This window comes from Bacillus sp. 5w2, from assembly GCF_054353775.1.
In genome coordinates, this window is record NZ_JBTIWT010000022.1 from 1 (window position 1) to 92907 (window position 92907).

77 protein-coding genes and 11 pseudogenes are annotated in these 92907 nt (G+C 31.6%); 60 read left to right on the forward strand and 28 right to left on the reverse strand.

The window, feature by feature from the left end; translation table 11 throughout:
- Positions 1-97 precede the first annotated feature (97 nt).
- Both ACXY7N_RS25835 and ACXY7N_RS25840 read right to left on the reverse strand, forming a co-directional pair.
- Positions 98-1249, reverse strand: a complete 1152-nt coding sequence (locus tag ACXY7N_RS25835; protein ID WP_016135776.1) for an S-layer homology domain-containing protein — start codon at positions 1247-1249, stop codon at positions 98-100.
- Positions 1250-1747: 498 nt separating this feature from the next.
- Complete coding sequence (locus tag ACXY7N_RS25840) at positions 1748-2308, reverse strand: sunset domain-containing protein (RefSeq protein WP_016135777.1); 561 nt, start codon at positions 2306-2308, stop codon at positions 1748-1750.
- Positions 2309-2533: 225 nt separating this feature from the next.
- Here ACXY7N_RS25840 and ACXY7N_RS25845 point away from each other — a divergent pair, with 225 nt between their 5' ends.
- Positions 2534-2686, forward strand: a complete 153-nt coding sequence (locus ACXY7N_RS25845) for a hypothetical protein (protein ID WP_170959957.1) — start codon at positions 2534-2536, stop codon at positions 2684-2686.
- Positions 2687-3506: 820 nt separating this feature from the next.
- On the opposite strand, the gene ACXY7N_RS25850 is transcribed toward ACXY7N_RS25845, so the two are convergent.
- From ACXY7N_RS25850 to ACXY7N_RS25860, 3 genes are all read right to left on the reverse strand, one after another.
- Positions 3507-3701, reverse strand: a complete 195-nt coding sequence (locus tag ACXY7N_RS25850; protein WP_016135778.1) for a hypothetical protein — start codon at positions 3699-3701, stop codon at positions 3507-3509.
- Between the two features lie 858 nt (positions 3702-4559).
- Positions 4560-4772 carry a hypothetical protein gene (locus tag ACXY7N_RS25855; protein ID WP_016135780.1) on the reverse strand — a complete coding sequence of 71 codons (213 nt, stop codon included), beginning with the start codon at positions 4770-4772 and terminating at the stop codon, positions 4560-4562.
- A 390-nt stretch (positions 4773-5162) separates the two neighbouring features.
- The gene (locus ACXY7N_RS25860) at positions 5163-5936 is read right to left on the reverse strand and encodes a hypothetical protein (RefSeq protein WP_016089876.1); all 774 of its coding nucleotides are present in this window, start codon (positions 5934-5936) and stop codon (positions 5163-5165) included.
- 84 nt (positions 5937-6020) lie between these two features.
- Between ACXY7N_RS25860 and ACXY7N_RS25865 the strand changes: the two genes are divergently transcribed.
- Complete coding sequence (locus ACXY7N_RS25865; RefSeq protein ID WP_154214405.1) at positions 6021-6197, forward strand: hypothetical protein; 177 nt, start codon at positions 6021-6023, stop codon at positions 6195-6197.
- A gap of 164 nt (positions 6198-6361) precedes the next feature.
- Here ACXY7N_RS25865 and ACXY7N_RS25870 read toward each other — a convergent pair whose 3' ends face one another.
- A complete protein-coding gene (locus ACXY7N_RS25870; protein WP_488592692.1) occupies positions 6362-6874 on the reverse strand; it encodes a DUF6609 family protein in 513 nt (170 codons plus the stop codon).
- Between the two features lie 502 nt (positions 6875-7376).
- Positions 7377-7832 (reverse strand): MarR family winged helix-turn-helix transcriptional regulator, encoded by a 456-nt coding sequence (locus ACXY7N_RS25875; RefSeq protein ID WP_098375456.1) that lies wholly within the window; start codon positions 7830-7832, stop codon positions 7377-7379.
- Positions 7833-8873: 1041 nt separating this feature from the next.
- On the opposite strand from ACXY7N_RS25875, the gene ACXY7N_RS25880 reads away from it, so the two are divergent.
- A complete protein-coding gene (locus tag ACXY7N_RS25880; protein ID WP_488592693.1) occupies positions 8874-9188 on the forward strand; it encodes a hypothetical protein in 315 nt (104 codons plus the stop codon).
- A 78-nt stretch (positions 9189-9266) separates the two neighbouring features.
- Here the strand turns inward: ACXY7N_RS25880 and ACXY7N_RS25885 are convergent, their stop codons facing one another.
- Positions 9267-9479, reverse strand: coding sequence for a hypothetical protein (locus ACXY7N_RS25885; protein WP_087953785.1), 213 nt, complete (start codon positions 9477-9479; stop codon positions 9267-9269).
- An 18-nt stretch (positions 9480-9497) separates the two neighbouring features.
- Complete coding sequence (locus tag ACXY7N_RS25890) at positions 9498-9695, reverse strand: hypothetical protein (protein WP_087953784.1); 198 nt, start codon at positions 9693-9695, stop codon at positions 9498-9500.
- Positions 9696-10131: 436 nt separating this feature from the next.
- Between ACXY7N_RS25890 and ACXY7N_RS25895 the strand changes: the two genes are divergently transcribed.
- The 4 genes from ACXY7N_RS25895 (at position 10132) to ACXY7N_RS25910 (ending at position 11787) form a co-directional block, all read left to right on the forward strand.
- A complete protein-coding gene (locus tag ACXY7N_RS25895; RefSeq protein WP_087953783.1) occupies positions 10132-10581 on the forward strand; it encodes a hypothetical protein in 450 nt (149 codons plus the stop codon).
- A gap of 147 nt (positions 10582-10728) precedes the next feature.
- Positions 10729-10983, forward strand: a complete 255-nt coding sequence (locus ACXY7N_RS25900) for a hypothetical protein (RefSeq protein ID WP_173601842.1) — start codon at positions 10729-10731, stop codon at positions 10981-10983.
- On the forward strand, positions 10943-11140 hold the full coding sequence (locus ACXY7N_RS25905) for a rod shape-determining protein MreC (protein ID WP_488592694.1): 198 nt from the start codon (positions 10943-10945) through the stop codon (positions 11138-11140). The genes ACXY7N_RS25900 and ACXY7N_RS25905 overlap by 41 nt, the downstream gene beginning before the upstream one ends.
- A gap of 422 nt (positions 11141-11562) precedes the next feature.
- Positions 11563-11787, forward strand: coding sequence for an XpaF1 protein (locus ACXY7N_RS25910; protein WP_016136195.1), 225 nt, complete (start codon positions 11563-11565; stop codon positions 11785-11787).
- Between the two features lie 437 nt (positions 11788-12224).
- On the opposite strand, the pseudogene ACXY7N_RS25915 reads toward ACXY7N_RS25910, so the two are convergent.
- Positions 12225-12411 (reverse strand): annotated as a pseudogene (locus ACXY7N_RS25915) (hypothetical protein).
- Between the two features lie 100 nt (positions 12412-12511).
- Here ACXY7N_RS25915 and ACXY7N_RS25920 point away from each other — a divergent pair.
- Positions 12512-12643, forward strand: coding sequence for a hypothetical protein (locus ACXY7N_RS25920; RefSeq protein ID WP_255260116.1), 132 nt, complete (start codon positions 12512-12514; stop codon positions 12641-12643).
- Between the two features lie 674 nt (positions 12644-13317).
- Here the strand turns inward: ACXY7N_RS25920 and ACXY7N_RS25925 are convergent.
- Positions 13318-13887, reverse strand: a complete 570-nt coding sequence (locus ACXY7N_RS25925; protein WP_488592695.1) for a TetR/AcrR family transcriptional regulator — start codon at positions 13885-13887, stop codon at positions 13318-13320.
- A 400-nt stretch (positions 13888-14287) separates the two neighbouring features.
- Between ACXY7N_RS25925 and asnB the strand changes: the two genes are divergently transcribed.
- The gene (asnB, locus tag ACXY7N_RS25930) at positions 14288-16114 is read left to right on the forward strand and encodes an asparagine synthase (glutamine-hydrolyzing) (protein ID WP_488592696.1); all 1827 of its coding nucleotides are present in this window, start codon (positions 14288-14290) and stop codon (positions 16112-16114) included.
- Between the two features lie 629 nt (positions 16115-16743).
- Complete coding sequence (satA, locus tag ACXY7N_RS25935) at positions 16744-17298, forward strand: streptothricin N-acetyltransferase SatA (RefSeq protein ID WP_488592733.1); 555 nt, start codon at positions 16744-16746, stop codon at positions 17296-17298.
- 234 nt (positions 17299-17532) lie between these two features.
- Here the strand turns inward: satA and ACXY7N_RS25940 are convergent, their stop codons facing one another.
- Positions 17533-17979: a hypothetical protein gene (locus ACXY7N_RS25940; RefSeq protein WP_016136200.1), complete on the reverse strand. Its 447-nt coding sequence runs from the start codon at positions 17977-17979 to the stop codon at positions 17533-17535.
- A 369-nt stretch (positions 17980-18348) separates the two neighbouring features.
- Here ACXY7N_RS25940 and ACXY7N_RS25945 point away from each other — a divergent pair.
- The 5 genes and pseudogenes from ACXY7N_RS25945 to ACXY7N_RS25965 all read left to right on the forward strand — a co-directional run bounded on the left by ACXY7N_RS25945 (position 18349) and on the right by ACXY7N_RS25965 (position 22443).
- Positions 18349-18545 (forward strand): annotated as a pseudogene (locus tag ACXY7N_RS25945) (helix-turn-helix transcriptional regulator).
- A 1-nt stretch (position 18546) separates the two neighbouring features.
- Positions 18547-19017: a DUF6773 family protein gene (locus ACXY7N_RS25950; RefSeq protein ID WP_223267301.1), complete on the forward strand. Its 471-nt coding sequence runs from the start codon at positions 18547-18549 to the stop codon at positions 19015-19017.
- Between the two features lie 375 nt (positions 19018-19392).
- A complete protein-coding gene (locus ACXY7N_RS25955) occupies positions 19393-19953 on the forward strand; it encodes a hypothetical protein (RefSeq protein ID WP_016089897.1) in 561 nt (186 codons plus the stop codon).
- 944 nt (positions 19954-20897) lie between these two features.
- Positions 20898-21215 (forward strand): LCI fold-containing protein, encoded by a 318-nt coding sequence (locus ACXY7N_RS25960; RefSeq protein WP_016089898.1) that lies wholly within the window; start codon positions 20898-20900, stop codon positions 21213-21215.
- A 685-nt stretch (positions 21216-21900) separates the two neighbouring features.
- On the forward strand, positions 21901-22443 hold the full coding sequence (locus tag ACXY7N_RS25965; protein ID WP_033659935.1) for a GNAT family N-acetyltransferase: 543 nt from the start codon (positions 21901-21903) through the stop codon (positions 22441-22443).
- Between the two features lie 154 nt (positions 22444-22597).
- Here the strand turns inward: ACXY7N_RS25965 and ACXY7N_RS25970 are convergent, their stop codons facing one another.
- On the reverse strand, positions 22598-22870 hold the full coding sequence (locus ACXY7N_RS25970) for an HU family DNA-binding protein (RefSeq protein ID WP_001043941.1): 273 nt from the start codon (positions 22868-22870) through the stop codon (positions 22598-22600).
- Between the two features lie 139 nt (positions 22871-23009).
- The gene (locus ACXY7N_RS25975; RefSeq protein WP_016089901.1) at positions 23010-23375 is read right to left on the reverse strand and encodes a hypothetical protein; all 366 of its coding nucleotides are present in this window, start codon (positions 23373-23375) and stop codon (positions 23010-23012) included.
- 1023 nt (positions 23376-24398) lie between these two features.
- On the opposite strand from ACXY7N_RS25975, the gene ACXY7N_RS25980 reads away from it, so the two are divergent.
- The 10 genes and pseudogenes from ACXY7N_RS25980 to ACXY7N_RS26025 all read left to right on the forward strand — a co-directional run bounded on the left by ACXY7N_RS25980 (position 24399) and on the right by ACXY7N_RS26025 (position 36941).
- Positions 24399-24929, forward strand: a complete 531-nt coding sequence (locus ACXY7N_RS25980; RefSeq protein WP_016135797.1) for an RNA polymerase sigma factor SigX — start codon at positions 24399-24401, stop codon at positions 24927-24929.
- 3 nt (positions 24930-24932) lie between these two features.
- Positions 24933-25880, forward strand: coding sequence for a DUF4179 domain-containing protein (locus ACXY7N_RS25985; protein WP_016135798.1), 948 nt, complete (start codon positions 24933-24935; stop codon positions 25878-25880).
- Positions 25881-26205: 325 nt separating this feature from the next.
- Positions 26206-26533: pseudogene (locus ACXY7N_RS25990) on the forward strand (IS4 family transposase); the annotation flags it as partial.
- A 281-nt stretch (positions 26534-26814) separates the two neighbouring features.
- The gene (locus ACXY7N_RS25995) at positions 26815-27957 is read left to right on the forward strand and encodes an acyltransferase family protein (protein WP_016135800.1); all 1143 of its coding nucleotides are present in this window, start codon (positions 26815-26817) and stop codon (positions 27955-27957) included.
- Between the two features lie 125 nt (positions 27958-28082).
- Positions 28083-28739 carry a lysozyme family protein gene (locus ACXY7N_RS26000; RefSeq protein ID WP_016089906.1) on the forward strand — a complete coding sequence of 219 codons (657 nt, stop codon included), beginning with the start codon at positions 28083-28085 and terminating at the stop codon, positions 28737-28739.
- Positions 28740-29150: 411 nt separating this feature from the next.
- Complete coding sequence (locus ACXY7N_RS26005) at positions 29151-30335, forward strand: FtsW/RodA/SpoVE family cell cycle protein (RefSeq protein WP_016089907.1); 1185 nt, start codon at positions 29151-29153, stop codon at positions 30333-30335.
- A gap of 320 nt (positions 30336-30655) precedes the next feature.
- Positions 30656-31564: a VanZ family protein gene (locus ACXY7N_RS26010; protein WP_016135801.1), complete on the forward strand. Its 909-nt coding sequence runs from the start codon at positions 30656-30658 to the stop codon at positions 31562-31564.
- A 464-nt stretch (positions 31565-32028) separates the two neighbouring features.
- Positions 32029-33462, forward strand: coding sequence for an IS4 family transposase (locus ACXY7N_RS26015; protein WP_488592697.1), 1434 nt, complete (start codon positions 32029-32031; stop codon positions 33460-33462).
- Positions 33463-35525: 2063 nt separating this feature from the next.
- The gene (locus tag ACXY7N_RS26020) at positions 35526-35867 is read left to right on the forward strand and encodes an LCI fold-containing protein (protein WP_488592698.1); all 342 of its coding nucleotides are present in this window, start codon (positions 35526-35528) and stop codon (positions 35865-35867) included.
- Between the two features lie 537 nt (positions 35868-36404).
- The gene (locus tag ACXY7N_RS26025; RefSeq protein ID WP_016135805.1) at positions 36405-36941 is read left to right on the forward strand and encodes a hypothetical protein; all 537 of its coding nucleotides are present in this window, start codon (positions 36405-36407) and stop codon (positions 36939-36941) included.
- A 61-nt stretch (positions 36942-37002) separates the two neighbouring features.
- Here the strand turns inward: ACXY7N_RS26025 and ACXY7N_RS26030 are convergent.
- Positions 37003-37119: pseudogene (locus ACXY7N_RS26030) on the reverse strand (IS3 family transposase); the annotation flags it as partial.
- A pseudogene (locus ACXY7N_RS26035) lies at positions 37098-37385 on the reverse strand (helix-turn-helix domain-containing protein); the annotation flags it as partial. The pseudogenes ACXY7N_RS26035 and ACXY7N_RS26030, both read right to left, overlap by 22 nt.
- Positions 37386-38066: 681 nt before the next feature.
- Between ACXY7N_RS26035 and ACXY7N_RS26040 the strand changes: the two are divergent.
- From ACXY7N_RS26040 to ACXY7N_RS26060, 5 genes and pseudogenes are all read left to right on the forward strand, one after another.
- Positions 38067-40466 (forward strand): AAA family ATPase, encoded by a 2400-nt coding sequence (locus ACXY7N_RS26040; protein ID WP_488592699.1) that lies wholly within the window; start codon positions 38067-38069, stop codon positions 40464-40466.
- Positions 40467-40480: 14 nt separating this feature from the next.
- A complete protein-coding gene (locus tag ACXY7N_RS26045) occupies positions 40481-41800 on the forward strand; it encodes an McrC family protein (protein WP_488592700.1) in 1320 nt (439 codons plus the stop codon).
- Positions 41801-42519: 719 nt separating this feature from the next.
- Positions 42520-44616 (forward strand): hypothetical protein, encoded by a 2097-nt coding sequence (locus ACXY7N_RS26050; RefSeq protein ID WP_488592701.1) that lies wholly within the window; start codon positions 42520-42522, stop codon positions 44614-44616.
- 607 nt (positions 44617-45223) lie between these two features.
- Positions 45224-45931, forward strand: coding sequence for a hypothetical protein (locus tag ACXY7N_RS26055; protein ID WP_488592702.1), 708 nt, complete (start codon positions 45224-45226; stop codon positions 45929-45931).
- A 91-nt stretch (positions 45932-46022) separates the two neighbouring features.
- Positions 46023-47201, forward strand: a pseudogene (locus ACXY7N_RS26060) (IS3 family transposase).
- 195 nt (positions 47202-47396) lie between these two features.
- Here the strand turns inward: ACXY7N_RS26060 and ACXY7N_RS26065 are convergent.
- Together ACXY7N_RS26065 and ACXY7N_RS26070 are read right to left on the reverse strand one after the other, a co-directional pair.
- Positions 47397-48251 carry a hypothetical protein gene (locus tag ACXY7N_RS26065; protein WP_488592703.1) on the reverse strand — a complete coding sequence of 285 codons (855 nt, stop codon included), beginning with the start codon at positions 48249-48251 and terminating at the stop codon, positions 47397-47399.
- A gap of 309 nt (positions 48252-48560) precedes the next feature.
- Positions 48561-50258, reverse strand: coding sequence for a DUF2075 domain-containing protein (locus ACXY7N_RS26070; protein ID WP_488592704.1), 1698 nt, complete (start codon positions 50256-50258; stop codon positions 48561-48563).
- A gap of 448 nt (positions 50259-50706) precedes the next feature.
- Between ACXY7N_RS26070 and ACXY7N_RS26075 the strand changes: the two genes are divergently transcribed.
- The 4 genes from ACXY7N_RS26075 to ACXY7N_RS26090 are packed head-to-tail and all read left to right on the forward strand — an operon-like array spanning position 50707 to position 58079.
- Positions 50707-53793, forward strand: coding sequence for a UvrD-helicase domain-containing protein (locus tag ACXY7N_RS26075; protein ID WP_488592705.1), 3087 nt, complete (start codon positions 50707-50709; stop codon positions 53791-53793).
- A complete protein-coding gene (locus ACXY7N_RS26080; RefSeq protein WP_488592706.1) occupies positions 53783-56416 on the forward strand; it encodes a PD-(D/E)XK nuclease family protein in 2634 nt (877 codons plus the stop codon). The genes ACXY7N_RS26075 and ACXY7N_RS26080 overlap by 11 nt, the downstream gene beginning before the upstream one ends.
- A gap of 11 nt (positions 56417-56427) precedes the next feature.
- Positions 56428-56616: a hypothetical protein gene (locus ACXY7N_RS26085; protein WP_098069384.1), complete on the forward strand. Its 189-nt coding sequence runs from the start codon at positions 56428-56430 to the stop codon at positions 56614-56616.
- Positions 56617-56660: 44 nt separating this feature from the next.
- The gene (locus ACXY7N_RS26090; protein ID WP_488592707.1) at positions 56661-58079 is read left to right on the forward strand and encodes a UvrD-helicase domain-containing protein; all 1419 of its coding nucleotides are present in this window, start codon (positions 56661-56663) and stop codon (positions 58077-58079) included.
- A gap of 96 nt (positions 58080-58175) precedes the next feature.
- Here ACXY7N_RS26090 and ACXY7N_RS26095 read toward each other — a convergent pair.
- Positions 58176-58421 (reverse strand): annotated as a pseudogene (locus ACXY7N_RS26095) (DUF5123 domain-containing protein); the annotation flags it as partial.
- Positions 58422-58450: 29 nt separating this feature from the next.
- On the opposite strand from ACXY7N_RS26095, the gene ACXY7N_RS26100 reads away from it, so the two are divergent.
- From ACXY7N_RS26100 to ACXY7N_RS26175, 16 genes and pseudogenes are all read left to right on the forward strand, one after another.
- Positions 58451-58735, forward strand: a complete 285-nt coding sequence (locus ACXY7N_RS26100; protein WP_488592734.1) for a DNA cytosine methyltransferase — start codon at positions 58451-58453, stop codon at positions 58733-58735.
- A complete protein-coding gene (locus tag ACXY7N_RS26105) occupies positions 58620-58979 on the forward strand; it encodes a hypothetical protein (RefSeq protein ID WP_488592708.1) in 360 nt (119 codons plus the stop codon). Before ACXY7N_RS26100 ends, ACXY7N_RS26105 begins: the two co-directional genes overlap by 116 nt.
- 3 nt (positions 58980-58982) lie before the next feature.
- Entirely contained in the window at positions 58983-59108 is a 126-nt protein-coding gene (locus tag ACXY7N_RS26110; RefSeq protein ID WP_488592709.1) for a DNA cytosine methyltransferase, read from the forward strand.
- A gap of 32 nt (positions 59109-59140) precedes the next feature.
- Positions 59141-59428 (forward strand): hypothetical protein, encoded by a 288-nt coding sequence (locus ACXY7N_RS26115; RefSeq protein ID WP_488592710.1) that lies wholly within the window; start codon positions 59141-59143, stop codon positions 59426-59428.
- Between the two features lie 4 nt (positions 59429-59432).
- Complete coding sequence (locus ACXY7N_RS26120; RefSeq protein WP_488592711.1) at positions 59433-59807, forward strand: ArpU family phage packaging/lysis transcriptional regulator; 375 nt, start codon at positions 59433-59435, stop codon at positions 59805-59807.
- Between the two features lie 114 nt (positions 59808-59921).
- The gene (locus ACXY7N_RS26125) at positions 59922-60437 is read left to right on the forward strand and encodes a PH domain-containing protein (protein ID WP_488592712.1); all 516 of its coding nucleotides are present in this window, start codon (positions 59922-59924) and stop codon (positions 60435-60437) included.
- A gap of 137 nt (positions 60438-60574) precedes the next feature.
- A complete protein-coding gene (locus tag ACXY7N_RS26130) occupies positions 60575-60895 on the forward strand; it encodes a transposase (RefSeq protein ID WP_488592713.1) in 321 nt (106 codons plus the stop codon).
- Between the two features lie 38 nt (positions 60896-60933).
- Positions 60934-61746, forward strand: a complete 813-nt coding sequence (locus ACXY7N_RS26135) for an IS3 family transposase (RefSeq protein ID WP_488592735.1) — start codon at positions 60934-60936, stop codon at positions 61744-61746.
- A gap of 141 nt (positions 61747-61887) precedes the next feature.
- A pseudogene (locus tag ACXY7N_RS26140) lies at positions 61888-62112 on the forward strand (hypothetical protein).
- A gap of 144 nt (positions 62113-62256) precedes the next feature.
- Positions 62257-63267, forward strand: coding sequence for a hypothetical protein (locus ACXY7N_RS26145; protein ID WP_488592714.1), 1011 nt, complete (start codon positions 62257-62259; stop codon positions 63265-63267).
- Between the two features lie 22 nt (positions 63268-63289).
- Positions 63290-63676 carry a hypothetical protein gene (locus ACXY7N_RS26150; RefSeq protein ID WP_488592715.1) on the forward strand — a complete coding sequence of 129 codons (387 nt, stop codon included), beginning with the start codon at positions 63290-63292 and terminating at the stop codon, positions 63674-63676.
- Positions 63677-63687: 11 nt separating this feature from the next.
- On the forward strand, positions 63688-64164 hold the full coding sequence (locus tag ACXY7N_RS26155) for a hypothetical protein (protein ID WP_488592716.1): 477 nt from the start codon (positions 63688-63690) through the stop codon (positions 64162-64164).
- A 316-nt stretch (positions 64165-64480) separates the two neighbouring features.
- Entirely contained in the window at positions 64481-65284 is an 804-nt protein-coding gene (locus tag ACXY7N_RS26160) for an FRG domain-containing protein (protein WP_488592717.1), read from the forward strand.
- Positions 65285-66068: 784 nt separating this feature from the next.
- Entirely contained in the window at positions 66069-66572 is a 504-nt protein-coding gene (locus tag ACXY7N_RS26165) for a sigma-70 family RNA polymerase sigma factor (protein ID WP_488592718.1), read from the forward strand.
- Positions 66573-66822: 250 nt separating this feature from the next.
- On the forward strand, positions 66823-68940 hold the full coding sequence (locus tag ACXY7N_RS26170) for an AAA family ATPase (protein WP_488592719.1): 2118 nt from the start codon (positions 66823-66825) through the stop codon (positions 68938-68940).
- A gap of 8 nt (positions 68941-68948) precedes the next feature.
- Positions 68949-69836 carry a retron system putative HNH endonuclease gene (locus ACXY7N_RS26175; RefSeq protein ID WP_488592720.1) on the forward strand — a complete coding sequence of 296 codons (888 nt, stop codon included), beginning with the start codon at positions 68949-68951 and terminating at the stop codon, positions 69834-69836.
- 245 nt (positions 69837-70081) lie between these two features.
- Here ACXY7N_RS26175 and ACXY7N_RS26180 read toward each other — a convergent pair.
- Positions 70082-70162: pseudogene (locus tag ACXY7N_RS26180) on the reverse strand (HNH endonuclease); the annotation flags it as partial.
- Positions 70163-70702: 540 nt separating this feature from the next.
- A complete protein-coding gene (locus tag ACXY7N_RS26185) occupies positions 70703-70897 on the reverse strand; it encodes a hypothetical protein (protein WP_000852179.1) in 195 nt (64 codons plus the stop codon).
- A 630-nt stretch (positions 70898-71527) separates the two neighbouring features.
- Between ACXY7N_RS26185 and ACXY7N_RS26190 the strand changes: the two genes are divergently transcribed.
- Complete coding sequence (locus tag ACXY7N_RS26190; RefSeq protein WP_488592721.1) at positions 71528-73606, forward strand: ATP-dependent nuclease; 2079 nt, start codon at positions 71528-71530, stop codon at positions 73604-73606.
- Positions 73603-75345 (forward strand): UvrD-helicase domain-containing protein, encoded by a 1743-nt coding sequence (locus ACXY7N_RS26195; RefSeq protein WP_488592722.1) that lies wholly within the window; start codon positions 73603-73605, stop codon positions 75343-75345. Before ACXY7N_RS26190 ends, ACXY7N_RS26195 begins: the two co-directional genes overlap by 4 nt.
- Positions 75346-75560: 215 nt before the next feature.
- Here the strand turns inward: ACXY7N_RS26195 and ACXY7N_RS26200 are convergent.
- The 3 genes and pseudogenes from ACXY7N_RS26200 to ACXY7N_RS26210 all read right to left on the reverse strand — a co-directional run bounded on the left by ACXY7N_RS26200 (position 75561) and on the right by ACXY7N_RS26210 (position 77661).
- Positions 75561-76019, reverse strand: a pseudogene (locus tag ACXY7N_RS26200) (VOC family protein).
- Positions 76020-76052: 33 nt separating this feature from the next.
- Positions 76053-76508 carry a VOC family protein gene (locus tag ACXY7N_RS26205; protein WP_488592723.1) on the reverse strand — a complete coding sequence of 152 codons (456 nt, stop codon included), beginning with the start codon at positions 76506-76508 and terminating at the stop codon, positions 76053-76055.
- 826 nt (positions 76509-77334) lie between these two features.
- Positions 77335-77661 carry a helix-turn-helix domain-containing protein gene (locus tag ACXY7N_RS26210; protein ID WP_488592724.1) on the reverse strand — a complete coding sequence of 109 codons (327 nt, stop codon included), beginning with the start codon at positions 77659-77661 and terminating at the stop codon, positions 77335-77337.
- A gap of 145 nt (positions 77662-77806) precedes the next feature.
- Between ACXY7N_RS26210 and ACXY7N_RS26215 the strand changes: the two genes are divergently transcribed.
- Positions 77807-78025, forward strand: a complete 219-nt coding sequence (locus ACXY7N_RS26215) for a helix-turn-helix domain-containing protein (protein ID WP_151521952.1) — start codon at positions 77807-77809, stop codon at positions 78023-78025.
- Between the two features lie 127 nt (positions 78026-78152).
- Entirely contained in the window at positions 78153-78563 is a 411-nt protein-coding gene (locus ACXY7N_RS26220) for a hypothetical protein (protein ID WP_488592725.1), read from the forward strand.
- A gap of 499 nt (positions 78564-79062) precedes the next feature.
- Here the strand turns inward: ACXY7N_RS26220 and ACXY7N_RS26225 are convergent, their stop codons facing one another.
- Positions 79063-79989: an aldo/keto reductase gene (locus tag ACXY7N_RS26225; protein ID WP_488592726.1), complete on the reverse strand. Its 927-nt coding sequence runs from the start codon at positions 79987-79989 to the stop codon at positions 79063-79065.
- A gap of 366 nt (positions 79990-80355) precedes the next feature.
- Between ACXY7N_RS26225 and ACXY7N_RS26230 the strand changes: the two genes are divergently transcribed.
- Positions 80356-87954, forward strand: coding sequence for a non-ribosomal peptide synthetase (locus tag ACXY7N_RS26230; protein ID WP_488592727.1), 7599 nt, complete (start codon positions 80356-80358; stop codon positions 87952-87954).
- 239 nt (positions 87955-88193) lie between these two features.
- Here ACXY7N_RS26230 and ACXY7N_RS26235 read toward each other — a convergent pair whose 3' ends face one another.
- A complete protein-coding gene (locus ACXY7N_RS26235; RefSeq protein ID WP_488592728.1) occupies positions 88194-88820 on the reverse strand; it encodes a hypothetical protein in 627 nt (208 codons plus the stop codon).
- A 196-nt stretch (positions 88821-89016) separates the two neighbouring features.
- Between ACXY7N_RS26235 and ACXY7N_RS26240 the strand changes: the two genes are divergently transcribed.
- Together ACXY7N_RS26240 and ACXY7N_RS26245 are read left to right on the forward strand one after the other, a co-directional pair.
- Positions 89017-89166 carry a hypothetical protein gene (locus ACXY7N_RS26240; protein WP_488592729.1) on the forward strand — a complete coding sequence of 50 codons (150 nt, stop codon included), beginning with the start codon at positions 89017-89019 and terminating at the stop codon, positions 89164-89166.
- Between the two features lie 16 nt (positions 89167-89182).
- A complete protein-coding gene (locus ACXY7N_RS26245; protein ID WP_064475140.1) occupies positions 89183-89572 on the forward strand; it encodes a hypothetical protein in 390 nt (129 codons plus the stop codon).
- A 218-nt stretch (positions 89573-89790) separates the two neighbouring features.
- Here the strand turns inward: ACXY7N_RS26245 and ACXY7N_RS26250 are convergent, their stop codons facing one another.
- Positions 89791-90465 carry a hypothetical protein gene (locus ACXY7N_RS26250; RefSeq protein WP_488592730.1) on the reverse strand — a complete coding sequence of 225 codons (675 nt, stop codon included), beginning with the start codon at positions 90463-90465 and terminating at the stop codon, positions 89791-89793.
- Between the two features lie 472 nt (positions 90466-90937).
- On the opposite strand from ACXY7N_RS26250, the gene ACXY7N_RS26255 reads away from it, so the two are divergent.
- Together ACXY7N_RS26255 and ACXY7N_RS26260 are read left to right on the forward strand one after the other, a co-directional pair.
- Positions 90938-91108, forward strand: a complete 171-nt coding sequence (locus ACXY7N_RS26255) for a hypothetical protein (RefSeq protein ID WP_488592731.1) — start codon at positions 90938-90940, stop codon at positions 91106-91108.
- A gap of 8 nt (positions 91109-91116) precedes the next feature.
- A pseudogene (locus ACXY7N_RS26260) lies at positions 91117-91254 on the forward strand (IS3 family transposase); the annotation flags it as partial.
- 98 nt (positions 91255-91352) lie between these two features.
- Here ACXY7N_RS26260 and ACXY7N_RS26265 read toward each other — a convergent pair.
- Positions 91353-91649: a hypothetical protein gene (locus ACXY7N_RS26265; RefSeq protein ID WP_488592732.1), complete on the reverse strand. Its 297-nt coding sequence runs from the start codon at positions 91647-91649 to the stop codon at positions 91353-91355.
- 583 nt (positions 91650-92232) lie between these two features.
- On the opposite strand from ACXY7N_RS26265, the gene ACXY7N_RS26270 reads away from it, so the two are divergent.
- A complete protein-coding gene (locus tag ACXY7N_RS26270) occupies positions 92233-92595 on the forward strand; it encodes a PH domain-containing protein (RefSeq protein ID WP_016136249.1) in 363 nt (120 codons plus the stop codon).
- Positions 92596-92907 lie beyond the last annotated feature (312 nt).

Sequence of the window (92907 nt, forward strand, 5' to 3'; positions counted from 1 at the left end):
TAGATGGTTAGATGTGCATAAGTGATACTATAAATATTTGAAGTGAAATAAAAAAACAAAGTCTTCGATGAGGCCTTGTTTTTTTATTATCTATTAATTATTTTCTTTTAACACCTATGAATAATGAATCATAGTCTTTTGTTTGAGTCCTTGTGCCTAACTCGATTTGGTATTTACCTTTATCTAAGTAAGTGTGATAATCTCGCCCGCTTGCTTTTTTTGAAGGCATTGCTATAATATCATTAATTTCTTTATCTAGATTAAGATCTGAATTTATTAAAGTAATCCAATTTTTTGCTAATTCAACAGTTGGGTTATCAATTATAAACATAATATAGAAATCATGTTCATTTTCACCTTCTACAAAGAACTGCCCTTGTCCTAAATCATAAATCCTTCCTAAATTAGGGTTAGAAGTACGTAGCTGTACACTTTCAGGAAGGCCCATACTGCTGACAGAGGCGCTAGCGTATTTATAATCTTCATTATATTTCTTGTTTATTTTGGTAATTAAATTTTGAGCTTCATTAGATACAGATTTTTTTAGCACTGGTGAAGCGTTTTTCCAGTTGTTACTGTCGTAATAAAAATCATTTGTAAACATAGAACTAGGGATACCGAAAGGTGTTAATTCAGGTTTAACTACTACCGTATTCATTGTATTATATAGAAACTGCGCATATTGTTCACGAGTTACAATTTTTTTGGGTTCAAACATATTATTTCCTGTTCCAACAACAATTTTATTTTCTTGTAGTGTACTAATTGCCTTCGTAGCCCAATAATTTTTTTCAACATCTTTAAATGTAGTTATAGATGTTGCTTTTAATTGAAATGCTTGTGTTAGAACAGCTGCCAATTGCTCACGATTTAGGACCTCGTTTGGTCCGAACTTTCCATCACCATATCCGCTCATAATCCCTGCTTTTGTGATTGCTAAGATTTCTTTTTCGAACATAGTACCTTTTACATCATTAAATGGATTTTTGAAAGAAGGATCATCCACTGGTTGTAAATAAGCATATAATAATCTAGCAACTTGACCACGTGTAATAGGATCGCCAAAACCAAAAATACCATTTCCATAACCAGAAAAGATATTTCGCTCTTTTAAATCCATAATTGCTTTATAAGACCAGTGATCTGAAGGAACATCGCGAAATCCAGTCTCAGCGTGTGCATTTGTCAAAGAGGTAAATGTTGATGAAGCAAGAACAGCGCCTGCTAAAATAATTTGTTTGAATTTCATAAGTAATCTCCTAATAAGTAATTTTTTACAAATTAATTAATTGCTATATTTATAAATACAAATATAGCAATTAAAATTATAGTTTGGTTTACAAATTAAGTCAATATTTAGTGGTAATTGGATAATGAAATAGGTGTCAAAGAAATTCCGTAGTTATCCATAATCATAATGGTCAACAAAAAACATACTATATCACTGCTTATGAAGCGAATAAATAATTGAAGTAAATAGGGGAAAAGGGGATTTAATATTAAAGGTAAGCTTTTACTTTTGAGCAGATCTTCTACTTTTCATATTTGATTTATGTATGTTAAAGGAAAAGTGTTGGGGGAAGTAATGTTAAACTGTTTGAAAGTGAAAATTAAGAATACTTTAGTTGGATTATTAAATAGTGAGAAATTTAAACAAACGCATTGTTTTTTTTATACTAATTATTGAAACTGTTAGAGGTAATGATGGAAAAACAAAAACCGACTCATAAGAAGCCGGTTTTTTAATTTATTTTTTTGATGCCCTATAACCGGCAGATTTTGCGTCGGCTTCTGAACAAAACATCTCTTCAGCTTTCGTTTTATCATAGAACTGTTGACCAGGCATATGATAAATTTTCTCGCCCCTACTATTTTTATTGCCTTTGATAGTACAAGTACCATTTTGTTCTGTTACTTGATTTGTTTTGGGTTGAGTAGCAGATTCTTGTTTCTTTTGTTGCTCTTGTTGTTTCTTCAATTCTGATTGTTTTTGCTGCTCGTCACGTTGTTTCTGAAGTTCCTGCTGTTTTTTTTGTTCAGCTTCTTGTTTTTTAAGTTCTTCTTGTTTCTTTTGTTCCTCTTGTTGCTTCTGAAGATCTTGTTGTTTTTTCTCGTCTTCCTTTGATTCCTCAGATTTCTTTGTTTCTTCTTGTTTAATAGTAGTAGCGGCTTTGTCGGATTTATCGTTATCCGAGTCTTTAGCGCACGAGCCAATTAAAATAATTAATAAAATAATAATACCTAGACACCCAAAACATCCGCACCCTCTGCGCTTTTTTTCTTCTTTTTCATTAATTGCTTTTGCCATCCTAATCCCCCCCTTAAGTATTCTAAATTTCAATATACAGTATAACAGATGTTATAGGGGTTTTTTACAAAAATAATGGATATTCGATTGGTCGTAAGAAAAGAGCTAATCCTTGTATAGAATTAGCTCTTTAATATTTATTAATTCACCTTTAGCATTAATACACTAACTTGTTCAAAGATTAAACTGATTGTTTGAATTTTATGATAAAAAAGATTTGCGAAAATGGGATATAGAACACATTTTTTTGAGGATGGTGAAACGGTAAGGATTAAAGAAACAGTTAAAGTTGTTACAGTTGATCATTGGTGGTATGCAATTGGGGGATTTAAAAACGATGGAGTACTGTATAATATCGTGGAGCATCCTAGCGCATGATATGCGGAATATGATTTGGAAAATTCAATAAAATAGTGATTTGAATAAAAGAAACCCCGTTTTTCTACGGGGCTTCTAAGGGTAAGTGTCAAGCAATGACGTACTCGACTAATTAACCATATCATGAATTTTTTGGTAAAAATAGTGGAAAATGTGTCCAAATTAATGGGAGCATTATTTTAAACAAAAACGTTATTTTGTAGAAAAAATTTAAAAGAACCCACATTGGAGGGGGTGGGTCCTTTTATAAAAACTAAGCATAATAGGTATTTTCTATATATTACCAAAAATGAAGTTGGTATTCTACACGATAGTTGTTGAGAAAAGTTTTTCGCACAAAAAAGAACACTATACACAAGTGCTTTTAAAAAGGAAACCCTATTAGTGAAAGAAAACTATGTTAATAATATATATGCTCGTTTAATTAAATGGTGACAAGTTAAAAAATCATTTTGCACAACAAAGCAGCTAGCCTATGTAGCTAACTGCTCAGTTGTACAATTTTAGAAGTTGCACTGGATATAGATAAATGTTGTAACAAAAAGTTACAACTATAGTTTAAACAACTATCGAAATATTATGCAGGAAAGAAAACTAAATTAAAAATTCATTCAGCACAACAATGCAATTAGCTAACTGCTTGTTGTACAAAAAATTTATGCTTATACGTAAAAAAGGCAGGTAATTGACTAAGTTACCTGCCATGCACCAAACGAAACGGAGTAAAGAGCTCCGATTTGAAAGAGAGTGGCTCTGGGAAGCTGACTTGCAGATAGTATGTGTAAAGTAAAAAAGATTATTCGTAAATGAGAATGAAAAATTATTTTATAAGGACGGGCATTCTTTTAGTTTCAAGTCTTTCAAAGTCTACAGGACAATATGCAAACGTTATGATAGGTTCTAAAGTTTCATTTGTTAAAAAAGTGTGGTTAATTACTTGGCCGGAAGAAGAATAGAATGTAATTTTGGTTTTTGAAATAGGAGGAAGGGTTATAACTAGCGGTTGACTTGACATATTTATCAACTCCTAAATTATTTGATGCTTTAAGAATTTAAAATGTATTCAATAAATATGTATGAACTCATTTTATAAAGTTAGTACTTTGTGAATTGAGAAATTCAAAAAAATAGTTAATTTAATAAAAAAAGCAGTCAGCTTGCGCTAGGCTGCTTTGCTCCTTAATGGAGTTCTCGTGATGTAATTTAGATGAAAATACTACTTACTAGGAATAAAGCTCCTAGCAAAATTAGAGAATCAACTAAAATCAAGAACTGGTTTTTTTGTGGTTTTCGAAATTCTTTTATCAAGCTTAAAACTGCAATCATTATGAAACATATATATAACAAAATCATAATTGTTTCTGTCATAACTAACACTCCTAATATATTGATAATTTAATTATATAACGAAAAGTATATCTATGTAAGTTTTTAACAAAATCATTATTTGAATAAAGAAGGGTACCGTTAGAGCGTATGGCGCTCTTTGACCAAGAACTATATTGCATATTTGTTATAGCCCGTATAAGTATATGGAAATTGAAAATAAGGCGTGAATTAAATTTTAATAAAATTGTTATTTGGTTACAGCGTATATAAACAAGGAAGAGCCTGATATGGCTCTCAGGCTCTTCCCTCAATAGCAAAGAGTAAGTCTTTTAAGTACTCCTTGTTCATATAGTAAAAGATTGTTAACGAAAATCCAAGGCTCTTTATATTGAGAAATAAAGAAGAATTATTATAAAGAATCTCATCTTTTTTCGTAAATAAAAGAGCAGCAAGCAAAAGCTAACTGCTCAATACAAGGAGATACAAAGAAAACTACTTCGAATGAGTTATGGCATACAGCCTATATACAGTATTGACGGGAAATTTATTTTAAATCCAATTTACTTAAAGTAAATATCCCTATAGATATAATGGCTGCGCCTACTGCAGAACCTATCCAGTCTCTCAAGCTTAATGTATTTAAAGGTGTATCTGTTAGATCCATAATTAAAAAGATAGCAAAAATTAATATACCGAATGCTAAGCTTCCCCAAAATGTTTGTAACGATTTAATAATCTTCTTTCGGAATTTGTTCATTAAAATCATCCTTACTAATACTTTTTATTTTTATAAATAAATTATTGCATGTGTAAAAATTGAAAGTACGAAATATGCACTATTGCATATTGGAACTCAAAAAAATGATCCATTCATAAGTAAATAGATTGAACGGAGGGGAACCGTATCGTATAAATCAAAAGGAAATTAGTATTATGTATGATTGTATCTTTACTTATGTTGGAAAGCTTAAAAAGAAGTGGGAAAGTGAGAAGAAATGGAAAGGACCAACTGATATGAGAGAAATAAAAAAATACTAGGATTTTTCCTAGCATTCAATGTAATTAGTTTTTACTATGATTTGAATATGAAGAGAATGAGTATAAAAAGATATGTATTTAATAGAAAAACAGCAGGATAACACCCCTTTTAATTAAATGGGGTGTGGAAAATTATAAAATATGTTAACAAAATAAAAGTTAGGGTAATTTTGAATCCATCCTTTTTTAAGTCAGAAGTTAAGAATTGTTGATTTGTATGAAAGTTTTTCATTAATTCTACAAAGAAAAACATAGAAATAAAGATTTGTACCAATATTAAGATGGGAGACATAGTTGATAGTATGGAGGATAGATCATTAAGTGGTGTAACTTGCTTATTCTCTATTGAGCTTGCGAGCAAGTTTCCCAACTCAATTTGTAATGAGATCTCGGCTATATTATAAGTTAAAAATATTGTCGCAATACAAAAAAGAATTTGTATGGGTGTACTAATAAATTTAAAAGGCCTTTGTAACAATGAATACTTAATAATAAAAAGTATGGCATACAAAATGATGAATGCATAAATAAACAAACCAAACGTTTGCACTCCATTAGATATAACTCGTGCAATAATAGAAAGCATAGTTTCTCTTTCGTTAAAAGAGATTAATGGAGAGTTTTGAATAATAGACAAATTATTATATAGAGAATGAGCTATAAATGCACAAAAAAATAAAGCAATTAAAGAAGGAATGAAATTTAGTACTTGCTTAATTTTTTTGTCGGTAGATGAAATCTTATAGTCTATTATTTCAAAAGTGTCTTCTGAATCTCGATGTGTGGCCTTTTGTTTAGCGTGCTTATAAGATTTATATGTAAAATATACGCCGATTCCTGTAATAACTTGACTAAAAACAAACTGAAATAATTCTAATGACATGCAATTGCTCCTTTCTATAAAATCATAGGGGAATTATAACATATTTTTACATAAATTGAGGGGTGACGTCATAAAAAATGAGGAATGAAAGTATTCATAATTATAGACCGCAATGATGTGTTGCTTGTAGTTGGTGTAGATGAAAATGTAGTAAAAGAATATCATTTTCATAATTATGGGATAGATAGTGATGAAGAGGATTCAGAACTAGAAGAGTTCAGTAAGGGAGGTTTTTTCTTGCAAGAGAATAAATTGGGTTAAGAGTATACGATTAATTTTGAAAGAATTAAAGAATTTAATAAGTTTTCATGCAGTGTTGAATCTAATTTTGAATGGAAATTTCCTTTTTTCATAAATAAAATAAGCAGCTAGCAAAAGCTAACTGCTTATTTCCGAGGTTCACTGTGAAACAGAATACTAATTTTTTAAAAATTAGTAGGACTTAGCTTAATAAAGATACCACCAAATAAGATTTTTATTAGTCCATCTATAACAAAAAAGATATCTAGACTTACATTAGTAATAATTAATCCTATGAACGCATTAATTACCAAACTAATTGATAAAAAGATCATTAATTTTCCGTGTAATGGAATAAAAGCTAAAAAATGAACACCTACAGCTAAAAGAATTAATAACCAGCAAATTCTATAGTCATCGGAAAAGAAATGGAAAATAAGAAAAACTAAAATGGCCAATAGAATGATTGAAGAATTAGACCACTTTTTTTGTTCTGGTGTTCCAGGACCAACTGCTAACTTTTTCCTAGTTTTAGAGTTTAATTGCCAAATCATGCCCAATATGTAAACGATGATAAAAGGCCATACATTTGGATACCCGTTATATTTTATTAAAAGTAAAAACATTGCTATACCGGCAATTATTAGCCAAATCCCATTAATCTTTTGTCTAGGGTATTTGTAGGTTTGTGTTTCCATGTTGTATTCTCCTTCTACGAACAGTCATTAAATATGTTTTTTTCAGAACCTCTATGTAGTCAAGCGAAATACCTAGAACATCATAACAAATATAGCTGACTGTGTTTGTCAAATTTTGTTGGATATTTTAGAAAAATAGTATTGCAGAGAAAAACAGTATTTTTTATAGAGGAACACAATGATTTTGGAAAGGTTATTATACAGAACTTATTAAGAGAATGTAGGAATTAATAAAACTTAACAAAATAGTTATTTCATTGTAAGTAAAAAGAGCACACATATAAGCATGCTCTTCGATAAGAAAGGTAGATCTCTATGAGCGGAGAGACTACATAAAATATCGTATGTTGGTTTCATTTAAATGTGAAGAAAAAATCAACAAAATGTCAACGAAAAATCAACAAAAACGCTATTTTAAATAAAAGAATAGCTAGTGAAATCTAACTGCTCAGTTTTTTGAAAAATAAGAATTAGAACTTGTTTTATTAATGCTTTACATCTATCAACGAAATTGCTTTATAGAGGTTAATAAAGTTTTATGAATACGCAATAATGTTTGAACATCATCTTCTTGAAGCTGCTGTAATGCTAGGGACATCGCTTTGTAGGAAGTAGAGTTTTCAATAGATTTTTTCGATGCCTCCTGTCCTTTGGGTGTTACTTTTAATTTTATTTCTCTACGATCTTCATCTGATTGTTTTCGTTCGATGAACTCTAGATTAACTAAATCATCTACATTTACACTCACTGTACTTTTAGGAATTGAAAGACGTTCTGAAATCTCTTTAAGAGTGATATTAGGAATTGCATAAATTGTATTTAAAATACCCATTTGTTGTACTGTTAATCCTAAACTCGAGGCGTTTTGATGTGTGAACTTTATAATTTCTTTGTTAATTGTTACAAATGACTGGACAACTTCTCCCGCTTGTTTGAAACTAGGATCTTTTAAGTTCATTATATTCAGTTCCTTTCTTTCTTTTTTAGTTTAGACTAACACAAAATAGTTCATTGTTGAACTATCTATCTTTAAACTAATTCAGAAAAGAAAACAATATATATATTATTAATAGTAAACTTAATAAAAATTTCATTTTGTATAAAAAAGGAATGGATATGTGTTCTTATTGGGAAGACGCAGTTACAGATTTCTTTAAGAAGCAAGAGCAGGAACGAAATAAAAGAGCAGCTAGCAAAAACTAGCTGCTCGGCTGGTTCTCAAAAAAGGAGAAAGGAGAAAGGTTAGAGACTGTAGTAAATGAGTTATGGCCATCGCCTAAGCGATATTTTTGAAGAAATATTAAGTGATATTTTAGCTAACCTAAAAAGAGCACCTTTAAAAAGTGCTCTTTAAGGGAAAAGTTAGATATTAAAAAGAAAATTAGGGTTTTATGCTTCGAGATAATATATGATCATTCCATCAAAATGTGACGATGAATCACAAAAGAACAGTTAACAAATGTTAACTGCCCGTTCTAAAGTTGACAATCTAGATGCATAAATGTAGTATGGCCAAGAATAGAGATAGCCATTCAAGTAAGTAAATTGAACGGCGGGAAATCGTTTCGTATGAATTAATTGCCAATTTTGAAGACATCGATGGAATGGGAATGCAGGGGGTGCTTTTTTTCTTTGTAATATAGCAATTACACATTAAACGTGAATCTGAACAAAATGGGCATTTGAATAGATAATTTTCCTTAAAACAACCTTAATTAAAACATTAATTTTCTAGATACCCTAAATCAAGTTTATTTACCGTTACGTTCATAGGAATCCTGAGTGGTTCAATGGAAATGGTGATGTGAATGAATACAATAATAAGCAGTCAAGGCCAGACGCAGATGAGGCATCGAATGAAAATGTGTTCAAAAATGAATATCCAAAGCAATATAAAGATTTTGAAGGGGGGAACAAGTGAAAGTAGCGGATCAGCTGTTTTTTTATTTAATAAAAATCATTTTAAACATTTCTTATAGCATCGAATACTTATGTAAATATGGAAAACAGATTTAATTCTTGGAATGAGGGTATCGATGTGGATATAACACATATTATGGCGAGAATAGTGGTGAATGGGAAAGATCTTCCGTTTACTTCAGTTAGAACCTCTGCGTGGATTAATGGACCTGCAAATGATTTAATTGTTACGACAAAGCAAAGAGTAAATGAGCTTTATCGGTTTATGTGGTCACGGGTGCCAGTTATGCTAACAATGTATTTCCTTCAGGGTGCTGATGTGGTGAGATTTGCTAGGGTTGCTGGAGTTGATGAAAGTGTAACGGGAGAATATATATATCATTTTATTTGGTGATAAGACAAACTTTAAGTAGCCTAACAGCTGCTTTTTTATTTTGAATAGAAAAAAGGAACCTGTAATGGCTCCTTTTCATCATGCTATCTTGTACTTATTAATTTTTCGCTTAACATCCATAAAAGCTAGTAGTGCTGCAATAGCGCAAACACCTTTAAACCAAAGAAATTCAGAAGAAACTAGTCCGCCAAAGAAAGCAATCGAGTGTACAAAACAAGTAATACCAAATAACCAAAGCATGAATTGTAATTCCTTTGAGGAATACTTATAGTTTTTAAATCTTTCCCACATATGTATCAACTCCTATTGTTATGAAGTTCTGTAGTTTTTCTTTTTAAAATCGCGCATGTTGAGGATAAAGAATAAAAGGAAGATAAAAGCTGCGATACCATTAATCCAGTAGTATGTGCCCCCTGTTGTGAAGCCGTTATAGAAGGAATAGACATTCCAAATTGTAAGAAGTATTGAACAAACAGTAGAGATTATTAATGAGCTAAAACTTCTCATGATTTTCACCTCGATTCAAAATGTTAGAACTTATTTATAATTCTACATTTAGATAAATAGATTTTCAAGAAGAATGAAAAAGAACCCGATGAAGTTAGGGTCCTTTCGTAAGTGATGATGTATTCTCGGCTTGGGAACTGAGAAAATACAAAAATATAATACATTGAGATTTAGAGAATTGCAACACTAAATTAGGGATTACCGCAAGGGGTGAATATGGTTAGGCAACGAAGCCTAAATTGTAAAGTGAATAATTTGTTACTATATTTAAATGTTTACAAAAAATAACCATTTTCTTCAGATTTTAAGAAGGTTTTACAAAAAAATACATAGAAGTATAATATATGATAATGAAATGAGTCGAATTTTCATCATGACTGATATCCATAATATGTTCATTTCAATTTACATGAATTACATAAAGAGGAGAGCGATTATGAAAATGAAAATTAGTACGGCAGTCGTAGGTTTATCTGTTTTAGGATTTGGAATTTTTGGTTTTACTCATGGAAATGGTGGAGGGGTTGTTCAAGCGGCTTCAGTAGGAGATGGTGGAGGAGCGCCTGCATATGCACATGGACATACAGGGGGAGCACCGTTCTATACTCATGGGCATACGGGAGCACCAGTTTATGGATATGGATACTATCCAGCACCTTCTTTTAATGTAGGAGACACTCCGGCGCCTAAGTTAGAAGCTCATGGAGATTATGGAGGAGCACCAGCTTATACTCATGGGCATTTCCCTGCACCGAAGTTAGAATCGGATGGACATACAGGAGGGGCACCTGCTTACAATAAGGGAGATACACCTGCACCCAAGTTAGAATCACATGGAGATCATGGAGGAGCACCAGCTAATACAGAGCCTGGTGGGGGAATTTAACTAATACTAATATAAAAGTTGTAAGTTTATATATAAGAAAAAAGACTTTGTAGTTTACAAGGTCTTTTTTCTTTGTAAAAAAGTTATTCAAAGAGGAAAATAACCGAATTTCTTCCTAGTTGTATAGAAAGCGGTGGGTAATATGAAGTGAAGCAAAAAAACGAGTTAGCTCAAGAAGATTACACGCAAGGTATGAAGTACACGGAACTGGCTGAGAAATACGAGATTAGTATTAATATACTGTTAAGTCTTGGAGAAAAAGGCATGATTGGAATTGAAAAGGGGTGCACCCAGATGTCTAAAGATGAAAGAACGAATCGTTTGGAATTAACATTGCAAACTGATCAATCTATTCTAGGCTTTGTTACAGGGAGGGTACGATGGGAAGAAGAAAGTTCTTAAAATTAAAAAAATCCCAAAAGATAAGGCTGAAAAAATTAAAAAAGGTGATAAATTTGTTACATCTAGTCTAAGTGCAAAGATAATATCTGGTATTGAAGCAGCAGAAGTGGTGGACCAAGAGTCAGATGAATATGGATTTAATCAAATCATTTATTAGAGCAAAAAATAATTTATAAGTGCTAACAATTATGTAGAATAGGCATAAATAATCGCTAATATGTCGTCTTTGAAAATAGCTGTAATTAATTAAATCACACTTATACGAAATGCTCATAATATTATTAGTGATATCAATCATAATGTCTAGAATTGTGTAGTATTCAATTGAGAAATCATCAATTTAAATAGGACGCAAGTAAGTTAATTGGATTAAAATTAAAGCAACAAATCAATGGAATTAATAATAAAGCTGGATAAAATCAAGTTTTATGTATTAAAAGAGGCAAAACTGCCTCTTTTTTTATTTTTAACAAAATACGGATTTTGTATGGAATTTCCTCCAATGAATTCACCATGAATAGGGTTGTCTCATATCATGTAAGGATTGCTTTATTACGATTATAAAAGGGTGTGAACGTATTGGAAGATGTTTATGCAAAAATTGACAGTCTAAAAGCAGAACAAAAAGAAATTATGCGAGATATTCGTAATTTAGAAACTCGCACAACAATTAATGAGAAAGACATAGCTACAATTAATAAGCAATTAGAAAAGATTAGCATGAATACAACTTGGATTTTACGAATTATTATTAGTGCAATCACTATGTCGGTTTTGGGTTTAATATTAAAAGGGATGATTTAAAATTTAAAAATAAAAGTACTTATGGAGAGGGGGACAAGTGTCTCTCTTTATTTTTATCGTTTTAGCCAAGGAGGTTCCTTTAGAACATGGCATAAGTGATCTGTAAGATTAAATGGGAGACAGTAGTCATTGCTTATCGATAGTAACGTAGACGTATTTAATTTAAAAGGGAACCAATGCAACAATACAAATAATAATTTGTATGCGAGCTTAAAAAATCCCAAGATGACCCTGGAGAGGAGGGGGCTTGGGATTTTTCATTTTATTTTGCTAACTTGATGTCGATATGACGTAACCTTCAGTATTAAAAAATTTAAAAAAGTCCCTCAATAATGTTAAAGGGACTTTACTCGCGCAAATGATCTGTAAATCAATTTATCTTTGATATACAGATCATTTGTATGATAATATTTATAAAGAATTGCTAAATCATGAAATTACATAAATGCTTTTAGAAGTTCTTGAATTAATGGTATTGCTCCACCTATAAATTTTAAAACTGCCATTGCGATTTCCATATTATTCTCTCCTCTGTTTTCGTATTAAGATGTGGTAAATCTTTATAACCCTATTATAGTAAGCGCTTACATTTATAACAATACATTTTTGTATGCAATATTGCATATTTATACGTTTAGACAAAACTTATACCTCTATTAGTCATTTTTTAATGGTACTATAGCGAGGTGAGAGTCTTTAAGGGTTCTCCCTAATAGGAGGAAATATGGAAAGAGTGCAAGTGATTTACAGTAATCCCAAAATTAAAAGTTGGGCTAAACAGGTATTAGCTGTAGGAGGAATATTAGGGTTTTGCTACTTGGTGTTATATGTTTTTAGTTTCTTAGTTATTATGTAAATATTATATAACTAAAATAGTAGAGTCTTGCCTAGATGGGTAAGACTTTTTTGTTGTTATATTTGAGAACACTAACTCCTATCATTGAAAGTAAATAAACCTCTATTTAAAAGTTTCTATTTATATTGAAAACACAATTGTATTGATAAAAAATGTGTGTTTATTAGATACATCTTAAAAAGAGAAGCATAAGTTATATGACGTTTTGGTGGGATTTTTTTATCTTTGAAAAGAATTTAAATCTTACAAATAGATTTGATCCCTTTCTGTATACCGTAATTTCTATATTACCATATGAATATAATATACTGAAAATAATTTAAAAGCAAGAATATTAGTAGGGGGCTACCACATGTCCATCAACTTAAGACTTTAAAGTAGCCCCTAAACGAATAATTTTTTTAAAATTGATTGATAGTAAATAAAAAAGGTTGGCAAATCCCTAACTAAAGAAATTTCTTCAGGTAAGCAAATCAATAATAAATCAAAAGGTTCTTTACAAAATTTATTAGTCTATGGACAATCATACGGATTGGGATTTTATCAGTTATTCCTAAATAAACATTGGATATTTCTTATATTTGTCCAGACTGAAAAGAGCTCATTAAAAACACCATAATTCGTGCGCTTCTTTATATATTTGTACCACAATTATTTTTTGTATGTGATTAAAACTAGTTTTTAAGAAGCATATGTTTTAGCAACTGCAGAAATTCTTTATCACTATTATCATCTTTCATATAATCCTGTTCATAGTTAAAAATCATTCGCACTAACATAAAAGCTGTTAGCGGTAATGGTACCTTATGAAAAGTCCCTTGCTGATAACCTTTTTCAAGCAAATTACTTATCATTATAATTGCTTCTTCTTCAGATTTTTTAAAACAAGCTATAATTTCAGGTGAATGGTACTCTTTATATTCTTGAAAGAGTGTAGAAACAAATGGGTCTTGATGATATTCTAGGCTGATGTAATGAAGGATTTTTTCTATTCGAAGTAAAACATCCTTTTCCGCTTTATATAAATCAAATAATTGTGAGCGTTTAAGTTGAATATGACGCATATAGCAGTCACATAATATTTCAGTTTTATCTGTATAGTAATAATAAATAGTACCTTTACCAACTTTAGCTTTCTTTGCAATTTCATCAACCGTCGTGTTACGGACACCACGCGTAGAGAACAGTATTGTGGCAGATTGAATGATTTTCATCTTTTTATTCTCTTTTTCTAATTTGATCATTGTCTACACCCTATCCTTGATATATTTAGCGAAGTTTTCGGTCTTTACATACTGTATCAGTTCATTTGTAATTTTGTAACTCTTAATAGAAATTCCACTATTTGTTTCTTATAGAATAACATACATCATTCTTATTTCTAGTATATAACTATAATAGAATGCAACTTTCTAATTTAGGGATAAAATGAAAATGTGAAGTAATAATTTTTAATCGGACGATGAGAATTCAAATGAAAGGGGGCAGTTACTTCTTTCTCGATTGAATTGTTTGATTTTTTATTCAATTCATTTTATTATATAAATATGACTAAAAGATGTTTTTAGTCGGATTTTTTTACGGAAAACCGACTGGTATTTGATTCTGGTCGGTTTCTATACTATTTGAGAGAAGGTAGACACTATGTGTGGAATTGCAGGGTGGATAGACTGGACTAAAGACTTGACTAATGAACAAGAAACGTTAAAAAAAATGACAGATGCTATCATTCACCGAGGACCTGATGCAGAGGGGCATTGGTTTTCAAAACGAGCGGCATTAGGTCATCGACGTCTCATCGTCATTGATCCTGAAGGTGGCCTTCAACCTATGCTGTATAAAGTTGGAAATGATACGATTGGTCTTACGTTCAATGGAGAAATTTATAACTATCAAGAATTACGTAAAGAACTTGAGGAGAAAGGTCATGAATTTCAGACAAAGTCTGATACAGAGGTATTACTACATGCCTATTTAGAATGGCAAGAAGATTGTGTTCAACACTTAAATGGGATTTTTGCTTTTGGTATTTGGGATGAAAGATTTGGGAAATTGATGCTTGGTCGTGATCATCTAGGTGTGAAGCCTTTATTTTTCGCTCAAAGAGGGAGTGCAATTCTCTTTGGTTCAGAGTTAAAAGTTTTACTTTCGCACCCACTTGTAGATGCAGAAGTAGATAAAGAAGGACTTTCTGAGATATTTTGTCTTGGACCAACACGTACCCCAGGTCATGCGATTTTCAAAGATATACACGAAGTGCGTGCTGGCCATTATATGACGTTTACCTCTAATGGCTCGAATACGACACAGTATTGGAAACTTGAAAGTAAAAACCATATAGATGATATTGATATGACAGTGGAGACTATCCGCTCCATTTTACAAGATACAGTTAAACGTCAGTTAATTGCTGATAGACCAGTGGTATCTATGCTTTCCGGAGGTTTGGATTCAAGTGGTCTAACAGGTTTAGCAGGAAACGAATTTGGGAATAAAGGGGAACATCTTCATACATATTCCCTGAATTTCATCAATGATGAAAAAGACTTTGAGCAAGACTTCCTTCGTTTTGATCGAGATGAACCTTGGGTGAAACGTGTGGCTGAATATGTAGGAACAAAGCATCACTCTATAGAGTTGGGATCAGATAGTTTAATAGAGCATTTATTAATTCCAATGCGAGCACGTGATCTACCTGGAGTTGGAGAACTAGAAACATCACTTTATTTGCTATTTAAGGAAATGAAAAAAGAAGCAACAGTTGCACTTTCAGGCGAATCCGCAGATGAAGTGTTCTCAGGATATCCATGGTTCCATCAAGAGCAGTTTTTAGATGCAGAGATATTCCCTTGGGCTGTTAATTTATGGTATAGTACAGAAATTTTATCAGAGGATCTTAAAGCGAAGATTAGCCCTGAAAAATATCAAAAACAAAAATTTGAAGATGCGGTTGCTGAGGTTCCTTTTTTAGAAGGTGAAAGTGATCTGCAAATGAAGCAACGTCAAATGTCTTACATGTTTATTACACGTTTCTTGCCATTTATGCTAGAACGAAAAGATCGTACAAGTATGATGAATGGCTTTGAAGTACGAGTTCCATTTTGCGATTACCGGCTTGTAGAATACTTATGGAATGTTCCATTCGAAATGAAAAGCATAGACAATATTGAAAAAGGTATTTTACGTCGAGCTTTTGAAAATGTACTTCCAGAGGATGTACGTTATCGCAAAAAAAGTGCATATCCAAGCACAAAGGATGCCTCTTATCTACAAGGTATTAGTGATTGGATGTTACATGTGTTGAACGATCCTCAATCACCTATTTTGCCATTAATTAATGTAGAAAGAGTCCGTGCTATTGCAGAAGGAAAAGACGAAGTAATTTCAGGTAATGATGCACGAGGTATAATAGATTATTTACTTCAAGTTAATAGTTGGCTTCAGGAATATAAGATTAAATTAGTATGGTAGATTTGACATTCCCACCCCTAAAGGGGCAAGCTGACTAACGTCAGTGGGATTCTTGCTACCAAAGGCAAAGTCCATTTCTGGTATCGCTGACGTGCAAGATTGCGGTGTGTCATCACCACTCCCACAACAGACCATATAGGTTTCGTGGGCTACGTTACTGTGACCATACCGTACAGGTTGTTGGTTCTCAAATGTTTTAACGTCTTGTTCTTGACGACTTAACACATTTTACGGAGTAGAAGAATTGGCTACTCCAACCTCACATGTATTCTGCTTTCAGAGAACAGTTGTTTTAGAGTCTTTTGCATGACTATAAATGAAGTATATCATGTTTTGCTATGCAAAAACGATACTTTCATCCCATGCCTAAAGGCGGACTAAAGTCCTACATGGGCTTTCCCATATCGCAAAAGCTGTAATTTTCAAATAAAGAGAATAGCTGAAACATCAATGACCTAAGTGAACCGCATCTCCAATGTATTAGATAGTTATCTAACATTTGGAGATGCGGTTTTATTATTTTGATTTGCAATAACGCTAATCAGTTAGTAAATTAGAATTGAATAAGGGACATGGAAAGAACTAGGGGGAATAATATGAATTGGAGGTCCCACGTAAAGGAGAATATGATGAACCTTTTAATTAGAGAATTAGAAGTAGATGATTTAGACAATTTACCGGAGATCGATGGTAGTTTTATAGTAAATTCTCGGTTGATTTTTTCTCTTTCAAAAATAAATAAGCAAATAGAATATACAGTAGAAGACGTTCCAAGTTATGAGAAAAGTTATTTACAAGACCAATATGATGATGAACTAGCATACACTGAGTATATAAATAAGCCTGAACAAGTAATTTACATAGCAATTTTACATGACCAAATTATAGGAGTAATGGTATTGAAAAAGAATTGGAATCACTATGCTTACATAGAAGATATAAAGGTGGATAAAAAATATCGTTCACTTGGAGTTGGTAGGAGGTTAATTGAGCAAGCAACGCAGTGGGCAAAAGAAAGCAATATGCCAGGTATAATGCTTGAAACACAAAATAATAATGTAGCAGCATGTAGGTTCTATGAAAAATGTGGGTTTGTAATAGGTGGATTGGATTTTTTAGTATATAAAGGGATACATGAAGAAAGCGATGAAGTTGCAATGTATTGGTATTTGCATTTTAAATGAAAGTAAACCATAACTCGAATATATAAATTCCTCGCTGTTATATTCGGGACAAGCAAATAATTAAAAGAAAAAGGAGATTTCTTTCCGAGAGTAGGGGGCATCTTTGATCTTGCTACCGATAATCAAATGATATGTTAATTAGATTTTGATATTGTATGCATCGTCTTTTCTTCAATTAAATAAAAAATACATCCTTATAGGGATGTATTTTTTATTTAATAATAATGTTATAAATTATTCTACATGAACCGATATACTTTTAGATAATACTTGCATTGAGAAAGGAACTCTAGCTTCAAAAGCTATAGTGTTTGTTGAATTTGGTGTGTTTGAGAAGATGTACGAATCTTTGATACGTAATCTAAATGTTTTTTCAGATCCGAATGGACCAGTATAAGAACTGACTTCGTCTAAAGAACTTCCTGCATATCTAACACCATTAATAGTTAAAGCTTCTGAATATGAATCCGGTGTACCTACTTCACTAACTTTCACATAAAGATAATCGCCTTTAAGAACAGGAATAGATAAGTAAGAACTTGCACTATACATTTTGTTATTATCGCCTACAGCACTAATGCTAACACTTCGTAGTGGAGAAGAATCCGCCTTTGAAATAGTTGGTAAAAATGCTAGTGTAAGTGCAAAACACATAGCTAACATGCCCATAAATTTTTTCATATTAACAACTCCTGAGGTATTTATTTAACATCCTGTATTTTACAGGTTAAAAATGTAAATTTCAATATCGTTATATAAAGAATAATTATGTAATTATGCATATTTAATATAAAGTACACAAAAACTCGGATACATAAATCCCTTGGGGTTACATTAGGGTTACGAAAATAACTAAAAGAAAAAGGCGTCTACAGAAAAAATTTCTATTCTTATATTTGTAGGATAGTTTTAGATAAAAAAAATAAAGAGTTTAGTAATATATATATGTCTTAATGTAAAATATATATTGCATATATTTTGTTAATAATTTAATATATAGAATATAAGATATTATGGTATGAAGTTAACTTTACAAATGAGGTTTATTTAATGTTTGTAAGTAAAGAGAAAATGGGAAGAGTTAAAAAGGTCTAACTCAACAGGAGTTGGCCGATGTTGTAAACGTTACGCGACGAACCAGTAGCCTTATTGAAAGCAATAAGTGTAACCCTTCTTTAAAGCTTTGTATGCATATAGCTAAAACAATAGATAAGAATTTAGATAAATTATTTTGGGAGGAACTCTAAAATGGAAAAACTAAAAAAATGGTTTTCACTCAGTACACACTCAGATGAAAGAATTCAACAAATCGAAATGAAAATTTGGGCGCAATCTGGAATTATTGTCCTACTTTTAGCTTTTATAGATGTTGTAATAAGGGGAGCATATCTACACCACCCATTCCTAGAATGGATTGCTTCATTAGCTATTATAATTTGTTATATGATTTTCTTCTTTATTAAATCTATTCTAACTGGTGTTTATGAAACAGATATTAATAATAAAGAGCAATTAAAAGAAAAATTAAAAGAAAAAATGAGTAATACCTTTATTTTTTCTTTTGTCGCAATAGGTGCTACTACATACAAATATTACTTCCCTGAAGATTTGGGTGGATGGTTAGCAGCAATAGCAAAATTCATTATACTTTTCGTTTTCCTATTTGGTATTCAATATCTTATTACAGTAATAGCTTGGAAGAGATCAAATAAAATTTAAAACATATAGACAAAAAAGCTTATCCTATAGTACTTAATGATAAGCTTTTTTATTATTTTTTTCATTATTTTTCTGCTATTGTGTACTTGCTTCTCTTAGGTTGATAGTGATGTGGCCCTCCCAAATCGTGCTCTTAAAAACAGTAAATCTAATATCTAGTATTATATCTGTATCCACAATTTAATTGATAAACAAAACACAGAATATTCAAATAATAAAATTGTAAATATCTTGAAACCGCTGTTTTAAAGGTAATAATCGTTGAATTTCATTATTTTTCCGCTTTCTGTAGGGTATATATTTTTATAGCTTTATGTATTAAGAAAGAGTTGTGCTAGAAAATACCGGTAAAAAAGCATAAATAAGGAAAAAGGGATGGGATTAAAAATGAAGACTATGTTAAGGAATATTGTATCAATGGCTCTCGTGCTAGCTTTGTTTACAACTTCTTTCGCTGGAATCTCCAAAGCTCAAGAGATCAATAGTGAAGAAGAAAAATTAGTACAAGAAGTAGCTGCACAATTGAAATTTGTTGTTGAAGAAGCTTCAGTTAGAGATAAACATGGAAGAGTAGTAGATATTGATATCGATATGATAGAAAACAAATATGGTAAAACTGAAGAATTAGAACAATTGAGACAAGAAATCCAACGTGTAAATACACCACCTGGCTATGAAGATCCATTCAAACAAGAAACAGAAGCTGTAGATAACTGTATAGAAAGAAAACTTATTGCAAATTATGTAGAATTTCTATCAGTAGGTTTTTTAGGTTCTATTATTGCTAATATTACTAACAAAGAATATGAATTAGCGGCTAGAAAAATGATTAGATTAGGCGTCAAAGGTAATTTAGTTAGTTTAGCTGGTCAACTTGCTTGGTATCTAGGTACATGTATATATGAAGAAGAAGGATGGACTGGAAAAACTTGGTGATTGATAAAAAACAACCTCTTATCTTCTAGAGGTTGTTTTTTTTGAAGAAAATAACCACATCATAATTTCAAAAAACGCTACTATAAATAGTGTTTTTATAAGGTTTTCAAACCAATTGAAATGATTATGATTAGCATAGTTAAAAGCTATCAATACAATATACAGTAGGACTATAAAAATTAACGGTCTCTTATTAGTGAAACTCAAATTATTCACCCCTTAAATACTTACTTAAGAAAGTTACCTTAATACTATGTTAACCCAAAGTGCAATCATTTTCGATGATTTTCTATATTTCTCCACATTTGTAACAGGAACCCTTTTTCGAAAACGCGTTCTCATAATAAATTCTCTTTGAAAAAACGTCGAAATTTGTCATCAGAATGCCCCCTATATATGAGAGGCCGAAACCAGTTCCTGCTGATGAGAGATTGAGTGAACGTATAACGTTGTTCTTCCTTATTCGCAGGATGTTTTAATTAGCATGCAAATAAGAGGTAACGAGCCTTATTCTGTATGTATTTCTTGATTTCATTCGTAATTGAAATAGTCTTCAAAACTTCATTAATTTAAAGGGTCTAAGCAGAGGAAAGCTTCTGTTCTCCTTTAAGTTGATACCTGTGCCTACTAATAGGGTGTCAATTTAAAGGGGTACGGAAATATCCCGATATAAAATTTGAAAATTCCTGGGAGAACTTTTGCTTCTCTCATAGCCACTGACGTTAGGCGCGTAGTCATATTTTAAAAATGTAAGGGTGCAGTAGCTATGAGAGAAATAGAAATTCTAAATATATATTAGAATTTATTTTCTTGCATTGAGAAAATGAGTTCCTAATATTCACAATAATTAAATAAAATTTTCTATATATTATAAATATTTACAATTATGTAAACTTTGTTACAGTTAAGGTGTGAGTTATAAAACTATTAAAGGGGGAATTTTTATGTTCAAGAAATTAGTAGTGGGAGCATTAGCAACTGGTTTTGTATTAACAGGGGGTATGGGAGCCTCAGCTGCAACATCTACAGTTGATCATACTAATAAAAAACTTGATTCACCACAGTTTTCATCTTATGACATGTATGAATATCATACTAGTTGTCCTAGGCTTACTAGTAATGCTCCCTATAGAATGTCAATGATAAATGAAAATGGGATTTTCGCTAACTCTTTTACTGATCGAGAAACAGGAATCACTTGGTACTTTAAAGGAACTGGGGCTCATAAGTCCATTGGATGCTACGAGGGAAAAACGAAATAATCAAAGATACCTCTATAAAGGAAGTACACCAAGAAAGGTATTAATTAAAGAATAGCATCCGTAATGGGTGCTTTTTCTTTGCTATATAGAAATTACACAATAATGAACAAATTTAACACCTAAAAAGAAATTGGGTATAAGCACATTTATTCTTAGAGATACATATTATATATCATGAAAAACTTCTTTGTTTTTCAAATAACGGACAGAATGATGTGAACGAAACTCGCAGCAATAGTACATAAAAAGTTCGCCTTAATTGGTGAACTTTTTATTTTGGACCAATTGGACATTGGTAAAGGAAATAAGAGGTGACTTTAACACTAGATGTCTTGTTTGTCGTTAAGGAAAGGTCAGTGCAAAAGTGTTGCATTTTGCAAAACAAACTCAACAAAAACCAAATAATGTAAAAGAGATGTGAAAATCACTTAATGTAACACATTATATAATAAAGATACATTTAATGTAACATAACGTATGGAGGGCTAAGGAATGAAGATTGTGCAGCAAATTTGAGATAAGAAAAAACTAGAAGAAGTGAAAGAGGTTTTACGTTGTCAATCTTATCGTGATTTATTTTTATTAGAAAAGGGAATCAATACAGATTTAAGAATTAGTGGCTTATTAAAGTTACATGTAAATAATGTGAAAGAAAGCTACATCTAATATTAAACCCAATACATTTATGGAAATAGTAAATAATAGAGTCATGTTACGATTAATGCATGTAAATGATGTCGAAAATTTATTTACCACTGTGGAAGAAAATAAGGAAATATGGAAGTGTTTAACAGTTAAAATGGATAGCTATCAAGATATGGAGCAGTATGTTCAAGTAGCAATAAAAGGTTTTGAAGGGGAAACTGATTTACCATTTGTTGTTGTAGATCAGAAAACGAATGAAATTGTAGGCAGTACACGTTTGTACAGTATTTCAAATGATAACAAAACGGTTGAACTTGGGCAAACGTGGTATCACCCCAGTGTACATCGTACAAGTATAAATACTGAGTGTAAGTATATGTTATTGCAATATGCTTTTGAAGAATTACATATGTTACGTGTGCAAATAAAAACGGATTTACGAAATGAAAAAGCTCAGCGCGCAATTGAAAGGCTTGGTGCTGTAAAAAAAGGTGTATTGCGAAACGAGAGACAACTGCCAAATGGTTATGTAAGGGATGCAGTTGTATATAGTATTATTGCAAGCGAATGGTTGGTTATATAAGAACAAATATTACAAAAACTAGCTGTATATAAATAAAGAGAAAATATATAATGCTTCTATATTATTAATGTTTTTATCTACTTTTTGTTTTATGTACAAAAGGCTATTGAAAAGGGTTCTGATATGAATATCAAACCCTTTTCAATAGGTATACTTATTTCACTGCCTCTTTTAATTCTTTTCCAGCCTTAAAAGCAGGTGCTTTTGAAGCCGCGATTTGCATTTCTTCACCTGTTTGTGGGTTACGTCCTGTACGTGCAGATCTTTCACGTACTTCAAATGTACCAAAACCAAGAATCTGTACTTTTTCTCCATTTGCTAACGCATTTGTTATTGTATCTAATAACGCTTGTGTTGCTGCAGCAGCATCTTTTTGTGTAAGTTCAGCTTTTTCTGCTACTACTTTTGTTAATTCTGTTTTATTCATTTTCTGCACCTCTGCATATGTAATTAGGTGATTATTATAACGTGTGATTACTTATGATGCAATTATACTGTGCATAGGAAAAGCCATAGCAAGAGCTAGGGGGGCAATTGCTGTGTAAAAGGCACAAGGAGTATATTAATTATCGCGCTAAATTCTGTTCATATTTCTTTACTTCTTCCAAAGTTTTAAATATTAACACATCAAAAACTCCTTTTTCATTCCCACATACAACAACAAAACCATCCGTTGCTTCCAGAACTCTACCGACGCCACCATCTGTAAGCGTAATACTGGTGAGCTGTTTTACTTTCAGTTTTTCTTCTTTTCGAATGTAGGTAGTTATGGGTGTCCCAACAGGAAATGCGTCTGTGATCTCTTTTGTTGTATATGTGCCTTCATCTATTGATTGAGTTTTAGCTGTAATAGAATCAGTTTGAGTGGCACATCCTGTTGAACATATTAAAAGAATGCCAGTAATAATACTCGCACAAGCTGTTTTTACCATTCACAAAATCCTCCTATAACTGTTCGTATTTTCAACCCATTTAGGGTAACAAATTATATATACGAAGTTTGTTGGTTTATATGAGTCGTAAATCAACAAAGATACATGTATTTTGCCAGAATGTGTTTCAAACAAAAGAAAAGACACCCTAAGGTGCCTTCTTGCGATTTGAACCATCGTAATATGGTATTGGATGCCAATCCAATTATTATTTTACCACATTAAGTAATTTTGGTTGTTGAGAAATATAATTCAAATCTATATTTTGTTTATTTTTGTTTCGTTAGATTTTTGGTAGTGGATTCTTCAATCTGGTCAGATTTACTTTTAATTTCAGGGGTTATTGCTATCTTGCTACCCGGGTGCACACAATAACAGTATTACTTGCACCAGAATCAACTAAATTAATTAAATGTGAAAAAAGTTAAAAACTAAAACGTATGCTATTATTATATTGAGAATTATAAATTAAAAGTGGCTTCTGGAAGGTAATAGTTATAACTGAAAACAATAAAGGGCAAGTTGTTTTTTAGCATTGATATTATAGGTTGTATTCTTTGCATTATAATTCTTGTTAGTTTTAGAACATGGATACACCCTTTATTATTCCTTATCTTCGGACTAATTTTTCTTATTAATATAGTAAATACTCTTAAGGGAAATGGGCCTAATTCAAATTAAAATGAATTTGAATCCCTTTAAGGGGTCACAATATCAAAAAAAGAAATTGTACGTTTAGACACAAATGAACCAGTTCCCTGTACGTTAAGGAACTGGATACTTCTTTATTACTTTTTGATATAATTTTTGTCTCTTAATGGTCTTAGATTATTATAATTTGTTTTTTGGTTTAAACTACACAAATAATCCAAGAAACCAAAATGATTTTAATTTTTACATTCATCTGATTGAAAGATGAATGTTTTTTTGTACATATAAAAAAATAAAAATTTTTGTCACAAAAATCGCTATTCCGGGTTCTTTATAATACAGGCATCAAATGAGAGTGAGGTTTTAACCGACATGTTTAAGATAAAAAGGGAAGAAAGGCCTGTTTCAGATGTGACATTTGAAGATTTATTTAAACAAAACTATGTGTACGTTGTGAAACAGATTGTTTGGATTGTCAAAAACCAGACGATTGCTGAAGAATTGGCACAAGAAGTATTTTTACAGTTATACCGCAACAATTGGAAGAGGATTGAGAACTTATCTGGATGGCTAATAAAATCATCTACTTTTGTAGCTTATAAGTATTTAAGATCCGAAAAACGGCATCAGGCGAGAGTAGATAAAACCATACAATATCATGAAGTACAGCACATTTCATCCCTAGATGATGATTGGATTAGAAAAGAAGAAATTGCACAAGTACAAATGGCGCTAAGTGAAATGAATGAGAAAGATCGAACCATTTTATTAATGAAATTTTCTGGTTTTCAATATAAAGAAATTGGAGAGGTTCTACAAATCGACATATCATCTATTGGAACATTATTAGTACGAGCCAAGCAAAAGTTTCGTAAAATCTATCAACAATTAGAGGAGGCGTAATAAATGAATTGTTATGATATGGGATTTATTCAAGCATATATAGATGGTGAATTATCTGATGGGACAAGAAAAGAATTCACAAAACACATAGATACTTGTAACGCATGCCAAGATTTATTACTCGAAATCACCAAATTAAATCAATGGGAAAATGTCAAGTTAGAGGAAGCAACAGTACATTCATCAAAAGAAATTGAGATTGATGTTGACCAAGCGTGGAAAGTATTTGAAAGTCACACAAAATTAGAAAATGTTTCTTATATCAATGAAAAAACTGAACCGAAGAAGGGATTGTTTACAAATATGAATAAAAAATCAAAACGTTTCATGTATACTGCAGTAGCGGTAGCAGGGCTCTTTGCAACAGCTATGATTCCACAAGTTCGAGTGGCAGCTACAGATGTTGCCTCTTATTTTTCCAATGCAATTTCAAATGATACGATTATTGATGAAGGAAGAGACGTTACAAAAGGACAATTTATTCCTCTTGATAAAAAGATTACAGATCAAGGTGTTACAGTACATCTGAAAGAATTATATGTAGCGGATGAACGTATATCCGTTCATTACAAAATTGAAAAAGAAAATGGAAATGTAGTACCGTTTGAATTTGATACAACAGGGTTACAACTTGAAGATGACGGCAAAGTAAATGGTCAACAAGAAAATAACCCAGAGTATAAGAAAAATGGGTACTTCGGACAATTAGCATTTATTCAAGGAGGAAGTGATGGACCATTCGAACTAAAAGCATCAGGTGCAGAATTAAAGGAAATTGGTATTCGTTTTAAGGATAGACCAGAAGGTGTAATCACATTTATCGAAGGTCCTAAAGGAAAAGGTTCTTTCAAACAACCGCTCACGTTAGATGTAAACATAAACAGAATTGGAAAAGTATCTGGATCTTGGAAAGCACAACTTCAAATTGACCCTACCAAATTAAAAAAATAAAGCAAGTTCAAATGAAAAAAAGAATAGCACGATGTGTTTCCAATACCATGTTTATATTCTTGTTTGTGTTACTTACATTTATTTCATACATGATTTCTACTCTACCTTTGTTAAATTCATAATCATAAGAAGGTAGTAAATTAAGTAGCCGGTTCCGTAACGTACAGGGAACCGGCTGAAATGCGTTCAAATGGTATCCAAACGTACAATTTTCTTAAAATGATATGGTGCCCCCATGCCTATCAACTTAAGAATCTTTACTATCCCCAATTGTAAAAAACGTTATTCTTTCTAAAAAGCTAAATAGAAAGGATGACGTTTTTTTATGAATCTTTCGATTAAAGATGAATTACAACTATTTTCTGAAGAATTAAAGCAATATATTACACCTGTATTTTTAGCAGAACTTGCAAGAGAAATCGGATTTATAAAGCGAAAACGTAAGTTTTCTGCCTTAGACTTAGCTACGATTTGTATTTGGATCAGTCAACGAGTAGCAAATGCTCCCTTAGTACAATTATGTAGTAAACTTCATGCAGCCACTTATACCTTACTCAGCCTTGATGGCTTAAATAAACGCTTAAATACAAAGGCGGTTTTATTTTTACAACATATTTTTCTTTATTGTTACAACAAAAACCTGTGAACAAACACAGACTTTAGCATTTAAAATACATAAATATGTTTATGTATTTTAATAAATTGGAATACCATCTAAAAAATATCTAAATTTTTAAAAAACTTTAGATAAATTTTTAAAAAAACTTTAGATAAACTTTAAAAAAAACTTTAGATAAATTTTATATTTTCTTTGTATAATTTATGCATGAATATGAAAACTCTCTTTAAAAGATACACAACTTTTTTTGTAGTATCAAGGGTTGAAATGAACTTTATTAACAGCAAAAACTACAATATACAAGGAGAACACTTTATGAGTAAGAGAATAAACGAATTAGACTCAATACGAGGACTAGCGGCTATTACAGTTGTATTTGGACATTTTTGTTTAATGCTACCATCGTTGCCTAATTCTATTAAATTTTCCCCGCTTAGGTTTTTATGGGCTGGTGGGGAAGCTGTAATCGTTTTTTATGTACTCAGTGGTTTTGTGCTATCTATGGCACTCTATCATTCAAAAACAAATTATTGGGGATATTTAATTAAGCGATTTGTACGAATCTATATCCCTTATTATTTCTGGATATTCATCACCTTTGCTTTATTTGTTTTGTTTTCACCATATGAAGTTACGGGACTACGAGATTGGTTCTATGATAAGTGGCAAGGGCCAATAACAAACTTAGATATTATGAATCACTTTGTACTTCTGAATAACTTTTTTACGGATAATTATAATCCGGTTATCTGGTCATTAGCTCAAGAAATGCGTATATCTATTGTGTTTCCGTTGTTATTCCTTCTGTTTTATAAACAGAGTTGGAAGAAAACGCTACTGTTTGCTATGAGCTTTTCTTTAATTGGTATTTTCCTTAATATGTTGCATATTGGGAAAGCTGAGGGGTTTTATAATGGTTATGCCGATACACTGCATTTCACATCTATGTTTATGGTAGGAATGCTACTTTTTAAACATCAGGAAGAACTTACTCAATTATATAGAAGTATGAAAAACTTAAACAGAAAACTTTTTATCGCATTAGGGGTCTTTCTATATCTATATTCCATTATGATTTATGGGCTTTCTAGTAATGATACTACTTTCTTATTAAAAGATTGGGGTGTCGTAATTGGTGTTAGTATAATAATCATTATGGCAATGAATAACCTAAAGGTAAAAGCTATTTTAAATAAGGGTGTATTTGTTTATTTAGGGGAAATTTCATATAGTATCTATTTATGTCATTTTCCAATCACTATGGTACTCTTTAAACTTTTGTATGCAAAGATACCCACCCTTTTCCTTCTTATCTTATGTATTACAACGACAATACTTTGTTCTATATTATCGTATCATTTAATTGAAAAGAAATGTATCAATTGGGCAAAACAAAGAACAGCAAAGTTCAAAAAAAGTGTGACATTTGTAGGGGTACGGAAACGATTCAAAGAATAACCCCCTTTGAAAAATCCTCCAATTCAGGCGGTAGTTTTTCTTTAAATTTCTATATTAAACTTTGCACCTAAAAGAAATAATTTTGAGTCCGAAAAGGTACGAATTTTTAATACGAGGAGGAGTATATGAAGGATACGATTAAAACACGATTTATTATATTATTCTATATTAGTATTTTAGGTTTAGGAACCATGCTTGGAATATTTTATGTTAAGCATAAAACCAATATTCAAAGAAATAAAGTGATTGCTGCCGAAAAACGTTTATTGCAATATGAGCCCACCTTGAAAAGAGAATTAGAAAAATATAATTTAGGAGAGAAAACAGCAGTTTTATTAGGAATTATGTACCAGGAGAGTAGAGGTGAGGGTAACGATCCTATGCAGTCTTCTGAATCACTTGGATTAACGCCAAATGAAATTCAAGAGACAAGCTCGAGCATTAAACAAGGGGTAAAACACTTTGCTCAAATGTACAAATATGGAACGGAAAAAGATGTTAGCATGGATACAATTATTCAAAGCTATAATATGGGACCAGGGTATATTGATTTTATTGCTAGTCAAGAAGTTAAACAACACTCGGAAGATTCGGCCAAAAATTTTTCTAAGATGAAAGTTGATCAAAATCCAGAGATGTACACTTGTGGTGGAAATAAAAAAAATTTTAGGTATCCATATTGTTATGGTGATTTCACATATGCAACAAAGGTGAATGAAAAAGCAAAACTTATTGAAGAACTTCTCCGAAAAAATTCAAAATATATTTCAGAAAATTTTTAATGTAAGAACTTTAAGATTCATGTGAGAGATCTATTAAATCAGGTCATAGTGATACCCGTATTCTAAAAATAGTCTGACTACATGTCTGTTTCTGATAAGTTTGGAGTGACTCATGCAAAGTAGGCAGGATTTAAAAAGCACTCCACCAAGTTACGAGAATTTAGGTTTTACCGTAGGTACCATTTCACATTCTACAAAATAATATTAGGTTGATAATGTCTCTATTTAAATAAACTTTCCTTACCAAACTAATCATACACCTTTTTAAAGTAGTCTAATCAGTATGGATAATTTTGAGAATGTTCAATGTATCCTTATTATTGTAAAATTATATTAATAAATGTTAATGTACACATAAAAAACAGGATAGCTCCTATAAAAAGTATATACCACAATGGCTAGGGGGTTGAAATGGTGGAAAAAATAGTTTTTTTAAAAAAATTAGATAAGAAACTAATATTCATTTTATTCATATTATGTGTCACCAGTATTGTTGCAATATATAGTAGTCAGCAAACCGGGCAATATGGTAACCAAAATTTTGCTATGAAACAAATGGTAAATTACGCCATCGGATTTGTTTTATTATTAATTGTTGCCAATCTCGATTTAGATCAATTACAAAAATTAGCTTGGCCGATTTATATTGTGGGGTTCATCTCAATTATCATCTTAAAGATATTACCAGTATCAAGTTTTACACCTGAAATATCAGGTGCAAAAAGATGGTTTAGATTTCCAATTATCGGTGCTACTCAACCAGCTGAATTTTTTAAGCTTGCCTTACTTCTTCTGGTCGCAAGTTTAGTCGTAAAACATAATGCACAGTATATGGCACGGACATTTCAAACTGATTTACTTTTGATTGGTAAAATATTTTTGATATCTATTCCACCAGCGTTATTTGTTTATAGTCAACCCGATACGGGAATGGTGTTCCTATATATAGCAGCCATTGCATGTATTATATTTATGTCAGGAATTCAAAAAAAGTTAATCGTACTATGTGCAGGAATTCCGATGACTGTATTGTCTGCTTTAATATTTATATACGTAAAATATCCAGATATTTTCTTCAATAAGTTAGTTACTTTATTAAAGCCTCACCAACAATCGCGAATTTTAGGCTGGTTAGATCCATTTCAGCATACAGATCAGGGATATCAAACTCAACAATCAATTTTAGCTGTTGGTAGTGGAGGAATAGAAGGAAAAGGCTTCGGTTCTGGAAATGTTTATATTCCAGAAAAACATACTGATTTCATTTTTGCCACAATTGCCGAAGAAGGCGGTTTTATAGTTGCCACTTTTATAATATGCATATTCTTCTTACTGCTTTCCCGAATACTTATAATTGGTAATTCCGCAAATAATTTATTCGGCACCTTACTATGCGCAGGAATTGTAGGCGTTCTAATGTTACAATTTTTTCAAAATATCGGTATGATTGTGGGATTAATGCCTGTCAAAGGTATTGCACTTCCATTTTTATCATATGGCGGAAGCTCTTTATTTTCGAACATGCTAATGATGGGGCTTATTCTATCCACACGAAAAACATACAAAGAATATATGTTTTCAGTGAACCAGAACTAAATATCAAATAAAAAGTGCTTATACCTTAAACTATTCGTAGAATAACACGAGATGAATAAAAAAGGTTACAGAGCTATAATCAAGTATTGTTAATAGACAGAGGTAGGAGAAAAATAAATCTACAAATTATGGTCAGGAGAGGTTTTGCTCTTTGTAAGGATGAAAGGAGAAAAGAACAACAAAGTTTCAAAAAAAAGTGTAATACATGGCGGAATCTTATTTCTTTAGTAAATATAAGAATCCCAAGTTGTTAGAAAAGCAATACCAGGATATGCAAGGTTTATCAATGGATTAGGCGGAATTTTTAAAGTAGGTGTAAAATGAATTTTATTAATGAACTAGAAAAGAAATTTACAAAACGACAAGTTATATTATTTATATCAATAATAGGATATTATTCTCTTTTAATAATGGCTACCACATTTGGTCGTTCAGCTGGGAATATCTTTGTAAGAACAATTGATTTCGATGTACTAAGCCAGTATCAACAAGCATGGAATCAATTTTCATTTAATTCTTTTTTTCATATCATTGTTAATATAGGTATGCTGTTGCCGTTAGGGATTTTATTACCTTTATTTAGTGAAGTTTTTTTAAAAGCAAAATGGATGTTAATCAGTTCAATTACAACATCTTTATTTATTGAAACTCTTCAATTTATAACACTTCGTGGAAGTGCGGAACTAGACGATTTACTTCATAATACTATAGGAATGATGCTTGGGTATTGTATATTAAATATAATTCTTATTTTTATTAAAAAAAAGGAATCACACACACAAATAGTCAAATATTTAATCTTACCTACTGCAGTAAGCTTCGTCGCACTTGGAATAATTATTTCGTATCAAATGAAGGAATTTGGTAATATGCCATTTGATCCTTACAGAAAAACAGATATGTCTCATGTCACTATAAAAACATCACTAGAGTTAAGTAATGAAGGTAAAAAAATGCCTGTTTACGATTCTAAAGGTGAAATAGTGCGAGACGTCGAAATTATTTCTCCAAAAGAAGCATTTCAAAAGCTGAAACAAGGAGACATTTATCCTATGGGAACTTTCGAAGCGGGTGAAGAATTTGAAGGTGAGACATTAGTCATTACAGAGTATAATTTGGAGCACGTCACTGATACAAAAGGTTTTTCTCAACCGGTATATATTTTTCGCGTACAGTTAAAAAATCATGACATAGTTATTACGGTTCCACCTATTTCCGCGAGAAAATAATGTGAATTTTCTTATTTTATATATGATCAATAGGGTGGTTCTGTTGCAAAGTTTGAAAAAAACATAAACAGGTTGATAAATGTGAACTGCACCTCCGATTGTTAGACTGTGTCTAACAATCGGAGGTGCAGTTTTTTTATGACTAAATTTATTGCAGAAGACAAAATGAATGCAGTTATACATTATTAAAATGGAAATGAAAGTATAGAAGACATCGCGAAATCACTAGGAGCGAATCACGAAATGGTCCGCATGTGGATAAAAAAATTTGAATATCATGGAATCCAATGGTAGATACAGGATACGGACAAGGTCAAGGTCAAGTATTAATGACGCTTCTTCATTTAGCATTACCTATGCGGGGGCACTCATGCCCATCAACTGAAGGATTTTTACTACCCCCAAGTACAAAAAAACGTTATTCTTTCTTACATAATATAAATGAGAAAGGGTGACGTTTTTTTATGAATCTCTCGATTCAAGAGAAGTTACAACCATTTGCGGAAGAATTACAGCGCTATATCACACCCGAATTTTTGGAAGAACTAGCAAGAGAGATGAAGTTTGTAAAGAGAAAACGCAAATTTTCGGGATCAGATTTAGCTACCATTTGTATTTGGATTAGTCAAAGGGTGGCCAGTGATCCTTTAGTACGATTATGTAGTAGACTTCACGCAGTTACAGATACTGTACTTAGCCCGGAGGGCTTAAATAAACGATTTAACGAAAAATCAGTGTTATTTTTAAAACATATCTTTTCTTTGTTGTTACAACAAAAAATCTGTGAACAAACTCACATTTCTAGCCAACTTTTTGCGCATTTTAAACGTATTCGCATCATGGATGCCACTATGTTTCAAGTACCCCATACTTTGGAACATATATATCCTGGTTCAGGTGGCTGTGCGCAAACAGCTGGGATCAAAATTCAATTAGAATATGATTTGCATAGTGGACAATTTCTTAATTTTCAAGTGGGACCTGGAAAAAATAATGATAAAACATTCGGAACAGAATGTTTAGATACGTTACGGCCAGGCGATTTATGTATTCGTGATTTAGGATATTTTTCATTAGAGGATTTAGATCAAATGGATCAACGAGGTACGTATTATATTTCGCGGTTAAAGTTAAATACAAACGTATATGTAAAAAATCCAGATCCGGAATATTTTAAAAATGGTTCCATTAAAAAACAATCAGAATACATACAAATCAATGTCATACAGATTTTGAATCAACTCCAACCAGGGGAAACGATAGAATATCAGCAAGCTTATATTAGAGATAAACAGCAGTTATTTTCACGTCTCGTTTTTCATCGTTTAACAGCGGCACAATTACAAAAACGCCTAGAGAAAATTGCAGAAAAAGAAAAGTCAAAACACAGAACCTATTTAGAGAAAAGTAAATTAGTAGCGGGATTAAATGTATATGTGACAAATGCACCTTGGGAGTGGGTTCCGATGGAACAAGTACATGAATTGTATACATTACGCTGGCAGATAGAAATTGTTTTTAAAACGTGGAAATCATTATTTGATATAGATCATTGTCGCACTGTCAAACAAGAAAGAATAGAGTGCCATTTATACGGAAAACTGATCGCTATTTTCTTAAGTTCTTCTACCATGTTTAAAATGCGTCAACTTTTATTACAGAAGAAGCAAAAAGAATTAAGTGAATATAAAGCAATTGGAATGATTCAAGACCATCTATTTCTCCTCTATCAATCCATACAAAACACCCAAGAGATAACAAAGCTTCTAACCTGCCTGTTTCACCTTCTACAACAAAACGGACGGAAATCTCATAGATACGAAAAAAAGACTGTCTTTGATATTATGGGTGTTATCTATGAGTATAGTGGATGCAGCAAGCAAAAGAAAGCTGCATAGTGAAAAAATGAAACCTGTTAGGGTTTATTTTGCGTGCTTATTTTTAATAAATCCCCCCATTTGGAGAGATTTCAGTTCAAATGAACAAAATTTTGTTTTGTATCCATCCTTAAGTTGATGGGCATGTGGCGGTACCCCTATAAGGAATCTAAAAATGAAATGAGAAATATATTTGATATTCCATTTTTAAATATAAAACTAAAATATTAATAAATTAATATTCATAGATATGCATTATTGCATTATTTCAAATGTTGATATTCATATATTAAATGTATAAGATGGATATATATTCCTGTTAGGAGGGATTATTTGAAACAAAATAATCGGTTTTTATATTACTTTATTTTTATATTTTTGATACAGATATTAATGGTAGGAAATATGACTTTTTTTGAAACTGAAGTGTTATCTACTAAAAAAATCATATTATTTACTTTTTGTGTATTAGGATTGGTAATTTCTATTGTTGTTCTTTTATATAGAAAATTCAAGAAATCTTAATGTATATAAAGTATATGATGTGATTTTAGCATTTATAATTTAATTAGATTTTAAATACTATATAATACTAATATTTATATAAAAGAATATTCGTAAGTTTACATTTAATAAAGGTAAAAAGAGTCTTATTAATTTAGGACTCTTTTTCATTTTGGGGTAATTCTAAATTTTTAAGTTGATGGGCATGGGGCACCGCCAGCATTTCGAAAAAAAGCCACGCTAAGCCCAAAAATGAATCCTTCGAAAAAGGAATTCATAAAAAACAGGTATCTTTGTACATATATTTTTTTTACGAAAGATAAAAAATATAAGTGTACTATGTATTTGTTAAGCTTATGAAAGCGTAAATATTATAAACTGGAGGGTATTAAATGCAACTTTCAAAGCGTTTATTCTCTCTTCTTTTACTAGCGTGTTTATTTTTAAATCTATTTTGTTTAACGGAAACATTAGCTAGTAGATCATAGACTGTTACAATAGATAATGTTAGTACTTTTCCCTATAGTATTAAAGAAGGTTGGTTATCCCTTCCTAAAACAGATGGAACTTTAACTGTTAGTATTACAGCTGAAAATGCTAAAAGGATTAAATTTTATTTAATTCCAACAGGAACAGCAACTTATAATCAAAGAAAATTAATTGGGAGTTCTGAGGGGAAAAATGGTGAGTTTGTATTTAAGTATAGCTTTAAAGGAAAGCAAGATATTTTTCATCATTTCGCAGTGGAAGCGATAAATTCAAAAAATCAAATAGCTGCTAAAGGTGTATTATTCAATATTATAGCACTTTATGGTAAAGAAAAGACACCATAAGGTGCCTTCCTCCGACTTGAACTACATTCATTTAGTATAAACTTATCCGTATTATCCCTTTGTTATACATGTAAACACATCCTATAAAACAGAATCGTCTATATACACCAGATTGTTAGTTCACAAAGTACAAGAAATTTGAGATCAGTAATAGATTGATGGCACATCTTTTATAATGGTCGATATGTTACGTCTTTCAAAAGAATCTGCTTTATAGAACGTGTCCACAATTTATATTTTACTACATGTAATATTAATTTAGTGTGATTTTTACAGATATGTATAATTACATAAAGTTTATGAGAAATAGAGAGTATACTTTGGTATTGTGTAATAAAGATAAGGCCCACCTACGGAAATAGGTGGGCTTTTTTTATTGGATATTACTATCTTATTGCACAAAAGGGAATTTGTATTTGAATAATAGCATATTCCTAAAGTTTTTATATTGAGAAATAAAGAAAAGACAACCTAAGGTGTCTTCCCTTGTTGTGGTAAATAAGAAGTAAGGTTTCTATTTTAGCTGAAAAAAATAGAACAGTTGCTTAGATTTTATCACAATTTTTTTCTGAATGAACATGCATTATTACAAATCATAATAAATCCCTCTATTTTCCATTTGATAAAATGAATTACCAATATTAATAAGATTCAAATAAATATTTCTACAAATTCAAAATATTTACAAAAATACAAAAGTGATACATTTAAGTTGTAAGTTATAAAAAATATTAAGGGGGATTTATTATGTTCAAGAAATTGTTAGTTGGGGTTTTAGCAACAGGTATTGCATTGACTGGAGGAATTAGCGCCGCATCAGCGAGTACGGAAAGTGCAAGTGTGGATAATACTAATAATTATGCACCAATCAAAGCACTAAACGAAGAATTTTATGATTATATATACAAATTTCCCTATGAATATGTCACTGAAAGAGGGATATATAGAACTTATAAATTTTATAGTGAATCAGGTAAGTTTGCCAACTATTTTGAGAGTGACGGAATTAAATGGTATTTTAAAGGGGGTGCTCTAGAATTCGTAAATGGCGGTGCATATGGTCATTATGAAGGTGTTAGATCAAACTAATTTTCTACTTAAAAAGCCCTGAAATATTAGGGCTTTTTCTTTATATAGAATTGATTTCAAAAAAAGGCACTCTAAGGTGCCTTCTCCGACTTGATAACTAAGCATTATGATACTACAAGAATCTAATAGTATAGGCGAATAGATATGGTATTTTTATTTTAATAAATGTCCAGTGAAATTGATAACCCTTGTTATTTTTTTATATTATTATATACGAGCATTGAAAAACTTGTAATTACGATTAGTATAAGCATAGTTCTTTCAACAATAGAATTATAATTGGTTAAATAATCTATCAGTAAATATAACGGGAAAAGTAAAATGAAAAATATAATTTGTTTTTTTGTAAACATTTTAAAAATACCCCCTGTTAAATTATATAATTTTATTTTATACAAAAATTATTATATATAACATAATTATACCTTAAAATCTATAAAAAAGAAAAAATATATATAATATACAATATTGTAAAATATTTCTATTATATGTTAATATTAACTATGTAGTTATCAATCTATGGATGGGGGAAAACTAATGTTAAAAGGTAAAAAAACAATTATTACAATGCTATGCGCAACTATGTTAGGTGCAACATCTTTAATAGCTACACCAGCGAAAGCGGAGACTGACACAAAGTTGGAAAATTCAATTACTGATTTTGGTATGAAAGATCTTGAACTAAACGATTACCAATTAAATGAGTTAAAAACTAATAGACCTATAACGATTTCTACTGCTGCTGCTGAAATTAGAATAGAGCCACAAAGAGCAGGTGCAAAGGTATTTAATATTAAAACTTACTTGAAAAACAGTTATTGTAAGGATGTATTGAAAAATTACAATGCTTGGAACTCTACTAATAAATGGGCGAAAACTGTGAAGTATATAGTAAGCCTTGCTCCTGCTGCAGGATTATCAATGTTTATGTATGACTTAGGAGCAGATAGAATTATAACACCGATTAAATCTGCAGTTAAACAAGGTAAAGGTGTTGAAATGTCTTATAAATATACAATACCTGTTGGAACCAATATAGGAGAAATAACTAATTCAAAAGTTACTGTTAAATAAAAATAGGACAACCCTATAATGAAGTGACCCCTTTCAAGTAGACAGTATTCAAAAAACACAACTAAGCAACCTGAGTTTTATATTTATAGGGACTCAGGTTATTTAGTTTCTTTTGGAACCGTTGGTGATTATAAAAGTGTATATATTTGCGCACAGCAAACTTAACCTCATCAATCTTTGTATACGTTTGTGATTAAAGTGAAGGTTATAAGTGGCTTTCAGCCAAATTTGTACTCTCCTGTATCCATAAATATCCTTAAGTTTTTTATGACACTCCAGTATCATAAAGATTTTCTTAGTCAGTGATTTTTTGTACAAAGAGTATTTGTATTTCTTTATAGAAAAAACTGCCTCCCAATCGTTAGAAATGTCTAACAGTTGGGAGGCAGTTTTTTTGTGCTCACTATAGTAGAGCATAAAAAATTTGATCACCATTCTTTTCATTTATATCATTACGAAGGTGAATGGGTAAGAACTTCGCTAAATATGTCCCTGTTCTTTTAATTTGTATAATTACGGAGGTGAAACAGAAAAGAACTCCGCTGAATTTTATCTTTATCGGTTTTTTATTATAAATTATTAAGTAAGCAAAACGCAATAATTTTTCTTAACTTAACAACAATTAAATCGTAACATAAAGAATGTTAATATGAAAATAAATTAATATTTACTTTTGATTTTCAACATTATTGGTTTGATTATTATAGGACTCGTTGCAGTATTTATTGGAGCTAGTATGGCACTGTTTTTGGATTATGTGGGAAATAGAAATGGGAAAATCAAGTGAAATATTGCTTGATATTTCATCATCGTCTTTTTTCATTTTATAGCATTCCTTCTCAACTATATAATTCAAACTGACAATTTATATCTTGTATTAATAAAATAGAAATAGAAATGTATTGTGGGGGAAGGGACATCAACTACTGTGGTCTCCGTTTGTCATCTGAAACCGAATTGTAAATAATTCATGGGTTTTTAACAAAAAATCAATTTAATATATTTCATAAGAGTAGTATAAATAAATGATACAATAATGGGATAAGAAAGAAAATTCATTTGTAATTACTTTTATGATAAAGGAAATATGATACTCATTTTAGTTAGAATGGAGTCAAAATTTTTATGGCACAAAAATTTGCTGTTTTTTCAAATACAATTGGGGAATATGAAATCTTTGTAAAATCCCAAACAATTTATTGGCCTAGATCACTTACTAAACTTACAAGGTCTCAAAGTGATAGCGGAAATGTAAAAGAAGAAGTGGTTGAGGATAGGGTTTACCTAGTAACAGGAGCTTCTATTCGTGATTATATATTCGAAGATTTAAAGGGAAAAATTACATCTTCGCCAATGATTACACATATGGGAGTTGTTAGAGAAATTATAGAAAATCCGATTATTTGTTACAGGTATAAACATAGCAATAAAAACAGAAAAAGGGACACTGTTATGTTACCGTTTCAAATGTTTGAAATACTTAAGGGATTTAAGAGATATCTAGATGAAGATTTTACAAGTGAGAACTTGGCTGAGATAGACCGTATTTTAAAAGTTGGAGTAATTATTGAAGAATTAAAGATGGAGGGTAAAATAACGTTTGAGCGTGCCTATGAAATAGGAGATGTTTATTATATTGGTGATAAAAATGGTAATTTGTTTATTTTAGATGAAGATTTCACACCTGTTTCACGACAAAATGCAAATGTTGAGAGAGCAAAAAAAGTACAGATGATGCCGGATAAGAGCTCCTTAATAGCCATTCGGGAGGCATGTAATGCAGCTGGGTTAAAAGGTGAAGAAGTGATTCAACACTTAGGTACATGGCAAGGGGAACAGTACATGAAGATTGATATTACCGATAGTCTGTTTTTACCTATTGATAATGATAAGGGGCTTTCACAAGGGATTTCAACGAGATTGTTGACAGAGGGAGCTGGTGAACGATTAGTATCTCAATTGTACAATACGGTAACTAAACAGCAAGAAACAAATCCTTCACAAAAGGGGAGTAATGACGTGGAATTTGCAAAAAATCAAATTTTGTATGGACCACCTGGAACAGGTAAAACGTATAATACGGTTTTATACGCAGTTGCCATTTGTGATAAAAAAAGAATTGAGTCATTAAAGGAAATGCCTTATAAAGAAGTACTAGATCGTTATGAAATGTTAAAAAAAGAAGGAAGAGTTGCTTTTACAACATTTCATCAATCGTACGGATATGAAGAATTTATTGAAGGAATAAAACCAGTAATTAATCAACAAGATGAAGATTCCATATCAGATTTAAAATATGAATATACTTCTGGGATATTTAAAAAATTTTGTGAAGAGGCCAAAAAGGTTAGAGTAAAAGCACCTTCCTTAAAGATACGAAAGCACCCTGTGGTGTGGAACGTCCTTCTTGAAGGGACGGGACAAACTAAACTCAAAGAAGAATGTTTTAAGAATGGCTATATCAAGATTGGGTGGGCTAAGCAAGATCCATTCATAAATGAGCAAAATGATAGTGTAAATGGTACAGTAAGAAGGATTTTGTTAAATTTCCAAGAGGAAATGCAAGAACAAGATCTTGTCTTTATTCAAAGAAGTAATACAACTATTGATGCAATAGGAATTATAGACGGCCCTTATGAATTTGATGAGTCCGATAAAAGATATCCAAGGAAAAGAAAAGTGAAGTGGATTGCTACTAATATTAATGAAGAAGTATATTCCCTAAACAAGAATACAAAATTGGATAGGAAAACTGTATATCCATTAAGAAAGATGGATATTGAAGGGGTAATTAACTTAATTGAAAAGTATATTAGTACTAAAGAGATTAATGTAGAAAAAAATATTGATCCATACGTCTTTATAATCGATGAAATTAACAGAGGGAACATTTCAAAAATATTTGGAGAATTAATTACACTGATTGAGTCAACAAAGAGAATTGGAGCAGCAGAACAGACTACTGCACTTTTACCGTACACAGGGGAGGAGTTTGGGGTCCCTAATAACGTACATATTCTTGGGACAATGAACACAGCAGATAGATCTATTTCATTAATGGATACAGCATTAAGGAGAAGATTTAAATTCATTGAGATGATGCCCGACATTGAAATACTTAAAGAACTAGGTATTCTCGAAATAGAAGGAATTGATGTTCCAGCTATCTTAAAAGTGATGAATGAAAGAATAGAATTCCTGTATGATAGAGAGCATACAATTGGACATGCCTTTTTTACTCCTTTGGTTGGAGAAGAAAATCAATCTGTACAGAATCTAGCACATATATTTTTAAATGATATTATACCATTACTACAAGAGTATTTTTATGAAGATTATAGCAAGATACAGTTAGTACTTGGGGATAATGCGAAAACGGATGATATAAATAAATTTGTTTTAGATACAGAAGTTAAACTAAAGAATATATTTAAAGGAAATCCAGATATTGATTTGCCAGAAAAGAAATATGAAATTCAGACAGAGGCTTTTTTTAGGGCAGATAGTTATAAACAAATCTATTAAAGCATGGTGAAGAAATGAATAAGTTATTAGAGGTTTGTGAATTCGAATCAATAACCTGCAATAAGGATTATGAAAATGATGACTCTTATAAGTATTTAAATGAGGAGATTTTTCAAGAGTTAGAAAAATTTATATTAACCTTTAATGCCAAAGAAGAAACAAGTTCAGCAGATTTTTTAAGAATGGGTATGCGGAGAAATGTTGGTAAAATTATTCAAGCAAGGAATTATGTTGGGTTAATTCATATGAAGAATGGGTTTCAGGTTCAAATTCTTCCTAAGATTACAAATAGTGGGCTTGAGGATACAAAAAAAACATTTCTAAAAATGATCCGAAGTATGAAAGACTTTCCAAGTAAGATATTTAATGATGCTAATCTAAACGTAGATAAAATGAACCTGTATGAGCTTTTTATTAATATGTATATCCAGGAAGTAAGGGAATTAATAAAAAAGGGTCTTCGTTCATCGTATTTTCTTGAAGTAGATAATGTAAATTATTTTAAAGGGAAGTTAATAATTGGGGAACAAATCAAGAAAAATCAAATACATAAAGAACGATTCTATGTAGAGTATGACGAGTATGGAATGAACCGACCAGAAAATCGATTAATCAAGTCAACATTATTAAAATTACAAAAGCTGTCTAATAGTGCAGCCAATATAAAAGGAATTAAGCAGTTGCTTCCTAATTTCGAAAAGATAAAACCTTCAATTAATTATAAAAAGGATTTTTCAAAAGTAGTTATTGATAGGAACACAAAAGATTATAAAACGCTAATACAGTGGTCTAAAATTTTCTTAATGAATCAGAGCTTTACGACCTTTTCTGGGGAGACGAACGCTAGAGCATTATTGTTTCCGATGGAAAAAGTTTTTGAAGCATACGTTGCTAGCAACCTAAAACAAGTATTAAGTGATCTGATGTGGGAAGTATCAATTCAGGATAAGGGGCACTATTTGTTTAATAGTCCTAAAAAGTTTGCATTACGACCGGATATTGTTATTAAGCGTGAAGATTGTAGTAGGGTAATATTAGATACGAAGTGGAAATTGCTAATTGATAATCCAAATAGAAATTATGGTATATCACAAGCTGATATGTATCAAATGTATGCATACTCCAAGAAATATGAGGCATCAGAAATATGGCTATTATACCCGGGAAATGAGGGAATGAAGGATACTAATATTAATTTTAAAGCGTATAAAGACGAGGTACTTGAATTAAAAGTAAAAGTTTTCTTAGTTGATTTAGCCAATATACAAGAAAGTCTGATTGTGCTGAAAAAGTATTTAATAAATGGTAGAAATGAAGTACAGTGTCTGAAGTAACAGGAAAAAGAATTGAAATATATTGCTTTCTAGTAAATAGTTCAAGTTTAAAGTGTGGATTATGTTTATTTTAAATTCATCTTATACTTGCCACCCCTTTTGATATATATAAGCAACTAATTCTTTAAAAGAAGTAGTTGTTTTTTTATTTCTTGTTTTGAAAGGAGTATAGTTAAAAAACAATAAAGTGTTATGACTGTGCAGAGATAATAAAGTTATTTAATTATTATTGAACTAAAGCATACGTTATTCTATTTAGTAGATAAGTTATTTATCAGAAAAATTATCTATAACTTGGGAATCTAGTTCAACGCTTTTATTTTTCTTTCTAAAGGTATTATTTGGGTACTACCAGCCCTTGACTTATCATAAATGTTCTCATTGATGGAAGCAAGCAAGTAAGAACATTGCGAAATTCTACTAAATCTTACTGGTTGTAATGATGGGGTCTTTAACCCAAAACATTTTTGAGCCGTTTCTTTACTAAGGTAGTATTCGCGCCTTTCTGAATCATCTATGACAAGGATTATAAATCCATATCTACACGACCATTTCTATTTTAATAGGTTATATTTCCAAAAAAATTCCTCTTATGCATTTTATTATCTAGCTGATAACCACCTCTTTTTATAAATATTCCTATTTGCTTTGTTACATAATAAAGTTGTCGTTTTGACTAATACCATTGCATCTATACGTTTAAACGAAAGGAGAACAACATGCCACTTTGTATTCCTGTTATACGCGGACCACTCTCTGAATGGAGTAAAACAATTCTGGTAGAGGGTAGTATTCCGGGTGCTACCATAATAATTGAATCTAAAGGTCCTAATCCACGAATGCTAGCAAAAGGCATAGCAAGTGGAGGGAGCGACCGTCTAGAGCTATTATCTGGGCAACGATTGGAAGTTAAGGACCAAGTAGTAGTTAAGCAACAACTAGGAGGAGAACAAAGCCCTGAGATGCTTATCAATTATGCCATGCCGGTTGGCCCTTCACCAATTCACCATGATTCATTAGCTCCGGTTTCATTTCGCACACACCTTTGGGAATGCGGAAATGGTGTGTGGGTACAAGGAGCCTTTCCCGGAGCGCAGGTAACTATCCAAGGACCGTCTGGTGTTATAGGCAACGGTCAAGCTACTGAAAAGGGAGATGCACGTCTACTATTAACTAGTCAATTACCAGGAGCAGGTCAAACTATTAAAACTTGGCAAGAAGCACCAGCAGGATTTCCTCCATTAGGAGGTGTTGCTAAACAGACCGAAGCAACAGTGAATGCCTTGCCAGTATCTTCCCTAACACCGTTCCCCGTACCCGTCCTAGTCGGTAAAACGCCTAAAGGGTGTGATACGTCAATGGTGATAGGTGGAATTTTTGACGGAGCCGAAGTAACGATTAAACACGCCTCGGATGGATTAATAGAGGTTAATATTTTTGACCTGGACCGATTACGTCATGTATTTAGCCAGCCCTTATCAGCTAACGGCGACCAATTAGAGGTAACTCAAACGATGCCGAAGTGTTACGAACACCGTCCCTCCGATTCGTTGAAAATAACTGTTGAACCTGCACAAAAACCAGATATACCGAAGATAATCCCTCCCTGTGAAAATGCAATTGATGTCTATACCGAAAATTTGACACCGGGAGCTTTGGTAAGATTAACCTATATGGGTGATGTTTACCTGGCAAAGGTTCCACAAAAGGCTACATCGTTTACTTTCCGTATTGTTCCCATGCAAGCAGGCCAAACGGTTAGTGTTGAGCAAGAACAATGCGGTCTGGTGAGTGACTTAGCAACTGTAAAAATAGGAGGGAATGGAGGAAAGGGAGCAGACTTGGTCGAACCATTGCTCCATTGTGCTAGAGCAGTGCGAATACTTACTAAACCTGGTATATGGTTTCAAGTATGGGCTGAGGGTTCGAGGGGCCCTGGGCCTATTAGTGATCAGATATTCGCCAACCAAGATTCTATCCAAGTTTTGATAGCACCGTATTTACATCAGAATCAAAATGTATGGGTTTCCTTTCTAGATTGTGGAGCTAATAGTTGGAGCAGCTCGGCGCTACATCTAGTTAAACCCCTCCACCAGGACATCGTTCCGGTAAACATTACTACTCCACTTGTGAAGGGGGATAGTGAAGTAACCGTTGACGGAATACCCGGATCTGAGATTAATGTGTACGCTATACACTCAATCCTGGACGAACATCTTGGTAGCGGGATAATTGACCCCCTTCAAAAAACAGTAAGACTTTTCCGTCAATTGAACGAGCAAGATCAGGTTTATGCCAAAGAATCCCTATGTAATTGGTTATCCAGACCTGGCCCATCCAAGGGAGTATTACCTGACTTACGGGTTTTTCATTTGGAAAAGTCCCTACAGTGGTTGAGTCAGGAAAATAATCCTAAACCTTTGATTTGCTCCCAGGCAAACGTTACCTGTCGTCACGATGGGGGCTGGGAATTTAATGCATATTTAGAAAACCAGGAAACGGAAGCTGATTGCAGCTTTGACTTGAAATTCAGTGTAAACGGAATTTCTCAACCCTTTGAAATTCTGTTATCGGGAGATTTAAGTGCGTCCGGTAATGGGTCAGTAACAAAGATAGGCATGAGAACTCATGGCCTTCCACCTGCCAAGACTTTTTCAAGAACTGGTCACTTTGATGGATTCCGTAACCCTCTGTACTGGGAGGAATTCCTAAAAGCGAGTGGGAAGTTTGAGTTTCTTCCTCCTGCATGGAATAACTATCAGCCTCTACCAGATGACCCGCGGGGAGATGCACCAGGAGATGATCCGAAACATTAATGAAAAACAGGAGAGTTTACCAAACGTATTAGGAATTAACCACTTGAAAATAAACTTAAAATAATGGATGGGCTGGATATTACGTAGGAGCCGTTTTACCTCAAAATCACAAATTAGGCTCTACTCAACAGCCGGTTTGGAATACTTTTTATCCCTCTTCTTCTAAAACAACACGTGATGTTGGCGTATCATCTTATGGTGTTTGCATTTCAAAAGGCGCTTTCTATAGTTTGTGGATGTGGTGTGGAGGCAATGTTGAATCAAGCATGGGATATGGAGGAGCAAGCTCAGCAGACGGTTCGATGAGCTTGAACATTGGGACTATTAAATTTTATGTTAATGGATCTTAACTTTTACATTAAATAAAATAGATTATACAGTCTGTTGTCGGACGTCCAAAAGTAATTAACCAGATTCCCTTTAATACAAATGAAAACCCCATCCTAAAAATTAACTTCTATAACATATAAAAGAGCAAGAATAAGTCATTAAATTTTTAGTAAATTACTAAACCCGTTAGATTCATTTTAAAAATCGTAATTTTCCTGAAGAAATTAGTACATATTAAAAGGTAATGATACGGTAATTAATCGAGGTGATTCTAATTATGTGGGAAAGTAATATTTGGGCAGGCATGTTGCAAGGTGGGGGACGTGGTGGAGAACCAGGTCAATTTAATTCGATAGGTGCTAGATGGAATGTTCCAGCCATAGCTTCTACCCCAATTGATTCAAATGCACAAGTTCTTATATGGATTGGGATAGGTGGGGGTGGTCCTTATCGTGGTCAACCAGATACTCATAATGTTGTTCAAATAGGGACAGGCGCTGGTTATGACGCTTCTCATACCCCTCTATATTTTGCTTGGTGGGAAACGTATGGTGTGCCCGGTGATACAGGGGTAAATAAAATACTTCCTTCAAGCACATATCCAGTTAAGCCTGGCGACAGTATAAGCAGCCAGATGTGGAGTGATGGGGGGAATTGGGGAATCGCTATAGACAACATCACACAAGGTTGGACATGGAGTCAACCAATTATTTATAATGGGGACAGATCAACAGCGGAGTTCATAGTAGAAGCCCCACAGGATGCTAGTGGTATACCTTATCCTCTAGCTAAATACGATCAGGTAGTATTTGATTATTGTATGGTAAATGGCCAATATGCAAATTTCGATTATGGAGATATGGGTGATATGGTTGATCCTAAAAATCCAAGCAATTATATATCAAGAACTAGCACTCCCGACAGCGATCGTGATGGGTTTACTGTTGCCTATGGTAATAGATCTCCAGTACCTCCATCATCGTAAAAAACTTAATGTCCTAATAAAAAAAGCAACAACATATGAACTGCATCCCAATTGTTAGACACAGTCTAACAATTGGAGGTGCAGTTTTTCTATGGCTAAATTTACAGCTGATGAAAGAATACAAATCGTTCTACGTTATTTGAACGGCAATGAAAGTTATAGAGAAATGGGTAAATCGATTGGTATAAGTGACACAAGCATTTTGAATTGGGTAAACCAATATAAACAGAATGGTGTGGAAGCTTTTCTAAGACGATGTACAAATTACACACAACAATTTAAACTAGATGTACTAAACTTTATGATTGAAAATGGTATGTCCTTATTTGAGACGGCAGCTATCTTTAACATTCCTGTCCCTTCAACGATTTCTGTTTGGAAAAAACAGCTCGAAACACAAGGAATTGATGCCCTTCAATCTAAGAAAAAGGGGCGTTCATCCATGAAAAAAGATTCAAATAAACAATTAAAACAAGCTTTAGCTGAAGGGTCAGTTGAAGCACTTGAAGCACGTACTATGATTTAGTAAAGAAAATGAATCGTCCAGATGTAGATGCCGATTTGAAAGCGGAGATTAAAGCGATTATGAGGAAAATGAAGGTCGTTATGGTTACCGTCGCATTCGTGATGAATTAACGAATCGTGGTCAGAAAGTGAATCACAAGAAGGTTCAGCGTATTATGAAAGAGCTTGGATTAAAGTGTGTTGTGCGTATGAAGAAATATAAATCCTATAAAGGAAAAGTCGGTAGAATTGCACCTAATATTTTAGAGCGTAATTTTCATACAGATGCACCGAATCAAAAATGGGTAACAGACATTACAGAGTTTAAATTGTTTGGAGAAAAACTGTATGTATCACCTGTATTAGATTTGTATAATGGTGAAATTATTACCTATACAATTGGTTCTAGACCGACGTATTCACTTGTTTCAGAGATGTTAGAGAAAGCTTACCTGAAACCCACCAGCTACTGATGCATTTGGATCAAGGATGGCATTATCAAATGAGACAATACGTCCGTACACTTGAATCAAGAGCTATCGTACAGAGTATGTCTCGAAAAGGCAACTGTTACGACAACGCAGTAATAGAGAATTTCGTTGGGATTATGAAGTCGGAGTTCCTCTACATAAAAGAATTTGAAAATGTAGAGCATTTTAAAATGGAATTAGAAAAATATATAGATTATTATAATACGAAACGGATTAAGGCAAAATTAAAAATGAGCCCGGTACAATACCAGACTCACTTTTATCAAGCTGCCTAATGAAATAACCGTGTCTAACTTTTAGGGGGCAATTCAATGTGTTGCTCTTTTTAATTGACTTGCGTTTACCATGAACTGCTATCATAGCTTGAATAATAATCATAAGTAGATAATGAATTTTAAATAGTAATACGATATCACCCTTATAATCTTTTTTTATTTGAATTTTGATTAAACTTTATTTCAAATTAACAATTAGAAGTTATAATTATCTACTCTGCTAATATCAATTTTACTATTTAATTTCCAACTCATGATTGATATATCCTCGAGTAATGCATCTTTAATTGAAGAATTGGTGTGTATAAGAAATCCAGTTTCCACTATTTTTTGTAACAAGGAGAACAAGTCATCGTAACAATCGTCGTGAATTGCATCCCCGGTTTGTTTATAGGGTTTAAAATTACTATTTGTAATTTCATCCACATCATCTAATTCTTTAATAAAACTATCTATACTGTTTCTATCTACAATACTTTCTTCCCCTAAAGAGAATAATATTTTAGCTGTGCTAGAGAAACTATACTTAGAAAACAAATTATAAACTTTTATTATTGCTATGGATTCCTTTACTTCCCTCTCAATTTTGCTAGACAAAATCTTCAAATCTTTACTTATTATTAAATAATCATTAAAAAATTGTTCAAAGGCATTTAGATGACTATCGAATTTCCTAGATTCAAAAAAGCTCTTTAAAAAATCATCTTCATTTGTATTATCAAGCATCTCCGACGCTTTAGCTTCTTCATATATTTTTATAAAATCTGAATCTGCGTACTGAATGTTTTTTTCTATTGTTGTAATTATACTAGCAAAAATCCGATTGGGTTCGGGATTAATACTCCTATTAACTCCACTAATTTTAGAGCCTTCAGCTTCAATATACTTAACTAATTTAAACACTAACGGCGAATAAAATTTTTGATATTTCTCTTTTTTATACTTTTCATCTTCTCTTTTAAGGGTTAAGCGATGCGAAAAATATTGTGCGGTTGAAGCTGCACCAAATGCCCCCCCAATTGAAAATATTATTGTCCAATCAATTCCCATGAATAATCCCCTTTTTTCTATATTTTATCTGTCTACTTTACCATTGACCTTTTAATCTTTCCTAGTATAACGAAGGCTGGCGCTCATTAAAAGATAGTAACGTTTTTCAAATTATATAAATTGAGCAGTAAAAAGAATGTAGATTAAAATCTACATTCTTTTTGACTTAGTATATAAATTCTTACTAATAAATACTTTATAGGATAACAAGTACACTAGAAGCAGGCATTTAATTGTTAGAATTTCTTAATAATATGTCTTGACTAAATATTAAATGCCAATAAGTAACCTCGTATAGAGTTACTTGTATTAAAGGGGAGATTTTTTAATTTCTAGAAACTTTGCTCTTAGTTTTTCATCATGTGCATATAAATAAAGACCTTTTATGCCTCGTTTTAGCAAGATATTAAGCGCATTTAAAATGATTTCATCTTTTATTTTTGCAGCATTAGGGTGATTTCCTAAGCCTTTAAATGCTTCGGTATCTTTATAACTATCACTTAATATTACTAGCTTATTATTTTTTTCATCATAAGAGATAGATGGTCCCAATATTACACCCACATAGTTTAAGTCAAATCCTTGTACTGTATAAATTGAACCTACCTCATCAATTGAACTTCCATGTGGAGAAGTTTTCTCTCGTTGCGCCCATGTTGTAGAAGAATCGGTAAGGTTCCATGGTAAATCTAAGCCACCAGTTGTAACATGATATTTTCCACCATCTTTTTTATGCTCAAAATCAAATGTGGAAACAACTCTAGAAAGTCCCCATTTCGTATTTTGTTGTTGTATTTTTTTATGCATATCAGAAGCATGTTCAAAGATTTCAAAATCATAAGTCTTAGGGACATTTGGCATAGGCGTAATTTTCTTTTGAACTAAATGATCTAACCATGAAACTAATTCATCGCCAGCATGCATACGCATTTGAGTAGAAAGCTTATACTTTTTAGACTTATATTTTGATAGGATGGAGTTTAAAGTTTTTGCATCCCAATATGCCTTATTGCGGGTTACTTGCTTAGAATCAAAGATAATAATAGTCACCTTAGATCTTTTAATAATATCTTCTAGATGGTTTTGACCGTGATATGAATTATAAGAATCTGAACTCGAGAGTAGTAGATGGGCTTCATCAACAAATACAATATCAGCTTGTGTACTCTCTTTATCTAACGGTATTTGATTAATAAAAGAAGTAGGTTTTAATATTTTATTCTTCTGCATCATTTTCACGTTAGAAGCAATGCTATGAAACGTTTTTAATGCTTCATTATGGTTAATTAAAATATAACTGGAAGTATCATATAAATGTGAGTTTTTGTCATTAGACATCTCTAACGTTTTATAATAAAGAGAACTTAAAACAACGCTTTTACCAACCCCAGCACTACCTTCAATGAAAATCACTTTATGTTCTGTTTTGTTTTGAGCATTCATTTTATAGAATTGCTCTTCTAATTCATATACAACATCTTGGTATAGTTCAAACTGTTCAGATGTAAGTTGTTTAAACGGAGATAGTTTGAAAATATCATTATTCTCAATTAAAAATAGATCCTTATTAACAATCTGTTCAGTATCTTTCAAGGTTTTCCAGATTGCTTCAAAAACTTCATCATTATAAAAGCTTTTTTCATAGTAGTTATGCACAACTGAAGATACAGTTTGACTAACATTTCTTAACGTGTAACGTTCATCACCTAAGAAATAATTAATTAACTTTGTTTCCAAATTATATGTAGCAGATTGATTAAATTTTTCATGTTTAATCAGTGTTACGTGCTTAAAATCATGTCTGTTTTTAACATTAGAAGTATTATTCCTATTTAGTCTATGGTTGTGTAATCTATTAAAAGCATTTACTGTTTCACCAATATAAGCTTCCTTCTCCTTATGTAGGATATAAATAATAGGGTAGTCATTAAAAGCATTATAATCCGTTTTAATTTTATCAATTTCTTCTTTTGTGAAAGGGATAGTTTTAATAGTTAATCCTTCCATGCATATACCTCCTATTTTTAGATATCAATGCCTTAGATTCAAATTGGAAAAGATTACTGCTAAATCTTGCTTAAATAAAATGGCTTTGAAATACTTAGAAAAAGGCTTAAAGGCCTTAAAAATTGCATAATTTCACTTTAATTGTATAATTAAAAAAATAAATATACAACTTAAGTATTATTTATTGTTACAATATAAAATGGTATCTATATTACTTAATCGATATCTTAAAATATTATATTACCAAAAGAAATATAACTGTTTAATAGAAAATATATGGATTAAACCTTAATCGAGCTGAAGGAAAATTATAATTTAGATTCAAATTATGGGAGTTAATTACCATATTAAATACCAAAGTATGTATTAATTTGTAAAAAATTATCTATTTTAGATTAAAGGTTTAGTATAATAATACTAATGTTTTTTATTTGGGGGTTTGTACAAAGTGTTTATTGAAGGAATGGTTGAATATCGGCCAGGCATTGATGCGGAGCGTTACGTTTGGAAAAAAGTAAAATCAGCATTCATTGAACGAGAAAGTTTTGGCTTTTTACATTTTCCAATGTTCAAGGAAAATCATGCTAGTAAAAGAGAAATAGATATTTTATTAGTTGATCGTGAAATTGGTGTAACTGTAATTGAAGTAAAAGGAATAAATATAAAACAAATTGAGGGAATACAGGGCCATATATGGCACTTTACCAAAGATTATTATGCATCTAAAGGTGAGCCTTTTAACCAAGCGGAGCAACAATTAAATATGTTGTGTGATGATATTGAAAAAAAGGACAGTCTGAATCGAGCATTTTCTAAGCGAGCGGTAGTAGCCTTGCCTTATATTACGAGTGAACAATGGATAGAGCGTGGTTTTAACCAATTGTTAAATACTCCTTTTATATTGTTTAAAGATGACTTTGAACAAGGGACTTGGATTCAAAAACTTGAGCGTATGAATATATATAAAGCAAGATTGAATTTACAGGATTCTCAATGGGATGCATTAAAAAAACACTTTTATATTAGAAATTTGGCAAGGGAAAAAACAGATGAAATAAAAAGCGAAAAACAAAAACGGTTCTCTAATTTATATGTTTTTACTAGTGAGGAGCAATTTCACAAAGAAAAAGAGGAAATCGACAAATTATTAAAGGAAGGCCTAAAAATCTATATCTTTAGTACGTTTTCTATTTCTACGAGTTGGCTTGCATTGCAAAAGGATTTTTGTGATGAATTTCAACTTCAAGTTTTTCAAACAAAAGAGACACTCCTTTCAGTGGATACAAGAATTATCCAAGACGGAGAGGTAGAGGCATCCTTCTTAAAGAATATATTGTCTCCGGCGTTCCCAGAGTTTAATTTGGGTCAGTATATAGCAGTTCACACTCCGCATACGGATAACTTAATGATTACAGCAGGTGCGGGGACAGGAAAAACATACGTTATGATTGATCGTATTTTTTATCTGTTAGAAAAGGTTGGCATCACACTTAAAGACATCATAATGGTTACTTTTACAAATGCGTCTACTAATGAAATGAAGGAGCGTTTGCAAAAGAAATTATTAAGCATGTTTAAATTGACAGGGAAAACAAAATATCTTTACTTTGCTGAAGAAGTAAAAAATATACAAATTAGCACAATTCATTCGTTTTCTAAATCTATTTTAACTCAATTAGCACATGAAATTGGTTTTGGTAGAAACTTAAAGGTAAGAAGTTTTATTAAAACGAAGAGTGACATTCTTGAAAAGCTTGCTAACGAATTTTTCCAAAAACATTCTGCGAAAGTTTTAGTCGATTTAAATTTAAAGTTTTATGAAGTTACAAAAATGATGAAGAGTTTCTGGGATGAAATGGAGAAAAAGGGGTTAACTAGACAAGAAATTGAGTCAATTGATTGGGGTACAGTAGTAAAAGAAGAGCATCAAGTTCTTAAGGATCTTTTTCAATATGTATTCAATCAATGTGAAGGTTTATTAGAAGCACAAAAGAAGAAAGAAAATGCGATTGATACAGGGGATATGGTCCGAAAACTAAAGTTATTTACACAAGGTGATACACTTAAACAGCTTCAAACCGATAAATATTTATTTGTCGATGAATTTCAGGATAGTGATAATACACAAATTGAACTAGTGGCAAGTTTGCAAAATCAGTTAAAATATCATCTTTTTGTAGTTGGGGATATTAAGCAATCGATTTATCGTTTCCGTGGTGCTGATTACACGTCCTTTACAAGATTAGCAGAGAGGGTGAATTCATCATTTACTCCTGTTGCTTTAAATCAAAACTATCGAACAACTAGCAGTTTATTAGAAAAGCTAGATAAGATATTTTCTGTTTGGGGACAGAAGTGCTGGGGTCCAAAAAGTAAAGAGTGTCTGCTTCCTTATACGGAGGATGATCGTTTAAAGGGGATGAAGATTACTGAACCAACAATAGGAGAGTTCCTTTACCCTAATACAAATAAGGATAATGTAGAACCAGAAACAGTACGTCATATTTTTGAATCGGTGGATATAGCTAAGCAGTTATCAGATGATGAAAATAAAAGAATCGCCCTTGTTGTACGTACGAATAAACAAGCTCTTGAAGTACGAGAGTGGTGTGAAAAAGCAGGAATAGGGACTGTACAAAATTTAGATGGTACGTTTTATAAATCAGATGCAGTCATACATTTTAAAATGATGTTAGATGCCCTGTTGTATCCAGGTGAGGCAAAGCATGTGGTTAATTTTCTACAATCACCTTATTTTAGATATGCAATTCCAACTAAACTACTTGTTCCCTTAAAAGGGGATAGTGAGAAAATTATAAAGTTTTTACAATTGTATATGGGAAATGACTTTACGCAGTATCTTGATGAGTTAAAAAGATTACCTGTTATGGCTGTTATACAGAAGATTATCTCTGAAAAGGGATTACTACAAAATATTTCATCCTATTATGAAGTGAAGTATGGAGATGCCCCAGACATAGATGAGTCTATAAAACAACTAGAGATTGAGATAGCTGTAAAACAGTATGAGAAAAATTTATATCATTTAATGAACATCATTCAAAAGCAGTTTGATTCAATGAGTGGTACGCTTTGGAACATTCATGAATGGTTAACCTTACAGATTCGCGTAAATCGTAATGAGAATGAACCAATGATTGAAACGAAATTAGGAGTTGTAGAAATTACGACTGTCCATCGTTCGAAAGGCCTAGAGTACCATACTGTTATTATGCCTAAACTGAACCACTCATTTAGTAATAAAAAAGCCTCTTTTTACATACAAGATGAAAAAGAGATGGGTGACGATAAACGGATTGTTGGTTGGAAGGCTAATAATATTAAAAATAATCATTTTGCTACACTTCAAAATTATGAAAGTTTTGAAGTAGAAAGAGAAGAAACACGATTATTGTATGTAGCGATGACACGTGCGAAAAAGAGACTAATTTTAATGATGCCTGAAAAAATAAGTGAAAATACATGGGGTAATTTACTAGGACGAGCTTTTAATGAGGTGAATCATGAACGTTGATGTATATACATATGATGATCCGAAGCGTTGGAGAAATCATTCAAAATATAACAAGATAAAAAATGCTATTCATATATGTGCTACCAAAAATATGAAGGACGGTATTATAGAGGCTTATCAAAACAAAGAAGAACGAGAGTTTTGTTATGTGTTTACAATTCGCGAAATTATTGATGAATTATTAACAAGATGGAATTTACCCGAAGAGCAACTAAAACAATATTTAAAGCTTTCTCGGGTTATTAATGAGCTCAGTACGGATAATACAGAATTAAAAAATGCATTTAAAAATAATCGTCCTGACCTTCTTGAAACGATTCGATTTCTAACGTATACCGGCGTGAAGCCCATTGATTTAACTACAATAAATCTAGAAAGTAATAAGCTAACAGAAAAGGAAAAGCTCTTTCAACAAATTTGGTTTGAAGTAGAGGAAAAAGATACTACCTATAAAAATATCCGAAATAAGCTTCGTAAGGGATGGGCAATAGAAGAAATCAAAGAGAAGATAAACCAGCTTTTAAAGGAAAGTGAAAGACCGGCCCTAGATGTTGAGATGAATCAGCTCGTCTTACATGGATTCTACTTCATTACTCCTGAGCAGCAGATTTTTCTACAAGCTCTCAGGAAGGCAGGCTTTTCTATTACATTCTTTAATTTTTATGATCAGCGTTTTCCAGCAACCTTTGATTTTATAAAAGGCTTTATTTCTAAAGAATATCAGTGGACTGATAATTGGCAAATTGAAAGTAATCGGGAAAACAAGGAAGAGTCTCTCGGTACTGAATTTTTGAGTGCATTTGAAGGAGAGAATGCACCAGGGGAAACTCTTAAAAAAGAAGTTATTCGTTATAATTCCTTTTTTGATTTTTTAAATGATGTAATTGTTCCTAATTATCCGATTGGTGAGACAGAGGATGATGAGGATAAAAACAAGGATAAAGTACAAATTATTGCAACCAATGCTGATATGTTGAATGAAATCCTTGTTCAATATTATCCTAATAAATTTGCGGAAAACAGAAACTTTTTACAATATCCCATTGGTCAATTCATTAGTAAGATTCATCAGATGATTGATGATAATACATTGATTTTAAATGAAGATATTTTAATTTCAGCGTTTTCATCAGGTTGGTTATATAATCCTATCACGAAGAAAAACGCTAGAGATTACACATACTTGCTAAAGCAACTGTTATCGTTCTTCGGTAATTGTCGTACGATTCAAGGGGATTGGTTACCAAGGTTTTCTGATTTAATGAAGCATTACAAAGAAATATTACCAGCCTTTGAAGGGCCAGATGATGATAGGGTTGTAACGAGTGTGCGTAGTCCCTTTTCTAAATTTGCTCATTTTTCACTAAGCAAGAAGCAAGTTGAAGAAGTTCACTATTTTGTGAAGCAACTTGTTTTCATTGCAGAAGAATTGTTTGATATAGAAGCAAGGGAAGCCTCTATAAGTGAGCACTTTGATAAATTGTTAGCGATACTAGATAAACATAATCCAATGCAGCATTCTAAATTACTTCAAGATGAAACGGATATTATTCATTCATTGAATGAAAAATTAAAGAAAATTCAGGATGATAATTTCTTTCTATATGATGATGTTGGGGAAGCCATCAATGTCTATTTGAGTGGGAAATTATCAAACACAGATGAAGCCTTTATAAAACCGTTTATTGAGGTTGATGGGGAAGCTTTTAAACCAAATATTAATACCTTTTATCTAACAGGGCTAGATGAAAAAGGTCTACCTCTTGATGAATTCAGTACACCATGGCCATTACAGGAGATTACGTTTGAAAAACTCTCCATTCGTCATGAAGTACTTGAATTACATACATTGAGAAATCAATCTATTAAGCAAATCTCAAGGTATTTACTATTTATTGCTTTAGAATTCTTATTAGATAAAAATACTGAACTGTCTTGGATGCAAAATTTTTTAGATAAGGAAGATCTGCAACCTGCTGTGTATGTCCATCAATTAGGATTAAAAGTAATAGATTATAAGGAGAAAGAAAATCACCTTGTAGTGAAAACACGTCCTAATCCAGTTGATTTTGAAGACATAGCGGTAGATATAAATGATGGGGATTTAACAGAACTAACATTTACAGATTTTCTAATAGAATATAACCAATGTAAAAGGAGATTTTACTTTAGTTATATCCTAGGTCAGTCACCTGTTTTTACTGATGAATTTATTCATCAATTTATGTTTACGGAATTAATTCGATTGGTCAAGCGTAGTACCACTTTAGCGGATGAAAAGGTTATTAAAACGGTAAGCGAATTATTCCCTCACTGGACGAACTATAAAAAAGAAGTAATGGCCGAAACGTTTATAAAAATTGCGAGGCAAGATGAAGAGCTAGAGCAAGTTAGTGGAAAGGTTAGTATCAGTAAAGCAAGGAAGAGTTTTCAGCTTCCAGGTCTTACAAATGCTAAAAGAAATGAATGGATAGAAGTAACTGTTAAGAATAAGCCTTCCTTGCTAATTGATTTGAAGGAAGATGTAATGAATGAGAATATATTCCATGCTAAACCAGGAGAAAATTGTCGTTACTGCCCTCATATAGATATTTGTAGTGAAGGACGACATCTGATTGGTTAGGAGGGAACAGGGTGAATAATATTTGGAGGCAAATAGCTACTAACTGGAGAACATTTGAAAACGATAGTGATTCAGAAGTTTTGATAGAAGAACTAACAAATGATGCATTGAATATGGTTCTAGTAGAAGACTCCTTTAAAAGTGCATTGGAATACTTAGATGAAGAAGAAAATGATGATGATGACGATGATTGGCCGTAATATGATAAGAGAGGTGTAGGAGAAGGGGAGAAACTCCCCTTTGTATGTGTATGGAAAATAAACTAGAGAGTACTGAACTAATATTAACTAAGCAACAACAGGATATAGTTGATTACACAGGGAATGAAATTTTGATTAGAGGTATTGCTGGTAGTGGAAAGACGCTTGTTTTATTAAAAAAAGCGAAGCAAACAGCACTGAAATACCCGAATGAGAAAGTTGTAATATTTACTTACGCAGGATCGCTTTCTAATGCAACTAAATTTTTAATTGAGAAGTACAACCTTCCTAACTTAGAAGTGAAAACATTCCATTCATGGGCGTTTGGTGCATATTGTAAGGTCATGAAAAAGAAGCCTATTATTACACAAAAGTATAAACAGGAAGAATTTTTAAAAGAGGCTATAAAAGGCTTAGCAAGTCTTGATCACCGTTTTGTAAAAAATGACGATTATTTCGATTTCCTAAAAGATGAAATACAATGGATTAAAGGAAAAAACATCACTACTTTAAGTGATTATTTGAAAGCAGATCGAAGAGGGCGCGGTACCAATACACGTGTTACCATGAATGATCGTGAGATTATTTATCAAGTCTTTGATCAATATAATAAGAAGAAAAACTATTTACTTGATTTTGATGATTTAGCTGTTGTTCTCATGAAGAATCCAGCTATATTTCCAGATTCCATTAAATATGATCACATTTTTATTGACGAGGCTCAAGATTTACAACAGGTTCAACTGCAAGCATTAAAGCAGATTGCTAGAAAATCATTTATTGTTGCTGCAGACAAAGGACAAAAAATCTATAAAACATCCTTTACATGGAAAGAAATTGGTTTGAATGTCACGGGTAATCGTACGAAAATATTAAAGGAATCCTACCGTTCGACAAAACAAATTATTCAACTAGCAGCAAGTCTTCAACAAAATGATATGATTATTCATGATGAGGAATACGTAATTCCTAATTTACCGGAGAGGGAAGGGCCTATTCCGTATTTAATGAATTGTAAAAATGCTGAATCGCAAGATAGAGAAGTGATTAAATCAGTAAAACAAATTATTGAACAAGCACCAAATTGTACAATTGGTATTTTATATCGTGAGGGATCTTCAAGAAACTCAGCAAAATTTAGAATGCAACGTGCATTAAACGATGCTGGGATTCCATCAGAAGATATTAGGGAGAAGGGAAATCCACATACTCCTGGTGTAAAACTTTGTACCTTCCACTCAGCAAAAGGTCTAGAGTTTGATTTTGTATATATTATTGATTTAATTGAACCTAATAGAATACCCGATGAGGATAAAGAAGAGAATTATTGGGAAATTGAAAGACGTTTGCTGTATGTTTCTATTACACGTGCTTGTAGACATTTACAATTATTCACTTATGGTGATACGTTAAGGTTGGTTAAGGAATTAGATTCAGATTTTTATAAGAGTTTCACCTTATAAAATGTTAAAGCAGAAATGAAATATGCATATATAAATAAAAAGGATAGACATGCTCTATCCTTTTTATTTATATATGCACTGTGATGGGGAATTTTTTTGAATATAATTATTGTTTTCTATTGTAAATAATTCATCATCTTCTAACCTAGTTATAGAACCATCGAGGTTTCCCTTTTCATCCTGGAAATTTTGAAAGGTAATCAGTGCTCCTTGGACGCCAGAATTAGTTACCCGTATTTTGCGTATTTTGGGGTTATAAACTCCGGTACCTCCTTCTTTGGTAACGTTAACAGCTTTTGGGATGGTAGGGGTAAATTTAATGTGCCGGGTTCCCTTGCCAAGACATTTCAAAGAACGGAAGGCAAAAAGGACTGGCAGGAGAGAAGTCAGGACTCTTCAGAGAAGTTATACGCATCATTAGGGAAGCGGATGAAACTAAAAAACCCTCTCGATTCCTCTTTGAAAACGTTGAGAACTTGCTACGAGTTAATAAAGGATGGGACTTATTCCGTATTCTCTCTAGCTTGGATGAAGTCGGGTATGATGCAGAATGGCAAACTATTAACTCAACCGAGTGTGGAATTCCTCAGAACAGAACGAAACTTTTCATTGTCGCACATCTTAGAGGCAGAGATACCAGACGAGTATTTAGTTGACTTGAATCGAGTAAAAGGTTGTGTAATTGGTATCTGCGAAGGGAAAGTATTTGTTCGTGAAGCTACAAAACAGGGATATAACGTTGCTTATCGTGGTGACACGGTAAATTTAGCTTTTCCTAAATCAAAAACAAGAAGAGAGCGTGTTGGTAAGGGAGTAGCACAAACTCTTCTCACATCTAGGGAACAGGCCGTCTTAACGAGTGATGATAAGTTGCGTTGGCTTACTGAAAGAGAATCATGACGCTTGCAAGGGATACCAGATTCATATTTTGATAAGGCAGCTGCAGTAGCATCGAAAAGTCAATTGTATAAGCAAGTTGGTAATGGAGTAACTGTGGACGTTGTATACGAGATAGCAAAAAGGTTATAAAAAATTCATTTTAAAGAAATGGAGATTTATAAATGGGAAAAAGTCAAAGAGATAAAGGTATGAGACGTGAAAGAGAATTCGCTAGTTTGATAGGCGGTGCCCATGTACCGCTCTCTGGTGCGATGGACGGGTATTCAAATGATGTGAAAGGTTTAGGTCTAGAATGGGAAGTAAAAGCGAGGAAAGAAGGATTTAAGACGTTATATAACTGGTTGGAGGATGAACGTGAACAGCCAGATGCATTAGCGATTAAGGCTGATAGAAAACCGTGGTTAGTAGTTATACCGCTGGATACATTTTTAAAAATGGTGAAGGAGTGAGAGTATGTTGGATATTGCCCTACCTGTTCTTAACAAAGAGCAGACAAAGAAGAACGTGCTTCAAGCTTTGAAAAAGTATCATCTATTTTTATCAAGTATAGATGAAAGAGATATAGAGCGTGTACAAGATGGTAAGGCACTCGGCATGAGTAAAACAGTTCTAGAACGAATTAACTATATCCAAGAAATACGAAAAGGTGTAGGGAAGCTGGATGCGTGGGATAAACAACTTATTGAGTTAGCTTATTTAGGAAAAGAGAAGCCTAGTTGGATAAAAATGTGTAGGATATTGAATATGTCGCAGCCAGATTATTATAGGAAGAGGAATAGGGCTTTGTGTGAGTTGGCTTATAAGTTGGGAATTGAGGTAGAAGGATGAGAACCGCTTGTTGTAGCGGTTTTTATTTATTATTTATATAATGTAAATTCTTACTTAATTTAGTTCCGCATATTAATAAAGAAATAGAAGTTTACGAGGGGGAATGAGAAGCAAATGTGGACATTTTTTATTATTTTGGGATTAGGTGTAGCATGTATCATATTATTCTTAATGATGAGCAATCATGATATGAATAAATTAGATGTATTTAAGAAAGAAAATCCTGAGATGTATGAAAAATATAAGGGTGCTTTCAATTCTCAACCAGGAGATTTTTCAATGGTAAAATTGTCTGTTGAATCGGTTGAATCCCGACTATTACCTGAGGAAACAATTTGTTATTCATTCGCCCAACCAAGATATCAAAATACGGACATGAATGTATACATTTTGACAGACAAGCGATACATATATTATGGTATTAGATTAACTAAAAAGGCGTTCGAATCCATTCCTTATAATAAGATAGAGAGTGTTGATGTTAAAGAAAAGGCATTAGTTACAGAGTTAGAAGTGAAATCTAAAGAAGAGAAAATTGAAGTGTTTTTTGGATCTTATCATAAGAAGTATTTTGATGAGTTCTATATATTTTTAACCGAGAAACAATTAAGTCCTGATCTCGGCAATTAATTATTAATAAGTTATTAATTGTATATAAAGCGAGAAAAAGACCACATAACTTTTGATATTATCCCCTTTAGGTAGACAGTGTGAAAAAGACCATGTATACACATGGATGTTACACTATTACTTGGAGGGGATTTTTCATGGCCAAAAAAGGTGCAACATTTAATACATACTCAAATGAGATAAAGTTATCAGCTGTTCAAAGTTATTTAAATGGTGAAGGAAGCTACGATATGATAGCGGAGAAATATCAAATTAGAAGCTCTACACAACTTAAAAATTGGGTGAAAAAATATAAAGAATGTGGTGAAATTACAGATACTCGTGGGGAAAATAATAAAATGAAAGGTATACCGAACCCTTTAAAAGGTAAACGGATTCATTTTAAAACTGTTGAAGAAGAGCGTGATTACTATAAGGCTCAGGTTGAATATTTAAAAAAGCAGTATCCAAATCTGTAAATGGGGGCGTACTAAAATATAAAGAACGATATCATATCATTGAATTACTAAAGAGAAAATATCCCGTTATATGGCTTACTAATTTTGCGGGTGTACATCGCTCAAGTTACTATAAGTGGGTTCATACAAAAAGTATGAACAGCATACGACTAGAATCCGATAAACGATTAAAAAAGGTAATTCAATCTATTCACCTAAAGCACAAAGAATATGGTTATCCACGTATGAAAATTGCTTTAGAAGAAGAGGGTTATTTTATAAATCACAAAAAGGTATATCGATTAATGAGTGAGCTTAACATTCAGTCTATTATTCGGAATTATTCTAATGCTTTTCTAAATGTTTTAAACTGTGAATTCAAAGATCGCCAACAAAATGAAGCGCTTGTTACAGACATTACCTACCTACAATTTCAAGAGGGCTTCCGCTATCTTTCTGTTGTACAAGATATTTATAATAACGAAGTTGTTTCTTGGAAAATATCCAAGCGTAATGATAATGAACTTGTATTAGATACAATTGAACTGTTGGCACAAAAAAGAGATGTGCGTGGAACCATTCTCCATTCAGATCAGGGGTTCCAGTACACATCTCATGCCTACAACAAACGACTTTTAGATTTAGGTATCATTGGCAGCCACTCTCGCAAAGGAAACTGCCATGATAATGCCTGTATCGAGTCATTTTTCTCCCATTTTAAATCGGAGATGTTGTATTTGAATCATTTTAAAACAGAAGCGGATTTAATACAAGCAATTGAAGAATATATTTACTTTTATAACTATAAACGTTTCCAAAAACGACTCAACCATCGAGCTCCGATAGAATATCGAATCTCGATGGCTGCTTAGTCTTTTTAATACTGTCTACTTGACAGGGATAAGACCACTTTGTGGTCTTTTTCTGTTGAGAGTGAGCAATGGATTCTCCCTTTTTATTTATTGTTTGTTATATTAATAATAAATCAATGTTTTTAAGGAGCTAATATACTTATGGAACAGGTTGTAGGAGAATATTTTTCACCAAGTAAAATATACAAAGTGCAAATTATAAAACGAAAAGATGGTTTGTATACAACGGAAGTTTATAGGTGAATGAAGGATTGTGGATATGAGTTTTGGAGCTCTATTAATCAAGGGTTTCCTTTAATAGATAGTGAAGAGCATGCACAAAAGATAGCTATTGAACGGCTAAATGAGTATCTGGATGAGAATTAGAACCAAAACATGTTAAAAGGTTGAATTTATTGGAATTATTTTCACGTGAAGTATATGATTTGATATTTATTTTAGTTAAAATAGAAAAGTAATTTAATAGGATTTAGTCTGTTTTTTCAAATGATGTAAAGGGGGAGAATGCATGTGAGGCATGATATTTTAGATTTTGAAAAAGTAGTCCCAAAAGCGTTAATTAATTTTTATGTAGACAAAATGGAATTAGAAGCAGATCGTCGAAGCTTTGAGACTATGTATAATGCAATCAATGAATCAGCTCCTGATTTAATTGAACGGCTGTATACTAACTATAGTTGTGCAGGTAAAACTGCTGTCAATATCTTTCAGGAAGTGACGCTTCCAGGAGGTTTTTTAACTAAAGAGAAAATGGTGAAAATCTTACAAAGAGAGATTGGTGTAAACGAAATATTTAATCGAGAGTTTAAACCACCATTATCCGATGAACCACAAATTAACTATGTTGAAGATAGAGGGGATTCTATTCTTATTCAATTTGTTGCTAAAGATAAGCCAAGAAGAATCCGAAATGGATATGATATAATTCAAGTTACATCTGTGAATTTTGAATTTGCAATTGTTCGTTTCATGGGACCTACTATCATTGAATTACGTTGTGCATATAATAAGCATAATAAATTTCTTTCTTGCTTTGAAAGTTACTTTAGACAAGAGCTTGGAGAAGAATCGAGAGAATTCAAATGGATACCCATAACAAAAGTATCAAATGCAGAGGCGGAAGAAATAGCAAAACGTCTATCAGCTGGTTTGGTCGAAGCGGATCATAAGGATGATGGGATTTATGATAGACATTTAGTTACAGCGAGTCCAGATGTGAAAAATTTACGAGAGCAAGAAGAATATGTACAGCAATTTAAAAATAAAATGCTATTATCACAGTCGCTGGTTATTAATGTAAAAGAAGAAACATCTTTTGGAGAGTATGAGAATGAAATTAAGTTTAAAATTAATCTACATACAGGCTTTCAATTTTTAAGCAAAGTAAGTGAAGCTGTAATTGATTATGTAATGCAGGTGTTTATTGATGTAAGATATAAAGGCATAAATAGTACAGAAGAGAGAGTAACTGGGCAGGATACTACGTCTAACGAAGCTCAACAAGCAACACAAGCAATATAATTGATAAAGGAGGGCAAGGATGATGTTTAATGTAGCAAAAATTGATGATGCGTTAAAAATATTGGCAATCAACAATCGCTACCGCTTCAATGCCCAACAAGTAGCATATTTATCTGGAAATAGTGATGTTAACGAAGTTTATCAGTACTTATGTACTAGGGAACCATATGTTTTAAAAAAATCTTATGAAATTTTATGTCCAGATAGATTTGATTCAGCTGCTTCATATTCTAAACTTGAGCAAATTCCTAAAGGATGGATTGAGTGTAGAATATGTGGTGAAGAATTTATTCCGGATGAAAATTTAATTCATATTGTATTTTCATTTACTTCATCCTATTTAGAACAAATTAGGAAGGAAATAGATGATGAAAAAAAGGAGAAACACCCATTGATGCTTATAAGTTAGGGGCAGAAGAATTGAATGTGCTGGATAAAATGCAGCATACAATGGGTGATACACGAAGACCTTTTACTATAAATATTTTTAATCATGGGGGCGGAATGATTATGACAGAAAAATATAATAATAATTCAACAAATATATCTGGTGGCGGTACATTTACAGGCGTCCAATTTGCGGCAGGATCCAAAGATTTTCAAGGTGTTGTAAATAATATTTCAAGTAATAATTCTGATAAGATAGAAGAGCTAACAAATGCATTGATAGAATCTTTGAAAACTGAAAAAAATATAGAAAATACTAGTCCTGAGGAGATTATCGATGCTGTTAATCAAGTCAGAGATGAAACTAAAAAACAAAAGGTTAATAAGCTTTCTTTAAAGGGAATTGTAGCAGGTATTAATATGGTCATGACAAGTGTGAATGGAATATCAACGAAAACAAAAGAAGTTTATAATCAATGGCACGATCAAATTGCTCAATTATTTCAATAAATAAAATGGCTCTCTACTTAATTAGAGAGCTTTTTATTTTGCTGAAGAATGGAATATTTAAGAATGTACCTATATCATTAGAAGCTTATAAGAATTTTTGTGGAATTTGTAATGAATGCTGTGTCTTTTATAAGAGAGGAACTGGAAAAGAAAAAAACATTAGAAATATTTTGGGGTTGTAATTAGGTTAATAAATTTACATTTAAAGAAATTTATAGAATCCTTTCTGGAAAAAATATCATTTTATAAAATATTGTAATATAATAGAATTTATTGTTGGAATATTTTAAATTATGATGAGATTGGAGACAGGACTATGGATCATACTGTAAGTAGCATGAAGGAATTGGAAGAAAGTTTGCTTAGTTTAGGAAGCGAAAAAGGGGAAATGTGGTATCGTGGTGAACCGAATGTAGCCTATAAGTTAATCCCAAGTTTATTTAGATTATTAGGAAAGGGATACCCCCATAAGGATATTGTAAAAAAAGAAAAAGAGGCAATTGAAAAGTTTAAAGAATATTATTTTGCTAATGATAAGGATGTAAGTGATTGGGAAGTGCTTATCGGGATGCAACATTATGGTACAAAAACTAGATTGTTAGATTGGACTACATCTTGGAAAATCGCTTTATTTTTTGCTTTTTGTAAATGGGATCGGAATCAGGGGAATTGTAGAATATGGGTATTAAATCCATATTTATTGAATGAACTTCATACTGGGGAAGATACTATATTAATTCCAAGAAAAACTCATAAGTTTCAAGATTATATAAATGGTAATCAGTACTTCAAAGAAACTGTAGCGATTGAAGCACCTGAGATAAATGAAAAGCTTAATAAAAGAATCACGGCTCAAAAAGGTTGTTTTACACTACATTATATACAAAATACAGTAGATAAAGATAAATATAATTTAGATGATGAATTAGAAGTCACAGTTAGCTCATATATAGGTAGAGTTAACTGTAATAAACAAGACATTTTATCGTATGTTGAATTATCATCAGAGATGTATGAAGAGGTTAAAAATTACTTAATAAAAGAAAAAATCACATATAAAGAAATATATCCTGATGTAGAAGGATTAAGTTATTACATAAATGATATTGTATTATCGTAAGATTATTTAGAAGTAGATAATTTTTATAATAGAGCACCTTGGAGCATCCTTTTGGATGCTTTTTTAATTGGAAAGGTGAAGGATTAAGATGCTTGGTTAACTGAAAAAATTAAGCAACTGATAATTTTATGTGAGGGAATTCTAATTGGAAAATATTTTTTAGACAATCGTTTACAGTATTTACATAAGAATAATCAAATTAATGTGTGTGAAAATATTGAAGAATTAGAATGTAATTTGAAGAGCGAAAACTAAGTTAGCAATTTAGATTGCAAACTTGTATAAAAATTGATAAAAAATTTGATTATACTTCCTATATCATTGAAAGTGTCATAAGAACTGCCACGGAAATGGTACTGTGTATTGTTTCTTGATTTATCTAAATTTCTCGGGCTTGGGCAATTAATTATAGTTTACTCACGAATAAACGTAAGTAAGGGTCCGACCAACGGGGGAGAGGGTTACATCTCTCTTTGAGCCGAGGATGTTCCTTCCGAATGTCCAATTGCTAATCATACTTTCCTCGGTTCAAAGAGGCGTGGGGCACCTCAACACTTTATTTCTCTCTTGAACTTTACCAAACTAATTAGAAGCATCAGCTACACTTACCGATTTGTGTCTATGAGGAACGGTTTTTCGTTTCTCTGACTATATAAGTAGTAAGTTACTTGTGTAGTGAGAGAAGCGTAGAAATTAAATATGAAAGTAATAAAAGAACACTGTTATGTAGAGAAGTACAGTCTATATACGGTGTTCTTTTTTGTTTATAAGGGGGGGATAGGTTATGCAGGATTTGATTAAGCAATATAACGCAACTTTAAGGCAATTGAGAGCAGCACAGAAGGATGCTAAAGAGGAAGATGTAAAGATTCTCACTGATATGATTAGCGACATTTCTTATTCCTTAGAATGGATGAAAAAGACGAGAAGACCGGGAAATCGAAGAGGGATTGAAAGGTTAGCAGCTTATCAGAGAGAAAGAGCGTGTGATCCGTTACTGATGCAAAGATATTTTCGTAGCATGGATGATAACTTATATGAGTGGGACGGTCATCAGCAAGAAGATGCAATTGGTGAATGGGATAAAATAAGATTGGAAGATGCATTATCATTGTTAACAGAACGGGAGAAAGAAGTGTATTTAATGTCCCGAGGATATTGTTTAACGTATAGAGAAATTGCTAGTTACCTAGACATTACATGTAGTACGGTACAATCTATGATAGAACGTGCTGAAAAGAAAATATCAAGACAGGTAAACGAGAGCCTCTTCTGCAATTGTGGATGAGGTTTTTTTAGCTTACATTTTTATAGAAGATTGGATAAAATTCAACAAGATGAATTTGATGTTTATTAAACATAAGATGGAAAGGCTATGAGTTAAATAAAAAGATGAAATAATTACCATTAGTGTATAAAATAATAAGTAATCAGCTTGGTAATGATTTTAAGAATATGAGATATATTAAACGTGACATATTATAGTTGAAATTCAGTTTTATATCACGTGAAAATATGCTTTTGAGGAGAGCAAAGATATGATTCGAATACATAAAGATAAATATTTTGATTCAATATATGATGAATTATTAGAACACGTAACTCAAGAAAAGTACATAGATGAGTATTTGCTAGAAAAGTTTATGAAAAGATACTTTAATGGTAAATGTTCATACTGTGAAATCCGAATGAAAGAGTTATCACTAACAATTGACTTTTATAGACCTATAAATGGATCGTTAAACACGATGGATGGTGAGTTTCATCCAGATCATTATAAATGGTTAAAAAATGAAGATGATAATATACTTTCAATTTGTGTAGAATGTAAGCGAGCGAAAAGTAATCGTTTTCCAGTAGATGGTGATGTCGCTTCTATTTATGCTGATAAGAATAAATTAGTGAAAGAAAGACGTTTATTGATACATCCTTGTAGAGATTACCCTGAAAGGCATTTTGTTTTTGATGAAAGTGGAATGGTTTATTATAAAAGTAAAAAAGGCGAGGTTACTATAGATGTTTTAAATTTGAATCGCAGTATGTTGGTAGAAATGCGTGCCCAAGTATATAGTGAATTTAATAATCTTTGTTATTTATTCTCAATGGAGCAAAGTCCCTACTATTTAAAGCAAATTCTACAAGAAGTTCAGTTGGATTCAATATTTGTTGGTTTAAAAAGGTTTATACTTTTTGAATGGGTAATCTTAAATGAAAAAATTCCCCTTCTTCAAGAGTTTGAGCCGTTATTAGATAATAGGTTACCGAAAGAACAAATGGAAGTTTTTTCGATTAGAAATAAGATTAGTCGAATTGATGACAAAGCGTATGTAGATATTAAGAAGCGGAAGAATTATGTTTATAAAGAAAAAATTAATGATTATTATGATGTAACAGACGATAATGATTTAGAAAAATATTATGGGAAACAGCGTTTTATTGAAAAGATTGAGATTCATAACTTTAAAAGTATTAGAAATATGAAAATTGATTTTACTCTGAGTAAGAGTAGTAACGCCCCTTGGCTAATGTTATTAGGGGAGAATGGTGTGGGTAAAAGTTCAATTTTACAAGCTATTGCATTAACGCTGATGGGAAAAGAACAACGGCAAAAAAATATAAAAAAGAAACCGTATGAATATTTAACAAAAGATTCTAATGAAGGTTCTATAACGATAAAATTATCTGGAATGTTTGAGCCTATTAGTATTTATTTGAATTCGAGTTCAATTGAATTTACAGGTGAAAATCATCAAAGACCTAGGGTTCTAATTTTAGGTTATGGCTCAACTCGATTACTTCCTAGAGATGATATGATATCAAATCATGAGGTGACTTGGGCAAGAACGGAAAATCTGTTTAATCCCTTTATTCCACTAGTTAATGTGAGAGAGTACCTATTATCTTTAAATGATGAAGATTTTAAAAATGTTAAAAAAGCTATCGAGTCTTTATTTTTAGAAAAAGTTATAATTGATCGGGATCAGATTTATGAAGAAGTATATTTTGGTTCTACTAATTCTTACAGCAAACTAGAAGATTTAAGCGATGGGTATCAGACAATTATTGCTCTTGCCACTGATATTATGATGGTTATGAAGAATAGATGGCGGAATTTTGATGCTGAAGGAATTGTTTTAATAGATGAAATTGATGCACATCTTCATCCAAGGTGGAATATAGAAATTGTTTCTCGATTAAAAAGGGCTTTTCCGAAAGTTCAATTTATTGCAACTACTCATAACCCGCTATCACTTCGTGGTTTAATAGATGGAGAAGTTGCAGTATTACTAGAAAATGAGGAAAGAGAAGCATATATTACTCAAAAGTTACCTTCTCAAAAAGGATTTAATGTAGAAGGATTATTAACTTCTAAATTTTTTGGATTGTATGATACTATGCCAGAGTTAAATGAATTATTTGATCGATATTATTTACTTTTATCTAATCCTAGTCCTAATGAAAGGCAAAAGGAAGAAATAAAAAATTTACAAGATAGATTGTCGAAATATGAAAAAGTAGGTACCACATTAAGAGAACAAAAATTCTATGAAGCAGTGGATTACTATTTTGCGCACTACAGAAAAAATAATGTGGAATTAAGTGATGAAGAGTTTAACAATATTATAGAAGACGCTATTAAATATTTTGAAAGGTAAAATTTTTTATGATAAAAGTTCAAAGAGAAGCAGAACCAGCTGTATTAAATCTAACTGAACCAACTTCTATTGGTTTTAAAGAATTGGAAGCGGCTAAAAGAACCACTTTTACAAAAGATACAAAATTTCCGTTCGAGGCATATAAGGATGAAAATGTAAAAAATCTTTTAAAAAAAATGTTTAATGGTAAATGTGGATATTGCGAAAGTATTATCAATGTGACTTCGTATGAAGAAATTGAACATTTTAGACCTAAAAAAGCTATTAATATAGAAGGTATACAAGGATTGACTTATCCTGGTTACTATTGGTTGGCTATGAGTTGGAGTAATTTGTTAATCTCCTGTCAAAGGTGCAATAGGTCGCATAAAAAAAATTATTTTCCAATAGAAAACGAAAATAAACGTGCAAAAGCTCCCGGTGAAGAAAGTGGAGAGGAGGTATTACTATTAAACCCTTGTGAAGATGACCCGAGTGAACATTTGGAATTTAAAGATACAGGTATTATTGAGTTTAAAGAGGGATCTAAAAAAGGAGAAAAATCTATAGAAGTTTATGCTCTTCATAGGAGAGAGCTTACTGAAGAAAGAGCGAAAGTTGCTAAGGATATTAAGTTGAAGATAGTACAAATACTTGATGGATTAAGTACTCTAAAGGTGCTTTTACGCTATCAAGAAGATAGTGATTTTCAAAAAGAGATTGAAAAAATTGTATCAAATATAATATCATTATATGATTTTATATTTGAATATAAAAATGACCCTAACAGACCTTATCAGGCAATGGTAACTCAGATTACTTCGGATTTTCTGAGTGAACGTAAAGAATTAATCAATAAATTGAAGATAACATTCAATCGGAAAAATCTCTGTGAACAAAGTCGCATTTCAAGTTAAGTTAATTTAGGGTAAGAGCTATAAAAAAGTTCTTATCCTATCTATTATGAAGTTTAGGGAGATAGTAAAAGTAACATAAATAATATTTTTTGTATTTGTAAATTTATTTATATAAATTATAAAAAACATCATGATACTTTCTAATTTAGTTCTAGCGCCTTCTTTAAATTAAGTATAATATGATGTCCCTCAATGCTGTTGTTTATAAAGTATTTTTGCTAACTGGATTACTTTGTTGTTACGTTCATCTGACTTAGTGTTCCATCTCCACCTAACTCCGTTAATATTTCTATGATCTCATTTAACCAAGGGTTGTTATTTGCCATAGGTATTCCTCTGAGTAAATTATATTAATTATCAGTCTATCTTTTTTAATCGGTATATATAAATTTTGCAATGGAAGCAATTGGTTTTATATAATGTAGTGTAGTGCTATCCTAAGGAAAAGTAAAAAATTTCTCTTAGTAATAGCACTATTTTTATACTGTAAACAGTTGTTTTCTATCTTTTAAAACACTTACAGGAAATTAGTATTTTTATATGTCTTAGTGTAGCTTTGAAATAATCCTATTAATATTGATAAATCAACTAAAGAAAAGGGCTTGTTTTGAGAGTATTTTTTCATTAAGAGAATGAATGTATCGTAGCAAAACTAGATAGAACCAAAGAAGATAAAAGTAGATTTTTCAGATTTAAGTTTTAATGGGTAACGTCAAGAATTGAAAAATATACGGGTAGTGTAATCCCTTCTTTTAATGGTGTTAAGAAGGGATTTTTCATGGAGTGATTATCAAGTAAATTCGGTATACAAATGTATACATATAAAAGATCTTGATAATTTGAGGTATATGTAAGTTGGATGATGTTTATAATTCATTTTTAAGGTCAAATTCAATAATAAGTTCGTTTATTATAAAGTCTAAACATTGAGCTTGGCCTAAGAGACTCTCTCTTATACAAGAGAATTCATTTTGTGTCATTTGACTTGAGATTATCTCTTTACGGGAAATAAGGCGTTTAGTATGATCGATTATTTTGCCTCTTCTAAATGTTTCTGCCATCTATACCACTCCGTTTATTGCTTACATTTGTATACAAAATCAAGGTTGAAAAATAAGGTTTTAAGGAACCTTTTGTAAGAAGAATTCCCTAAAACTATTTTAAATATGTAAAAAAGGTAAAAAGTAAAATAGGAAATGTTTTCCTTCGAAGACATGTATTCAAAGGGAAAAGCGCAATATAAAGATATTTTTCTTATGCTACTTTTGATAAGACACACGTTTTATGTAAGAAGATGTTTAGCTTTTTAATTGATGATATGTTGAACTGATTGCTCATGCAACAAAGCTTAAAACTCATGCACACATAATTAGAATACGATTCATTTTAGGTGAAGGATCCAAATTAATAATTGCAATGATAGAAACAAGTAATGTGTAATATGGTCTATTGTCTGCGAATAATAAAGTTGTTTAAAACGTAATAAAGTCCTATGAAAAACAAAATAGTTGTTAAAAAAGTGGTGTAAAATTTGGGATTTATACCACCTCTTATTTTTTTCTTTGTATAATAAAAATATGAATAATAGACTCATCCATACAGAGTAAAAAGAGTCATTTATCAAAATGATTATCGAAAAAGCTAAGAACAAACAATAGTTATAACTCATCATAAAAGGGGGCTTAATTTTAATGTATATTTCAAATATCAATATAACTAATTATAAAAACTTCCGTACCAACTCTATAGATTTTAATAATGGTACAAACGTTATTTTAGGACATAATAATGCTGGTAAATCAAATTTATTACGAGCATTAGCATTAATTTTTAATTCTAATAGTAAAAAGCATTTATCAATTGATGATTTTAATAAAAACATACCAATAGAAGAATTAAAAGAATATCCACCTAGTATTAAAATAACTGCTACTTTAAAGCAAGACGACTGTGAAGAATTAATGAGTGATGACTTAGTGACTGTAAGTAACTGGCTAACTAAGCTAGAAGAACCTTATGAGGCTAAACTGCAATATGAATTTTATCTCCCAACTAAGTTTCATGAAAAGTATCAGAGCGTAATAAATGAAGCGGAAAATATATTTGAAGTATGGCAAGTTATTCAAGATGAATTTCTGAGACTGTATACATATAAAATTTGGGGTGGAGAATCTACTAATCAAATAACTGCTGATAGTGAATCATTAAATAAATTTGATTTTCAATTTTTAGATGCAATAAGAGATGTCGAAAGAGATATGTTTAGCGGAAAAAACACGCTATTAAAAAATGTTTTAGATTTCTTCATGGACTATAACATAAAATCTGATAACTCTTTAGAAAAGGAACAAAAGGAAGCTGCTATTAAAGAGAAAAAGAAAGAATTCGGAGATTTTGCGGGGAATTTAATTACACTATTGAACGAGCGAATGACAGAAGGTAAAAAACACATTTTATCATATGCAAATGATATAGGTGCTTCATTTGACAAGTCTACTCCTAATTTTGACGGTAGTATAACAGATATCGAACTTTATTCTGCGTTAAAATTAATTGTTGAATATGAAACAGGTATTAAGATGCCTATTATTAATAATGGACTTGGCTACAATAATTTAATATTTATGTCGCTCTTACTTTCAAAAATGCAGGTTGATGCAAATGAAGAATATTTAGGTAGTAATGCTAAAGTATATCCGATGTTAATAATTGAAGAGCCTGAAGCACATTTACATCCTACAATGCAAAGGCAATTACTAAATTTTCTTAAAAAAAATTTAAAGAACAAAAAAGTGAGACAAATTTTCGTTACTACACATTCTACTCATATAACAGGTGCTGTGAATTTGGACGAATTAATTTGTATCTATAAAGATGGCAGCGAAACTTTAATTGGTTATCCAGGAAAGTCTTTCTGTGAAAATGAAGAGAGTAAAAAATATGTTCAAAGATTTTTAGATGCCACTAAATCAAATATGCTATTTGCTGAAAAAATTATCTTAGTAGAAGGGTTGGCAGAACAGCTATTAATGTCGATATTCGCTGAATATCTGGATACTTCTTTAGAAGATTGTCATATTGCTGTGATTAACGTAGGAGGTAAATATTTCAATCATTTTTTAAACCTATTTAATGCTTCTAATCCATACTCTATTAAAAGAAAAGTAGTATGTATAACAGATAGGGATCCTGAGCGAAAACAGTTAACTTCTAGCGATAAGACTGCAAAAAAATCATTTAAAAAATGTTATCCATTTGAAATGTATATAGAGGAAACTGGGTATGAGTATAAAAGAAATGAAGAGATAAATAGTTATCCTGATAATATTAGATTCCTTCTGCAAGATGAAAAATATGGAAAAACATTAGAGTACGATTTGATTCGTTTTAACCCAAACTTTAAGGGGTTGGTTACAGATTCTACAGCCAATAAAGACGAGATTTTTAAGCTAATGGATCAATATAGTAATGGCGAATCATTGGATTTAATGCTTAAAAATTTAAATGCTTCAAAAGAAAACGAACGAATTGGACAAGCATTAACAGACAAACGGTTAAAATGGGCAGATGAAGATAAGAAAATAGCATTAATCGCTGCAAGATATTTAAATTCAGTAGGAAAAGGGGTTAACGCATTAGAGTTAGCTTATGTACTAGAGGAAAACTTATTGAAAAAGAAAATTGCTGGAGAAAAAGAAAGCACTGAATTTAAAGAGTTTATCGTACCAGATTATATTAAAGAAGCAATAGAATGGATGTGTGAAGAATGATTCTTATTTCTTCTGAAGATACAATAGATATTGAGCAACATTTCAAAGTTACTGCGGGGCCAGGTGCCGGTAAAACTCATTGGCTAATAAATCATATTAAAAACACATTGAAAAATTCTGAGAGACTAGAGAAGACACGGAAAATAGCATGTATAACATATACCAATGTAGCTGTAGAAACCATTTTGAACAGGCTAGGAACGCAATCCGTCAATCAAGTAGAAGTTTCAACTATTCATAGTTTTTTATATAGTCATGTTGTTAAACCATATCTTACTCATATAGCAGAATTATTTGACATAGAATTTCAAAAAATAAAGGGTCATGATAACATCGAACCTAAATATAATAAAGTTCAATTTTGGTTAGAAAATCATTCTATGACTGAAAAGTTAAGGCATCCTTATACAATAAATCAATTGCTAAAACTACCAGAAAACAAAGATGCGCTATTCAATTGGTTATCTAGTGTTAAATATGGTTTTAATAGTGAACTAACATTATATTTAAGAGGTGAGGAAAGTAAGGCTAAACAGTTACGTAAGATAGTTAAAATCTTAGAAACAGACTTATTTAGCTATAAAAAATTATATTGGCAGGATGGTAAAATTGATCATGACGATGTGCTGTATTTTAGTTATGAATTGATTACAAGATACCCATTTATTTTAAACGTGTTACGTGCTAAATTTCCTTATTTTTTTATAGATGAATTTCAAGATACTAATCCGATTCAAGCTAAGATAGTATCCTTATTAGCAGAAGAAGAAACTATTGTAGGGGTAATTGGAGATCCTGCACAATCAATATATTCATTTCAAGGTGCTAGTATAGAAGATTATCTTGAATTCAAAATTGATAATCTAAGTGAATATACTATTACTGAAAATAGACGAAGTTCTAATCAAATAATTGATTTATTAAATGAAATTAGAACAGATATTGATCAAACTAAATTTAGAAATGTAGACCATGATAGACCTATCTTATTTGTAGGGAATAGTATAGAGGCATATAATGAAATCCAAGAGATATATGGTAATGATATGTTCATTCAAACCTTAGCGAGAGATAATCCAACCGCAAATGCAATGAAATTTGAGATAGACAATAGTAAGTTAAATACTAAACTGCTGGTTGAATTAGCTTCAAAAGATAATCCAAAACGATATAATATTATAAAAAGTTCAATGGAAGCTCTAGAGTTTGCTAAACATAGTGATTATAAAAATGCTATAAGAAAAATGAGTACTAATTTTAGTCGTTATTCTGAAAAAGAGCAATTCAATAAATCTGTATTAATTTTACAAAAATTAATAAAAAAACAAGGGACGCTTTTTGAAGAACCTTTGATGGAATTCTATCAATTAGTTAGAGAAGATATAGAAATGCCCGGTTTTAGAAAAGGTGCTACCCAAGATTTTTATAATACATATTCTTATAAAGAGGTAGCATTATGTATAAGCTATAAAGAAGATATCAGTCAGCATAGGACTATTCATAAATCCAAAGGGGATGAGTTTCAAAATGTCTTATTGATAGCAGGTACGATAGGGTTTCTTACTAATCCAACCTTAGCTGAAGACGAAGAACAACGAATTTATTATGTAGGTATAAGTAGAGCTATGGATAGATTATTTATAGTGACGCCAAAATTATCAAAAGCGAATCGAGCAATAATAGAGTCTAAATTCAATTTTCAAATAATAGATTTAGAAAAAGAACCTCAATTAATTTAAGGTTAAATATAATCGGAATCTTAGATAGTATAAAGGAAGCTATGTTTAATTATTCGCCTTGTGAAATTAAACAACTTTATTATTCTAAAAAATTACAAGATGAAATAAGAAATATAGTTTTTAAACACCTTTAGTAACCTTCCATCAATCGCTTTGATAGAAGGTTACTTTTTTTAGAGATAAAATTAAACAACTTTTTATAGATACAATTTCATTCATTTTTCTTGGTGTTCCGCATCCCATTCACTTAAATAGGATGCATATTCTAATTCATCTGGATTATCATGTAACATGGAAATAAATTCTAATTTATTTCCATCACAGTCCAGAAAGTATACACTTGCAGCGGGCATCCATCTTTGGACAATTGGCTCTTGATTTCCTTTCCCCTGACTTCCAACCACTTCTATTCCACGTTCCTCTAACCACAATTTAGAAGTCCTTAAAAACTCTAAATCTACACCAAAAGCAAAGTGTTTTGTTTCAAAGTTTTCAATATTATGTACTTCTCATAGTCCAAGCATTTGTTTTTTATTTTCTCCTACCCAAAAGAAAGCCACTCTTCTTTTGGATAGTTTTCTTGCTAATGCTAATCCTAACTTGTTTTGATAGAAATCAATCGCCTTTTCTAAATTTCTTACATGTAAATGTGTTTCGTATATATTTTGAATCATTATTTTTATTCCCTTCTTTATTGTAATTTATAATTATCTTCCGTGTATAAATTCCCACTCTTTCCAGGACATAATTTCAAGTTCCGGTCTTGGTTTATCCTCTAGCATAGAAATAAACTCAACTGAGTGACCATCTGGATTTGCAAAATAAATCGACACAGCGGGCATAAAAGGGAATACCATTAATTCTTCGGAATTTCCACCAAAGAAATTTGTAGATTCAATTCCTAATTCATTTAAATAACTTCTCGCCTTAATAATATCTTTCACATCTACTCTAAAAGCGAAATGTTGACGCTGAACCTCCGGTGAAGGATAATTTTCTCTAATGCCAAACATAGCTTCTCCAGGTTTTCCAATCCAGTAAAACTTAGATTTTCGATTAGAGTCTTCATACAAAGGAATAATATTAAATAATTTTTCATAGAATTCAGCGGATATTTTATAATTACTTACATTAATATGTGTTTCAAAAATCCCTTTAATCATCAAAAATCCTCCTTGTATAAGCAACCAATATCATTTTATAATTTTTAAGTTCAATATATCTAATCACTATGTTATTAAAAGAAACAGCTGTTTTATTAAAAAAAAGTTTTAGACTATAGAAAAAAGTATTAGACTGTTAAAAAAAAGTTGTAGACTAAAAAGATGTCTTCTATATGTGAAAACACCTTTTATGAGGGGGTATTATGTGATTACTGTATTATTTATGGGGCTATCTTTATAGTTGTCTTAGTGTAGTAAAGAGGGTTGTTGTCCCACATTGCTATCCCAAAGTAAAAAAACGTTATTCTTTCTAAATAAGCTAAATAGGAAAGAATAACGTTTTTTTTATGAATTTCTCGATTGAATCACTTTATATCATTCAAGCAGCAAACAATTATAAATAATTGTTTGTTACTTGAATTTATTTCGATTTGTATAGAGCTAAATTTCACCTTCTAGCGTTGCGATATATATAATTTATGCTTCAATTTTTTTAGTTGCAGATAATACCTTATAACGATGTCTTAAATAACAAAAGCTATAAGAAGTCAATTCAACACATACATATCTAGAAAAAATCTAATGTAATTTATGTTAAAAGAAGGGTGGTAACTTTAAATATGGAAAATGAAACAAATTTATAGGAGGCTTCCATTTGATACAGTTTGGCGGCGTAACGCAAAGATTTCGGCTAAATTAATGAATAAATTATCGGACAAAAATAAGCGCTCTAACTTTGAATAGAACGCCATTTTACCGTAATATATTGGCCCGGAAAGGGCTCGAACTCAAGACTTGCACACTGTAGAGGTGGGGGTTTAATTTATTACTTTTCTTCCTGCATTATAAAATTCCAAAAACGTTTTAATTCTTCACGCTTTTGGGATGGAGCAAGTTTTATATCATTTAACCATTGATCTAGCTCTGAATCATTTCCTTTCCCTTCAGCATCAAAATCTCTCCCTAGAAGAAAATCAGTAGATACTTTAAAGTAATCTGCTATACGTATCAAGGTATTGTAATCAGGTTGACGTTCATTACGTTCATACATACCAATTGTACTTTCACTTAGTTGAAGGGATTGAGCCAGTTCTTTTTGCGTAATTCCTTTTTGTTTTCTTAAATCACGAATTATATTTCCAAACGTTTTCATTCTATCACCTGATAATATATTAACACAATATGTGTTAATATATTAAAACTTTTAAAAATTGATAATTGAAATCTATTGACAACACACTTTGTGCGGTTTATATTTTAATTAACAACACGAAATGTGGTTTCAGGGGTGAGAATGTATGAATTATGAAAGAGTAGCTGAAAATCTAATTAATTTAAGAAATGGGAAATCTAGAGAAGAGGTGGCAAAAGCAGTGGGAATAAGTATTAGTACATTGCAGATGTATGAAAATGGACAAAGAATTCCACGTGATAATATAAAAGTAAAATTAGCAAATTTCTATGGCGTTACAGTCCAAACAATTTTTTTTGATTCAGAACAACACGAAGTGTGTTGAATAATAATATATCTTTAAGATGATGTAGTGATTTTTTAGAAATGTAAGTTTAGAAAGTGTTTTAGGCAATTTTACATAAAAAAATGATGTTTTTATCATTATATATAAATTATAGGGATGTGTTTGCATGAACATGAAAACATTTGAAATGCGTGAAAAACGATTAGCAGAACTATTAGGTGCAAAAGTACTATGGGAATTTATAAGTGCCGTAACAGAGGAAATTGAAAAGCAGGAGTTAGAGTCTACACCTGGATTATTAGAAGATCTATTCACACATGTGAAAGAAACGATTCAAATTCAAAATATGAATCAACGCATAACAAAAGCCCCTGTAAAAACAGAGGCTGATGGCATAAATAAAGATACATTATTTATGGAAGCGTATGTAGAATTAATTAATCATAAGTTTGTTATTTCTGAATTAGCTGTAGAGCTTTCATCTGTTCTAAAAGAATTAAATTGTTTTGTTCAATCATCTTTGCCACAGCTTCAAAGTGAGCTTGATTCTCAAGAACCTCAATCTGCTTCTCTTTAGGGAGTGATTTAAGTATTTCTTTTATTTCTTTACACTCGTATATGTTATTCTCCGAGTCTTCGATTAATTTATTACGACGATTGGTGTATTCAAGTGCACCTAAAGTCGCTAATGCGCGAGGATCTAATCCTAGAATTTCCATGTATTCCTCTCCTTTCCTCTACAATAATTCGATAGGGGAAAGGAGATTCCTTTAATGATTTAGTAGAGTCTTTATATAGCTATACAAATTGTTAATGATTATTGGACATGGTATTTAGCGGGAATGTAGTAGAAATAGACTTTAAAAAAGCCCCTAAAAATAATGAGAAGGAAGGAGGTTACAGTAAATTACAATTACACTCAACTTTTCCTAAGTAATCTTCATATGAAACGATTATTTACTTTTAGTGTGAAATTCATATTAGATTCTTTGATGAAGAGTAGATAGACATATGGAATAGGGAATGAATTAGTAGTTAAATTAGCATAATTTTTATGGAAGAATAATATAGACTGGTTAAAGTTTTTTAATGAATCCAATTTCATTATTTAATAATAATGGACGAGTTAAGTGTGAAGAGTTTTCTTCAACCTGAGTGGAATTTTTTGCACCAGGAATAGCAACTGAAACAGCTGGGTGACTTAACACATAACGTAAGGCAATTTGAGCTAGACTTCGATTTGATCGTACAAGTGAAAGTAATTTCTCTACTTTGTCTAAGCTATCTTTAAACCACTTTTCTTTTGGCCAATCTTTTCTTAAATCATCGTCTGGAAATTGAGTTTCATGATTAAATTTCCCAGTTAAAATTCCCATCTTAAGTGGACCTCTTATCACAGCACCTAAATTATGTTTTTCAATATAAGGAAGGATGTCTTTTTCAGGTTCTTTATTCAAAATACTATAATCGAATTGTACGACATCTAAATCATTATTCTGATTAAAATGTTTTATATAATCTAAATCATTAGTAGAAACGCCAACAGCTCTCACTTTGCCAGATTTTTTTAGGGTTTGGAAAGCTTGTAGAAAGGCTTCTGTTTCTTCCGGTTTATCCCACCAAATATGACAAAAGTACACATCTATATAATCCGTTTTAAGCCGCAGTAAACTAGCCTCAAACGCATCAATGATCTTTTGAGGATCTTCATAAACGGCTGGTTGATTTGGGTCATAATGATGACCAATTAATCCACCTTTTGTAGAAAGAATGATATCCTGCCTGCGATTATTTATGGCTTTTGCAACGAGTGTTTCACTATGACCAAGTCCATAAACATCAGCAGTGTCAATAAAATTAACCCCTAGGTCAATTGCTTTATTGATTGCATCAATGGATTCATTATCTTTTACTGCGCCCCATTCATCTCCACCAATTGCCCAAGAGCCGAATCCTATCTCAGAAACTATTAATCCTGTTTTGCCTAATAATCTATATTCCATTATGTACGGACTCCTCCATTTCAGTTTATATTATTAGAAATATATATAGCTACCAGTTGGAATATTCTTGAATTTGTTTTCGGGGTGTAAATTAGAGTGTATATTTTAATAAATATATATGAGATTACTTTATAAAAAGTAATTGGAATTATTAGTGAAATGATTTTTTATGCTTAAATTGAATAAAAGTATGAACTTTCACGGTATAAATATGAATTTTATTCATCATTTTAATAACTATGCAATAAGCGAAATAAATGTTGAATTTAGTCGGAAAATATACATTTACAAATCGCAGAATGTGTACATATAGTTGTAATTGTAAATATTATCCGTTCTGAAATATCTATAAAAGGAGAAATTCATATGAAGGAAATACAAAAACAATATGAAATTGTAGAAGAATTGGATGCAACAGTAGGGCAAGAAGCATTATGGATAGCTCATCAAATGGAATTAGAAAATGGAATGAACAATGAAGCTGCCATAATAAAGCTAAAAGGAAATCTTCAAATAGATAACTTTAAGAAAGCGCTTGCTTCAATAGTGCAATCTCACCCGGCGCTACGTACACTATTTATTAAGAGGGACGAAAAAATTAAACAATCCATTCAAAAGAGTATAGGTTTTGATATACCCATTAAGGATTTAACTGCTTTTAAAAACACAGAACAAAAATTTATTTTAAAAAAATTCTTAGACTCTATAGTGAATGAGAAATTTAATTTAGAAGTAGGGCCTTTGTTTAAATTCCACATCATTAAATTGTGTGAAGATGAATTTATTTTACATATGATTTTTCATCACATTATTTATGATGGATGTAGTTTAGGAGTTTTTATCCAACAATTGTCTCATACGTATTGTGAATTACTTCAAGAAAATACGGGTTTAATATTAGAATCTCCTTATAAGAGCCTTGTAGAATTTGAGGAAGGTTTTATTGACAGTGCAATATATAGAGAAGGATTATCCTATTGGAAAGATTATTTACAAGGTGAACTACCTCCTACAGAGTTTCCTGCTACTATTAATAAAATGAATGAACCGATATATACGAACAAAAATATAAGCAAGAATATTGATGCCGATCTATTTTATCAAATACAATGTTTTGCTAAAAGAAATAACATAAGTGTCTATCGGGTTATGTTAAGTACTTATTGTGCCTTGCTTCATCAAATGACAAATGCTGAAGAAATTATTGTAGGTATTCCAATTAATACTAGACCACAAACGGAAGAAGGGAATGCTTTTGGTTATTTTGTTAATACATTACCTATACGTATAAGAATAGAAAAAGGTGATACATTTAAGGGAATACTTAACAAAGTGAATGAATCTGTTCATTTGGCTATTAAGTATAAACATAATCCATATTCACATATAGTAAGAGATTTAAATCTAAATAATAATACACATCATAATATGATTTATTCAACAGCATTTAATACGGTAAGGATACCTCAATTGAAAATTCCCGATATTGAGTCCACAGTTTTAACAGATTGTAAAAGAGTAAATCCTTTTAACATGACCTGGAGAATAATGAGATATGAAGGGGAAACAGAGAATAAAATTGAGATTGACTATAATTCAGCATTATATAAACCAGATAGTATGAATGATTTAGTTGAAAGATATATATATTTGTTACAAAAACTAATGAAGAATGTGAACGAACCTATCCATTCATTGGATTTACTCTTAAAAAAGGATTATCGTTTATACAAAGATATAAACTCAAATACTCTTGCATATCCTAATTCAAAAACAGTAGATCAATTAATTGATCTACAAGCATTAAAATCGCCAAATCAAATAGCGATTTCAATGGGGGATAAATCGATTACCTATTATGAATTGCAGCAAAGGTCCAATCAAATTGCGAATTATTTACGTGAAAATAATATAAAAAAGGGACAGCGTGTAAGTATTACTATGGTGAGAGAGATTGATACAATTGTATGCATTCTAGGTATACTAAAATCAGGTGGAGTTTATGTACCAATCGATCCAAAGTTTCCTGAAAAAAGAATAGAATTTATATTAAAAGATAGTGAAAGTCAAATGATTATTACAAAGAAAGAATTCAGGGGATTAATTGAAAGTTTTGCGATTCATACAATTTTTCTAGAGGATTTTCATTACACTAATTCTATAGAAAATATTGCGTCTACACATAACATAGAAGATGCTGCGTATATTATCTACACGTCAGGTTCAACCGGTTTACCAAAAGGAGTAGTTGTACCACATAGAGGAGTAATTAATTTATCATATTCATTAATGAATCAATTTAATTTAGACAAAAATGATGTATTTTTACAATTTGCAACAATGATTTTTGATGCCTCCATTATGGAAATGTTTCCGATTTTGTTATGCGGAGGAAGAATGCATTTAATTTCTGAAATGGAAAAACGTTCTGCAGAAGAATTTATAAATGTAATTAACAAGAATGGTATTACATTTGTTCTTTTACCAACTGCATTTTTTAAATTAATAGCTGATATGCCAAAAGAAATGTTGCTGAAATTAAATTCTTTAGAATGTGTATTTGTAGGAGGGGAAACATTACCTGCTGAATCCGTTCGTAAATGGCAAAGTAAAGTAGGGTTAAAGATTCCAGTTCTTAACGCATATGGTCCTACTGAAGCTACTGTATGTACAACCATTTATGAAGTAAATCATGAGATAAAAGAAGAAACTTCTAATATCCCAATAGGTAAACCAATTGCTAATAGTAAAGTTTTCGTGGTCAGTCCGTTCAACACGATATGTCCGCCAGGAGTAGTAGGTGAGTTATTCATTGGTGGTGATGGGGTTGCTAAAGGATATATAAATCAAAAGAAAAAAACAGAAGAGGCATTTATTTCTTTTGAAAAATCATATAATCGCAATAAAAAAATATACCGTACTGGGGACTTAGTACGTCTTTTACCAAATGGAAACTTAGAATTTATCGGAAGGAAAGACAATCAAGTGAAACTACGTGGGTATCGAATTGAGCTTGATGAAATAGAAAGAGCATTATTTAAACACCCAGAGGTAAAAGATGCAGTAGTAGTAACTTATCAAAATGACAAAATTGCTAGCTTTTATGTATCAAAAGACAATACAGAGATAAAACAAGAGAACTTAAAAACACTCATAAGTGAAAGATTACCAGATTTTATGATGCCAAATTATACATTTCATCTTAAAACATTTCCATTATCACCAAGTGGTAAGGTTGATAGAAAAAAATTAGAATTACAAATCCCATCTTTACTTGAAAATATGCAAAATCAATATATACCACCAATAAGTGGCACAGAAAAAAGGTTGGCAAAAACATGGTCAGAGATTTTAAATTTAGGGAAATATAGAATCAGTAGAGATGACGACTTTTTTAAACTTGGGGGACATTCATTAATTGCTGTGCAAGTATTAAATCAAATTCAAAAAGAGTTTCATTTGAAAATAGAAATTAGAGATATTTTTGAGCATACAACAATTGCTAGTCTATCTGCTTACATCGATAAATTAATGGAAGTAAATCATGATAGGGAAGAACAGAAGATGCAAATATTAAAAGTTGTAGATAAGGAAAGTTATCAGTTATCAAGTGCTCAAAAAAGAATCTGGTTTTTAAATAAATCTAACGGTATTAATAAAGTATATGATACACCACTACACATATATATTGAGCCGAGTTTGAAAAAAGATATTTTACAAGACGCCATAAGATTTTTAGTTGAACGACACGAGATGCTCCGAACAGTGTTTATTGAAAAAAATGGGGAGCCTAGACAAGTCATATTAAAATCAATAGCGATTGACCTGATACACCATGAGATTGAACACATGGCTAAAAAGGAACAACAAGAATATACACGTAGAACAATAAATCAAACGGATCATACACCATTTGATTTGGAAAATGGACCGCTTTTCCGGATTAGAATTTTTAATTTTGATAAGAAAAAATCCTATTTATATATCAATTTACATCACATTATTACTGATGAGTGGAGTGTAAGGAATTTATTAGATGAATTAATGAAGGTATATAGTGCCTTTGCTAAACGAAGAAATCCTGACTTGCCAACTATTTCTAATCGATATGTAGATTATGTTGGGTGGGAACAGGAGCAGTTAAAATTAGGTCGGTGGGATACAGAAAAATCTTATTGGATGGCCGAACTTGCAGCGCCTCTTCCTATACTAAATCTTCCTTTAGATTTTAGTAAGAAACATCAAAGTACAAATAGAGGTACAGTATTTGAAATGAAGTTAGATAATAAAATGAAAGAGTCTTTGAAACAAGTATGTGAACAAGAGAATGTTTCGATGTATATGCTATTTTTGGCAGCATATATTCAATTGTTACATTATCTAACGGATCAAAAAGACATTATTGTAGGTACACCGGTTGTTGGAAGGAATTATCAAGAATTTGAACAAATACAAGGATTTTTTGTAAATACTTTAGCGATTAGAACACAATTAAATGATGTAAAAAATTTAAAACAGCTATTACAAGTAGTGAGAGAAAAATGTTTGAATTCTTTCCAAAACCAATCATACCCATTTGATAAAGTAATTGAGCAAATAAATCCGGATAGAAGCTTTGGAAATAACCCGATCTTTTCTACTATGTTTAGTTACCAGAAAGATATTTTGCAGCAACATGATGCGTACAAGCTTCAATTGTTACCTAATAAACAAGATGTTAGTAAGTTTGACATTTCTTTAGCTGTTGAAGAAGGATCGGATTATGTAGAGATTTCATTTGAGTATAATATTAATCTTTTCAAGGAAGAGTCAATTAATAGGTTTACTCAAAATTTACTTAATATACTGGACGCATTTATTCATCAAAGAACAGTGGCATATGAGAATCTTTCATTCCTATCGCTGGAAGAGGAATCTCTATATAGAAAGGTAAATCATACAGAAAGACCGTATCCTTATTTTCAAAATATACAGGAGCAATTCTATATGCAAGTAGATAGACAATCCAATCGGATTGCTATAGCGACTGAAACAGAATCTTTAACATATAGACAATTAAATATGAGCTCTAATCAAGTAGCTCAACATTTAATCGGAAAAGGTATAAAAAGAGGTGATAAGGTAGCCATATTTTTAGATAGAAGTATGAATAGTATCGTTTCTATGCTTGGAATATTAAAAGCCGGTGCTGCCTATATACCAATCGATGTAAAATACCCTGAGGATAGAATAAATTATATAGTTAGTGATAGCCAGGCATGTAGAATTATAACGAGTAACAAATACAAAAGTCATTTGAATGTAAGCAATTATATGGTTTCAATAATAGAGGATATATATCGTACGACTATAAATGATGATGTGAAAATTTTTAATAAGCCAGATGATTTGGCATATGTGATTTATACTTCAGGATCAACAGGCAAACCAAAAGGTACATTATTAACGCATAAAGGAGTATTAAATTTAGTTGAATGGAGAAATGAAGTATTTCAGATTTCTCCAAATGATAAAGTAACACAGTTTTATTCTCATAGTTTTGATTCTTCTGTATCGGAAATTTTTTCTACTTTGTTAAATGGAGCGGAGCTGTATGTATTAAGTGATGAACAGCGCTATTCAACTGTCGAATATGCCCAAGCAGTCCAAGAAATACAAGCAACTATTTCTGATTTACCAACAGTATTTTTTAATGAATTATCGACCTCATTAACTAAACCGGATAGCGAGAAGATACGTTCTTTAAGATTTATGATAATGGGAGGGGAAGCTGCATCAACAAATGCTATTAGGAGTTGGCAAAATACTTTTAAAAACCAAGTGCAACTGGTAAATGAGTATGGTCCTACGGAAGCAACTGTTTCAGCGATGTATTATTTCATACCAGTCTTAGAAGGTGAAAATAATCTTTTAGGAAGCATACCGATTGGTATTCCAATTTCTAATACAAAGGTTCATATATTGAATTCATATATGCAACATTGTCCGGTAGGGAGCATGGGTGAATTATATATTGAAAGTTTAGGATTGGCCCAAGGGTATTGGAAGCAGGAAGAGAAAACAAAACAGGAATTTATTTCAAACCCATTTTCAGAAGACAATAGTAGAAGACTATATCGAACAGGTGATTTAGCAAGGTGGTTACCAAATGGAAATATAGAATTTATGGGAAGAAAAGATAAGCAGGTTAAAATTAGAGGGCACAGAATTGAACTAGGGGAGATAGAAGATGCAATATTAGAATTTGTGGGGATAAATCAGGCTGTGGTAACACAAACGAAAGATGGAATGCTATTGCAAGCTTATTATAAAACAGTGGACGGTTTAGAAATAGAGAAAAATAAGTTAGCTTTATATTTATCAAAAGTATTGCCAGAATATATGATCCCTAAATATTACTCTCATGTGTTAGAAATACCAATAACGGCTAATGGGAAAATTGATTTCGAAAAACTGCCAGAAATAGAGTTTGATAATGAGCAAAACGATGAGTGTATACTTAAGCCTCAAACTAAAGTGCAAAAAAACATTGCAAAAGTATGGTCCGAAGTTCTAAACATTAAATCTATAGGTTTAAAAGATGATTTCTTTAATTTGGGTGGACATTCTTTAAAAGTTATGCCGGCATTAGTCAAATTAAAACCGTTATACCTTAACTTGAAAATCCAAGATTTCTTTAAGTATAGAACCATAGAAAAATTAGCCTCTCATATTGAAGAAATGGAAGAAATATCGTTCAAGAAAGAGAAAAATATGAATGTAGTATGTAAGGAAAATGAAACGAAAACGACTCCTGTTTATAAAAGAACTAAATTAGAAGAATGTGAGTTAGATATGGTGAATTATCCAAAAGTAGTGTTCCTTACAGGAGTAACAGGATATTTAGGAGCACATATTTTGGAACGGTTATTACAGTTGCCATCTACGACTATTTACTGCTTAGTAAGAAAAAATGAGAATCAAGAAATTGATGCAAAGTTGAAAGAAAGAATGGTGTTTTATTTCGGTAAAGAAATTCTTCAAAAATTGGAGGAGAGAGTAGAATTAATTGAAGGAGATTTATCTTTGATGAATCTAGGTCTAGATTCAAAGCGATTGGACTATTTAAAGAATAAGGTAGAGTCAATCATACATTGTGGTGGAGAAGTTAGACACTATGGGGAACGTGAGCATTTTCAAAAGGTAAATGTTCAGTCTACAAAATACTTATTGGAATTAGCTAAGAATACAAATGCACGTTTTCATTATATATCTACTTTAAGTGTAGTAGGGCAGGCTGAAAGCGATCCAAAAGAATTTGAATTCTTTGAGTCTAATTTTGATAGAGGGCAAAATTTAGATAATGTGTACTTAGAAAGTAAGTTTCAAGGCGAGAAAATGGTCAGAGAAGCAATGGAAAAAGGGGTTCGTGCTACGATATACCGTGTGGGGAATTTAGTGGGTAACTCTAAAACGGGTAAATTTCAATTCAATATTAATGAAAACGCTTTTTATAGATTGTTGAAAGGGATATGCTTATCTAACGTAGCACCTGAAATCAATACGTATGTAGATTTAACGCCTGTAGACTATGGAAGTTTAGCTATTACTGAATTATCCTATAAGGTCAATACAGTAAATAAAACTATGCATATTTGTAATCCAACTCAGCTAAAATGGGACCAATTTATTAATAGTTTACAAGCTTTTGGATACGATATCCTGTTAATGAAACAAGAGAAGTATATAGAGAAGTTTTTTAATACGAATCTAACTACTGATGAACAGAAAGCTTTAGAGCTCATAATGCCTTTATTAGAATCTGTAGAAGAGCTATCAGTAGCTATACCATCTTGTTTATATACGCAAGGATATTTGAAGAATGTACATTGTTTAGAACCAAATCAAGAGTATATCAATTTGCTATTACATTACGCTATGAGTATCGAGTTTTTACCAGCCATTAAAGAACCAATATTGCTATAGAATATACCATCAATTTTGAACAGATTGGTTTATAAATATGAAGTTTTGAATATTTGTTTACTTTCTCTTATTATTTGGAAAAGTAAAAAGAACTTGTAGTTTTGTCTACAAGTTCTTTTCGATTAAAAGGTTTATACATTTAGTTGGTTGGATAATATTTCAATTCTTCATATTACTAACAGAAGAAATTAACCAAGACAAATAATTCTTTTCAATAAGAGAAAAAATACAATTTTATATTAAGACCAAATCCATCGATCATCAGTTAATGCTTGAGAATCATTAACTTTTTCAATCTCATCTGTTATCGACCACTCATTACTTCTTTCAGCGTTCGACATATGAACTTTAACCTTTTCACCTACATTAAATTTCTGCCCGTGTGTCAAATAAACTGTAACATTACGTTTACTTCCGTCAATTCCAGTATATTGAACAATTACATAATTATATTCTTCTATTCCAGATTTAAACTTATCTACTTTTGTAACATGTCCTATTTCATATTCGTATGCAAAAACATGTTTTAAATAACTTCCTTGGTGTAATGTATCAGTACCTTGAACCTTTTCAATTGACTCTGCAATCATATAGTCCGTAAAATTACGCATCATTGCACCAGTAGCTTTTACTTGATCACCAACTTTTACATTTGGTGTAGAGTTTAAATAGATACTAATAGGTTCTGAATACTTTGTTGACTCAACAGAGATAACATTATCAGTAACCTCAACTACACGCCCTTCAATTGTTGATAAATTTGACTCGATAGAAGCTGCACTTGCTTTTGTTACTTCTAATCCTGGTAGATTTGTGCCTGCAAGAGCTGCAATTCCTAATGCACCAGCTAAAATGATTTTTTTCATACCTTATAACATCTCCATTCCGGTTGTAGTTAAATGCGCAGTTAGGTTTAATTCGTAAATAACTTTCGTATATCACCTAACATGTAATCATTATAGTTACATTAAGAATGATTATCAACTACAATTGAAATGTAATTTTGCATAATAATAAATCTTGATTTAATAATTTATCATTCAAATGGAAATGAAGATGTGTATGTATGAAAGTGTTACCGTAGAGCAAAAAGGAACCTTCATGCGAAATGGGGAAAGAAAAATCCTAGGTGTAAATGGTGTGGAAATACATTATATTAAAAATACAAAAACTGGTGAATTTGATGATTTTAAATTTAAAGATAAAAAATGAATAAGGAGCGTTTATTATGAAAGTAGCTTGTTTGTACAACACTGGAGATTATCTAACAAAGGCAACCGAGGAAATATTTAACTTAGTTATTAAGAAGGAATATATTGTTTATGGCATATGTAAGTTACACAGTGGTGAATTAACATATTTAATCTTAGGAGAACGTGAAAATATGCCATCATGGTATCCAGCAGAATTATTTAAAATATCTGATGCGTTACAACCTATAGAATGGTATTGTGCAGAACACAGACATGTCAAAGATACAACTATAGATTATATATGGGGATATAAAGAGTTAGCCTTGGATGATACACATGCTCTTGGTTTAATAGAAAGAGAGAGTAAAGATATGGAACTATTTTTAAAGCGTAAAGCTGAAATTGATGAATTTGAGGCATTGTAATAGTAAGTGAATGAATTGATTAGCCTATAAAAAGCGTAGAAATTAAATATTTCTACGCTTTTTTGTACATAACATTTAAATAAATAGCTTTTTTTTGAAAAAGTTGAAAGATGTCATTTATGTTGGCGCGAATATCTATTACAATGTACTCTATATGAAAAAAGTAGCTGCAAGTGCAACTACTTTTTCACAAAAACATTATGATTCAAATAACACCTTTAGCGTAAACTTGCACTTAATGGTACTTGAGAATAAACTGTGAAATTGTTACCATAAGTACCGTGCCTTGAAAATGAGGAAGAAATTGAACTGTTCCAACTTTTGTAGGTAGACCCAGATGTATCTGTTCTTAGAAGTACATTTGAAAAGCTAGCTTGGCTAAAGGAGTTACGTCCAGTATCTTCAACCCCCTGAACCATTTTTACTGGTTCATATTGAGAAAATGAGCCATATACAGGCTGATTTGCATATCTAGGGTTTCCATTTACATACATAGTAACCGTACCATTTCCGTTATTAACTATTTTAAGATTTACTCGATCACCATCTTTAATTGACGCATCAAACTGTGTGTTCCAATACTTACTGTTTTGACCTGATTCATTATATCCTGAATTTAGAAATACCTTATATCCACTTGGTGTTTTGGAAATACCACCCTCAACTTTAGATGCTCCAATACCTAAATACCAATTCACATATCCATCTTTAACAACAACTGATTTTGGTAGATTTATATCAGCTGCAATTCCGGTATAGGTACTATTTGTAACACTTTTTACAGCACCTTCTGTAGCTGCAAAACTAGTAGTTGAAAACATTGATAGAGAAATTAGAAGTGAACCAACTAGATACATCATTTTTTTCTTACTTTTTCTTAATACTTGATTCATTTTAGATCCCCTATATTTTAAATTATTAAATTGTATGGAAAGTTGGCCAACTAACTACAACTTACAAACTAAAGATATATCAGGTTTTATTTAATGTATATATTTTCCTGTTATAAGTCATTGAATTGTCGAATAAATCCGTTTTTTTATATTTATCAATATAGGTGGAGTTGACAGATTAAAGTGGTATGTCTATTTAAATGTAAGCAGATTTTGTTAAAAATAATATAAAAACCTATAAATATGTTGTGGATAATATGTACTACGGTTCATTTAGGAGAGAAAAATATGGAATGAATATAGTGGGATTTATCAAAGAATATATCTGAAATGTTTAGAAATAGATTAAATACGAAGGAAATAAATGAATCGTTTTTGTTAAGGAATTCATTGAAATGGTTCATAGATGAAGGGAAATATATGATTTAAAAGACATGGATTTCCTATATAAAAGAAGAAAGGGGATCCAGCTATGGGAATTACAAATACAAGATTGAAGTTAGATAAAGCAGCTATTGAAGAGGCTATAGAGGCATTAAAAGATGAAAATGAATGTTTACGTATAGAAGTCGATTACTTAAAAAAGTTAAAGGCCTTCGTTCAAAAAGAGATGGAATTACAGAACAAGACAAAGAAAGAGTAATTTATCTTACAAAATTCGAAAATACAGAACATATTAAGATAGTATTAGATAATTATATAGGTCATTACAATCGCAAAAGAATCCAAGTACAGTTAAAAGGAATGAGTCCAGTACAATACCGGACTCACATTCAAACAGCTGCTTAATTTTTTGTTTAATTCTTCAGGTCCAGTTCATCATAGGCGAGCGATTGTTGGCTTGCTACGCGCAGTGATTGTTATTCTTTAACTCATCTCATATTACGTTAGTTTAAGTATTGAGAGTAAAAGAATAGGAATAGAAAAATTAATGTTTTGCTAAATAATCTATTAAAGAAACTTAAAGGAATAACAAGTTCTCCTATTGTAAGGATTTTAAGTTTATCCTTATTTAGTCCTTTTATTAATTCTTTTAATGTTCGGAAATTTATTTTATTAACGAAAGACCAACTTGGCACAGCTTTTGTATCTGAACCTATTTTGAAAATGATATGAATACTATGTGCATGAAAACCGCTTATTATTAAAATAAGCATAAACCCTAAAATAATGAACCAAGTCATTTTTCAACATCTCCTTTCAGTATTTAATATTAAGATATTAAAACTGTTGAGAAAGTGTGCTGTTGTCCATGAAAAATATTGAGAATTTGTTGAGGGAATATTGAAAATGTTGCAATGCTATTGAATTTAGCGGAGTTAATAACGCTTGTCATATTATATCTGTGAAAAAAGGAAATAGGAAAGAGAACAGTTGCGTAGACTGTTCTCTTAAGGAGCGGAAGCGCTGAACATTTTACAATGACAATGATTCAAGCATTCCGCTAATAGTATGTGTAAATATTTATAATTAATTCAAGCAAGGCAGCTATAAAAAATAGCCGCCTTGCCACAGGAAGAATTCAAAAAAAGAAAGATTTATTATGGATACTGATTGGCTGGTACCAATTTATTTATATTATTAGTAAGGATTAAATAAAATATTCAAAAGTTAAAATCTCAATTCATCGTAGGATTGTTCACAGTTAATAAAGTTTTTCTAAAAAGTGGTATTAATTGGAATTTAAACTCTTTATCCTGTATGATGAAAATATAGATATTCTAATATCCTTATAGTTAATAAAGGGAGAATACAGGAGGAGTTGTCATGAAAAATATAAAAACGGCTATGACATTGGTACAATCACATCTTAATGAAAATGAGATTATTGAAAATAGCCTATATGGAATGTTTCAATATCAAGTATTTGGTATGGGTAGTCAAAGAAAAGGGATATTGGTCGCTACAAATGAACGTATGTGTTTTTATACAAAATATTTAGGGAGTGAAACGTTTAAAGTATTTAATTATGCCAAAATTAATTCAATAGATGTAGAAAAAGGATTATTAACAGGAAAGAAAATCATTTTTTTTCATGATGGCGAACGTGAAGTGATGAATTTAATTGAGGAAGGTGACCTGGAGAGGTTTGCGGTATTTGTAAAAGAAAAAATTATGATCTTGAAATAAAGAAGTTTGTTTTTAAAATTTGCTTCTCAAATTAAACAATAGTATGATTTGCTAAAATTGAAAACATTAAAACAAAAAACAAATTTTAAATGACTTTAATAACCTTCTATCATCCTGTTTGATGGGAGGTTATTGCTTTTCTAAAGATAAAATTAAAGAGTTTTATTATCCTTATACATGGATGGATGACATGCAAAGTAAAAATAGCACTTTTTAAAAGTGCTATTTTTAAGGTGTGCATTAGGACTTGAAAGAGGCTTGAACTACCCCCACTTTCACTTGGTTTAGAAGTGGAGGATTCCTAAGTAAAGA

What these genes read in the sequence shown, in the direction of transcription:
- ACXY7N_RS26170 (WP_488592719.1), top strand. Translation starts at nt 66,823, where the DNA reads ATGATTCGAATACATAAAGATAAATATTTTGATTCAATATATGATGAA.
- ACXY7N_RS26005 (WP_016089907.1), top strand. Translation starts at nt 29,151, where the DNA reads ATGGTGGAAAAAATAGTTTTTTTAAAAAAATTAGATAAGAAACTAATA.
- ACXY7N_RS25975 (WP_016089901.1), bottom strand. Translation starts at nt 23,375, where the DNA reads ATGGTAAAAACAGCTTGTGCGAGTATTATTACTGGCATTCTTTTAATA.
- ACXY7N_RS26010 (WP_016135801.1), top strand. Translation starts at nt 30,656, where the DNA reads ATGAATTTTATTAATGAACTAGAAAAGAAATTTACAAAACGACAAGTT.
- ACXY7N_RS26175 (WP_488592720.1), top strand. Translation starts at nt 68,949, where the DNA reads ATGATAAAAGTTCAAAGAGAAGCAGAACCAGCTGTATTAAATCTAACT.
- ACXY7N_RS26255 (WP_488592731.1), top strand. Translation starts at nt 90,938, where the DNA reads ATGGGAATTACAAATACAAGATTGAAGTTAGATAAAGCAGCTATTGAA.
- ACXY7N_RS26220 (WP_488592725.1), top strand. Translation starts at nt 78,153, where the DNA reads ATGAACATGAAAACATTTGAAATGCGTGAAAAACGATTAGCAGAACTA.
- ACXY7N_RS25965 (WP_033659935.1), top strand. Translation starts at nt 21,901, where the DNA reads ATGGAAATAGTAAATAATAGAGTCATGTTACGATTAATGCATGTAAAT.
- ACXY7N_RS26270 (WP_016136249.1), top strand. Translation starts at nt 92,233, where the DNA reads ATGAAAAATATAAAAACGGCTATGACATTGGTACAATCACATCTTAAT.
- ACXY7N_RS26245 (WP_064475140.1), top strand. Translation starts at nt 89,183, where the DNA reads ATGAAAGTAGCTTGTTTGTACAACACTGGAGATTATCTAACAAAGGCA.
- ACXY7N_RS25970 (WP_001043941.1), bottom strand. Translation starts at nt 22,870, where the DNA reads ATGAATAAAACAGAATTAACAAAAGTAGTAGCAGAAAAAGCTGAACTT.
- ACXY7N_RS25955 (WP_016089897.1), top strand. Translation starts at nt 19,393, where the DNA reads ATGGGATTAAAAATGAAGACTATGTTAAGGAATATTGTATCAATGGCT.
- ACXY7N_RS26190 (WP_488592721.1), top strand. Translation starts at nt 71,528, where the DNA reads ATGTATATTTCAAATATCAATATAACTAATTATAAAAACTTCCGTACC.
- ACXY7N_RS26250 (WP_488592730.1), bottom strand. Translation starts at nt 90,465, where the DNA reads ATGAATCAAGTATTAAGAAAAAGTAAGAAAAAAATGATGTATCTAGTT.
- ACXY7N_RS25835 (WP_016135776.1), bottom strand. Translation starts at nt 1,249, where the DNA reads ATGAAATTCAAACAAATTATTTTAGCAGGCGCTGTTCTTGCTTCATCA.
- ACXY7N_RS26215 (WP_151521952.1), top strand. Translation starts at nt 77,807, where the DNA reads ATGAATTATGAAAGAGTAGCTGAAAATCTAATTAATTTAAGAAATGGG.
- ACXY7N_RS26150 (WP_488592715.1), top strand. Translation starts at nt 63,290, where the DNA reads ATGTTTAATGTAGCAAAAATTGATGATGCGTTAAAAATATTGGCAATC.
- ACXY7N_RS26240 (WP_488592729.1), top strand. Translation starts at nt 89,017, where the DNA reads ATGTATGAAAGTGTTACCGTAGAGCAAAAAGGAACCTTCATGCGAAAT.
- ACXY7N_RS26040 (WP_488592699.1), top strand. Translation starts at nt 38,067, where the DNA reads ATGGCACAAAAATTTGCTGTTTTTTCAAATACAATTGGGGAATATGAA.
- ACXY7N_RS25920 (WP_255260116.1), top strand. Translation starts at nt 12,512, where the DNA reads ATGGAAAGAGTGCAAGTGATTTACAGTAATCCCAAAATTAAAAGTTGG.
- ACXY7N_RS26235 (WP_488592728.1), bottom strand. Translation starts at nt 88,820, where the DNA reads ATGAAAAAAATCATTTTAGCTGGTGCATTAGGAATTGCAGCTCTTGCA.
- ACXY7N_RS26120 (WP_488592711.1), top strand. Translation starts at nt 59,433, where the DNA reads ATGTTGGATATTGCCCTACCTGTTCTTAACAAAGAGCAGACAAAGAAG.
- ACXY7N_RS25925 (WP_488592695.1), bottom strand. Translation starts at nt 13,887, where the DNA reads ATGATCAAATTAGAAAAAGAGAATAAAAAGATGAAAATCATTCAATCT.
- ACXY7N_RS25845 (WP_170959957.1), top strand. Translation starts at nt 2,534, where the DNA reads ATGGGATATAGAACACATTTTTTTGAGGATGGTGAAACGGTAAGGATT.
- ACXY7N_RS26165 (WP_488592718.1), top strand. Translation starts at nt 66,069, where the DNA reads ATGCAGGATTTGATTAAGCAATATAACGCAACTTTAAGGCAATTGAGA.
- ACXY7N_RS25985 (WP_016135798.1), top strand. Translation starts at nt 24,933, where the DNA reads ATGAATTGTTATGATATGGGATTTATTCAAGCATATATAGATGGTGAA.
- ACXY7N_RS25895 (WP_087953783.1), top strand. Translation starts at nt 10,132, where the DNA reads ATGAAAATGAAAATTAGTACGGCAGTCGTAGGTTTATCTGTTTTAGGA.
- ACXY7N_RS26020 (WP_488592698.1), top strand. Translation starts at nt 35,526, where the DNA reads ATGTTCAAGAAATTGTTAGTTGGGGTTTTAGCAACAGGTATTGCATTG.
- ACXY7N_RS26225 (WP_488592726.1), bottom strand. Translation starts at nt 79,989, where the DNA reads ATGGAATATAGATTATTAGGCAAAACAGGATTAATAGTTTCTGAGATA.
- ACXY7N_RS26045 (WP_488592700.1), top strand. Translation starts at nt 40,481, where the DNA reads ATGAATAAGTTATTAGAGGTTTGTGAATTCGAATCAATAACCTGCAAT.
- ACXY7N_RS26125 (WP_488592712.1), top strand. Translation starts at nt 59,922, where the DNA reads ATGTGGACATTTTTTATTATTTTGGGATTAGGTGTAGCATGTATCATA.
- ACXY7N_RS26055 (WP_488592702.1), top strand. Translation starts at nt 45,224, where the DNA reads ATGTGGGAAAGTAATATTTGGGCAGGCATGTTGCAAGGTGGGGGACGT.
- ACXY7N_RS26065 (WP_488592703.1), bottom strand. Translation starts at nt 48,251, where the DNA reads ATGGGAATTGATTGGACAATAATATTTTCAATTGGGGGGGCATTTGGT.
- ACXY7N_RS25870 (WP_488592692.1), bottom strand. Translation starts at nt 6,874, where the DNA reads ATGGAAACACAAACCTACAAATACCCTAGACAAAAGATTAATGGGATT.
- ACXY7N_RS26070 (WP_488592704.1), bottom strand. Translation starts at nt 50,258, where the DNA reads ATGGAAGGATTAACTATTAAAACTATCCCTTTCACAAAAGAAGAAATT.
- asnB (WP_488592696.1), top strand. Translation starts at nt 14,288, where the DNA reads ATGTGTGGAATTGCAGGGTGGATAGACTGGACTAAAGACTTGACTAAT.
- ACXY7N_RS25850 (WP_016135778.1), bottom strand. Translation starts at nt 3,701, where the DNA reads ATGTCAAGTCAACCGCTAGTTATAACCCTTCCTCCTATTTCAAAAACC.
- ACXY7N_RS25940 (WP_016136200.1), bottom strand. Translation starts at nt 17,979, where the DNA reads ATGAAAAAATTTATGGGCATGTTAGCTATGTGTTTTGCACTTACACTA.
- satA (WP_488592733.1), top strand. Translation starts at nt 16,744, where the DNA reads ATGAACCTTTTAATTAGAGAATTAGAAGTAGATGATTTAGACAATTTA.
- ACXY7N_RS26185 (WP_000852179.1), bottom strand. Translation starts at nt 70,897, where the DNA reads ATGGCAGAAACATTTAGAAGAGGCAAAATAATCGATCATACTAAACGC.
- ACXY7N_RS25995 (WP_016135800.1), top strand. Translation starts at nt 26,815, where the DNA reads ATGAGTAAGAGAATAAACGAATTAGACTCAATACGAGGACTAGCGGCT.
- ACXY7N_RS25855 (WP_016135780.1), bottom strand. Translation starts at nt 4,772, where the DNA reads ATGAACAAATTCCGAAAGAAGATTATTAAATCGTTACAAACATTTTGG.
- ACXY7N_RS26130 (WP_488592713.1), top strand. Translation starts at nt 60,575, where the DNA reads ATGGCCAAAAAAGGTGCAACATTTAATACATACTCAAATGAGATAAAG.
- ACXY7N_RS25860 (WP_016089876.1), bottom strand. Translation starts at nt 5,936, where the DNA reads ATGTCATTAGAATTATTTCAGTTTGTTTTTAGTCAAGTTATTACAGGA.
- ACXY7N_RS26230 (WP_488592727.1), top strand. Translation starts at nt 80,356, where the DNA reads ATGAAGGAAATACAAAAACAATATGAAATTGTAGAAGAATTGGATGCA.
- ACXY7N_RS26205 (WP_488592723.1), bottom strand. Translation starts at nt 76,508, where the DNA reads ATGATTAAAGGGATTTTTGAAACACATATTAATGTAAGTAATTATAAA.
- ACXY7N_RS25885 (WP_087953785.1), bottom strand. Translation starts at nt 9,479, where the DNA reads ATGTGGGAAAGATTTAAAAACTATAAGTATTCCTCAAAGGAATTACAA.
- ACXY7N_RS26080 (WP_488592706.1), top strand. Translation starts at nt 53,783, where the DNA reads ATGAACGTTGATGTATATACATATGATGATCCGAAGCGTTGGAGAAAT.
- ACXY7N_RS25980 (WP_016135797.1), top strand. Translation starts at nt 24,399, where the DNA reads ATGTTTAAGATAAAAAGGGAAGAAAGGCCTGTTTCAGATGTGACATTT.
- ACXY7N_RS25880 (WP_488592693.1), top strand. Translation starts at nt 8,874, where the DNA reads ATGGAAAACAGATTTAATTCTTGGAATGAGGGTATCGATGTGGATATA.
- ACXY7N_RS26265 (WP_488592732.1), bottom strand. Translation starts at nt 91,649, where the DNA reads ATGACTTGGTTCATTATTTTAGGGTTTATGCTTATTTTAATAATAAGC.
- ACXY7N_RS26090 (WP_488592707.1), top strand. Translation starts at nt 56,661, where the DNA reads ATGTGTATGGAAAATAAACTAGAGAGTACTGAACTAATATTAACTAAG.
- ACXY7N_RS25865 (WP_154214405.1), top strand. Translation starts at nt 6,021, where the DNA reads ATGAAAGTATTCATAATTATAGACCGCAATGATGTGTTGCTTGTAGTT.
- ACXY7N_RS26210 (WP_488592724.1), bottom strand. Translation starts at nt 77,661, where the DNA reads ATGAAAACGTTTGGAAATATAATTCGTGATTTAAGAAAACAAAAAGGA.
- ACXY7N_RS25960 (WP_016089898.1), top strand. Translation starts at nt 20,898, where the DNA reads ATGTTCAAGAAATTAGTAGTGGGAGCATTAGCAACTGGTTTTGTATTA.
- ACXY7N_RS26025 (WP_016135805.1), top strand. Translation starts at nt 36,405, where the DNA reads ATGTTAAAAGGTAAAAAAACAATTATTACAATGCTATGCGCAACTATG.
- ACXY7N_RS26115 (WP_488592710.1), top strand. Translation starts at nt 59,141, where the DNA reads ATGGGAAAAAGTCAAAGAGATAAAGGTATGAGACGTGAAAGAGAATTC.
- ACXY7N_RS26160 (WP_488592717.1), top strand. Translation starts at nt 64,481, where the DNA reads ATGGATCATACTGTAAGTAGCATGAAGGAATTGGAAGAAAGTTTGCTT.
- ACXY7N_RS26015 (WP_488592697.1), top strand. Translation starts at nt 32,029, where the DNA reads ATGAATCTCTCGATTCAAGAGAAGTTACAACCATTTGCGGAAGAATTA.
- ACXY7N_RS26105 (WP_488592708.1), top strand. Translation starts at nt 58,620, where the DNA reads ATGATGCAGAATGGCAAACTATTAACTCAACCGAGTGTGGAATTCCTC.
- ACXY7N_RS25875 (WP_098375456.1), bottom strand. Translation starts at nt 7,832, where the DNA reads ATGAACTTAAAAGATCCTAGTTTCAAACAAGCGGGAGAAGTTGTCCAG.
- ACXY7N_RS25950 (WP_223267301.1), top strand. Translation starts at nt 18,547, where the DNA reads ATGGAAAAACTAAAAAAATGGTTTTCACTCAGTACACACTCAGATGAA.
- ACXY7N_RS26050 (WP_488592701.1), top strand. Translation starts at nt 42,520, where the DNA reads ATGCCACTTTGTATTCCTGTTATACGCGGACCACTCTCTGAATGGAGT.
- ACXY7N_RS25890 (WP_087953784.1), bottom strand. Translation starts at nt 9,695, where the DNA reads ATGAGAAGTTTTAGCTCATTAATAATCTCTACTGTTTGTTCAATACTT.
- ACXY7N_RS26195 (WP_488592722.1), top strand. Translation starts at nt 73,603, where the DNA reads ATGATTCTTATTTCTTCTGAAGATACAATAGATATTGAGCAACATTTC.
- ACXY7N_RS26000 (WP_016089906.1), top strand. Translation starts at nt 28,083, where the DNA reads ATGAAGGATACGATTAAAACACGATTTATTATATTATTCTATATTAGT.
- ACXY7N_RS25840 (WP_016135777.1), bottom strand. Translation starts at nt 2,308, where the DNA reads ATGGCAAAAGCAATTAATGAAAAAGAAGAAAAAAAGCGCAGAGGGTGC.